Consider the following 101,072-nt stretch of genomic DNA (forward strand, 5'->3'; position numbering starts at 1 on the left):
GTTTGCTTCGTAACGAACAATAAATAGTATAGCGCCTACCTTCTTACTCGTCAACACTTTTTCCATGTTTTTTAAAGAGATTCTAAAAGGGCGAAAGATACTTTCTCTCGCCCTTTTATTAACGGATAAAATACGAACATTATTGCTATTGATTATTGAATCATCCATTAATATTTAACTAGCATCAAAGGATGTGAATGTTGATGGCTGAATCGTTGTCAACAATTCACGGATATCATCAGCACTCTTAAAGACCAATTCCTTCGGTAACTGCTTCTGTAATGCCTGATAATCAGTCACATGAAAGGAGTATAACGATTCGGCATGGCCTTCATCTTCGACTGCAGTGGCCAATTCACCCAAGCGCCAATCGTCAAAATTAGTCACCCCAATCTTTTGAAAGGCAGACAGAATCGTCCCCAAAGAAGTCTTTTCTTCATGATGGTGAACCTTCACTGCCCAAAAATGATCACCTGAATCTTTTTGATGGACTAAAAAATAGGGAATATCGTGGTCATATGCAATAACCGTCGCTGCTACCATTGTCATATAGTACTCCTCAGCTAATTCTTTTCTTTGCTTCCTCAATCCAACCTGGCAAGGCTAACGCAATTGGTTCAAAACCATAGTCCAAGTGATAGTTCGTCCAGAAATGTCGTTTCACGCTGTTGTTTTTAATAATTGGCGTGTCCTTGAGTGGCATGATGCCCACCTGACGAAGAGAGAGGGAAATTTTACCAGTGTACTGGTCAATATCCAATACAATCACCTGTACCTGGTCACCGACTTTCAATTCGCCGTTCAAATTTTTAACAATCCCTGATTTGAACTCCGAAATATGAACCAAACCTTGCGTTTGCTCGTCTAATTTAATAAAGCCACCATAGGGCTGAATACCGGTAACTGTTCCTGTCACCAGCTGTCCAATTTTATAAGGCATCTTTTTTCTCCTACTGTCCTCATTATAGCAAAAAGCGCCCAACACTTTTAGTGAAGGACGACTTTTTCAATGACAATATCATCGATTGGGCGGTCAGCATAGTCTGCTTTCGCCTTAGCAATCTTATCGACAACATCCATCCCAGCCACAACTTGACCAAAGACAGTGTGCTTGCCATCCAACCATGGGGTTCCCCCATTTTCTTGGTAGGCAGTTTGAATTTCTTCTGGCAATCCCTTGAGGGCTGCCTTCATTTGCTTAGGAAAATGACTCGCTTGAACAATAAAGAACTGTGATCCGTTCGTCTTTGGTCCAGCATTCGCCATTGACAAAGCACCGCGAAGGTTAAACAAGTCATCTGAGAACTCGTCTTCAAAAGGCTTGCCCCAAATACTTTCACCACCGCGACCAGATCCTTCAGGGTCTCCCCCTTGAATCATAAAATCAGGAATCACTCGATGGAAGATAACGCCATCGTAGTAACCTTCCTTGGCGTGGGTCAAAAAGTTTTCGACTGCCTTAGGTGCTTGTTCTTCAAAGAAAATCAGGTCAATATCACCATAGTTGGTTTGCAAAGTGGCTTGTGCTTCTTTTGCCGCCAAATCTAACTGTGGAAAATCAGCCATCTTATTCTCCTTCATCCTGAACAACAGGGTTAATGACAACATCCCCTGCTTCAATTTCTTCTAGAGCTTGCCCAACTGATTTGTTGGAATCAAACTTAACCTTTGTTGCTGGCATCCCGGCATCCAATTCACGGGCGCGCTTTGAAGCTAAGGCAATCAACTTATACCGTGAATCAACTCGCTCTAACAACTTATCTACTGATGGATACAATAACATGTGCTACTCCTTTAATCCGCAATTTGATTAAATACGCGGCTAACCTTCAAACGTTCAGCAGTAATAATTGCCTTAATTCGGTCAACGGCTAACTCGACGATATCATTCTCGACGGCATAATTATAATTGATCATCTTCTTCAATTCGTCCTTAGCGGCTTCAACACGTTGGTCGATGACTTCAGGCGAATCAGTTCCTCGGCCCTCTAATCGGGTACGGAGATTTTTAATGTCAGGTGGGGTCAAGAAAATATAAACCCCTTCTGGCATTTTTGTCTTCACTTGCAAGGCCCCTTGGACATCAATTTCCAAGAAAACATCCTTACCGGAAGCTAAAGTTTCATCAATGAAAGAACGTGGCGTTCCGTAGTAATTACCGACGTATTCGGCATATTCCAACATGTCACCTGCCTGAATCTTTTCCTCGAATTCCTTACGGGAAACAAAGAAGTAATCCTGGCCGTCCACTTCACCAACTCGTGGCTTACGAGTTGTTGCTGAAATGGAGTAACGGAAATCAACACCGTCATCTTCAAAGATTGCCTTACGAACTGTTCCTTTTCCGACACCAGATGGGCCTGAAAGGACGATTAACAAACCACGTTGTGTCATGCTCTTCCTCTTTAACATCAAAATCTACTTTAATGTTTGTATTTTACCAGAATTTTTCTCATTATTCAATGACGGGCTCAAGTAACCACTGATTTGTCAACCTAATTCTAACCTTCCCAGAGACATTTTAGAAAGTCTGTTCGCCTGAGGGGAACAAAGCCCTAAACGCCTTTAAATCAGCCTTAAACTAGTTCTTAATAAAAATTTAACCAAGAAAAGCACTTGCAATACCAAACATTTGTTCGTATACTAAAGGCAACAGTGAAAGAGGAGGCGGTCTCATGCAAGTCAATCTTGATAGCCGGACTTATTACAATCAAATCATTAAGCAAGGCAAGCATGTCTTTGCCCGCTTACGCGAACACTTTGCTGTCGTTCCATTGAAGCAGCAACAAAATAGCCAAGAACTCATTACTCGCTTAGAGTTGGCCATTAATCTCCAAGAACCGGTGGACGTCCAAATGAACTATGGCTTTGACCAAGAACAAATCCAGGACTTCCATGGCGTCTTATCTCAGACGCCAGCCGGCGCATTGTTGATTCAGGATCAAAAGACGAAGCAAATTCACCAATTGATGCCAGACCTCTTGCGCCATATCTCATTTTCATAATTCTGCTAAAAATGCCTGTTGGTTTTCATTGAAGACCAGCAGGCATTTTTTTATCTTTACTTTTCTTGGACTAGTTCTTCAACGTCAGCAATCGTCAACTGTCCTAAGAGCTTATTTAAGGCAGCAACGTCCAGGTAATGGTCAACGCCAGTTAGACCAGCTTCCATCTTCTTAAAGTCCGTCACGGCCTTCTTACTAGCTAAGAATTGCAAATAGCGGGTAATCTCGCCCCCTAAACCATCCAACGAGTCAAAAACCGGTTGCCAATAGTCAAAGAGGTCCTCTTTGACAAAGGTATCAATCAAGCTAGCCGTCCACTGGTGGTGATCAGCCTGGAACTTTTCTGCCAATCCTTGGTGTAAGGCCTGCAAAAGCGCCATTTCCTGATCCGACACCACTCCGGCCGTCGATGTCTTTTGGAAGGTTTCCACCATCCGTTTGCCAAAGGCAATTTCTTCTTCCAGTTGGTCCGCCGTTAAAGCAGGTGTCAAAGGCTTCGCATCGGCATTTTTTAAATCAGGTAACGTAACCGTTAACCCGCGAAAGACTTCCTGAATCGTTTCCAGGTCAAAGTCATCGGCATCCCCGTTTTGCTTTAAGAATTTAAATTGCAAGTCATCGATTGCTGATGACTCACTCATCAACTTGGCAACATCCTGGCCCTGGAAACGGAAGTAATTCACCGCCATGACCGTTCGCATAATCATTTTCCAGAAATTTGGATCAAACTTAGTCGTTTGCACGCCATAACGTGGTGAAACCTGCCCTTCCTTGGCCAAAAAGGCTTGGATATCATACAAAACTGGCGTCAGCAAGACAAAGTAGCGCCAGTCACGGTCCGTTGACTGAACCAAAGTGGCTTGCATCGCCTCGTTTAAGTTGACGATTACCCGTTCATCACTCGTAAAGGCAGAAAAATTCTGCTGCACCATGGTGGCAATCAAGTCATCTAAGAAGAATGAGGCCGCCTCAAAGACAGCTGGTTGATAGGTATTATTCTTGGTCAAAAAGAACCGTGCCCGCAAGAAACCAGCAAATTCATTGTAATCAAATGGTGCTAACTTCTTATTTTCACGAAACTTGTGCTTTGTATTTTGGTGTTTAAATGCTTTAATTTGTGCGGACTTTCCTTGTTTCACATTGAGCCTCCTACCTTAAATTGATAAATCGAGTTGGTAACGTCCGTGACCAAACTCACGCAGCTTAAATTGGAAAATTTGTTCCTTACGCTCTAAGTTCGGTGTTTGAACCTTGGCCTGCAAGTCACCTTCAAGTTCTGCCACTTCGATGGCCTGGTTAATGGCCGACATGACCGGTGCAAAACTCTTAGGATCAGCAGAAGCATAAAAGAGCTCCGCATTCCCGTAGGTATTGGAGCGACGAACTAAGTTCACAGACACTTTAAAGCGGTTGGCTTCAAAGACCAAGTGATTATAGTTAAAATCGCGGGCGTATAAAAATAGTGCGGATAAAAATTCTCCGGCTGGGTACTTATCAGACATGTTGTCTTCCCTTCTCGTTGTTTCAAGTAATTGGTGGCGGATTAAATACGTTACTAACATCAGGACTAAGCACGCCTTTTATAAATAAAGACGGGATTATTGAGCTGCTGCAAGGCTGATTTTTCAACCTTGACCAAATCCAAATCAGGCCTTAGCGCAAGGTCACGATCGTGGCACCATCCCCGCCAGCATTAGCGGAAGCAAAATGGAAGTCCTTGACCCGACGGTCGGACCGCAGAAAATCAGTGACACCCTTGCGTAATGCACCGGTTCCCTTTCCGTGAATAATCTCCACGGAAGAGAGGTTGGCCAAAACTACCGTATCCAAGTACCGGTCCAAATCAGTAATGGCTGCCTCGTAGCGAACGCCACGCAAGTCAAGCTTAGCCTGCACGCGGCCGGTTGCTGAACTGCTGTGGGCCGTCTTAGCAACCTTTTGTCGGTGCTGCTTCTGCTTTTCCTTTTGGGCCTTAGCAGTTGCTTCAGTCTTCGTCAGGTCGTCTTCGTCAACCAGCATCTTTAAGATGCCCAATTGGACTTCCCACTGACCATTCTTATGCTTTTTCACCAGAGTTCCCTGCTGGTTATAGGATTGAACCACCACATCATCCCCAGGAGCAAGCACCTTGGCCCTCTTAGCCTTCTGGAGAATCTTATTTTTCTCCAAGTGATCACTTTGATGCAAGGAAGAGATTGCCTGCTTTTGCTTTTGCAGATCCTGCTCGGACAAGCCAGCCTTTTGGCCACCGGCCAAGCGTTCCTTGCGGATAGCGGCAATTAATTGGTCAGCCTCTTTTTTGGTCTTCGCAACCAAGTGGTTAGCTTCCTTCTTGGCATCCATCATGACCTTGGCCTGATTTTGCTCCAACTTTAACGTCTTTTCTTCCAGGAGTGTTTGTTCACTTTGAACTTGAGCCGTCTTCTTTGCCAAATCAGCTCGCTCGCCCTTGGCCAATTGGCGCTGGTCAACCAGGTCCTGAATCATCTTATTCAAGTTTTGGTCCTCAGGGTTCACCAATGATTGGGCATCCGCCAACAGCTCATCGTCAAAGCCTAAGCGCTTGGCAATAGCCAGGGCATTTGACTGTCCTGGTACACCAATTAAGAGCTGGTAAGTAGGCTTGAGCGTCTCCACATCAAAGACCATGGAGGCGTTTTCCGTTTCTGGACGGTCATAACCATAAAGCTTCAATTCTGGATAGTGGGTTGTAGCGATGGTTTTGGCCTGCAAAGAGCGCGTCCGATCCAAAATTGCCATGGCCAATGCGGCCCCCTCTTGCGGATCCGTTCCGGCTCCCAATTCATCAAAGATGACCAGGGATTGGTCATTGGTCTGTTGCAAAATCTGCTTGATGTTAGCCATATGTGAGGAGAACGTGGATAAGTTCTGCTCAATTGACTGTTCATCCCCAATATCAGCAAAAATCTGGTCAAAGACCGCTACCGTCGATGGCCGACCGGTCGTAATAAAGAGTCCCGACTGAGCCAAAAGCTGCAAAAGTCCCAACGTCTTGATGGTAATGGTTTTTCCACCGGTGTTCGGTCCGGTAATAATCAATGTTTGGTAGTCGATGCCAAGACTAATATCGTTTTTAACGGCCTTCTTTTCACCAATCAACGGGTGCCAGGCCTGGTTTAAGACAACCGACTGGTCGGTTGACAGAGCTGGTGCCTGAGCATTTTGGCTTTTCGCTAACCGTGCCTTGGCGTTGGCAAAATCCAATTGGCCCAAAATCAAAGCATTGGTGACCAGGTCTTCACTATGCAGGGCCAGTTCAGCAGAGAGTTCAGCTAAAATCCGATTTTCCTCAGCTCGGGCCAAAACATTTAATTCTGACCATTCATTGGCTAATTCAACCACCACCTGCGGTTCAATGTAGTAGGTCTGACCACTTTGGCTTTGGTCATGGACAACCCCTGGAATTTGGTGCCGGTATTCGGCCTTCACCGGCAAAACATAGCGGTCCGACCGTTTTGTGACAATCGGTTCCGAGAGGTACTGGGCTGATTTTCCCCGCGTGTACCCCTGCAGCTTCTGCCGGATAGCATTCTCATGCCCCGTCATTAGCCTTCTCAGGCTCGCCAGCGCCGAAGAAGCACTGTCCAATACTTGCCCCGTCTCATCAATGGCCTTGTTGACCTGAGCCGTCAATTCGGGCAAGAGTACCAGGTCGGCCGCTTTAGCAGCCAGACGGTCTACTGACCCCGCCAAATCATCATCTTGAATATTTTCAAAGAAATGAGCAATTGCGGCGGTAGCAGTTAACACTTGGGCCAAACTGACAATTTCCGCCCCGTTGAGGCTTGCCTGAATTTCCAATCGACGAACCTGATCCTTAATGTCCACCAAGGCCGGCAACAACATGCCGCCCTTTAATCGATCAATCAACACGGCCTCGTTGGTTTCCTGCAACCAGGCAGACACCTGGTCAAAATCAGAAGACGGTTGTAAGTGATCAACTAGGACTTGTCCCTGTTCGGTCTGAATAAAGGGATACAGTTGGTCTTTTACCTTTTCATATTCTAATGTCTGTAAGACTTTTTTATTCATACTATTTGTTCCTTATTACTTAAAGCCACCACTGATAAATCTGGTTCGAAAGAACCGGCGTGGTGTTCAAAAACTGATTTAAAATTGGGCTTTGGCTAAACTGCATCTGCAGCCAGGCATTGGGGACAACCGATAAGACCTGCAAAATAACAAAGCTTAAAACAACTCCGATTCCCAAATACAAGATGCCACCCAACAGGCCGTCAAGTGCTCCTAAAATTGGCAAACGACGGATAAAGCGGATGGGGCGCAATAAATAGTGGCCAACAAAAGAACCCAAGGCCATCACGACCATAAAGGCCAAGCCCGATGATAAGAACTGGGTTCCTTGACGAGAAACTTCTTCTGGCACACCTGGACGAGAGAACTGGCCCGAAACCCAGTTGGAGAAGAGATCAGCGAGTGGCTTGGAGTAAACCGTGGCCATATAAAAGACCAAACAAAAAATCGCTAAACGGGCCAAGACGTGGACCAAGCCTTCCCGGTATCCGGACAAGGCCATGAGGAAAATTACAACAGCAAAAATCAGTGAAAGAATCATTTTCAAGCTCCTATTTCGGCGCGATTTTATCTGGCTCTCCCCCAACCAAATGCGCTCAATTCACATACTTAATACGGTCAATTATACCATTAAAACTGCTATAATTAAGTGGTTACTACCCCATTTACCAAGAAGAAAGCGGGCTTCAATGCAAAGCGTACTATCCTTGTCAAAGGCAACCATTAAGAAATGTCAGGACTACTATGCAGGTCACATGAAAGAATCAGCACCGGCTGGCGCACTCTTCCAGGCCCAAACAAATGAGACGACCATCACAGCTTACCATTCCGGTAAAGTGCTCTTCCAAGGCAAAAATGCCAATCTAGAGGCAAACCGGTGGGCTGATCAGCAATTAGACCTCAGTAAAAGGGGTGAAAAAAGAGTCAAGGTACGACCCCAGCAGGATCAACCTGGCCAAAATCTTCCTGCTGGCTTTCAAAATTGGAGCGTCATCGGTTCTGACGAAGTTGGTGCCGGGGCCTACTTTGGTCCACTAACAACAGCGGCCGTTTATGTACCACAAGACCAAAATGCCTGGGTCAAAAGCCTTGGTATCGCTGATTCGAAGACACTGACCGACGAAAAAATTAAGGCCATGGCCCCTCAGATCATCGAACGCCTCCCGCACCACGTCGTCAACCTCATGCCGGATAAGTACAACCAATTGCAACAAAGCGGACAAAACGTGGTGGCAATGAAGGCCCTTTCGCACAACTTTGTTTTAGCAACCGTCCTCGGAAAAATCAGCCCGACAAAACCGGATGGTTTCTTAATTGACCAATTCGTCACACCCAATTCTTATTTTCGCTATCTAAAAAAGAACCACCAGCAGCCAATCGTGGAAAATCAGGTCTACTTCACCACCAAGGGTGAGCGGTACCACCTAGCCGTCGCCGCGGCTTCTATTCTCGCCCGCTACGTCGAACTGATTTCAATGGCCGAACTGAGCCAGGAAGCCGGTATTCACCTACCAATCGGTGCTGGTAAGGAAGCAGACCGCGTTGCTAGCCGCCTTATCAAAGAGGGAAAAGACTTGAACCACTTTGCCAAGGTCCACTTCGCCAACACCAAAAAGGCTGAAAAATTAGCCCGCGGGTGAGTTAATGCTAGTGAGCGGTAAAAGGTTCCAGGAACTCTCGGTCGCTTAAACCAAAACACTCCCCCAAAGCGACTCTATTCCAAACCAAATTTTATCGACAAGAAAACCACTAAGCAGAATCACCTGCCTAGTGGTTTTCTTTACTTGTCATCGTTTAAAGACAAGTCGTGTTCACTAATTTCAATATCATTGCGGTCCTGATCTTCCTGATCAACCACTTGATTGGCCAGTTCTGCCTTCTTAGCAGCCAAGGTTTCCTTGGCTTTCGAAACATAGGGCGCCAAATTGTCTTGAACGCGACTAGCAGCCTGCTTCGCCTGGTCGGCCTTCGCCTGAACCTTTTCTTTAAGCTCATCCTTTTGTTCTTCATGCATCAACTTGTAGGCCGCAGTGACACCAAGACCAAACAAGAAACCAGCAAAAATGCCATTCGTTGCTTTTGACATAGCAATTCCTCCGTTACTTTTTATTTTTTTTAGAAAAGAGACCGAAAACCTTCGACAATGCTAACGTAGCACCAGCCTTTGAGATTGTCCCCATCCCCGCTAAGTTATTTGATGCCTTTCGAACCGAACCATTCAAATCGGAAACTGTCTGTGATAAATCAGCAGCAGCCTGAACAGTAACGTCTAGCGTCGCCATCTTATCGTTGACATCATCCAACAACATGTTTGTGTTCGCCAAGACCTCGTTAGAAGAGCGGGCGATGGTATCGATATCAGTTGTCAAGATGCTGACCGATCGGGTTAATCGCAACAAAAAAATACCGATAAAAACAACCAAAAGCAAAAATGCTAAGGCAAAAATTAAAATTGAAAGTTCTCCAATAGTCATAAAGTGAGATTCTCCTCTCGTTTCAATAAAGGACAGGTGATTTGCTCCTATTGTAGCAGACTTGAAACATTATTGCAGGCTCAGACATTAATTTAGTCCCTCAAATAAAAAAGCCCCAAAGGGCTTTTCATTAACGAGCGTAATCAACTGCTCTCGTTTCTCGAACAACTGTCACCTTCACATGACCCGGATATTCGAGTTGTTCCTCGACTTCGGCCTTAATATCATGGGCCAAAACCGTTGCTTGAATGTCGGTCACCTTTGAAGGCTCAACAATCACGCGAACTTCTCGACCAGCTTGGATAGCATAGGCTGATTTAACACCCTGATAACCATCCGCAATATTTTCAAGGTCGGTCAGACGCTTCACGTAGTTTTCAAGCGATTCTGATCGAGCACCTGGACGAGCAGCAGAAATTGCATCCGCAGCTGCGACCAAGTCTGCTAGTGGTGAAATTGCCTCCGTATCGCCGTGGTGGGCGGCAATGGCATTCACAACCACTGGCTTTTCCTGATATTTCTCAGCTAAGCGAACGCCTAGTTCTACGTGAGAACCTTCAACTTCCGCATCAACAGCCTTACCAATATCATGTAAGAGACCAGCACGCTTTGCTTGTGCAACATCCATTTTAAATTCGGCAGCCATCAAACCGGTAATCTTCGCCACTTCAATTGAGTGTTGCAAGACATTTTGTCCGTATGATGTCCGATAATTCATTCGACCAATTAACTTAATTAAGTCTGGGTGTAGGCCACGCAGTCCTAGTTCAAAGACGGCTTCCTCACCCTTTTGTCGAATATTTTCATCCATTTGGCGACGCGCCTTTTCAACAGCTTCTTCAATCTTAGCTGGGTTAATGCGCCCGTCAGAAATCAGAGCCTCTAAGGCGTTTTTAGCAATTTGGCGACGCAGGGGGTCAAACCCTGACAAGACAACTGACTCTGGCGTATCATCGATAATCAAATCAATCCCAGTCAATGCCTCAAGCGTCCGAATGTTGCGGCCTTCACGACCAATAATCCGACCCTTCATCTCCTCACCAGGTAAGTTCACAACGGAAACCGTGACATCTGAAACGGTGTCAGCAGCCGAACGCTGGATCGCTTCCACTACCACGTTCCTTGCCCGCTTTTCGCCCTCGCTTTTAGCATCAATTTCATACTCTTGAATCAAAGCTGCTCGTTCACGATCCAACTGAGCACTCGTTTCAGCTAGAATTTGATCCTTGGCCTGTTCTCGAGTCAATGCCGCAATTTCCTGCAACTTCTCTTCCTGTGCAGTCAAAGTAGCCTGTGCAGCATCAGCCTTTTTTGTGGCTTCTGCTAATTGGCTTTGTACCTGGTTCTCTTTTTGAATCAGCGAAGCATCTCGCTGGTTCAAAGTTGCGTCTTTTTGATCCAAAGTATCTGTCCGGTCCTGCAGACGACTTTCTTGGGCTTCGACCTTTTTTTCCCGACCTGACAGTGATTCAATCACTTCATGACGGTACTTTTGGGCCAAGTCCTTTGCGTCAACTTCTGCATCCCGTTTGATACTTTTGGCTTCATCATTTGCTTGTTTTAAAATGTTTGCTGCAACCTGCTTGGCGCTATTGAAACGCATCTTGTCTAAGATTTGTTTTACAAAATAGCCACCAGCCAAGCCGATTATCAAAGCAAAGAATGCTGAAATAATAATCATACCCATCGTATTTTCTTCCTTTCAGCAGTGAATTTTTTTCAATTCACAATTCTAGTATAGACAAAAATAGTCTTTGGGTCAATTAGAAAAGAGAATGTCTTTTTCTTGTTTTTTTAAATAAAATATTTTAAAAATCTTCGATAAAATCAAAACAAAAGCACAATTAATGAAAACAGGTCTGTTCTTAAATGACACAAGAACAGACCTGTTATCCTTAATTTTTAAAACGACGATTTAAATCTCGTTCCTGGTCGCGCTTTTTAATTGATTGGCGCTTGTCATATTGCTTTTTTCCACGACCAACACCAATTAAAACCTTGGCAAAACCACGCTTCAGATAAACCTTCAACGGCACAATGGTTACCCCGGGTTCCTTTGCCAACCCGTTCAATCGGGCAATTTGTTTTTTGTGCAAAAGTAGCACCCGGTTGCGTAAAGGATCAACGTTAAATTGATTACCATTTTCATAGGCCGCAATATGAACATTGGTGAGGATTGCTTGACCATTGTTGATAGTCACAAAACCATCCCCAATCGTAATTTGACCGGCTCGAACTGATTTAATCTCGGTTCCAGTCAAAACAACCCCGGCCTCCAGGGTTTCTTCAATCGCATAGTTAAAGCGAGCCTTGCGGTTCTGCGCCAGGGCTGGATCGTCTTTGATTTTCTTTTTGGCCATCCGGCTTCCCTTCTGCAAGTTTTAAAACTGCTTACTTTCGATGGTTAACCTTAAATTGGTGTTTCCCGTTACTTGAGCCATTCTTTTGTTGGCCTGGTTTGGTTGAGTGATTCGAGTTATGACCACTAACACTACGATTACCACCGTGATTGCGTTGTTGGCTACCAGCTGGCTTCTGACCGTTCTGGCCGCCATGGTGACGGTTACCGCTACCGGAACGGTTATTTGAACCATGACCGTTCGACTTCTGGCTAGAGCCGTTCCCATGACCAGCACCCTTATTCTGGCCACCACGACGGTTGCCACGACCATTGCGGTCACGGCCAAACTTCCCCTGATTTTGTTGTGGTACCCGAATATCGGTCGTTGGTGCTTCCTCAGGATTCAAGAGCACAAAGTCAACAGTTGATTCTTCCTTATTGGCACGAATGACCTTGATTTTGACCTTTTGACCAATCTGGAAAATATGGTGCTTTGAACGACCAATTAGAGCAGCATGCTTTTCATCGTACTCATAGTGGTCATCCGTTAGGTTTGAGATATGGACCAAACCTTCGACCGTGTTTTCCAGGGAAACAAAGAGGCCAAACTTGAGGGCAGCATTGACAACACCATCGTATTCCATGCCAACCTTGTCTTCCATGTACTCGGCCTTCTTCATCGAATCAACTAATCGTTCCGTATCGATGGCCCGACGTTCACGCGTTGAGGTATCAATTCCAATCTGTCCCAATGAAGAGGCATACTTTTCTTGCGCTTCAGCACCTGTACCATTTTTGGCATACCACTTAATTAAGCGGTGAACAGTCAGATCAGGATAACGCCGGATTGGTGAGGTGTAGTGCGTATAGTAATCAGCACCAAGACCAAAGTGGCCCAGTGGTTCCGGTGAATACTTGGCCTGCTTCATTGCTCGTAGCATCATCGTTGAAATCATTTGCTCGGCTGGATCATCTTTGACTTGCTCCATCAAGGTCTGCAACATCATTGGCGTAACCTTGGCAGGATCTCCCTTGACAGGGTGTCCTAAAGCCTTACTAAACTCGAAGAAGGACTGTGCCCGTTCTTCATCTGGCACTTCGTGAATTCGATAAAGGAACGGTACTTTCAGACGGTCATAGTGTTCAGCCACGGTTTCATTGGCCGCCAACATAAATGATTCAATCATTCTTTCGGCCGTCCCTCGTTCGCGGACAACCACGTCAATCGCCTTCCCGTTTTCATCAACGACAATTGAGGCTTCTGGCGTATCGAATTCAATCGCACCACGGCGAACACGCTTTTGATACAAAATTTGGTGTAACTCACCCATTTGATCAAACATGTCAGTCAAACCGCTGTACTCTTCTCGGGTCTGATCATCCCCGGCCAAGATTTCGTTCACGGCCGTATAGGTCATTCGTGCATGAGAACGAATGACTGATTGCTTAATTTCATGCTTGACAACCTGGCCTTCGCGGTTAATTTCCATCTCCACGGACATAGCCAAGCGGTTGACGTCTGGGTTTAAAGAAGCAATCCCATTTGACAACTTTTGCGGTAGCATTGGAATTACTCGGTCTGTCAAATAGACAGACGTTCCTCGGTTGTAAGCTTCCTTATCGATGGCTGAACCAGGACGAACATAGTGAGAAACATCCGCAATATGGACACCAAGGTGGTAATTGCCGTTATCCTTTTTCCAGACTACGACGGCATCGTCAATATCCTTGGTGTCGGCACCATCAATCGTTACCAATGGTTGGTCAGTAATATCCTGACGGCCTTGATAATCTTCTTCCAACACTTCATTTGGAATCGCATCGGCCTCAGCCATGACCTCATCGGGGAAGTGGTTCGGTACCTTCTTATTTTCAACAATTTGCATGATATCCATGCCGGGTTCATTTTCATAACCCAAAATTTGGGTCACGGAAACCAAAAGTTGCTTAGGGTGAACACGGTCAGCAAAGCGGTCGACTTCTGCCACCACTACCTGGCCATCGTGCAATTCTAAGCCATCCTTAGCTTTTTGCACCAAAACCTGATAAGAGCCCGCCTTCTTATCGTTTAAACGAATTTGACCCAGGGCCCCCTCTTGTTGTGAGCCTGCCGTATAAATGCCAACAAGGCGTTGGTAGGCATGGTCAATAATTTCTTCAACGCGGCCTTCAGGACCGCGGTCTTCAGACTGTGCCGGTTTCACCATCGAAACGCGAACAGTATCGCCTTGCATTGCCTGGCCAGTATTGTCAGGGGCGATAAAGTAGTCGGGTAAGTTTTCATCATAGCGGACAAAGCCAAAGCCCTTGTCATTGGCCTTAAATTCACCCTCAATTTCACCGCTTACTGCTTGGTATTGATAGGCATCGCCCACCTGCTTAGCCATCTTAGAAACGACCATCTGGTCCAAGACCCCAACTACCTGTCTGTAACCGGCTGCATCATTCATGCGCAGACCGTCAGCCAAGTTTTGTGCCGTAAAGGCCTGAGTTGAATTGGCCTTCAAAAAGCCCGCGATTTGTTCTTTTAATTGTTTTAATTCCATTATTTTCTTAATGTTCTCCTAAAAATGGTAAATAAAAAATCAGTCTACAAAAAAGTAAACTGACCTTTCAATTAATGAGCGGCAATATACATCAAGGCCAAGGCAATAATGAACCAGATGGCTCCCAAAATGGTTGTTGCCCGACGCAACACGGCTTCAAAGCCGCGTGACTTTCGCTCGGTAAATAAATCGGCTGCTCCACCAGACAAAGCTGACAAAGCATCCTGTTGTTTGCTTGGCTGCATCATGACTGTCACGACTAACAGAAAACCGACAACCAGCAAAAGGATGGTGAGAATATTCGTCACAATGACCGCCTCCACTCGCTATTTCATATTTCTTAGTATAGCAGAACTCGCCTTAATTTCCAAGGCTCAGCCGGAACATCAAAATTCCGCCAGCCACGGCAACGTTCAATGATTCTGCTTGACCCAAAATTGGAATGTAGAGGTTAGCCGTTGTCTTCTTGGCGAATTCAGGGTTAATGCCCTGACCTTCATTTCCAACAATCAAAGCACCAGCCGACAACCCTTGAATTTCTTGGTATGGCTTGGCTTCCTCATTCAATTCGGAACCGTAAACGGGCAAGTTGTTGTCTTCAAAAGCAGTAATCCAATCGTTTAGGTCCCCCTGCAAAACTTCCAAATGGAAGTGTGAACCTTGCATAGCACGAACAACCTTCGGTGCATAGGCATCAGCAGTTCCTTCACCCAAAACAACTCCCTTAAAGCCAGCAGCATCCGCTGTTCGGATTAAGGTCCCAACGTTCCCTGGATCTTGGATGGCATCCAAGAAGAGCCAAAGGCCATCATGGACATAGGCAGGATCAAAAGTCTTTTCAGGTAAGGTTACTTCGGCAAAGATTCCCTGTGGCGTCTTTGACCCAGCAATATGGACAGCAACTTCCTTTGAAATTTCAAAGGCAGGCACACCATGGGGAACATCTGGCAAGTGTTCTGCCATCTGCTCTTCTGTTGCCATGATAGCGTGGAACTTTGCCCCCGCTTTGATAGCTTCCTGCACTAGGTGCCAGCCATCAAGCAAGTAAGTCTTTTGCTCAAGCCGTCCCTTTTTTGTGGCTAACTTGGCCCAAGCTTTCACTTTGGCATTTTGTTTGGATAAAATTCGTTCCATTATATGTCCTTTATTAATTATTTCTCGTTCCGGCGTTGTTGCTTGCCGGCATTTCGTGGGCCAGATTGTTGGCTCTTGTCATCATTTGTTACATCTCGAGGGCGCAAATCTTCGGGGCGAACACGATTCTGATTTGTCCCAAAGGCAGCGGAAGCTGGTTGGCTCAACAAATCATCGGCACCCTTTTTAAGAACAAAGTTCTTATCCACGTCGTCCTCTAACTTAGCATACATCAAATGCACGATGAATGCTTGCAAAACAACGGTAATTCCACCAACAATAAAGTAAAGACCCAAGGCCCCAGATGAAATCAGGGTAATCCCAGCAATCATTACTGGTGAAATCCACAACATTTGTCCGGCTGTCTTCTTTTGTTCAGCTGGCATGTGAATCAATGACAAGTATGCTTGAGCGGCATAGATCACAAAGACGACCAGTGACAGCAAGATTTCAGGCTTTGACAAAGGTAAACCAAAGAAGGTAGCCGTCTTCAGGCCATCAGCGTGTTGGATAGCCAGGTACAAACCAGAAAAGATTGGCAATTGAATGGCCATCGTCAACCAGGAAATCCCACCGGTCATCGAAACACCATTCTCACGGTACAAGGACATTGAGGCCATCGAAGCCGCCTGCTGCTCTTCTGGTGTCTTGGCACTCTTCACAGCCGCTTGAACCTTTTCCAACTCTGGTCGCAACTTTTGCATCTTTAATGATGACTTTGTCGTGTTAATTTGTTGGTTAACAAAAATTGGCAACAGGATTAAACGAATAATCGCCGTTAAGATAATAATGGCCCAACCAATGGCGTTGACACCGCCGACCCACTTGGCAATCTCCGTCAAAATGTGAGCAATTGGTGTCGAAACAAACCGATACATTCGGCCATGAACGCCGTAACCACCGGTCATTAAGTAGATATCTAACAGGACAAACAAAATCGTGAATGTCCGCTTTGCTGATTTCATGAAAAAATTCCTCTTTTAATAATTTAATTAGTCTTAAACATTATAACAAGAATGTTCGCGAAAAACTTTCTTTTCTGAATACAAATAAAAAAGACTAGTTCGTTGATACGCCAGAACTCCCAAAATTGGAAGTTAATAGCCAATCAGCCAATCAGTCTTTTTGATGGTTATCTGTTTCTTTCACCAGCGGGAAGCGCAACCGGAAAACCGAACCGGAACCAAGCGCTGATTCAACCTGAACCTGGCCACCATAGGCGGCGACCATCTTTTTCACGATACTCAAGCCTAAACCATTTCCACCAGTTTGGTGCACCCGCGCCTTATCGACACGGTAAAAACGATCAAAAACGCGATCCAAGTCCTCAGCGGCAATTCCTTGACCGAAGTCTTGGACGCCAATATCAACCCAAGAACCGGATTCCGCCAAAGCCAAGTGAATTTCCTTCCGGTCGGTTGAGTACTTCAGAGCATTGTCGATCAAAATAATCAGGAGTTGCTCCAAATGATCTGAACGCACTGCCACTTCAGCCGGAGCCCCCAAAGCATTGTCCAATGTCCACGAAAAATCTGGATGGACCATCTGCAAGTCGTGGTAAACCCGTTCCAAAACGGGTGCCACCTCAGTCTTTTCGGGTTGACTGCTGACCGTTAAGTTTTCTGCTCGAGTCAACATCAGCATTTCGTTGACCAAGGTTTCCATTCGAGATATCTCAGACAAGGAAGAGTGAATGGAATCTTCTAGGACCTCTGGATCATCCTTCCCCCAGCGTTCCAACAGCTCCAAATGTCCCTTAACGATGGCCACTGGGGTCCGCAATTCATGCGAGACATCTGAAACAAAATCCTGCTGAGCGTGGATAAGGCCCTGGACCTTATCCATCGTCTCGTTTTGCACCTGCCCCAAGTCATTGAGTTCCTTATTGTAGGCAACCGGCTTGACTCGGTCATCTGTCACAGGGTCCTCTTCAAAGGCCAGCATCGTTTCTTGTAACTTTTTAACTGGGCGCACCAAAAATTGAGCCAAAATCCAAGACAAGCAAATCGTCCAAATCACGGCGACAATGACTAGAAAAGCCCACCAATGGCTCAGCTTCTCAATCGTTTCACCATGAATATTTGGGCCTAAAATCAGGTCTAAACAAAATAAGATCACGGCTAACAATAGTAAAAAACCCACCGACAAGGCCAGCGTCAATAACGTCTGGATTGAAAGGGTCGGTGAGACATCTTTTGTTTTCTGCTTGCTTGCTTTCATCTTAGCTCCGCATTACATAACCCGTTCCACGAACAGTTTGGATATAAGAAGTCTTTGATTCTGGATCATCCAACTTATTACGCAAGTAACGGATATAAACATCAACAACGTTGGTTTCGATTTGTGTGTCAAAGCCCCAAACTTCTTTGAGTAACTTTTCGCGTGACTGAACAACATTAATGTTTTCAACCAATAGCAACAGCAAATCGTATTCACGCTTCGTCAAGTTAATCACTTGATCATCACGACGGGCAATCCGGTTTTCTTTTTCCAGTTGCAAGTTCTTAAAGCGAATAATCGAAGGTGACTTATCTGCTGGGTTTTGTTCAATATCGATTCGACGCAAAAGTGACCGCACGCGGGCCAACAATTCTTCAATGGCAAACGGCTTGACAACATAGTCATCAGCACCATAATCCAAACCTGAAACTCGGTCAATCACGGAGTCACGGGCCGTCATCATGATAATCGGTGTCTTCTTCACTTCACGCAAGCGACGAGCGACTTCAAAGCCATTTAATTCTGGCAACATCAAATCAAGCAAGATTAGGTCAAAGTCCTCGTTTAAGGCCTTGTCCAAGCCCTCGCGGCCGTTTAAGACCGTTTCCACGTCATAACCTTCATGCTTTAGCTCTAAACTGACGAACTTCGCCAAGTTTTCTTCATCTTCTACAATTAAAATCCGACTCATATTTTCCCTCACGACGTCCCTGGATGCTCAATAGCTCAAGCGCCATCGAACAAAAATGAATAAGTTCTAATCTTATTCTACCATAAACGTCAAAATTTTCTCATTTTTTAAAGAAATCATCCAGTTTCGACAGGCGGGGATCAAGAGCCTGTTTCTCATCTGTTGCTTCTTCTTTCTTTTCTTGTTCTTGTTTGGCAAAGTCCTCTTCTGAGATAACTTGCCAGTCCTGACCAGTTGGCAGGTCTGCCCCTGCGGCCTCTTCTGTGGTCAAAATTTGACTTGGCAAAACGGCTACCAAATTATCTAAGATAACCGAATCCAAGTCCAGGCTGCTTTCTTCTAAAACAAAAACTGTCTCATCCTCATCAAAACGTTGTAAGCGCTCTTCATCAGCCACATAGGTTTCATGGATATCAACAGCAGTTGACCAATCAACCGGTGCAAGTGACCGTGATGATGGCAGGATTAAATCAGCATGGACACTGGCAGACAAAATGATGTCTTCGTTTGCCAATGTTTTAATGGTCCCCTTAACCTGCACGAATGGCGCCTTAATAATTAAATCAGAAAAACGCTCATCAATCAAATATTGTAGGTCTAATTTTTCATCAATTACTAATGGGCTTTGTTGAAACTTTGCTAATTGTTGTTTGGCATACTTCATAATTTTACTCCTGACCTTGATAAATTGGCTTGCGGCCGACGTCTTGCCCCTGCTTGGCATGGGTTTGACCAGCTAATATCTGCCACATTTGTCCGGCCTTATAATCGAGTCGTAAATTAGCTTTCGCCAAGGACATGTCGACTCTTGAAATAATTGGCAGCGTTACTGTTCGCTTGACTTCACTCAAATAGGCCTGGCCCAAATCATTAAAGCCGAGCAAGCGGATATAAGAATCCGCCATCGCGGCCTGCATTTGATCGACCTTAATGTTCAAAAGTGTGTACAACAACGTTCGTTGAATGCGAGCAAAGGTGTAGCGCTTAGTCTTTACTGATTTAATAAAGGACTGGTAAGACTGTGGTCCTTCAACAGCAGCTGCAACACCCGCCAGTCGGTGTTCCAAACCTTCGGCCATTTGGTACACCTGGCCTAGCTGACCGACCGTATCAGTCAACAGGCGGTAGCGAAGCAACTCAAAGAAGGGCTTTTCAAACGCTAAAGCGGTTGGCTTTGTTGACAGGGCCTCGAAGGCTTGGTCAGAAACGACTGGCTTGATTTTTTCAAACTTGCCCTTGTGAAGAGCAAGTCGAATTGAAGAGGCCGAAGCAATCGTCTGCCCCTCCTCAAAGGTCTGATCATGGTAACTCGCTTCCAAACGGCCAATTGGGTGCAATTGCATTTCCTGACCACTCGCAACCACGGCTTTGGCATAGGAAAATGCCAAAATATCATTTGGATCTTCCATTTTAAAGCCAGTCTGCTCTTCTAGCTGTTGAGCGTAGGCCGAAGCATAGGTCTGAGTCCGGTCAGTAAACTGCCCTTCGCTTTCGATAGTCAAGGCTTGCTTGGCCAAATCCAGAAAGTCAACTTCCGGGTGTTCCGAACCAAAAACCAGGTCTTTAACACCCAGCGCTTGCAAAATTTGAATGGCGCCAGCTGCAAACAAGTGGCCAGGTTGCACCGCATAAAAGACCGGTAATTCAACCACCAAATCGGCACCAGCAGCCAAAGCCAGTTTGGTCCGCTCCCACTTATCCAAAATGGCCGGTTCACCACGCTGGACAAAGTTGCCAGACATCACCACTACTGCTAAATCAGCATTCGTTAGCTCTTTGGCCTTTTGAATATGATAGGCGTGGCCATTATGGAAGGGGTTATATTCTGCAATAATACCGACTGCTTTCATGATACTCCTCCTTTATGAGCCACAAAGAACCAGCGATCATCCTGATCATCAGCTGTTTTACGGCCAAAATCAGCACTGATTTCTACTTGGTCAAAGCCAGCCTTGCGCAAGGCCTTTTGGTAGTAAGCCATATCATAGGTCTGTTCGTGATGAACTTCGCGCACTAGGTTAAAGGCATCGATATCCTCATTGTACAAAAAGAACTTTAAATCATGATCAACGGAATTCTTTTCTTCACCGGGGAAACTAGTCCACATAAAGATTTGGTCCGGATCATCATCATTGTTATAGCAGTAATTGTCATACAAAACATTGACTTGGTAGGGCGTAATGACATCGAATAAGAAGGTCCCACCGGGCTCCAAGTGATCGTAAACCTGCTTAAGGCCCGCTTGAAAATCAGCTTTCCCAGGCAGGTAGTTAAAGGTATCCGCAAAGGAAACAATGGCCGGATACTTTTCTTCCCAATCTGAAAAATCGCGAATATCGGCCTCCAATAAACGTAGGTCAACATTTGCCTCTTCGGCATGCTTTTGCGCCAAGGAGAGCATGGCGGGTGCCATATCTAAGAGATCAACTGTAAAGCCTTTTTTCGCCAATAAAACAGCCAGGCGACCAGCGCCACCACCCAAATCAAGAATTTTACTAGCGGGTAGATGGTCTTCTACATAGTGCTGCCAGTCCACGTACAAATCACCATCGAAGAGATTGTCATAGAGGCTAGCAAAGGTTTGGTATGGTGCATTATTTTCGTCAGTCATCTTTTTCTCACTTAAACAACATTGGCTGGTGGCCAGTCCATCAAAGACCAACCCCCAGCCAGATATCTTACTGATTGATTAATATACTTCTTCTGCGAGGTAATTCGTTAAGTCGACATTTTCAGCATCGAACCAAAGGCGGTCCAGATGGTAGAAATCACGAGACTCTTCATCAAAAACATGGACGATAATATCACCGAGGTCTAATGAAACCCATTCGGCACGGTCGTAGCCCTCAATATTGAGTACCTGTCCCCCGGCCTTTTGGACTTCTTCCTTGACTTCACGGACAATCGCTTGCACCTGGCGGCTAGAACCCGCCGATGCAATCACAAAGTAGTCAGCCAGCAAGGATACCTTTTGCATATCTAAGGCGGTGATGCGATCACCGTGCTTGCTATCAATGGCGGAAACGACTGTTTGCAACAAATCCTTTGAATTGATGGTTGTCATGTAAACTCCTTCTTATTCTGCAAAATGACGAGCCCAGTCATTATAACTGGTGAAGGTCTTGGGATAGATCACGTTACCATTCTCGGCCAAAAACGAGAGGGTGTGCTGTAATTGATAAAACACACCCCGGTCCAAGGACTTATCCGTGATTTCTCGGGCCTCTTTGACACCGGGAAAATCACGACCAGTTTCCAAGTAATCGGCCATGAAAACAATCTTCGCTAAAGTCGGCATCTCAACACCGTCTCCAGTTGTGTGCAACCGAACTGCATCTAGGATGGCTGGGTCATCAATCCCCAGTTCATCTTGAATCATTTCTGCCCCAACAACACCGTGCCAAATAGCTCGGCTCCAGTTTTTCAAATCAGGATCCAAGTGAAAACGGTCAATTGCTGCTAAAAAGTCCTCAGCTGGCCGTTCTTTGGCGTAGTCGTGGACCAAACCGGCCAATGCCGCTTGGTTCTCATCAACACCATTTTCTTGAGCCAACTTACGGGCATAGTCTGAAACGCGTAAGCAATGTTGGAACCGGCCATCTGAAAGCTGGGCCGAAACCTTTTTTTCAACTGCATGCAACTCTTCTTCAAAAGCTGTCATCTGTTCCCCCTCTTCACAAAATTTAGTGGAAAAGTCCTCTGTCTAACGAATCTTTTCCACTTCAACTGAATACTTCACATATTTGGCATCCGTTGCTGGTTCATACAAGACCAAGGTCTTTCCAATTACCTGAGCAACCGTCACCGTTGATTCTTCTTCAATAAAGGCAGCCAAGTCCTTGGCTGACCAGTCACTTCCTTGTTGCAAGTTGACCTTAATCAACTCACGCTTAGCCAACGCCTTTTTGACCTCTGCCAACCATTCCTGGTTAGCTCCGGCTTTCCCAACAGAGAAAATCGGTGTTAACCCGTTCGCCTGTGACCGCAGGTAGCGTTTTTGTTTTCCAGTTAAATTTTGCATTAAATCATTGCCTTTCGTAAGAAGACCCCGACTCCCTTAGGAGCATAGGCCTGGACGTGAATCCCAGCTGGCAGGGTAATAAAGCCCAAACCAGCATAGACCAAGTCCGTCTTTTCGTTAATTTTAAATTCGTATTTAGCGAAGTCAACATTTTCATCAGCTGGTGCTGGTGTCAATAATTGCCCTTTGTGCTTTGCATAGAAATCATCTGCACCCTGACGTTTCGTGCGATGAATCATCAGATTATTTTCAAAGTAAGCCGTAACAGCCGCTTTTGCTCCGTCTGCAGGACCAGTTACCAAATCAAAGCGCGCTAGAGCTCCGAAGAAAAGTGTTTGATCCGGATTTAATTGATAAGTCCGGGATTTAATCTCAGCCTTTGGCAAAACATACTTTAAATCTTTATCAGTCACCCAATGGGCGTACTGATCCTTTTTAATAATCCCGGGTGTATCAATCAAAGATTGGCCATCGTCCAATGGAATCGCAATTTGATCCAAGGTCGTTCCTGGGAAGCGTGAAGTCGTGATTAACTCTTGAACACCTGTTTTTGACTTAATAATTTGATTAATCAAGGTTGATTTACCAACATTGGTTGTTCCAACGACGTAAACGTCACGGCCATCGCGCAGTGTATCAATTTTATCTAAAATTTGATCCAAATTTTTTGGATGGGCAGCAGAAACAAGTTCAATCCCAACGGGGTTAATGCCCTGTTCCTTTAACTGTCCTTGGACCCAATTCTTTAACTTATGTTCCTTTAAGGACTTAGGCAACAAATCCACCTTGTTGGCAAGGACCAAAATTGGATTCTCTTGGCCAACAAAGCGTGGTAGGCCAGGGATTGTTGACCCTGAAAAATCAAACAAATCCAAAACGTAGACAATCAAAGACTTCGTCTTAGAAACCTGGTGAAGCAAATTAGCAAAGTCATCATCCGTTAATTCAACAGGTTGAATTTCGTTATAATGGCGCAAACGGAAGCAACGTTGGCACAGTAACTCTTCGGCCATCAGTTGCTTCTTTAAAGCGGAAAGTGGCAAAAAACCAGCTTCTTCCTTATGATCAATTTGCATTTTAGCGCCACAACCAATGCAGTATAATCCCTCAGCTAAAGCTTCCTGGACTTCTTCATCGGTTGCAATCGTTTGCACTTGTTCTTGCTCAAATTCTTTTTCTGTCATCAATTTTTATCATTTTCCCTAGCAGAAACAGCTTCCTTGAAAGTTGCGTGCCAGATTAGCGGTTGCTTTTGGCTATAAATCAGTTTTTTAGCTAACTTTTCAAGTGACCGGTTGAACCAAGTTTGCCACATGTCTGATTCGACCAATTGCTTGACCAAAACAGATTTAACGCCAGCCAAGTGAGCCGCCCAAACATCGGTTAGCATCTGATCACCAACCATCAACACATCTTCTTTTTGCAAGCCCTGCTTTTTGAGTACCTTCAAAATGCCACGCGGCAACGGCTTCAAGGACCAGGCAACATAGTCAACATCCAAACCAGAAACAGCCTTCTCGACTCGATCCCAGGTGTTATTTGAAACGACGACAACCTCAATCCCGGCTGCTTTAAGTTCTTTTAACCAAGCATGCAATTCAGGTGTCCCATTGGGGTTATTCCAAGCCAGCAACGTATTATCTAAGTCTGTTAATACGGCTTTTACGCCTTGGTCTTTTAACTCCGCCACCGATAAGTTATAGACGGACTCAACCGTATAGGTGGGCTTTAAAAAATTAAGGGGCATATCTGTCTTCCTTTTTTATTTCCTTAGTCCCTATTATACACGATTAGGCCTTTCTTCGAGCAAAAAAGGACCCCTTAACGGGGCCCTTTTGTTTTCCGATTTTTATAGCTTAGTACCAACCATTACTTTGGAAGTGACTAATAGCATTTGCTACAGAACCATAGCGGGCAGCAATATAAGCCTGCATAGCCTGTAATTGAACGGCATAATTACCTTGGTAGTTTTGGCCAGGTACATAAGTTGCATAGGCCGCAGGAGACAATTGTCCGATACCATAGAATTGTCCGTTTTGTGCATTCACGTTTCCGCCTGATTCACGAGAAATCAACCAGTTAATGTCACCAGAGGCTGTTGAAGTTGTTGCAGCTGCTGATGTCGTTGCTGTTGATACGGAAGAAGTTGATGCAGCTGCCGTGCTTGTCGATGAAGCTTGGGCAGCAGTTGAAGTGGCCACAGGCGTAGCTTGCGCTGCCTGAGTTGTCGTTGCAGACAACGAAGTCACTTGGCTTTGACTGTTGGATGTATCGTCAGATGCACTGGCAGTGTCATCATCAGATGAAGCAACAGTCTGGCTAGCTGCAGTATTTTCCAAGCTCTTGAGATTATCAACAGATGAAACGGCAGTAGAAACCTTCTTGGTGTTCACTGAGTCAGTAACCTTGACCGCTTGGTCAGAGGTTGATTTTCCTTTATTAAATTGTGTGTTGGCGGCAGTCAGTGCTAAACCGGCTACGGCCATACTTGTAAGTAAAACTTTATTAAACATCATGGTTATTATTTTCCCCAATCAATATTACGAGAATATTAAAACAGATAACGCTTCCGTAACGTTCGTCAGGAAAATATACAAACACAGGATATTTTGTATCAGAACTACTCGATTTCGAGAAATTCGCGTTTATCTAAGTGTCATTTCTTTCGATTCAACCACCAGTAAAGTGGCAAACCAGCTAGAACTATGATAACCGAAATTCCGATTCCATGCAAATCGTTAATAATTTCAGAAATCTCAACGTAGAGTGAACCCAAGATAGCCACAATGGGAATAACAGGGTACAACGGCATTGAGAAAGTTCTTTTCAGCCCCTTTGGATCTTGTCGGCGCAACTTAAAGGCACCAATAAAGACCAGGATATAGAACAAGAAAGTCACGAAGATCGCGTAATCCGATAATTGATCAGGGTCCGTCAAGGCCATCATTAAGTAGGCAATGGCAACCATTAACCAAATTGCGGCATTCGGCGTCTTGGACTTGTGGTTGATTTTAGCAAAAGTTTTAGCAAAAGGGAAGTCTCCTTTTTTAGCCATCACATACAAAATCCGTGGAAACGAGACAACCTTGCCGTTTAACGTACCGATTAATGAAACCAAAACAGCGACCGAAAGAACACGGCCACCCCAGTAACCAAAGGCATTTGTGGCCATCTTCAATGTGGTGTTTTCCCCCAAAGCAACAATTTCATTAGCAGTTAATGAACGATAGGCCCCGTAAGAAATACCCATATAGGCGACAATCACAATCAAGATTCCGGTAATGATTGCCTTTGGCAAGACTTTTTGTGGGTTTCTGATTTCACCAGAGATGTTTGCTAATGTCACCCAGCCATCATAGGCAAAAAGCGTAGCCAAAACAGCGACTCCAAAACCACCAGCACTTGAGTGCGACATCGTCGTCACCATCTGACCTAAGGCATCGTGCTTTCCAAAGAAAAGGCCGAAAATAATCAAAGCGATAATCGGCAACATCTTAATCACAGTTGTTAAGACCTGGAACCCAGCGGAAAAATGATTTGGAATCGAATTTAATAAACCAACCAGAGCGAGGGCCACCATACCGGCAGGCAACGACCACACACTCTTTAAACCAAACAGAGAAACAAATAAAACACCAAAGTAAGCAGAGATTGCCCCCATCATCGCTGGGCCGTAAAAAATCACCTGCATCCAACCAGCCAAATAACCGGTTGTTTTACCGTATAGATGAGTTAAGTAAGAATAGATGCCACCCGTTTCGGCCATTTGTGAGCCAACTTCGGCTACCGTCATGCCGGCGGTCAAGGTCAGGATTCCTCCCGCCAACCAGGCCCAAAGGGCAGTATTCGTGTCACCTGCGGTTTGCAGGACGGATCCCTGCTTAAAGAAAATCCCAGAACCGATGATGGTTCCGATCACTAATGCTAACGATGACCAGAGGCCAAATCCTCTGTTCAACTTTTCTTCTTCTGCCATGAGTGGCCCTCCAATTTAGATGAAAATTCAACATTTCTATTCTAGCATATCTTCGGACATTCTGACTATATTTTCTCATAATCAATTTAATATAATAAAAAAGCCGAACATTGTCAGCTTTTTATGTGATTTTATTTCTTTATATTTGCCGAAAGATTGAAAAAAGATACCATAATATTCTAACTAAGGTCTTCTCAAAAGGCAAGAAAAAAAGGACCTTGCGGTCCAATTTCATATTTATTTTAAAGTTCTTGTTTCAAGTCTTCTGGTTCGAAAAGGTGCAAAACTTTGACGAAAATAAATTGAGTCAACAAACCTACCACGACAGGAATAACTACCCAGGCTAATAGCGCAACAACTGGTGAGATAAAGTTATTCATGACTGAACTTGGTACGGCAGCATCCTTAATCATTGATTGCAATGGTGAAACCAAACCAATATAACCGAAACCGGCCGTTGTTGGCGTTCCTTGGATGTCAAAGAGTGCCACTGCGATACTTGATAATGCACCCGCAAACATGAAGGACAAAATCATCACAGGCTTCTTAAAGATTGAAGGCATCATTCCCTTCATCGCTCCTAAGAAGATGGCAACCGTTGTTCCCTTCTTATTGACCTTCCATGAGTTCAAAAGCAAGATAATTGTTGTTGCAACAACACCCATGGCTGCTGCACCGGAAGCCATTCCGTGCAAGTTAATGGCCAAGGCAATTCCAACTGTTGAAATTGGTGTGATAATGATGACGGCAAAAGCCATTCCAATCAAGATAGCCATTGGTAATGGGGCTAATTTCGTGAAAACTTCCACCATATCCCCAATCCAAGTTGTAATCCGAGCGACATAAGGTGCAATTACCTTACCAAACAAACCAACGCCACCAGCAACGATAATTGGTGACAAGATAATCGCCACTGAGCCAAAACCGGCCAGATAACGGTCAACCAGCCAGATAGCCAAAACAGCTAGACCAGCTACCAACATCGCATTGATCACATCACCAGCGCCGTTAGCAACAAAGAGACGCGTTGGAACAGCCAATGTCTTACCAGAAACGGGTTGTACCGTACCAGCCTTAACCATTGCCCATTGAATTGAGTTTGAAGCAGCAACTGTTGCCAGTGCTACAACGCCCGTGTCAAGAACCTTCATCTTGAAGTTCATCGCCACGGCCATTCCGATTAGGAATGGAATCATTGATGTAAAAAGTGTCAAAATTGCTGAGTAATCAGCCCCAAGGGTTGTTTTACCCAGACCTGAGAATTGAATGATGTACTTCATCACGGCTGATGGTAGCACACCGATTAAGATTCCTTGGGCGGACCCGGAAAGAACCTTAAAGAAGAAGTCCTTCACGCCCAATGGCGTTTTACCGGAAAATTGTTCTGCTGTTGTCATATTTTTCCTCCGCTTCACGTCTTATAATTGTGAAGTTTTTATATTGCATAAAATAGTATAACAGGTCTTTTTGAAATTGTGAAGTCCATTACAGGAATTTTTGTGCCCATTGCCCCAATTTAATAGACTTTCACTTGTTTATAATCATTATTATTTCACTTATAAATCGCAAAAATATAACGTGAAATTCATAACTATATCATCAAAGTTCGGATTTTACAGAATTTTGTGCACAAAAAAAGCTCAAACTATTCCTAATTTGAGCTAAAATTCTTAATATTCTAAAGCGTTATCTGGTGTTTGACCATTCGCAAAAGCTAGTGCAGCACTCATTGATTGGTAAACCATCTCATGGATTGCCTTTGTTGTGTAAAAAGCAACGTGCGGCGTGATTAAGACGTTATCACGAGCAATCAAGTCGGCCAATTTTTCATCAGGCAACTTTTCATGCGACCAATCATGTTCAAAGATACCAACTTCGCCCTCGTAAACATCCAAGGCTAAATCAGAAATCTTACCAGAATCCAAAGCAGCAATCGCAGCATCCGTATCGATTAGGTTACCCCGTGATGTATTGACAATCACAACGCCATCCTTCATCTTAGCAAGACTTTCTTCATTAACTAAGTGAACGTTTTCAGGAACACCTGGCACATGCAATGAAATGGCATCGGCTTGAGCAAAGAGCTCATCCAAGGTGTCAACGTACAATCCTTCTTCTTGCAACTCCTTGTTTGGGAACTTATCATAGGCAATGACTTTAGCACCGAAGCCCTTCAAGATGTTAATGGCCTTACGACCAATGTTACCAGTACCGATAACACCAACAGTTTGCATCCGGACTTCACGACCAATTGTTGGCGCCCAGCGCAAATCATGCTTAGCAACCTTTGCATCCATTGGCTTCGTGCGGCGAAGCAAACGAGACAATTGAATCATCGCATGTTCGGCGATGGCATTTGGTGAATAAACAGGAACGTTTGAAAGATTAAAGCCTAAACGCTTAGCAGCTTCAAAATCAATTGTTTCCGTTCCGACATTACGTAGGGATAGGTTCTTGATGCCTAAATCAGCCAAACCTTCTAAGACATCTGCCCCATAAGGGTCGAGCTGCAAAGTGACAACAGAATTAGCTCCCTTAGCCAGGGCAACTGTATCAGCGGTCAACACTTCGTTCGTGTAATCAACCTCAACAGTGGGGTTTTCTTCTTGCCAGCTTTTCAAAGCTGGTACTTCGTCATCACGAATTCCATAAGCAAAAACTTTCATTTCGACCTCCATTAATCGAGTTATTTATCGCTAAAAGTATAATACGCTCTTTTAAGTAAAAGGTCAACTAAATTGCCCAATTATAAAAATCTAATTTAGCTCCTATAAACCCCTTGATAATCGCTCTTCAAACTAAAAAAGGAATCTCAGCGCTAATTTTTTAATCGACTGAAATGGCAAACAAATAAAAAAGCTAGGAACAATTATTCCTAGCTTTTTAAAATCAATTAAAACTTAACAGCGATGGCTGGTGTTTCGCCCTTAGCAAAAGCAACAGCGGCATCAAATGATTGGTGAACCATTTCGTCAACGGCCTTAGTAGTATAGAAGGCGATATGTGGCGTAACCAAGACATTGTCGCGAGCAATCAAGTCCGCAATCTTTGGATCAGGGAATTCCTTACCTGACCAGTCTTCGTTGAACAAGCCAACTTCTTCTTCATAAACATCCATGGCAAAGTCGGAAATCTTACCTGAGTTCAAACCATCGATAACATCATCGATGTCCATCAAGTTTCCACGAGAAACGTTAACCAAGACAACGCCGTCCTTCATCTTAGCGATGCTGTCCTTGTTAATCAAATGATGGTTTTCAGGAACACCAGGAACGTACAATGAAATGGCATCAGCTTGTGCATACAAGTCATCCAATGAATCAACGTACAATCCTTCTTCTTGCAATTCCTTGTTTGGGAACTTGTCGTAAGCAATAACCTTAGCGCCGAAGCCCTTCAAGATATTGATTGCCTTACGACCGATGTTACCAGTACCGATAACACCAACAGTTTGCATACGCATTTCACGACCGATAGTTGGTGCCCAACGCAAGTCATGCTTAGCAACCTTAGCGTCCATTGGCTTCGTACGACGAAGCAAACGAGACAATTGAATCATCGAATGTTCTGCAATGGCGTTTGGTGAATAAACTGGGACGTTTGAAACGTTGAAGCCCAATTCCTTGGCAGCATCGAAATCAATGTTGTCAGTTCCAACGTTACGCAAAGACAAGTTTGTTACCCCAACTTCAGCCAAGGCAGTCAAAGATTCCTTTGTGTAGTCCAATTGTTGGTAAACAACAGCTGAATCTGACCCCTTAGCCAATTGAGCAGTTTCGGGCGTCAACAATTCTTGCGTGTAACCAACCGTTACATCTGGGTTCTTCTTTTCCCAATCTTCCAAAGCTGGCTTTTCATCATCACGAATTCCGTAAGCAAAAATTTTCATTTTCGTCCTCCAAATTAACTTTCTAACAATATTATACACTAAAATTAGTCAAAAAATCTGGTTAAATTACTTATTTTTTCAAAGTAATTGGCTTTTCGCCAGCCTTTTCCATGATACCATCAATCAAACCGTATTCTAAGGTTTCTTCGGCAGACATCCAGAAGTCACGTTCTGTATCGTGTGCAATTTCATCCAAGCTCTTACCAGAACCATCGGCTAAAATCTTGTTCAACTTGTTACGCGTCTTAGTCAACTGGTCGGCAATAATGGCCATATCAGTTTGCTGTGTACCACCGGCTGCCCCACCCATTGGTTGGTGGATTAGGTATTCGGCGTTTGGCAACATAAAGCGGTGCCCCTTTTCACCAGAGGCGGCAATGATGGTTCCCATTGAAGCAGCCAATCCCATGACAATCGTTGTCACGGGGGCCTTGATGAAGTTCATCGTGTCTGTAATCGACAAACCAGCGGTCACAGAACCACCTGGTGAGTTAATATACATTGCAATTTCTTTTTCAGGATCTTGGGCTTCCAAGAAGAGTAGCTGGGCAACAATCGATGTTGCCATGCTATCCTCAACCTCACCTTGAACCAAAATAATTCGGTCCTTTAGTAAACGGGAAGGCAAGTCATAGGATTCACGCCCATTAGCGGTTTGTTCAATTACTCCTGGCCACATAGCAATACTCCTTTGTAGTGTTCTTAGAATATAATTGTAACGCACTTTATCAAGAAACTAAAATAAAGGCGAATGATTTCAAATTAAATGTTGTCCAAATCAAAGTCACCACCAGATTGAATTAAATCAGCTAATTTCGCTAATTTACGCATGCGGTGGTTTGCTCCTGATTTGGAAATCTCCAAAATATCGCCGATTTCAGCCAAGGAACCATCAGGATGGTCGAGTCGAGCTCTGGCAAAATCAGCTAACTTAGCTGGTAACTCATCAAGGTCACCAATTTCTTTTTGGATGGTCAAAATGGCTTGGACTTGGCTATTGGCTGCAACAGCCGTGCGCTGCATGTTGGCGACATCGGCGTTATTCATCCGATTGACCGAGTTCCGGGTATCGCGAGCAATTCGGATATCGGCAAAATGAAGCATGGTTTGTACAGCACCAATTAGTTTTAGAAAATCAACAATTTTCTCAGCTCGCTTCATATAAACAATGTAACCAGAATGCCGGGGAGTCACCTTGACCTGCAGGTCAAAGTTTGTCATCAATGCCACCAGTTGCTCAGCTAACTCCTCATGACCAGTGTAGATTTCCAAATGGTAATTGGCCTTCTCCGGTGAGTTTACCGAACCAGCGGCCAAAAAAGCTCCTCGCAAAAAGGCTTGCTGCTTTTTTTGGCTGTTCAATAACCAAGCCGGTACTTCCTGGTCAATTCCCAATGGATCAACGCCCAGCTCTTTTAAAATTTGCTCAACCTGACTTTGTAAAACAACTAAAAGCTTTTTACGGTCAGATAAAGCGGCCCGCTGATTAACCTGAACTTCCACCACTGCTGTTGGATAAATCTGCTTAATCAAAGTATAAATACGACGAGCAATAGCCGGATTTTCAGTTTGAACCCGGACTTCCTGCTCAATCCCCCAACTCGAAGCGCCATTCATTTGTAAAAGCGCAGCCAATTCTGATTTGGCAGCATCGTCTGAAACCGTTCGCCCGGTTAATTCTTTTTTTACTTCTGCTGCGTACGACATCTTACTCCTCTGTCAGTGAAACTAACACATCGGCAACCTTGTCGCCATCATGAAAGGCCCCGGCATCACGCAGGGCCAAGAAGTCTTTAGAAATACTCTTAGCCCCAGCTTGTCTGATTTTTTCTGGGTCTTGAACCACTTGTTTGGAAATTTCGCCCCACTTTTGGTAGTCAACGAAATCTGCTGGTACCTCTTGATCATTCGTTAAAACATAATCAATCAAGTTTTGCCCTAAATGGCGATTTAGGACCGCTAAGTGTTCGGCATCAGTATAGGAATCCGTTTCCCCTTTTTGGGTCATAATGTTGGCAATGTAAACCTGCTTAGCCTTCGTTTCTTGCAAGGCCTCTTTAATACCTGGCACCACAACATTCGGTAAAATCGATGTAAAGAGTGATCCCGGTCCAAAGACAATTAAATCAGCATCCAAAATAGCTGCAATGGCTTCCGGACTGGCGACAATTTCTTCACCTTCGTCATTTGGCTCTACCCAAACATGGTCCAAAGACTGGTGAGCAGCCGTAATGGCTGCCTCGCCCTCCAAAAATTGACCACTTTTCGTTTTGGCATGTAAAATCAGTGGCTGTTTCGCTACAGGAAAGACATGGCCCTTAATTTTTAAATAATGGGCTAAACGGGCAATCGCTTCCGAAATATCACCGGTCATTTCCGTTAAAGCCGCAATCAGTAAATTACCAACTGCATGTTTAGCCAAAAAAGCATCATTCGTTTTAAAGCGGTACTGGAAAAGGTCTAATAGTTCCTGGTCCCCTTCAGACATGGCTACTAAGATATTGCGAATATCCCCAGGTGGAATAATGTTCACGTAGTCACGCAATAAACCAGAAGAGCCACCATCATCAGCAACCGTTACGATTGCCGTCAAATCGACATCGTGTTGGATTAATGGGCGAATGATGACGGGTAATCCCGATCCCCCACCAATCATCACAATTTTTGCAGTCATCTTTCGATCCTCTCTCGTGCTATTACTAACAATATTTTACCATTTTTACCGGTTTACCATGAGAGCGAAAGAAAGAAATTTCTAAACAAAATCAGTGGCTTCATCAATTTCACCACCCAGTAATTGGCCATTTTCTTGCATCGACCAATAGCCATCCTTGGTCACGATAAAGGCATCAAGGAGTGGCAAGTTTAGGTCCTGCCCCAAACAGTATAGTCGTTTGGTAAACTGTTTGTCTTGAACCGAAGGTCGTAAGTTTCCTGACGGATGGTTATGAGCAATGATGATGGCATAGGCATTGGCCAACAAGGCTCGTTGGAAGATCTCACGCGGTGAAGCAGCCACTTCGGTTAAGGTGCCAACAAAGACGACTTCCCAACCAATCACGTCTAATTGCGTATTTAAGAGGGCCAAAAACAGTTGTTCCTGCTTTAACGGTCCTAATTTTTCCTTTGCAAAAGCGCCAACCATGTTGGAATGCCGGGCAGAAAGTAAGATTGGTCGACGTTCGGATGCAAAGGTTACTCCTAAGTGCATCGCAATCAACAAGGCCCGGTTCGGTCCCGGATTTTCAGCGATAAAATCAGCCTTTGTCTCATAATCGAGTTCCCAAAAAAGATATTTTTCGGGAAAATACAGCTGAAAAATTTCACTATTCTTTTGGCCATCCTCGCCAATCGCCTCGTAAAAATTAAAAACCTGATTTTTCATCATATTGCAATTCTCCTTCATGCAATCAGACGAAAAAATCAGGTTAAAATCATCAAAAAAGAAAAGAGTCTTTAGTCCTTAATGACCATTGGACCATCACCAGCATCTTTCATGACCTTCAACGACAAGTAAACAGCCAAGGCAATCAGAATCACATCAAAGCGATAAGTCCACTGAATACCATTCAAAGTTGCAGCAGACAAATTCGTTGCACCCTTTTGGAAAATAGAAATAATCGAGGCAGCCAAGGCGATTCCAACAGCGGCTGAATAATTATTAACTGCTGAAAAAATCGAGTTACCAGCACTATGAAAGACTCGGTCTAGGTGTGAAATGGCATTGGTCATATTGTTTCCAAACCAAAAACCACCACCCAACTGGGTAATCACAAAGGCAATCGTCATCGACCAGACGGTAAATGGTACCAAGACAATCCAGACCATGCCAAGAACAATGAATCCTAGACCAATCGCATTAGGCAACTTAGGGCCAAAGCGGTCATACAAGTTTCCAGAGATGATGGACATGATTGCAAAACCAATGGCACCAGGGAAAAGTGACAAACCAGCAACGCTTGAACTCTGCTTCAAAACCAGCTGCAACCCCATTGGGATTGCATAGTTAAAGGTCAAGTTAACGACCTGAATTAAGACGGCCGCTAGGACCGCCTGGCGAAACATTGGCAGTGCAAACATCTTTGGTGAAAGCAGTGGTTCCTCTTCTTTTTGAGCATAGAAATAGTACCCGAAGATTCCAACCAACATCACTGCTAAAGCCGTTAAGCTCAAAATGTTAAACAGACCGTGACCAGACAAACGATCGACCGTGATTAAGCCACCAACAAAGAAGCAAGACAACAATAACCAGCCAATCAAATCAAAGCGGGCTTTCTTAAGCGGATCAATTTGCTGAATGGTGAACCAACCAACGATTAGGGCAAAGAGCTGGATTGGCAAAACCACCCAGAAAATCATGTGCCAACCATAATAAGCCGTTAAGAAGCCACCAAAGGCTGGGCCCAAGGCCGGCGAAAAAGAAACAATTAAGGAAGCTAAACCAATCATCGTTCCCCGGCGATTGTCGGGAACCTGTTCAAAAACGACGTTGTTCATGAGGGGCAAGCCAACGCCGGCTCCAACACCTTGCAGGAGGCGGCCAAAAAGGATGAGACCAAATTGGTTAGAAGTGGCATCGATGAAAATTCCAATCAATGACACTACCCCGGCCACCATAAACTGAGACCGGTTACTAAAGCGGGCCTTCAACCAAGGCGACATAATGACAATCATCGACGTCAATAAGATGACCCCGGAGGTCAACCACTGAACCGTCGCTGAATCAACATGCAATTGCTTCATCAAGGCTGGAAAGGAAACGTTTAAAGCCGTCTCCAACATAATATCCGTAAAGCCAAGTAAGGCAATTGCCAAAATACTCAAAATGAGCCGAGGGCTTAAGACTTTTTCTGGCATAATTCTCTCCTAACATCACTAATAAAGTACAAAGACCCTGTAATCACAACGGTTTTCTCCTGATTTTCACTGAGGGCCTGGTCCAATGAATCGTACCAAATCAGGTCCTGATTTGCTAAGTCCACCTGGTCTTTTTGTAGGCCAGGGCGGCCGGCAACACCCTCAAATGGCACCAAGGCCAACGTAATCTGCGGGTCTTTTTCAAGTTCCAAGAAAGCTAAATCAACATTTTTATCGGCCAAAGAGCCAATGATAACTGTCACGGGGCCAGCCAAATTTTCCTTAATTGACCGGTGCAGGGCCTGAATACCAGCCTGGTTATGAGCACCATCTAAGTAAATCTTTGGCTGAATTTGTTCAAAGCGCCCGGCCAAAAAGGCCTGGTCCAAGCCGGCCTGAATCACCTCATCTTGCAAATTGGGACGCCAAGTTTTCAGTGCTAACACCGCAGTCGCCGTGTTATCAGCCTGAAAACTACCGGACAATGCCGAATGGAAGGAACCAACCTGCGCCACCAGTACCGGACTGCCCACCTCTTTGGCCTGGGCCTCAATCACCTCTTTGGCCTCAGCTGTGACACCTGGCCCAATCACCGTCTTTGAACCCGGCTTGATAATGCCGGCTTTTTGACCAGCGATCGCTGCAACGGTGTCACCTAGCATTGCCTGATGGTCTAAAGCCACAGTCGTCACCACGGCAACCTTGGTCGTCTTTAAAATATTGGTAGAATCAAAGCGACCACCAATCCCTACCTCGATCACAGCCAAATCAAGGTCTTGGTCAGCAAAGTACAAAAACATAATGGCCGTCACCACTTCAAATTCGGTTGGCGTCAGTTGGCCAGAAGATGCCTGCTCCACCCGGTCGGTTGCTTCCTTCACCTTATTGGTATACAAAATCAGGTCAGCCGGTGTGATTAATTCCCCATTGATTTGAAAACGTTCTCGAAAGTCGGTCATAAATGGTGACGTAAAGGTCCCAACACGCAGGCCGACTTCTTTAGCGACCGCCGTCACCATAGTCGCAACGGACCCCTTCCCGTTCGTACCAGTAATGTGAATGGTTTCTGCCAGACGGTCTTCGGGATGACCCAAAACCGTCATCAAGGCGTCTAAACGGGTGAAGCTATCTTTTTTGCCAGCCTTTGGCCGACCGTGAATATAGGCCAAGGCCTCTTCAATTCTCTTCACTAACGGTTCTCCCAACTATAGTTCTAATACTCATTATAACGAGATAGGGACAAAAAAACCGCCTGATTACAGACGGTTTTACACTTTTTTAAGCGACAAATCCGCTCAATTTGTAGTGTATCTAATTTAGTCTTTTTCGCGGACGGTAAAGTCACGGCGACGACGGTTGCCACCACCTTGGTGTCCACCACGGTTATCGCGATTTTCAGAATGTGAACGGTTACCACCACGGTAGCCGCCACCATTACCATTACGACGACCGCCGCCATTACCTCGGTAGCCACCACCGTTACCATTTGAACGACGATTGCCACCACGATAGCCACCACGACGTGATGATGAACCACCCTTGCGACGAGGCAAAGGACGTTCGCGTGACAAAACAACTGGTGCGTTTTGCTTATCCAAGCCAGCCACGGCAGCCAACAAACCGGCGGCCAATTGTTCGGCTGTGAATTGTGACGTCATTTGGTTAACTTGGTCTTGCAATTCAGCTGGGTTCAAGCCCTTAATAGTTGCGGCTGCGGTATCAATGGCACCATTAATCCGACCAATCCGAGCTTCCTTCAAAGTTGCTGGTTGCAATGGCGTCATGCGCTTCTTCGTCAATTCTTCAACGGCACGCAAGTAATCCATTTCGTTTGGTGCAACTAGGGTTACTGAAACACCTTCAGCACCGGCACGACCAGTACGACCGATACGGTGAACATATGATTCTGGATCTTGTGGAATATCGAAGTTATAAACGTGACTCACGTCCTTAACATCCAAACCACGGGCCGCAACATCGGTTGCAACCAAAAGATTGATTTCATGGGCCTTAAATTGGTCCAAGACACGTGAACGCATTTGTTGCGTCAAATCACCGTGCAAACCAGCGGCACGGTAACCACGAGCTTCCAAACCACGAGCCAATTCTTCAACTCGACGCTTTGTCCGACCAAAGACAATGCCCAAGAATGGTTCTTGGATATCGATTGTTCGAGTCAAGGCATCAAACTTTTCTTCGTGACGAACGCGAATGAAGTATTGGTCAACCAAATCAGTCGTCAATTGCTTGGCCTTGATTTGGATGTATTCAGGATCCGTCATAAACTTCATCCCGATTCGCTTGATAGCTTCAGGCATTGTTGCAGAGAACAACAGTGTCTGACGGTGGTCAGGCACCTGAGCGATGATGGCTTCAATGTCATCCAAGAAGCCCATGTTTAACATTTCATCGGCTTCATCCAAAACCAATGTCTTAACACCGCCAAGCTTGGCAGTCTTACGGTTAATATGGTCTAACAAACGACCAGGAGTTCCAACTAAAATTTGTGGGTGTGACTTCAAGCCCTTAATTTGTGGGCGGATATCGGCACCACCGAAGACAACTTGGACGTTAACTGATTTGTCAGAACCAAGCTTCTTCAATTCTTCGGCAGTTTGGATTGCTAATTCTCGTGTAGGTGAGATGATAACGGCTTGGATGTTTTGGTCATTCAAGTCGATGTTTTCCAAGATTGGCAGACCAAAAGCGGCTGTCTTACCAGTTCCTGTTTGGGCCTGGCCGATAACATCCTTACCTGCTAAGGTCAAAGGAATTGTCTTTTCTTGAATGGGGGTTGCTTCAACGTAGCCGTGGGCTTCGATTGACTGCAAAATGGCTTGTGACAAGCCGAGTTCATTAAACTTCAAAATTATCTCCTTTTTGCGCACTGGTTCAGCGCGCCCTGACTCATCGCTGAGTCGTTTCCATCATAACGTGCCACCAGCACGTCAAAAATACGCCAAGCAGTTTATAGTCTAGCTGGGCTGACTAGTGTTTAGGAAGGAAACTTCGTTCCCGTTAGCTTCTCGTATAGGTCATGTGAGAGGCCCTCAAAACTGTGGCCATGGTAGTACTGATTTGCCAATAGAATCACAGCATCTTGGCTGTTCTTTCCCAAAACAACGGATGGCTCAAAACCGTTAAAAATCCCATGAGAGGTATAAACGTTGCCATAACGATAAAGACCAGAGACATAGTGGGCCGGCAAGTGCTGAACCAAGAGGTCCATTGGGTTCTGAAAGAAATCACCATGGAAGAAGAGCCAATAGGCTCGGTAAAGCATACCAGCTGACATCGCGAGGTTTCCTGTTCCGGTTTCTCGCTCATTTTCAACCTTGGTGACACCAGTTGGGCTAGTAGTATCTTTTTGATAACCCAAGGCAGCCTGATTATCCTCTGCAAACTGTGCATAATCGTCAATACCGAGCTTGTACTGCTTGTTATAGTAGTCTTTAACCATTTTGTCAAAGGACTGACCCGAAATCTTCATTAAAATACCAGCCAATAACCGGTAATTAACTGGCTGATAAGACCAACCAGCCCCAGAACCAATGGCCGCTCCGGTATTCTCCGTATTATCAGCCGAGAATTGAGCGTTATCTTGATCAGACGTAAAAGTCGTTGGTTGCAACTTTTGCTGCAACGAAGAGGTCATCGTCAACAAATCTCGAATCGAAATCTGATCAGCATTAGCAATGTTTGGATAAAACTGGCTGAGATGGTCGTCATAGGAAAGCTTCTTTTCAGAAACTGCCTGACCGACTAAAACAGCTGTCAAAAATTTAGCAGAAGACGCAATATGATAAACCGTTTGGGCATTATTGTGCACCTGCTTACTATAATTAGCAAAGCCATAACCCTGGTTCAAAATGATTTTGCCATCCTTGATGACTAGGGCTGTTCCGGTGAAATTTTCACTCTTTAATTTTTGATCAATTTCTTCAGCGGTCTGATTTTGCGGACTAAGGTCCTTTTTTAAATTTTTGACATTATCAGCCGAAAATATTTTTTGTTCAGTCAAAATCGCTTGTGGACTAGCTTTGGTTAACTTTGCTAAGCCAATTGCTCCCCCAATAAAAAGAATAATCAAGGTAATCGTTGACAAAGCCAGCCAATGGTCCCTAAACCATAGTGATTTTACTTTTTCTGGGAAAAGATCGACCCGTTTAAGCATGGATACCTCCCTGCTTGCCTTGATTAGCGACCAAATGGTCCACCACCTTCTCCAAATGGATGCCATGACTGGCCTTCAAGAAGATACAGTCATTTGAATCAAGGTCTTTTGTCAAATCAGTCATGAGTGCTTCTAACTGGTCAGTTTGATATAAGTGAACCTGATCAGATGGCAACGTTTCTTTCAAAACTGTTCCTAGGTTTTCCACCATCAAAGGACCGACTAGGTAAACCGCCTTTGGTTGTGACTGCAAAACAGCTTCCTTTAAGCCAGCGTGAAGAGCCGGTGCTGCTTCACCAAGTTCAAGCATATCACCGAGAACTAAGACCAAATTTTCAGTATGATCCTTTGCCAACGCCGCCAAAACTTCCTTGGTCGCCGTTGGGTTGGCGTTATAAACATCCGAAATGACCATTGCCCCATTAGCTGCCGTCAGCAACTGGGTGCGGTTTTTCGTTAACGCAAAATTTTTCAAGGCTGAAGCAATCGTTTGGAGGTCCAAATCGAAAGCTTGGCCAACACGAATTGCCGCCAAGGCATTCCTAACATTATAACGGCCCAGGAGCGGAATTGCAAATTCTTGACCCTGATCGCTAAATTTTGTTTCCTGCAGCGTTTCAACACAGTCCTTTGGTTCCGGTCCAAAACTAACCGTATTGGCTGGCAAACCTTCTGCATCCTGCAAGAGTGGTTCATCTTTTGGAATCAACAATTCCCCACCTGGCTTCAGACCAGCAATAATTTCCAACTTGGCTCTGGCAATGTTGGCTCGTGTCTTAAAGAATTCAAGATGGGCCTCACCAATCATGGTAATAACGGCCAAATCAGGTTGAGCCAGCGTCGACAAAGCCGTCAGCTGACCCGGACGGTCCATGCCCATCTCCAAGACCAAGACCTCAGTTGTCTCTGGCATCGTCAAAATAGTCACCGGCAAACCAATTTCGTTATTAAAATTGGCTGGTGTCTTGAAAGTCTGATACTTCGTGGCCAAAATCGCGGCAACCATATCCTTAGTTGTCGTTTTGCCATTCGAACCAGTAATGGCAACGACCTTTGGCTGAATCGTTTGCAGGTAAAATTTCGCTAATTCCTGCAAGCCTACCAAAGTATCGTCAACAACCACCGCTGGTACAGCCCCTTCGATGACATGTTGTGTCTGTGCTAGAACACCGGTGGCACCGTTTTTGAGTGCCTGATCAATATAATCATGACCATCTTGGTCACCAACTAAGGCGACAAACAGGTCACCGGCTTTCACCTGGCGAGAATCGAAGGCGACACCCGTCACAGTCTGTTCGGCTGGTCCTTGCAGACTTCCTTTAGTTGCTTGTGCAATTGTTTGTAACGAAAGGTTCATAGCAATTGATTTCCTTATTTAGTAAAAATTTAGGTGGCACTTGATCCTGTTGCTTTTTAAAAGACCAGCAGCTGATTTCAATGGTGCTTAATTTTAATGTCTTATAAACGACTAGCATCTGATTTCAATAGCACTTAATTTTAATGCCTTTAAATGACCAGTACCCGATTTCAATACCCCTTATAGCACTTAGTCTTCGCGCTTTTGTAAAACGGTAATCGTCTCGATATGAGCAGTCTGAGGGAATTGGTCCACCGGAACAACCGACCCTTTGACCTCATAACCCAGGTCCTTAAACAGGGCGACATCACGAGCAGCCGTCACGGGATTACAAGAAACGTAAACCACGCGGTCAGGGCCCATTTCAGCTGTCTTTTCAATTAACTTCGGCGTCAATCCCCGGCGTGGTGGGTCGACAAAGACAACGTCTGGTCGAATCCCTTGCTTTTGCCAATCCTCAAACTGATCAGGCGCATCGCGCTCAATATAACTAGCATTGTCAATCTGATTTAATGCCAAATTTTTCTTAGCATCCAGTACTGCCCCGGGAACAACCTCAACACCAATCACTTCCTTGACACGGTCAGCGACTGAAATTCCGATTGTCCCAATTCCCGCATAGGCGTCAACGACAACATCCGTCGGCTTTAAATCAGCCAAATCAGCTGCCTTTTGATACAGCTTTTCCGTCATGACCGGATTAACCTGGTAGAAGGAATTTGGGCCGATTAAGAATTTTTTGCCGAGCAACGTGTCCTCAATGGTCGCCGAACCAAAGAGAACCCGGTTGTTGGCACTTAATTGGACATAATCTTTTTTAGGTGCAAAGTTCAAAATTAAGGAGGTCAAATCAGGCAAGGCATCCACGATATCAGCCACAAGACCCGCCTCGTCGGGCAAATTCTCCTCGTTAGTCACCAAAACCACCATTAACTGCTGGCTATAGTACCCCCGGCGCACCATCACATAGCGGATGGCCCCCTCTTCTTGGTCTGGATCATAGGCAGAAACGCCCCGTTTAGCAAGAATCTCACGAACGATGACAATCACTTGGTCTACCCGGGCATCATTAACATAGTAGTCTTCCATCGGTACCAAATGATGGCTACCTCGTTGATAAAAGCCGGATAAAAGCTGACCATCCTGCCACTTAAGGGGCACAACGGTTTTGTTGCGATAGTAGGTTGGCGTTGTATCCATCGTAATCGGATCAGCAACAGTGACCTTTAGGCCAGCATCGTGAAAGTTTTTTTGCACAATTTGCTGCTTAAATTCTTTCTGATTTGCATAAGCCCAGTTAACCAAGGGAGCCGTCCCGGCCTCAATCAAATATTGGCGGTTCTGATTTTTGCGCCCAGTACTCTCTTTAACCCAAGCCAAAATTTTTCCGTAGGCGGAATACTTATCCACCTGGATAATGTCAATTTCAACTTCTTCACCAAGCATGGCATCAGCTAAATAAATCGGATAATCTGGCCAACCCTCTAAAAAGGCCATGCCCATCCCATTTTGGCGAATCTCTTTGATAGTGACCGTCAATTTTTCATGTAATTTAACAGGTACGATTGTCTTTGCCATCATGCCTCCAGCACTTTGCTTGGTGATAACTCACTGCAAACAAATCCTTTTTCCACAAGCCAAGAAAAAACGCCCACCGAGGTGAGCGTTTTTATAAAACAACTTAGTCGTTGTTCTTGAAGCCGAAGTTAGCAAACTTCTTGTTAAACTTGTCAACCGCACCATCAGCTTGAGTAAACTTCTGCTTACCAGTGTAGAATGGGTGTGAATCTGAAGTGATTTCCATACGTACTGATGGATATTCTTGACCTTCAAAATCAGTAGTTGTGTCAGTTGCAACAACAGATGCTGACAAAAACTTCTTACCAGTTGCGGCATCAATAAAGACAACTGGACGGTAATCTGGATGGATTTCTTTTTTCATGAGTATCTCCTTAGCGCCCTGATTTTATTAAATCAGAGTCAGTTATTAACTTAACTATTCTATCACAGGGATATTATCCATGCAAGGTTAAGGCATCAAGTTGATTAAATCAACACCTTCAATTTTCAAGTCGACCCCTAGAGAAGCTAATTTATCAGCTAAACGGTCGTAACCGCGCAAAATATGCGTGGCATTTTCAATCACGGTTTGGCCGTCGGCCATAATACCGGCAATCACCAAAGCGGCTCCTGCACGAATCTCTGCCGCTTCCACAGTTGCGCCAACCAAACGCTCGGAATGGTTAACCTTAATTTCACCTGGGTTCAATGATGATAACTCTGCACCCATCCGTCGCAATTCAGCAATATGCTTATTGCGCATCGGATAAATGGTTTCGGTAATCGTGCTTTCACCGTCGGCTAAAAACAAGAGTGGCGTGATTGGCTGTTGCAAATCAGTGGCGAAACCTGGATACGGCATCGTCTTAATGGCAACAGGTTTCAAATCGTGGCTTGGTCCGATAAAGACGGAATCTTCACCGATTTGCATATCAACGCCCATTTCCAACAACTTTGAAGTGTATGACTCCAAGTGTTCTGGAATGACGTTTTTGATGGTTACGCCATCACCAAAGGCAGCGGCCATCGCCATGTATGTTCCCGCCTCAATTCGGTCAGGAATCACTGTGTGGGTATTGCGTGCTTCCAAACGATCAACACCAGTAATACGAATTGTGTCGGTTCCAGCACCGCGAATATTGGCCCCCATGTTGTTCAAGAAGGTCGCAATATCAATGATTTCTGGTTCCTTGGCGACGTTTTCGATAATCGTCTGCCCCTTGGCCCTTACGGCAGCCAAGATAATATTGATGGTGGCCCCAACAGAAACCGTATCAAGAGTCACACGTGCCCCAGTTAAACCATGGGCAGTTGCATCAAGGGTAATAATATCACCGACTTCAGTCACCGTTGCACCCAAAGCTTCAAAGCCCTTGATATGCTGGTCAATTGGTCGTGATCCGAGATTATCACCACCAGGGAAAGTTACCGTTGCTCGACCAAAGCGACCAAGCAACGCCCCCATGAAGTAATAAGAGGCGCGCAATGATTTAATGGCCGTTGAAGGCAATTCGGATTCCGTAATCGTAGTTGGATCAATCGAAAGGTCACCGTTTGCGAAATTAGAACGAACGTTCATCGCAGCGAGAATATACTGTAAGTTTTTAACATCTAAAATTTGTGGAACATTGTCAAAATTGACAGGCGTGTCGGCCAGAATTGCGGCTGGAATTAATGCAACCGTCGAGTTCTTAGCTCCGCCAATGGTCACCGCACCTGAAATCTTGTGGCCACCGTTAATAATAATTTTTGCCATAAGGGCTATCCTACTTGCTTGTGGTTTTACCCTAATTATATCGTTTTTGTTACAACAAGACAATCAAAATCAGCGGATTTCCGCACTTAATTCTGCCGTCAAAGTTGCCGTCATTTTTTCAAAAGCATCCGTCACAACTGATTCAACTAAGGTGTCAGTCTTATCTTGATAAGTCAACTGATAAGCCAATGACTTTTTACCTGCTGGCAATCCCTGACCTGTGTACAAGTCAAAGAAAGTCACGTTTTGAAGGTAATCCCCACCATTGGCTTTAATCACATCAAAGACCTGTTGTTGGTCGATACTGTCATCAACTAAGACGGCCAAATCACGACTGATTTGTGGGTACTTTGAAACAGGTTGATAAGCAACTGGTGCCTGCGAATGATCGATGACCACTTCCAGGTCAATTTCAAAGGCAAAGACTGCAGGTAGCTTGGCATTCGCCAAAACGGCCGGATGAATTTGACCAACAAAGCCAAGGTAAGTAGAGCCAAGATAAACATCCGCTGTCTGTCCCGGGTGCATGGCTTCGTGTTGTGCACTTTGCTCAAAGCGCACTGCACTTGAATCAAGACCAATCGTCTGCAAATATGCCTCTAAGCGTCCCTTGATATCGTAGAAATCAGCAACTTCATCTTTTTCACCCGTCTGCCAGCTTGATTCAGCCACATTGCCAACCAAAACGCCGGCTAGGTGTTCACGTTCTTCCGGTTGAACATTCTCGCCTTGGGCCAAAAAAATTCGTCCCTGCTCATATAGGGCAATGTCCTTAACTGACCGAGCAACGTTATAGGCGACATCATCCAACAGACCGGACAAAAGGTTTTGTCGAATCGTTGTCCGATCTGATGACATTGGGTAATCCAGGGCTACCACGCCACGGCCCTGGTCCAAGTTAAAGGCCGTTGCCTTTTCGGGAGTTGTCAGGGCATAAGAAATGGCCTGGTCAAAGCCGAGGCTTTCCATAATTTCTCGACTAGCACGAATTTTCTTTTGCCGTGGTGTCAAATCACCCGGCGTGCTCTGTCCTTCAACCAAGGCCGTTGGTAAATTGTCATAACCGTAAAGACGTCCCACCTCTTCAATCAAGTCAGCTGGGATGGTCAAATCCGTCCGACGACCAGGAATGGTTACTAAGTACTGCCCTTCCTTTTCATCAATCGGCAAAGCCAAGCGAGTGAAAATGGCAGAAATTGTGGCCACTGACAAATCAGTCCCCAAAATCTGATTGATGCGGTCGCGACTGATGGCAATCGTTTCCGGTGCCCGATAAGCAAAGCCAAACTTACTCAAACCAACAACAATCTTACCCTTAGTCAACATGGCCATTTCGGCAGCCACTTGATCAAGGACTTCAAGGGTTTGATCCAAGTCAATTCCGCGTTCAAAACGGAATGACGACTCTGACCGCAACGTGTGGCGGCGAGCACTTTGCCGCAAAAGACTTGGGTTAAATTGGCCGGCTTCAACAACGACCTTCGTCGTATCAGCCGTCACAGCAACTGCAGGGTTCGTGGCGATTCCAGCCAAGGACAAGATTTGATCACCTGCTGCAACCACAATATCCTGGCCAGCACGAAGAGCCATCGCCTCTTCTTCTCCTTGAGGCAAAGTTTCACCTTCTTTTGCCAAACGAACTTCCAGCTGCATCGTGGCTAATTTATCCAAGTCATAGACGTGCAAAGGTTGCCCCGTCAGCAAGAGCCAATAGTTGGCCAAATCAGTAATTTTGTTTTCTGGCTTGAAACCGGCATTCCACAGGCGGCTTTGCAACCAGAGAGGTGATGGGTCGTTTTTAACTTGGCCCAAGACACGAACTGCATACCCCGTTGCCAAATCAGCGTTTCCAGCAACCGTCACCACCGCATTTGACTCGGATTGATCACTCAAAACCGTTGTCTGTGGCAGCATCACCTTTTGGTCAGTCATGGCAGCCAATTCATAGGCCATCCCCCGCATTGACAAAAGATCAGCCCGGTTAGGGGTCAAATCGGTATCAATCATCGGATCGTTAAGGCCCAAGACTGCGAGTGCATCATCCCCTGGCTTGACACCATCTTCTTCTGTGAAGACGTGAATGCCTTCCTCAAAGTCCTGTGGTGCCACAGCATCAGCTAAGCCGATTTCTTGCAAGGCAACCAGCATCCCATATGAGGTTTCCCCACGAAGCTGGGCCTCCTTGATGGTCACCAAGTCACCGCTTTCACGGTCGACAATCTGAGCGCCAACACGAGCTAAGATTACCAACTGGCCTTCGGCCACGTTTGGTGCACCGGTCACAACCTGGATGGTCTCTTGACCATCAAAAACCTGTGTGATCACCATGTGATCAGAATCTGGATGGGGCACAACCGAATCAACTCGGACAACCACGAGACCAGACTGCTTGGCAGCAGCCGTTCCAACAGATTCCAATTCCACACTGGTCAATTCAATTTGCTGTGCCAAATCCAAGACAGCCTGTTCACTCAAATCAAGCCCCGGCTGTAAGTATTCGTTTAACCACTTTAAATTGGTCTTCATGATTAGTTCCCCCGCTTATTAAATTGATCCAAGAACCGGACATCGTTTAAGTAGAATTGACGAATGTCTTCCACGCCATACTTCAGCATTGCAAAACGATCAGGACCCAAGCCAAAGGCAAAGGCTGAGTATTCTTCTGGATCAACGCCATCCATCTTCAAGACATTTGGATGAGTCATCCCCGCTCCCAAAACTTCAATCCAACGGATATCTTCTGGCTTGGTATCTTCCGTCACTTCGTTCCAAGAAACGTCAACTTCGACAGAAGGTTCCGTAAATGGGAAGTAAGATGGGCGCAGACGAATTTGGTGCTTTTCACCGAAAAGCTCCTGCATGATTGACAGCAATGTTCCCTTCAAATCAGCCATGGTAATGTTCTTACCAACAACCAAACCTTCCACTTGGTGGAATTGGTGTGAGTGCGTTGCATCGTCAGTGTCACGGCGGTAAACCTTACCCGGCGCAATCATCTTCAATGGTCCCTTAGAAAAGTCATGCTTCTCCAAAGCACGTGATTGAACGGGTGACGTCTGCGTCCGCAGCAAAATTTCTGGCGTCACATAAAAAGTATCCTGCATATCACGGGCTGGGTGATCCTTTGGCAGGTTTTCCCGCTCAAAGTTGTATTCATCCGTTTCCACTTCAGGTGAATCGATTGGATCATCAATCACTTGATAGCCCAATCCCAAGAAATGGCTTTCGATTTCATCCATGATTTGTTGCAACACATGACGGTTACCCAACTTGGGCTTTGCTCCCGGCAGGGTCACATCAAGCGTTTCCGCCTGCAACTTGGCATCCATCGCCGCCTTTTCTTGAACGGCCTTCATGGCTGCTAAGCTATCTTGGATTTGTTGGCGGACCTGATTGCCCACCTGGCCGACGGCCTTCTTTTCATCGATTGAAAGGTCCTTCATCGACTTCAAAACCGTTGTGATTTTTCCCTTCTTACCAAGGTAAGCCACCCGGACTTGTTCCAAGTCGGCTCCCGTTGCTGCCAAATCAGCCTCAGCTTGCTTGGCGATTGCCTGTAATTCATCAATTAATGTCATTCATCTTCCTCTTTTTCCCAATAAAAAAGTCCCCTATGTTGTTCACACAACATAAGGGACGTAAGAGAACTTCCGCGGTACCACCCAGTTTCTGACCAAAAGGCCAGCACTCTTGGCCGGTATCGGCGGCTTACCGTTGACTGTTAGGCCAAAGTCTCCAGACTGAAATTCGAGGCACCAGCAGACGGTCTTGCACTAGACACCGTTCGCTTTGCTACTGGCTGACCCCTACTAGGTCCTTCATCGTAACTCTAGTATAACAAAAATCAGGAAAACCGCCTAGCCTGTTTTTAGCTCGACGGTTTGAAAAATTCCTATTGATCTAATCGTTAACTTGGTCCTCGGCAGGCTTCCCCTCGAAAACTGCTAAGACATTCTTAGCGGCTGTCTTGGCGACTTCAAAGTCAGCTTCCTTTGAGTGCGCTGCCACGTGTGGCAAGACAAAAGCATTTGGTAGGGATAACAGTTCGTTATCCGGACTAATTGGCTCTTGGTTAACCACATCCAGACCTGCAGCGGCAATCTTACCAGACTTTAGGCTAGCAATCATAGCAGCTTCATCAATCACTGGGCCACGACCAACATTGACCACCACTGTACTTGGCTTCATCTTGTCAAAGGCCTTTTGATCAATCAAGCCCGTCGTGCTTGGCGTTGCTGGCAAGGCTGAAACAACGAAATCAGCCTGTTGGAAGATTTCATCGAGGTCAGCCATTCGACCATTGGGAACATCACGGTCATGACGCGCATAGGCCAAGACGTGAACGCCAAAGCCAGTCAATAATTTAGCAATTTCTTGCCCGATATGACCAAAGCCGATAATCCCAACAATTTTACCTGAAACTTGCTGGCCACTCTTGCCAACCATGTAGTCAGCGGCCTTCTTGTCCGTAATGGCATCGTGACTTGTTTCAAACAAGCGCCCTGCCATCAACATCAACGTAATTGCTGTTTCAGCCACCGCACCGGCATTCGCACCAGGCGTGTTGGTCACAGCAATGCCGCGTTCACTAGCAGCTTGCAAATCAACGTTGTCATAGCCAACACCATGACGAGCAATAACCTTCAAATTTGGGAAGCGGTCCATGACTGCTCCGTCAACTGGATACATCATCAAGATGATACCAATAACCTCATCATCGCTTGCAAAATCCTCTGATGTTGCCTGTGGGTTTGAGACGATTTCTAACCCTGCTCGCTTCAATGGAGCAAGAGCGTTTTCATCAATCCCATCAAATACTAAAACTTTCGCCATGATTATCGAAACTCCCTTCTTACTTTGCCTGACCAAGTAATGCTTCAAGCTGATTTAACCGGTCTTCAAAGACGGCAAAGGCTTGATCTAAGTATGCACCTTCTGTCATATCAACGCCAGCCTTGGCGATAACTTCTAATGGACTCGCCGAGTTACCGGCCTTCAAATAGTCCTTATAGCGTTCCGCCTCACCCTTTTCCAAAATGTTTTGGGCCAGAGTTGTGGCAGCCGCTTCACCAGTGGCGTACTGGTAAACGTAGAAATTGTAATAGAAGTGTGGAATCCGTGACCATTCGTAAGCAATTTCTGGGTCCTTAGTCAAATCAGGACCATAGAACTTTGAATCCAAATCGCCATAGTAGGCAGCCATGGCTTCGGCTGTCAACGGTTGACCAGCAGCGTCCTGGTCATGAATCCAAGCTTCAAAATCAGCAAATTCCGTTTGACGGAAGACCGTCCCCTTAAAGCCATCTAAGTACTGGTTCAAAACATAAGCTTGGACCTTAGGGTCATCATAGGTCTTCAAAAGGTAATCCGTCAAGAGGGCTTCGTTAGTCGTTGAAGCAATTTCAGCCAAAAAGATTGGATAATCACCGTAGTGGTATGGCTGGTTGTGTCGAGTCAAATAAGAATGAACGGTGTGACCCATTTCGTGGACCAAAGTATAGACGTTATCCAGTGTATCCTGCCAATTCAGCAAGATATAAGGGTTGGTATCGTATGCCCCACCAGAGTAGGCCCCTGAGCGCTTTCCCTTGTTTTCGACAACGTCAATCCAGCGCTCAGCAAAGGCCTTCTTGACCACTTCCAGATAATCCTCGCCCAATGGTGCTAATGCCTTTAAGGCGATTGCCTTGGCATCTTCATAGGTAACAGGTAAATCCACATCATCCGTCAAGGAAACATACAAGTCGTATGAGTGAACCTCTTCCAAGCCCAAGACTTCCTTGCGCAAAGAAACGTAGCGATGCAAAAGCGGCAAGTTCTTTTCAACGCGGTCCGTCAAGGTATCATAAACGGCCGTTGGAATCTGATTTGACAGAACGGCTGCTTCCTTAGCGGATTGATAGTGGCGAGTCTTCGCCAAGAAGTTGTGCTTCTTAACCGTTGAGGACAAAGTGGAAGCAAAGGTATTCTTCAACGCCATATAAGCGTCGTAGAGTGTCGTAAAGGCCTGTTGACGGGTTGGCTGGTTCTTAGACCGCAGCATCACACCATAGAGGCCATTCGTTAATTCTTCAACTTCACCGTTTTCCGTTACAACATCACCAAAGTCCATGTCGGCGTTGTCGAGGGCCGAGAAGGTTTGTTCGGCCGATGACAAAACGGTTGAGGCACCCGCTAACAAAGCCTCTTGGTCTGCTGGCAGTGTGTGGGCCTTTTCCGAAAGCAAGACATCAAAGAAATGACGGTAAGGCACCAGTGCCTGATCTTCGAGATAAGCGGACAAAGTCTTTTCATCAATTGCCAAAACTTCTGGTTGGAAGAAGGCAGTTGCCTGGCTCACAGCGGCCAAAAGGTCCTGAGCTTGGGCATAAACACCGGCATAGTGGTTATTTGCCGTGTCTTCATCATATTTTTGATTGGCATAAACGTAAATCTTTTCAAATGACCGTTCGATTTGGAGGTCCGTTTCCAAACCGGCCAACAGGGTCTGGGCAGAATCACCAAGGTGACCGACATACTGGTCCAAGTCGGCCAGGCTAGCCTTCAAAGCGGCAACCGCTTCTTCAAAGGCCTGGTCATCTGCAAAGACCGTGGTTAAATCCCAAGTCAGTTCCGTTGGCACTTCTTGTCGTTTGATTTGTCCCATATAGTTGTTGCCCAAGGCATTGGCTTGCTTCAGGCCCCCCTTTTCTGATATTTTACTCATTTTAACATAGCAATCTTAATCTGCGACAAATTGCAGAAGCTTTATCACTAAAATTTTGTTGTCTTGTAAGCAGATGACGCCGCTGGCTGCCAAATCAGCATATGTCGCTTTCAAAATTTTCTCGTGGTCTTGAAAACTGGGGTAAAAATACTGTCTTAATCGGGCACTAAGACTTTCCTCAAAAATCCAATGACTAAGTCCAACTCTTTCCAACAACAAGACAAGAACCAACCGAAAGTGCCAATTGGGGACTGCTAGGCCAAAGGCTTGCCCCAGTAAACACCAATCTGGCAGTTGATCAAGCCGATGCCCCCGTTCATAAAGATAGTTAATCAGGTCAACCTTGTCTGATTAACGATTAGTTGGCCGGTTAACTGCCTCCCTACTCGCTCGTCATTATCAGTACCATTAGCCACGCTGGACAAGACGACCCCAAAACCAGTCTGGCTTTCATACTGTAGTTTATGGAAGTCCGTTTTAGAAAAATTAAACCGAGTATCAAAACGTTTCTGCTTGGGCACATAAAAAAATAGTCGGCCGCCGTAGAGAAACCGACAAGTTAATTCGCCCGACAAACGTCGCTGATAGTAGGCCGGCCCCAAAACCCATAGGACCTCTAATCCGAGACTATGCATACCCTCATTGCGCTCTTGAAGGCGTTTTTTTCCAATGGGTGAACACTGGTATTCAATTGCCAAATCCGCCCCTCGCGGGCGTTTAACCAATAGATCCGGGCGCTGACTAATTTGACTTAAGACGGGTTCGACTACCACCTGATAGTCTTTTGCAAAATGTTGATACAGTGCCATCTTGCCTAAGAGATGATCGATTGTTTCGCCCTCCGTAAAAGAATGGCAGCCCTCTTGCACCTGATGAGCAAAGTGGGCCACATTTTGTTGGCCATGGCGAAGCACCACCGGCTTCTTGCAGGCCGGACAACGATAACTTTCGCTTCGATTGGCGAAGTTGGCAAAGCAATATTGGTTGGATGAATTAATCGCAAGTAACATAAAAAGGGCCTCTCAGTCAGTTAGACGAGAGAACCCTTTAAAATCATTTTTAATTAATCTAAACGCTTCTTTAACCAGTTTGAGAACCAAGTCAACAGCGTAATCACAATCATGTAAATCAGACCGATAATAGCCCAAACACGGAATCCTTGTGAGTTACGAGCAACAATCAATGTTCCCGTTTGTGTCAATTCCAAAATTCCGATAGCAGACAAGATTGACGTGTCCTTCAAAGTAATGATGAACTGGTTAACAAACGATGGCACCATAATCTTCAAACCTTGTGGCACCACGACCTTAGACATTGCCTTACCGTAAGGCAATCCCAATGAACGAGCAGCTTCCATCTGTCCTCGGTCAACGGCTTCAAAACCACCGCGAACAAAGGCACCGGTATAAGCACCCTCATTCAAAATCAGCGTCAACAAGCCGGCCGTAAAGGCAGGAATCTTCGTGCCAATAACACCTGGCAAACCAATATAAATGAAGAAGGCCAAGACCATCAGTGGCAAACCACGGAAAGCGTAAATAATCGTTGTGGATAACCCACGCAAGAACTTTGACTTAGCCACACCCATCAAACCAAGAACCAAGCCCCAAAGAGAAGCGAGGATAATACCGGCGACGGTCAACTCGATTGTTTGAACCAAACCATCGAAGAAGGCCTTCTTGTTTGAACGCAAGATACCCCAAGTAGAATTGTTATCTGCAGATGAACCCGTAAAGTTCTTCTGGTCTGATTTCAAATACTTATCAACAATCTTTTGATAAGAACCATCGGCCTTCATTTCCTTCAAGGTCTTGTTAAAATCAGCAATCAACTGTGGGTTTTGCCCCTTCTTAACGAAGAAGCCGTAACCACCGGCATTACCAGGGTTATTTGGATTCTTAACTTCCAAATCTAAGCCGTTTTTAATGGCGTACTGGATAACCGGCATGTCTTCAAAGGTTGCGGCACTGTTACCGTTGACAACATCGTTGTACATGGTATCAGTATCGTTAAAGTACTTAACCTTAAAGCCATACTTCTTCTGCAAAGACAAACCGTAGTTTGAGGCAGCCGTTCCAGACTTCAAGGCAACCGTCTTCCCCTTCAATTCGGATAATGACTTAATCTTTGAGCCCTTCTTGGTAATCCAAGCGACACCAGTCTTATAGTAAGGATCCGAAACATCATAGACTTGCTTCCGTTCGTCCGTGATGGCCATTCCGGCAATGATTCCATCTGCCTGGCCGTTAGCAACCATTTGGGCAGCGGCATTGAAAGACATTGGCTTCAATGTGTAGGTGAAGTGGTTTCTCTTGGCCACTTCCTTCAAAATATCTTGGTCAATACCGACGTACTCATTATTTTTGTCTTGGAAATCAAAGGGTGCATAAGTTGCATCCGTTGAGATGACATAATTGGGTTCAGCAGCATTTGCCTTCGTTCCAAAGGCAAAAAGCCCCAAGAAAAGCGTGAACGCCACCAAAATCGGCTTTACTCGTTGGTTGACCATTGTATTCATTCTTCCTATCTTTTCGTGTTAAGCGACCGATTGATCTTAGGCTTGCATTACCTTTGACAAGAAGGTTTGCAAACGCTCGTTCTTTGGTGCATTAAACACTTCTTCAGGCGTACCAGATTCTTGAATCTTACCAGATTCGAAGAAGACAACCCGGTCAGCCACTTGCTTGGCAAAGCCCATTTCGTGGGTAACAATAATCATCGTCATTCCTGACTTAGCCAAATCCTTCATAACATCCAAAACATCGCCAACCATTTCTGGATCCAAAGCTGATGTTGGCTCATCAAAGAGCATGATGTCCGGGTCCATTGCCAAAGCACGGGCAATGGCAACACGTTGCTTTTGTCCACCTGACAATGAATTAACTGATTTGTCAGCCTTATCTGACAGGCCAACAGTTGCTAACAATTCCTTACCACGCTTGTCTGCTTCTTCCTTTGTCATCTTGCCCAATTGAACAGGTGCCAAAGTAATGTTTTGCAAAACAGTGTAGTTGTTAAAGAGGTTAAAGTTTTGGAACACCATTCCGATGTTTTCGCGAACCTTATTAATATCAGTCTTTGGATCAGAGATGTCATAGCCATCAACTTCAACCAAACCAGAGTTTGGCATTTCCAACTGATTTAACATCCGCAAGAAGGTTGACTTTCCTGAACCAGAAGGCCCAATCATAACAACAACTTCGTTGGCCATCACGTCCAAAGAGATGTCACGCAAAACGTGGTTATCGCCATATGACTTGTTAACCTTGTCTACGTGTACTTTCACTTGCTTTTCTTCACTCATGCTCGTGTCCTTTTTTCAACCCAGTTACTCAACCATGTAAGTAACGTAATTACAATTAAGTATATCACAGCGATAATTGCCCAGACACGGAATCCCTGGGAATTCCGAGTAACAATCAATGTACCAGTCTGTGTCAATTCCAAAATACCAATAGCAGACAAGATTGACGTGTCCTTCAAGGTAATAATAAATTGGTTAATAAAACTTGGAATCATTAACTTCAAACCTTGCGGAATAATAACCTTACGCATGGCCTTTGAATGAGAAAGTCCCAATGAACGGGCAGCTTCCATCTGACCACCGTCAACAGAATTAAAACCACCACGAACGAAGGCCCCTGTATAAGCACCTTCATTTAAAATCAGTGTCAAAACACCGGCTGTAAAGGCAGGAATCTTCACGCCAATCACACCAGGCAAACCGATATAGATGAAGAAGGCCAAAACCATCATTGGCATTCCACGGAAGATATAGATAATCGTTGTTGACAAGCCACGCAAAAACTTTGACTTTGCCACACCCATGACACCCAAGAACAAGCCCCAGATAGTTGCCAGGATAATTCCAACAATCGTCAAGTAAAGTGTTTCCTTCAAGCCAGTCCAGAAAGCTGATGAGTTTGAACGCAAGATACCAAAGACGGAGTTGTTGTCAGAAGCTGAACCAGTAAAGGTTGATGCCTTCGCATCCAAGTACTTGTTGACGATTTTGTCGTAAGTACCATCCTTCTTGATGGCAGCAAAGCCCTTGTCAAAGGCAGCCAACAAAGCAGCGTTAGCACCCTTCTTAACGGCAAAGCCATAGTCACCGGCGTTAAATGGATCCTTAGGGTTTTGAACCTTCAATTCTGTTCCGTTCTTAACGGCGTACTGCAAAACTGGCAGATCACCGAACGTAGCGGCTGTGTTCCCGTTAATCACATCACGGTATGAAGTATCGGAATCAGAGAAGTAAGTAATCTTGAAACCATACTTTGATTGGATTGATTCGGCATACTGTGCACCGGCAGTTCCAGTCTTCAAAGCAACCGTCTTGCCCTTCAAATCAGACAAAGACTTGATCTTTGAATTTTTGGCAGTTGCCCAACCAATTCCACTACGGTAGTAAGGGGTTGAAAAATCAAAAACCTGACGGCGGGCGTCAGTAATTGACATTCCAGCAATCACCCCATCGGCCTGATCAGAAGCAACGGCCTGGGTAGCGGCGTTAAAGGACATTGGCTTTAATTCATATGTAAATCCTTCACGCTTGGCGATGGTGGCCAAGATGTCTTGGTCAATTCCAACGTACTTGTTATTCTTGTCTTGGAAATCAAAGGGTGCGTAAGTAGCATCCGTGGCGATAATGTAGTGGGGTTCGCTGGCCGAAGCTGGCTTTTGGCTTGCCACACCAAAGGCCAGGAAGGCTGCCACTGCAGTCACCAAAGTCATTAGTACTTTTTTCATAATAACCTCTTTTTCATAATGTTCCTATTATATCAAAAACTAACAGAGCATTTACTGACAATGTTAGTTTTTATTACGTTAGTGGTCTAGTCCGAAAGGGGGAATGGAGTCTGCTATAATAGACTTCATGACTAATTGGATTACCCAAACAATCGAACCGTGGATGCCAAAGGGCGCTTTAAAGGCCAAGGACGACTATGCCAAAATCGCTCAAGCAAGCGGTTTCTCTCGCCTTCCTCTTGAACGCTATAACGATCAGCGTTTTTCAAAAACCGAACGTCAAAAGCGAATCGAGGAGGCACTCAAGCTGATTGTACCAGGTGATACCGTGGTCCATCAATTCCCAACTTACATGAGTGCTGATTTTGAAGCCGAATGGTTGACAGCTATTAAAGACAAAAAAGCCAATTATGTCTTATTAATTCACGACTTTGAACCATTCCGAGTAACAAAAGCTAACCCGACGGAATTCACTCTAGCCCAAAAAGCCGACCTCATCATCACCCATTCAGAGGCGATGAGCCAATCCTTAACAAAAATGGGTGTTAACAAAAAAACGATTGTCCAACCCCTTTTTGACTATTTGGGACCAAATCCGCCCCTAGCCAGTTACCAAAAAATTCTAAATTATGCCGGCACTTGGCAAAAGGCCCCCTGGCTACAAGATTATCAAGGACCGGCGCTGAAGCTTTTTGGTAATCGGCCTAAGAAGTGGCGCGATTGGCAAACACCAGCAGACATCGAATGGACCGGCAACTTCGAACCAGACGATATTCAAAACCACTTGGACAGCGGGTTTGGCTTACTTTGGGATAGCGATTTCGATACCCTCCACTATCAAAGCTACACGAAAATCAATGCGCCACATAAGGCCAGCCTCTACCTCAAGGCTGGCCTGCCCCTCATCGCCTGGCAAGAAAGCCATATCGGCCGGTTGATTGACCGCTACCAAATCGGTTTCACCATCAACGATTTGGATGAACTGGAAGACCTGATGAAAACCTTGACGGCCGACCAGTATCAAAGCTGGCAGGCTAATCTCTTGCCACTGCGAGAACAGGTTAGCGAAGGATTCTTTACTAAAACAACGCTTGAGGCTGTCACTGATTTCTTCCATAGAAGTTAACTGATTGCATTAGCACATAGAAAAAGCACCGCGAAGCGACCAAATTTACTTGGTCGTCCGCAGTGCTCTTTTTTATACACCAAAGATTTTAGCAACTTGCGCTTGAACCTTGTTCAAGTAAGTTTCCTGATCAGCTTCAGATTGAGCAAACTTTTCGTCGTCAACCTTTTGGCCATCAAGGATCAATGCATCAGCCATCATGGCTGTTGCGTCGGCGTAATCCTGGTAAGCCTTCGCCAACGTCTTGTGAGCACCCATAAAACGAACGGGTACGGTCAAGGCGGCTAAAGTCTTAGCGTTTTCTTGGTAAACAGCCACAGCATCATCAAATTCCGCCTTTACTTCGGCAAAATCAGCCTTGGGCATGTCAGCGACTGCTGATTCTTGCTTAGCTGAATCTAATTTGACGAAAAATGGTGAAACGTGGTCAGCTGTCTCCTGTGTCTTTGTCAAGACATCTTGGAGTGCTTGGAGATAATACTGTAATTGCTTGGGGTTAAATTTTGCCACTATGCTTTATCCTTTATTGAAAAATTGTCGTTGCACCCATTTTACCAGTTCGACAATCACAATGATAGAGAAAGCTGCTAGGACAACGGTCAACCACTGGTGACTATCAAGGTAAGTCACGTGGAAGATTGGGTTCAATGGCTTGATAAAGACAACGGCCATCATAGCAAAGAGTGAGAAGACCAAGGCCCAGTTGAAGAACTTGTTGGCAAAGGCCTGTGGTCCCAACTCCGATTGGTAAACGCTCTTAACGTTAATGGCATTAAACATTTGCATCAATCCTAAGGTCATAAAGGCCATCGTCAAGGCATCCCCGTGAATCAATTCTGATCCTTGGTGCTCTGGGAAGGCCAAGGCAATGCCATAAACTGCCAAAACAAGGATGGCCTGCATCGTTCCCTGCCAGATAATAGCTGGGCCGACCCCACCAGACAAGAAGTTAGCGGTCTTACCACGTGGCTTCTGTGACATCACGCCCTTTTGAGCTGGTTCCAGTCCCAAGGCAATCGCTGGCAAGGTATCCGTTACTAAGTTAATCCACAAGATCATCACGGGTGCGAGCACTTCCCAACCAAGCAACGTCATCATAAAGATGGCAATCACTTCGGCCAAGTTTGATGCCAGCAAGTATTGTAAGGCCTTTTGAATATTGGCAAAGACCTTCCGGCCTTCCTTTACGGCCGCAACAATCGTGGAGAAGTTATCATCGGCCAAAACCATGTCGGCCGCTTCCTTAGAAACTTCCGTTCCAGTAATTCCCATGGCCACCCCGATATCGGCAGTCTTCAAGGCTGGCGCATCGTTGACACCGTCTCCAGTCATGGCCACGACCTTGCCCTTACCCTGCCAAGCCTGAACAATCTTAACCTTGTGGGCTGGTGCCACTCGGGCATAGACACGAACATCCTTAACTCGGTCTTGGAAGTCTTCTTCCGGCATTTCATCCAATTCCGCACCTGTCATCACGGCCTTGGTACGGTCATCTTCATCCGTTAAGATGCCCAAACGACCGGCAATCGCAGCGGCGGTCTTAGGATGGTCACCCGTAATCATAATTGGTTGGATGCCAGCCTTCTTGGCTTCAGCAACGGCGCCCTTAACTTCAGGACGTTCCGGATCGATCATGGCGATTAAGCCAACCAAGATTAAGTCCTTTTCCACATCATCAGCTTGCGGATTGTCTGGCACTGCTGCCAAATCCTTGTAGGCAAAAGCCAAGACACGGAGGGCCTGATCGGCTAACTCAGCGTTGATGTCTTGGTACTTGGCCAAATCAGCATCGGTCACGGGCCTGATTTCACCGTGGTCTAAGACCTGGCTGACGCGAGCCAAAATCGAATCTGGTGCCCCCTTAACCGTTGCTTCAAAACCACTAGCAACCGGGTGAATCGTTGTCATCAACTTTCGTTCGGAGTCGAACGGAATTTCACTGACACGTGGCATTTGAGCAAGCGTGTCCTTGTAAGCCGGACGGTACTTCTTATTAAAGGCAATCAAGGCAGTTTCGGTTGGATCACCCAGCAAGCCGTCATCGATTTCCTTCGTATCGTTATTCAAAGCCAGCAAGTCGGCCAACTTCAGCAAATCAGGGTTCACCTGGTCGGCCTCGAAAGGATTTTCAGCCTTCAAATCAACGATTTCCCCATCCAAGACCAACTTTTCAACGGTCATCTTGTTTTGGGTCAAGGTTCCAGTCTTATCGGAACCAATGATATCCGTTGATCCCAAAGTTTCAACGGCAGGCAACTTCCGAACCAAGGCGGCCTTCTTGGCCATTCGGGCTGTTCCCAAGGCCAGAGTAACCGTGACGATGGCTGGCAACCCTTCAGGAATGGCAGCCACGGCCAAGGAAATCGAAGTCAAAATCAAGTCAATTACTTTAGCATCTTGGGTAAAGTAACCAACCACGAAGGTCAAGGTTGCAATCGCCAAGATCAGGTAAGTCAAAATCCGACCCAACTGTGCCAAATTTTCCTGCAATGGTGACTTGGTTTCATCTGTTGACTGCAGTGATTCCGCAATCTGACCGACCTGAGTCTGCATTCCGGTCGCAATCACGATACCAGTTGCCTTTCCATAGGTCACGTTGGCGTTCATAAAGGCCAAGTTCGCTTGGTCACCCAACGGCAAGTTGTCACCGGTCAAAACGGCATCCGTCTTTTCCACCGGCACTGATTCACCGGTCAATGTTGATTCTTCCACCTGTAGGTTGGCAACAGAAACTAAACGCAAATCGGCTGGGACAACATCCCCAGCTTCCAAATACACAAGGTCACCCACGACCAAATCAGGGGCAAGCACTTCCTGGTCGCGACCAGCACGGACAACTCTAGCCTTTGGTGTTGCCAAAGCCTTCAAGGCTTCGATAGCTCCTTCAGCCTTGCTTTCTTGGAAGACACCGAAGACCGCGTTAATAATCACGATAGCCAAAATAAAGGCAGCATCGGTTGTTTCCCCCGTAAAGGCAGCCACTAGGGCGGCGGCCAACAGGATACCAATCATCAAGTCCTTAAATTGGTCGACAAACTTTTGAAAAAGGCTACGCTTTTTCTTAGCGACCAGGGCGTTTGGACCATCCTTTGCCAAGCGTTCTTGGACTTGTTCTTCGGTTAAACCAGTTTGCACATTGGTTTTGAGCTCGCTGGTCAAATCAGTGACATCAATTTGATACGGTTGTTTTGCCACAATTCTCTCCTTTTCTGACTACTCTCTTTTTTATCTGGTCTGGGTAAAAGAAAAAAGACCCATACCAAACGCAAAAAAGCGTTATGGTATGAGTCTCACTGTTTAAGGCTGAGCCGGTGCAATAAAGCTTGCACGATATAAAACACTACTGTTTTGCTTTGACGGTTATCAGCCACGAACATTTCGTCAGTTACTCCCTCAGAAATTTTATTATGTCTTTAGTATAACAGAATTTTTACAGCTGTATAGTGCTTTTTGGTATTTCTAAATGAATTAAAAAAATTAGAACAACGAGGTCCTTCCGACCGGCAATTAATCGCATTTTGCCGACAACAACAAGTAGGATAAAATAGGAAATAATTGCAAATCAGCCAAGCATTCGCTTGAACAAAAATCTATGGTCAAAAAGCAGATTTTTCCCGTCCAATTAAGCGAAACAATCAAAGCACAGTTAGCACCGCTGATTTTTCATTTCTACACTCGGTAATTCAAAAGCAATCATTTAATAAGGAAAATAAATGGCAAAAACAAGTATTATGTGGTTTCGCAGGGACCTGCGACTGACCGATAACCAGGCGCTGCATGCCGCCATACAAAATAGCGACCAGGTCATCTTCATTTTTATCATTGACCCACAACAAGTCCAAAATAATGCAAGCGTTAACCAGAGCGCCTTCTTTGCTAGTGTCTTACATTTTAAAGAGACCCTTGCCGAAGACAATATCACTCTCTCAATCCAAAATGGTTCGGTGACCGATGTTATTACAGAAATCAAAGAAGCAGTTCCCTCCATCAGCGACATCTACCTCAATTTCGATGAGCGTGGTTACGGTCGCAAAAGGGACCAGCAAACCATCCGCTACCTCTCACAAGAACTCGGTATCGTCGCTCACCCCTTTTTGGACTTTACCTTGACCAGCGCCTCTTCAATCAAAAAACAGGACGGAAGCGCCTACCAAATCTTTACTCCTTACTATAAAAAGTGGTTACCTTCTAAAAAAGACCAGCCATTGCCGGTTCTAGCCAGCACTGCAATTCGTAATAAACAGGTGGCGAAACCTTTCGAGGACCGCATTGATGACCTAAGAAAATTAATCAATCCCAACCACAGCTATGCCTACCAGGACAGTCTTGGTGAGCAGCAAGCAAGCAGCACTTTAGAGGACTTTGTCTCTAATAAATTAGCCGACTACAACCAAAACCGAGATATTCCAGCGCTGGATGGTACCAGCCATTTATCACGGTACTTAAGAACTGGTGAAATTTCCATCCGAACGGTTTACGATGCGGTCAACCGCCAACCTGATAGTCTGGGAAAAGAGACTTTTATCAAGGAACTCTGCTGGCGCGACTTTTATAATATGATTTACACCGTTTACCCTGACCAAAAGGACCAGGCTATTAACACGAAGTTCCAAAGCATTCCCTGGATTAACGACGAGGCCCAGTTTGAAGCCTGGAAAAACGGCACGACCGGCTTTCCTATTATCGATGCGGCCATGCAGCAGTTGAACCAAACCGGTTGGCTCCATAACCGTTTGCGCATGATTGTTGCTTCCTTTTTAACCAAGGACTTACTGATTAATTGGACATGGGGCGAGCAATACTTTCAAGAAAAACTAGTCGACTATGACCCCGCTAGCAATATCGGTGGCTGGCAGTGGGCTGCCTCAACCGGCACGGACAGCGTTCCTTACTTTCGAATCTTTAATCCATTTACCCAGGCCGAAAAATTTGATCCGGATGCCAAGTTTATTAAGCAATACATCCCCGCCCTCGCTGATTTGCCAGCCGATAAAATTCACCATATCGACCGCCTGAGCGAAGCCGACCAGCAACAATACCAGGTAATTCTTGGAAAAGATTATCCAAAACCAATCGTCGACCATGCCCTTGCCCGCAAACGGGCAATCGCTAGCTATAAGAATTTAAACGCATAAAAAAGAAGGAACTTTACTGTAAGTTCCTTCTTTTTTTTCGTTCAATCAATTACTATAAAAAATCAGCTTAGCTTTCTGCACCAATCTTCTTACTAAAGATAATTCCGAATCCTAAGAAGCCCAAAGAAATCGACAGAATCAAATAAATGGCAAAAATCATGTCCCAAGAATGGAATTGGTTAATTAAGTAACCAGAGGCAATTGGCCCAATTGCAGCCGACAAGTAACCGGCTGACTGAGCGGTTCCCGATAATTCGGCCGTTTGTTCAAAGCGAACAGTCTTCTGTTGGAAAAAGACAATACTTAAGGTAAAGGCAGACGCTGTCCCCATTCCAGACAGAGCTGACCAAAGGGCGTTCAAGAAAAAGCTATGAGTAGGGAAAAGCATGCCAAAAGTTGCCACTGAAACAGCAATAGCACTAAATAACGCCATCCCAATCATCCCTGGCTTCCGCTTGGCAATCATTGGGGTCACAATGGCCATTGGAATCCCAAAAATCTGGAAAAAAGTAGCCAAGACGCCGGATGTTGTTGCCACAAAACCATGGTCAATCCAATATTTTGGCATCCAAGTCATTAATGAGTAGGCCAACAATGACTGAATTCCAAAGAACAACGTAATCAACCAGGTTACGCGATAATTTTTGACCGAAAAATCACCTTCAGCTTCTTCTTCGCTTTCCAGCTGATGGTTAGTTTGTGGTAATTGCTTAAAAGCACTTCCCCATACGATCAACGTTAAGACCGTTAAGACAGCAAAAACCATCATAGTTGTGGAAAAATTTGTTGCCTTTAAAATTGGTACCACCGTTGCTGTCCCGATACCAGAAAAGAGTGTCATCATCGCTGGGTAAATTCCTGTCAATAAAGCACTTTGCTTTGGAAAATACTCCTGAATAATACTTGGTAACAAAACGTTCCCACCGGACAGACCAATCCCAATTAAAATCATCCCCACAAAGAGCAAAATCGGATTCGTAATGACCCGAATAGCTACTCCAACCGTTAATAGTAACAGAGAATAGAATAAGACTTGCGGATTCCCAGCACGCACGCCCCATTTCCCAATTGCTGGTGATACTAAGGCAAACATCAAAACTGGAATCGTGGTGAGCCAGCCACTCACGCTGGTTGGCAAACCTAAAATGGTATGTAATTGAGGCAAAATTGGTGGCAAAATCGTAATTGGCAAACGTAAGTCAGCACCAATTAAAATGATGCCGAGTCCGGCTAACAAATAAACTCTTTTTTTCAAAAATCAGTTCCTCACATTCTATAAAATCGCACAAAAAAGGTCGCTAACGCGACCAGAGCAAACTTTGCTTCTTTCGTATATTTTTATCTTAACCCCAAAATTGATATACGTATAATACTTATTAAGCTGATTTTCATGCCTTTTAGGCATTTTTGACCAATTGAATAAATTCCTGAGCAGTTGGATTTAAAATACGGTCCTTCTTCCAGACCAGCATTCGGTCATTTTCCAACCGTGGCTCTAAAGGAATAAACTTTGTCCCATCCGTATTTTCATTGCTGGCCCCCTCGATTGCCAAAGCAACGCCAACCCCTTCTCGAACCAGTGGCAAGACATTAAAGAGCAAGTTGTACATGCCAATAATATTCATCTTCTCGGGATCAAACTGGCCCCACTGATAAAAACTCTCTTGCACTGCATCCCGCTTGGCGCCAATGATTGGCAAAGGTAAAAGATCGGCGGGTGTCACAGACTTTTTATCGGCTAGCGAACTCTGCGAGGCAACCACAATCCCCAAGGCTTCCGTACCGGGTAACTTGACCACGTTAAAATCAGCCTGGTCGAGAGTTAAAGGACCAACCATAAAGGCCAAATCAAGCAGCCCCTTCTCAAGTTTGTCCAGGAGATCATTTCCATTGCCACTATAAAGTTCAAAGGTCACCCGGTCGTGTTTTTTTCGCATGGTCTTCATAATTTTAGCCAAAAAAGTTGAGTTATCCGACTCAATACAACCGATGGTGACCTTTCCAGTTAGTTCCCGGTCCTGATAGGTTGCAAATTCTTGCTCGGTTTTTTGATCCAAAGCAACCAACTCTTCCGCCTTGGCCTTCAAAAACCGGCCCGAATCAGTCAGCGTCAGCTTTTTATTATCACGGATAAACAAATTAGTTTGCAAACGTTCCTCAAAGGCGTGAATTTGCCGGCTTAATGTTGGTTGCGTGATATGTAAATCAGCAGCGGCCTGGGTAATATTTTGTGTCTCGGCCACTTTTAAAAAATATTGTAATAAGCGAATTTCCATCCGTCACTCCTTCAGAATTCATCGATAGTCATATAGGACGATTCCTTTAATCAGCACTAAATTCGAGTAACCTAGCATACCCTTAATGAGCTAAATCACCCATGATTTTTCGAACAACTGCTTCTTGGCCAAGGCTTGGGTCAATGACCCTTTCACCTGTAACCTGTAATAAATCATGGGGTCGAAACCACTTTGCTAAATCAACTTCATCAAAACCTGGGTTCATTTTTTCTTGATGACGTTTAACAGTTTCCTCAAATGGCAAATCATAATAATAGATAAAGCTTTGGTCAGCCTGGTCAATCATTTCGAACAGCATTTGGCCATATTTTGAAGCTGGGAGAATCCCTTCGATAATTGTATACCGACAATTTTTAATCCCAAACAAAGCCATCTCCTTGATTAGATCAATTGATAGATTTTTGGGTGTATCCTTTACTCGTAACATCGTCCGCCGGACATAATCCTGCGGAATTAATAAATTATTTTCACCAAGTTGTTCATGTAAAGCGTTCGCAGTGACCGTTTTGCCACTACCCGAATTTCCTCGAATCACGATTAGATTTCCCATTTATGTCCCCCCACCATCACCTCATTGCTACTACTATATCAATAAATCAAAAGCCACATTCAAATGCTACGCCGGCCCGTATAAAACACCGAAACCTCAACCTAATTGTTTCAATGAAATCAGTAACATCTTTGATATAATAATTCTAAACAAAGCCTGATTTGGCACTTTTATTAAAATTTTTATCATTTTTGTTGACAAGGAAGCTAACATCTTGTAATATAGACACATCATATCAAACAAGTTGATCAGGAAAGTAAAAAGTAACTTTAGCCTAGAGACTTACCGGTTGGTGCAAGGTAAGGTAAAGAAGCTTTTGAAAATGACCTGTGATTGGCAACTACGAATCGGTTTACCGTTAGTAGTTGACGGATTGGCCCTCGTTACTTGGGCACACCATTCGGCTAGGATCATTCCCCGGGGCCCGATGGTTAGTGAGCAGCCTGAAGGTAACTTTAGGCAAAAACTCAGAATGGTAACGCGAAAGTCGCTTCTGTCTTAAATCTTAAAGATAGAAGTGGCTTTTTTTGTTGCTAAAATTAAAATAAAGATACAAGGACAAAAAGGAGATAATAACAAGAAAATGTCAAAAAAAGGTTGGTTGATTTCCGGTATCGCAGTTGTTGCTGTCGCAGCACTAGCTTACGTCAGCTTTGGTAATCACGGTACAAGCAGTAATAAAACGGTGACAGTCGGCATTATGTCAGCGAACAAAGATGACGATGATATTTGGAAGAGTGTTGCTCAAACGGCCAAGGATAAGTACGGTGTGACGATTAAGTTCAAGCAGTTCTCCGATTACTCACAGCCAAACAAGGCTTTGCAAAACGGCGACATTGATTTGAACTCTTTCCAGCACTACGCCTTCCTGGATGCCTATAACAAGAAGAACGGCAACGAATTAACCTCAATTGGTGAAACGGCCATTAGCCCAATCCGCCTATATTCCAACTCATACAAGAACGTCAGCGACTTTAAGGATGGCGACACCATCGTCATTCCAAATGACCCATCAAACGAAAGTCGGGCCCTTTACCTCTTGAAGTACGCTGGATTAATTGAGTTGAAATCAGGATTAACGCTGGCAACAACGAAGGACATCACTTCAAATCCAAAGAATTTGAAGATTAAGGAAGTTTCAGCCGATCAAACCGCTCGTAACCTTCCAGATGTTCAGGGGGCCGTCATCAATGGTAATTATGCACAGTCAGCTGGCCTAAAGTACCAAGATGCCATCTTCGTGGAACCTTTGAACAAAGATTCACACCAGTGGGTCAACATCATCGTTGCCCAAAAGAAGAACAAGAACAAGAAGATTTACCAAGACGTCGTTAAGGCTTACCAAACAAACAAGACCAAGCAATTGATCAAGGAAAAGTATGGTGAATCAGAAGTCGCCGCTTGGGACAAGCAATTTAATTAAAGTGATTGAGTAACATAGGAAAGAGAGAAAGATATTATGAGTGCAAAAAAGACGATTATTGGAATTGTAGCCGCCGCAGCCATTGTTGGAATTGGTTATTTCAGCTTCTTCAACCACGGTAGCCAAGACGACAAGGTGGTTAAGATTGGTGTCATGAACGGTGACAAATCAGAAGACCAGATCTGGGCAGAAGCAGCCAAGACTGCCAAGGATAAGTATGGTATTACTTTGAAGACCGTTAAGTTCTCTGATTACTCACAGCCAAACAAGGCCTTAAGCAACCACGACATCGACTTGAACGCCTTTCAAAACTACCCATTCTTGGAAAACTGGAACAAGGCTAACAAGACAGACATCGTTTCAATCGGTGACACTTGGACTACACCATTGCGTGTCTACTCAGACAAGTACAAGTCAATCAAGGACATCCCTGATGGTAGCCAAATCGCCGTTGCCAATGATGTTACCAACGAAAACCGTGGTATTCACCTCTTGGCTGAAGCTGGTTTGATTAAGGTGAAGGACACGAACAAGGCTACACCAAACGACATCACTTCAAACCCTAAGAACTTGAAGATTGTGCCAGTTGATGCTTCACAGACTGCAACTTCATTGAAGGATCCTAAGTTTGCCGGTGCTGTGATTAACACGAACTTTGCTAAGTCAGCAGGAATCGACTTCAACACTGCCATCTATGTTGAAGGTTTGAACAAGAACACGACTCAATTCTTCAACTTCGTTGCGGCTAACAAGTCTGACAAGGATAAGAAGATTTACAAGGATGTTGTGAAGTCAATCCAAACTGCTAAGACCAAGGAATTGGTTAAGAAGAACTACGACGGTGCCGAAATCACTGTTTGGGATTACAAGAAGTAATTCAACCATGCGGGCTTGCCCCGCGTACATATTTAATCACCACCACGAAAGGAAAAATTACTCATGTCAAATCGTAAAGAAGAATACCTCACTTTCTTAAAAGAATTGATTGCCCTCCCCAGTGTTTCAGCAAAACACGAAAAGTTGCCCGAAACAGCTGCCCTGCTAGGTCAAGCATTGGAAAAACTTGGTGGCCAAGTCGAAATCGACGACAGTTACTTTGCCCCACTGGTCATTGCGCACTTTAACAGTAACCAAGCCGGTGCCAAGAATCTCATTATCTACAACCACTACGATGTGCAACCAGCTGAACCCTTTAACCTTTGGGACCAAGACCCTTGGACTTTGACTGAAAAGGACGGTCACCTAATTGGTCGCGGTGTCGATGACGATAAGGGAAATATCACGGCCCGTTTCACGGCCTTAGCCGAATACCTGGACGAAAACGATGGCCAATTGCCCGTCAACATTACCTTCCTAATTGAAGGATCTGAGGAAACCGCCTCACAACACTTGGATGACTACTTAGCCAAGCATCCAGAACTGAAAGCTGATTTAATCATCTGGGAGTCCGGTAATAAAGACGATCAGGGACAAATCGAACTTGGTGGTGGTAATAAGGGAATCGTGACCTTCGATGTGACGGCCAAGACAGCCGGCATCGACCTCCACTCCTCATTAGCAACCGTTGTTGATTCCGCTGCCTGGCGCTTAAGCCAAGGGTTAGCAACCCTTTTTGATCCAAAGACGGGCCGCATTCAAGTCCCTAACTTCTATGAAGACGTCATCGCCCCTAACCAGCGAGAGAAGGACTTGGTTGCTGCTTTGCCCGGCACCAAGGAAGAGTTTATCAAGGGACATCAAATCACTGCCCCACTGTTAACCGACAAGCGTGGTGACGATTGGAAGGAAGCCCTCTACTTCGAACCAAGTATTAATATTGAGGGTATCTCCTCTGGCTACGAAGATCAGGGTGTCAAGACAGTGCTACCAGCGGAAGCAACCGCTAAGTTGGAAGCCCGTCTGGTTCCCGGCATGGGCCCAGACAAGACCTTAAAGCAGATTCAAGACTATTTGGCCGACCAGGGCTTTTCTGATTTAACAGTGACAAAGACCCTTGGCCAACCAGGCTACCGATCAGATATGTCAGATCCTGAAATCAAAAAGGTTATCGACCTGGCTAAGGAATTTTACCCCGGTGAACCCGTTGTTTCCCCAACCTCACCAGGAACCGGCCCAATGGCCTATGTCAACAATGCTATCAAGGCTCCCATTATTTCTTTGGGTGTCGGCTACCAAGGCGCCTTAGACCATGCACCAAATGAGAACATTCGCCTGACTGATTACGAAGACAACATAAAGTTTGTTAAACTAATCATTGGTAGCTATGCTAATCACTAGTAGCAAACAGAAAGGAAAGTGCGCAAGCACCAGAATTTATCAATGACGAATCCAATTATTTCTTTAAAAAATATTGATGTGACCTTCCAACAAAAGAAGCGAACGATTGAAGCGGTTAAAAACGTTTCTATCGACGTGAACCGTGGCGACGTCTTCGGAATTGTTGGTTATTCCGGCGCCGGTAAGTCAACTTTGGTCCGGGTCATTAACCTGCTCCAGGTCCCAACGAGTGGCCAGGTCATCGTGAATGGTGAAACCTTCTTTGACGGCCAAGGCGCTGGCAAGACCGGTGTGCAAATTAAGCCAAATGAGCTTCGCGACCGCCGTCGTAAGATTGGGATGATTTTCCAACACTTTAACTTGCTCAACGAGCGTACGGTCGCCGAAAACGTGGCCTTTGCCCTCCAGCACAGCCCATTGAAGGCCGATGAAAAGAAGACTAAGGTTGCTGAACTGCTTGAATTAGTTGAATTAACTGATCGAGCAGAACAATACCCTTCTCAACTTTCAGGTGGTCAGAAGCAGCGTGTCGCCATCGCCCGCGCCTTGGCCAATGACCCTGAAATTCTGATTTCCGATGAAGCAACCTCTGCCTTGGATCCAAAGACGACCAACCAAATTTTGGCCCTTTTGAAGAAGTTAAATCAGCAGTACAACTTGACCATTCTTTTGATTACCCACGAAATGGACGCGGTCAAGGAAGTCGCTAACAAGGTCGCTGTGATGCAAGATGGGCAGGTCCTAGAAGAAGGTTCAACTTTGGACATCTTCACCAAGCCACAGGCCGCCTTAACTAAGGAATTTATCGAAACGGCCACAAACCAGGATAAGGCTTTGGCAACGATTGCTGAATCAGACGCCATTACGTCCCTAAGCGACAACGAGGTCTTTGCTCGTTTGACTTACTCTGGTAACAGCACAAATGAACCATTGATTACCACCCTTTATCAGAAGTATGAAGTTGTCGCCAACATCTTGTACGGTAACGTTGAGATTCTACAAGGAACAGAAGTTGGTTCCCTGTTGGTCATCCTCTCAGGCTCAGCCGATGGTTTGGCCGCCGGCTTGCAGTCCTTAAAAGACCAAGGCGTTACTGTTGATATCTTGAAAGGAAAGCAAGCATGAGTAATTGGTTTTCACAAACATTTCCAAACGTCGTTTATCAAGGCTGGTCCGGTGATACCGGTTGGCTAACTGCGATTAACCAAACAATCTTTATGACCTTCTGGTCCGCTATCTTCGGTGGTCTTTTGGGCTTAATTTTTGGCTTTGGCCTTGTTGTCACAAGCCCTCGTGGTATTACCCCAAACAAAGTCCTCTTCTGGATCTTTGATAAGATTGTTTCGATTTTCCGAGCAATTCCGTTCATTATCCTCTTGGCCTTCATTGCTCCCGTCACCAAGACCATTGTTGGAACGCAAATCGGTTCTACTGCCGCTTTGGTGCCATTGTCATTGGGAGTCTTCCCCTTCTATGCCCGTCAGGTTCAGGTTGCCTTGACCGAAGTTGATTCCGGGATTGTCGAAGCCGCTCAAGCAGTTGGGGCTTCCTTCACCGAAATCATCTTTGGTGTCTACCTCCGCGAAGGTCGGTCAGAATTGATTCGTGTGTCAACAGTGACACTGATTTCCTTGATTGGGTTAACAGCCATGGCCGGTGCCATTGGTGCTGGTGGTCTGGGAAACATGGCCATCGCTTACGGTTACAACCGTTTTGCCAATGATACAACCCTGGTGGCCACTTTCTTGGTTCTCGTCCTCGTCTTGATTGTCCAAGTCGTGGGTGACTATCTAGCAAAGCGCTATAATCACAAATAAAAAATCAGTACAAAAGGAGCTCAACACAATGTGTTGAGCTCCTTTTTTGTCAAACTATTAATTAGCGAGTCAATTGGAATTCGAAGCGATCACCAACGTAGTATGAGCGAACATATTCAAAGGGGTGGTCCTCCTGGTCATATGAAACCTGACGGACGGCCAAAATTGGATCGCCACGCTTGATTTGCAAGAAATCAGCTTGTCGCTCCGTTGCCAGCGCCGCTGTGACCGTTTGCTCGGCCCGCCCTGGCTGAATACCGGCCTGGATTAAAGTGGCGTAGAGCGACTCTGTCAGGCTTGAACGAGTAAAGTTATTCACCAGCTTCACAGGTAAGGTCGTCTGTTCCAGCAAGATTGGCTCATCATCACCCAAACGCAAGCGTTCCATCACCAAAACTTCGTCCTCTGGTTTGAGTTGCAAGTGCTCCAACTCCGAAACGGATGGGGTCGTCACCTTATAAGAAACGGTTACGGTCTGGGCCTCCCGGCCTGATTTTTTCATCAACTCCGTAAAGGAAGTCACACCGAGCGCGCGTTCTGAAACCTTTTTCTCAGCCACATAGGTCCCGGATCCAACACGGCGTTCCAAGATGCCTTCATCGACCAAGGTTTGAATCGCCTGACGCAGGGTCATCCGGGAAACGTGAAAGGATTCGGCCAAGTCACGTTCGGCCGGAAGGCGTTTATTCGTCCCCCATTCGCCAGCTGCAATGCGCTGACGAATCTCATTATGAATCTCAATATAGCGTGGTATAGCCATAATTATTGCCGCTCCTGACTGTCATTATTGGTTGAAAACTAGGATAACTTGCTAGTATCTCTTTTCTCATTATAATTGGTCTAGGCAGATATTTCAAATCAGTCATCTTTTTTTACCAAATTTTTGATTCCCCTCAACCCATCTAACTTTTATAGAATTCATTGAAAAAAATTCCAGAAAAATTCTAAAAACCCCTTGCAAAATGAGAGAAAAGCGGGTAATATATATCAAGTAATTGCCCCTTAGCCAAGCGGTAAGGCGGTGGCTTCTGGTGCCATTATGCGCTGGTTCGAATCCAGCAGGGGCAATACGATAACTTAGAAAAGGCGGTCTTGCTAGTGTAAGGCCGCCTTTTATGTTATCTTGGTAGTATAGCGTAATTCCTTTACTAGATATTCTAGTAGCAGACGAAATGGAGACAAAAGTGAACATCCGTCCTCTTGCTAAGCAAGATTTGCCTCATATCTACCAGCAAAAAAATTCACGGTCTGTGATGGCCCTCTGGTTCGAGGAACCCTTTAATTCCCTAGACGAATTAACCATCCTCTATGACCGCCACGTCCTTGATCAAAGCGAACGGCGTTTCGTGATTGAGGAAGACAACCAATTTGTCGGTGTCGTTGAATTAATCGATATCAATACTATTCACCGTCACTGTGAAATCCAAATCATTATTGATACCAAATTCCAGGGCCAAGGTTTGGCCCAAGAAGGAATGCACGCTGGGATTGAATACGCCTTTTCAGTCTTAAATCTTCACAAGATTTACCTGTACGTCGATGTAGAAAATCCAGCTGCTATCCACATTTATAAAAAATTCGGCTTTCAAGAAGAAGGTCGACTCCGCCAACACTACTTTGCCGAAGGACGTTACCATGATTCCTTAATGATGGGACTCTTCGCTAACGAATTTTATCAAGAAAAATAACCATTATGAAAACTGATGCCCGTTATACCAAAGCTGATGCCGCTATTCGTGCTACCTTTTTAGAAATTTTGGCCCATAAGGACTTTCATAAAATTTCTGTCCAAGAAATCATTAAGCAGGCTGATATTAACCGTTCAACCTTCTACGCTCATTTCTTAGATAAGGATGACTTGATGGAAACCATCCAAATGGACCTCTTAGAAGAAACCATGGGTGCTCTGCCTTCCTTAAACATTGAAAACTTCGATGTTGCTGAAATCTTCCAGCATCGAGCTGATTTTTTGGTTCAAAAGCTCTACGAGCAAAAGGAATTAGCCGCCCTTCTCCTTTCAAAGCATGCCGAGCATTCCTTTGAAAATCGAATGGTTGAACAGGCGAAGAAGGCCTTCTTCAATACAACCGATGGCCACGATTTAGCGATTCCACCGCGTTATGCCCTCAATATTTTGACAGGAACCGCCACAAATTTGATTATTACTTGGATTCGTTCTGGCTTTCAAGAATCAACCGAAGAGTTTTCGGCCATCCTTGTTAAGGTTGTCCCACCACTTTTGACCAAGGTTATCCATGCCCAAAACTAGTTCTTCAACAAAACCACCCATCAATGGGTGGTTTTTTGTTGGATAAAACGCCTAAAATCCCCCTATCCAACTTTTAAGCGACAATTGTTGGTTTTATTTTTTTGACAGTTTATTATACTAAAGTCAGTAAATGAAACGAGGAAGTACACATGAAATCATCAAATAAGTTGATTTTGGGTCTGGCTCTTGGTTTGACGGTCGTCTTAGGAATTATGATGACTGCCTTCTCATTACCAGCCGTAAAATCAGGTATTAACAATGTACCAATTGGTGTCGTTGCTCAAAATGATGCAACGTACGAAAAGTTGGCCAAGCCTTTGTCCGATAAGGGCTTTAAGGTTACCCAATATGACAGCGAAAAAGACGTTAAGTCTGCTATCAAGGAACGTAAGATCTACGGTGCCTTTGAAATGTCAGCAACTGGTGACTTGAGCTTGTACCAAGCAACTGCCGCTTCTGCAGCCGTTGCGCAAGGCTTGAACCAAATCGGTCAAGGTGTTGTTACCCAGCAAAAGGCCGCTGCTAAGGCGCAATTAGCACCAATGATGGCGCAAGCAAATGACGTCAACACATTGAAGGCTTTGAACCAAAAGTCAGCAGCAATCGATGCTAAGACATTGAAGGTTGTTGAATTACGTGCCTTCCCTAAGGATGACCCTAAGGGAACTGGTTTGGCTGCTGGTGCTTTGCCAATTGCCCTTGGTGGTTGGATTGGTGCCGTTGCTATTGCCAACGTGATTAAGGGTAAGAAGCAAAAGTTCTTTGCTGCCTTGGCCTTCGCCTTCGTTGGTGGACTTGGCCTTGTTGGTGTTATCCAATTCGGTGTTGGTACTTTCGATGGTAACTACTGGTTAACATCACTTGGTGCCATGGTTGGTATCGCCGCAACTGCATTCTTTGTTCTGGGTATTTTGGAAGTGATGGGAAACGGTGGTTTGATTATCGCCGCCATCATGTTGATCTTGCTTGGAAACCCACTTTCAGGGCTCTCATCAGCTCCTGAAATGTTGCCAAAGGGCTGGGGCTTCTTCGGACAACTCTTACCACCTGGAGCAACTGGAACGCTCTTGCGTGACATCGCCTTCTTCGATGGTAATGCAATCGCCTTGCCATTGACTGTATTGCTTAGCTATGTTGCCGTTGGTTTGATTCTCTTCGCCATCGGTAAAAAGTCAACAATCGTTGTTTCTGAAACAACAACTGACTAATCCACAATATTTTTTCTGCTTGAAAAAGCCGCTCGCAAGTCTGATTTCAGACAAGCAAGCGGTTTTTTTACTCTTTTTATGAGGGTCCGATATTAAGCAAACAAGAACCCGGTTCAATGAACCAGTTCGATTTCAACGCTATCCTTTGTTTGGTTAGCCGCAAAAATCGTCTTGGTGGCAGCCCAGATTTTCTCGGCAATTTCCGGCTTATTCATCGTATACAAATGAATGCCGTCGACCCCCTGGGAAACCAAATCAACAATTTGTTCAATTGCATAGGCAATGCCGGCATCCTTTAACGCCAGCGGATTATCCGCATAGCGATCAAGCATTTTTTGATACTTTTTAGGCACTGGCACACCCGAAAATTTCGTTATCCGCTCAATTTGCTTTTTATTGGTACAGGGCATAATACCGGCTTCAACCGGCACTTGGATGCCAGCCAGGGCTAGCCGTTCCTGAAATTCATAAAAATGCTGATTGTCAAAAAATAGCTGTGAAATCAGGTGGTCCGCCCCCGCATCGACCTTACGCCTCAGCCCCTCAATATCAGCCACCACAGATGGTGACTCCTGGTGCACTTCCGGATAGCAAGCAGCGGCAACGTCAAAATTAGGATACTCGCGGTCAATATAAGCAACCAAATCAGAAGCATGGTGGAAGGTCCCATTTGGTGATAACCCGTCTACTGGGTCACCACGCAGTGCCAGCACGTTTTGAATATTATCGGCCGCCAATTGGTCAAGCAGTTCGTCCACCTGCTGTTGGCTCCGATACAAACTAGGAATATGGGCAACCGCTGGTACGTGTAGCTGATTTTGAATAAGATTGGCAACCTCAATCGTTTCATTACCCTGGGCCGTTCCGCCCGCACCCAGTGTCACCGAAATAAAATCAGGCGAAACATCATTTAAAGAAGATAGCGTTGGCAGAATACTTTCTTTGGAAGTATTCTTTCGTGGTGGAAAAACCTCGAGGGAAAAAACTGTTTTTTTCTCGAATAAATCAACTAGCTTCATCGACATCCTCCCTGATTGCTTGAATGGCAGCAATCATGTTTTCCAAACTGGCGAATGATTCCGCCTCGGACCGGGTCTTCAAACCGCAATCTGGATTGATCCAAACGTTTTCGGCAGGAATTTTTTCGATCACCTGCTCAATCAAACCTTGAATTTCATTTTGACTTGGTACCCGTGGTGAATGAATATCATAGACACCTGGACCTACCTGAGTTTGGAACTGGTGGTCAACTAGGTCATCAATCAAGGTGAAATCAGCTCGAGAGGCTTCAAACGAAATCACATCGGCATCCAAGTCGTCGATTGCTTGAAGAATATCTGAAAACTCGCTATAGCACATGTGAGTGTGAATTTGTGTTGTTGGTGCAACGCCAGAGTGAACCAGGCGGAAGGCCGGAACAGCCCAATCTAGGTACTGGCTAAACCAATCTGATTTTCTTAATGGCAAATTCTCACGTAAGGCTGGTTCATCGATTTGAATAATCTTAATTTCATGCTTTTCCAAATCCAAGACTTCATCGCGCAGTGCCAAAGCGATTTGGGTCACGACTTCCTTGCGCTCGATGTCCTCACGAGGGAACGACCAGTTAAAGATGGTCACTGGACCCGTCAGCATCCCCTTCACGAGCTTATCCGTCAGGCCATTCGCATAGACCGAAGCTGCAACCGTAATCGGTGCCGTACGGCTAACATCCCCCCAAATAATTGGTGGTTTAACAGCTCGGCTACCGTATGACTGGACCCAACCATTTTGGGTGAAGACAAATCCACCTAATTTTTCACCGAAGTACTCGACCATGTCATTGCGTTCGTATTCCCCATGAACCAAGACATCCAGACCTAACTCCTCCTGCTTACGGATAATCCGGGCAATCTTGTCTTCATTGAATTGGTCATATTCTTCTTGGCTGATTTCATGGTGCTTAAATTGACGACGGTTGGCTCGAACATCAGCTGTTTGTGGGAAGGAACCGATTGTCGTCGTTGGGAACAGTGGCAAGTCTAATTCTTCGTTTTGCAAAGCAATCCGTGTTTTTCGATCTGACAATCGAGTATAGTCATCGTCGCGCAACGCCTCCACTCTCTTCTGGACCGCCACATTAACTGGGTGTTTGACGTCAGCAAAGAGTCGTTGATTTTCTTCCAAATACTTCTCGCTACCGTCTCGGCCAGCAACAATCGCAGCCAATTCACTGAGTTCGTGCAATTTTTCAATAGCGAAGGCCAAATGTTGGGCAACGTCTTGGTCCAACTGATTTTCATTAGCAACGGTATAAGGCACGTGCAACAAAGAGGAAGAAGTATTTAAGACAACAGGTACTTCTGTTGGCAACTGATGCAATTGCTGCAAGGTTGTCTGGTAATGGTTACGCCAAATGTTCTTACCATTCACAACCCCAGCAAAGAGCGTCTTATCGGTTGGAAAACCGTATTGCTCAATCAATTGCCAATTTTCTTGCCCCTCAACAAGGTCCAAACCAATCCCTGCAAAAGGCTTTTGAATCAAATCTTGGTAGACATCCCTGACATCGCCAAAGTAAGTCTGCAAAACGACTTTGACTGTGGTTGGTTGGGCCAAAAGTTGGTCATAAAGTTGATCAAACAGTTCTTGGTCTTGTTGACTGACATCAAACGTTAGTGCTGGTTCATCAACTTGCAAATAGTCGACCCCTAACTCCTGCAGGTTAGCCAAAAGTGCTTGATAGGCCTGGACCAAATCAGTAATAAAATCAGATGGCTTGGCGCCATCCACAAACCGCGCTAATTTCAAAAGTGTATAGGGACCGATAAAGACAGCCTTAATCGAATCAATCCCTGCTGCCTGGGCTTCACGAATTTCATCAAGTAGCCTTTGACCATTAAACTGCACATGTGTCTCTGGCGTAAATTCAGAAACGATATAGTGATAATTCGTATTAAACCACTTCTTCATTGGCAACGCCTTAACCGTTTGGTCACCATCCTGATAACCCCGAGCCTGAGCAAAATACTCATCTAATTTTGACAATCCTAATTGTCGGTAACGATCAGAAACAATATTTAAATCGTTGGCAACGTCCAAAAAATTATCAAAGAAAGAAAAGTCGCCAACTGGAATCAAGTCAATGCCAGCTTCCTGCTGGGCCCGCCAATGCGCCAACTTAATCTCATGCGCCTTTTGCAATAACTCGTCCTGGTTCAACTGCTTCTTCCAATAATGCTCTGTCGCAAACTTTAGTTCTCGCTTTTCACCAATCCGTGGGAAACCAATAATTGTTGTTGTCATGTCCTTTTCTCCTCATCTTTTCTTTACTATTCTTGGCCGCACATAAAAACGCCCCTAGATAAACAATCACGTCTATCTAGGGGCGCCTTTTGGCACGGTACCACCCTAATTGTCTGATAACCATCAGACTTACTCAATACCCCAAAATACATCGGAGCCACACAAGATAACGGCTGTGAACCGTGGCCATCTCACGCAAACTGCGCTCGACCGGCCAGTAACTCCAAGACCATCTTCTCTAACCATTTTTCTACCAATTCTCATCATCATGGCTCTCTGTCAGAAATTCGGATTAGATACTCATCTTTTCATTGTTTGTTTTCATTCTTTAATTTTCAAAAAGGCCTGATGTAAATCAGCCTTCAAATCGTTGATATCTTCGAGGCCAACCGAGTAGCGGACCAAGCCATCCGTAATGCCACGGTCATGGCGTTCTTCCACGTTCATTTCAGCATGGGACATCTTTGGTGGATAGGAAATAATCGATTCCACCGCTCCCAAAGAAACCGAGAAAATCGGAATCTTTAATTCGGCTACCAGCTGACGCACATTGTCTTCACTACCAATATCAAAGGACAAGACCGCCCCACCTGATTTGGCCTGACTACTTTGAACTGCGTAGCCAGCATCCGCTTCCAAGCCCGGATAATTAACCTTTGTCACAAGTTCCTGTTGTTCGAGCCATTGAGCCAACTCTAGGGCGTTTTGTGACTCCTTTTCCATCCGGACCGCTAAGGTCTTAATGCCGCGCATCAAGAGCCAGGAATCCGAAACGCCAAGCGTTGCACCCATGGCATTTTGGAGAAAGTAGATTTGCTTACCGAGGTCTTCGTCCTTGGTCACCACCAATCCAGCCAAAATATCACTATGGCCGGCTAAGAACTTCGTGGCACTATGCACGACCAAATCAGCACCAAGGTCCAATGGCTTTTGCAAAACCGGGGTCATAAAGGTATTATCGGCAAAAACTAAGGCCCCATGGTCGTGGGCAATTTTGGCCACTAAACGAATATCCGTGACCTGCAAAGTTGGGTTTGAAGGAGTTTCCACATAAACTACCTTGGTATTATCCTGGAAAGCCTCTTCCAAATCAGCTGGGTTTCCCAAGTCCACAAAGGTATGCGAAATTCCGTACTTGGTCAAAACTTCTTCTACCAAGCGGAAGGTCCCACCATAAACATTCTTGGTCAAAATTACGTGATCGCCCTGGTTCAACGTCAACAAGGCCGTCGAAATCGCTGCCATCCCCGTTGCAAAGGCAAAGCCCCGGGTGCCATGCTCCAACTCCGCAATACTTTCCTCTAGAACATCTCGTGTTGGGTTCCCTGACCGGGCATAATCCCAGTGACCGAAATGATCAAAATCACGCTGCTCGAATGTTGAGGACAACTGGATTGCTGGGTTAATCGCCCCGCTTTCCTTATCTGGTTTAGTCGTGGTTTTAATGACCTTCGTCCAATCAGAAAATGCATCCTTAGTCATGAATTAACTCCTTTTCTACGCCAAATGTCTCTGCCACCTGTTTCTTAACCGAATTGGCCTCAGCCACATTGTCATCTGTTGCAGCAGCCAGAGCCTGATGGAAGTCTAAAATCAGGTCCGAACTAGCCTCAATCCCACAGGAGACACGCAACAAGTTTTCCGTAATCCCTGTTTTTTCACGTTCGTCCGGTGTCATGTCGGCATGGGTTTGCACGGCCGGAACGGTCACCAAGGTTTCCGTCCCACCCAGGCTTTCAGCAAAGGAAATCACCTTCAAGGCGCCCAAGAAACGGTCAATATCAACTGATTTGTTCACATAAATACTGACCATACCACCACGGCCAGGGTAGCGCACTTCGTCAATCAACTCACTTTGATTAAAGTCTGCCACCAAGGCCTGAGCGTTTTCTTCCTGTTTAGCCAAGCGCAAAGGCAGCGTCTTCAGACTACGCAAGAGTAACCAAGAGTCGAAGGGTGCCAAATTAGGACCCGTCGTGATCAGATTTTGACCAATAACTGCGGCTGTTTTTTCGGTTTTACAAACCACCACACCGGCTAACAGGTCATTGTGCCCTGACAAATATTTCGTAGCAGAATGAACCACGATGTCTGCCCCCTCATTTAAGGGTTGTTGAATCAAGGGTGTGTAGAAAGTGTTATCCACGAGCAATTGGGCCGAAGTGGCATGAGCATGATTGGCCGTCTTTTGGATATCAATCACCTTCATGGTTGGGTTTGAAGGGGTCTCAATCCAAACAGCCTTCCCGCCATCCGCCAAAAGCCGGTCGAGTTCTTGGTAATCCTGACCATCCCACTTGCTGAAGCGTAGATGGTACTGATTTGCTAAAAGATCAAAGAAGCGGAAGGAACCACCGTACAAGTCATCGGACACAATGATGTGGTCATCACTCTTAAATTGGCTAAAGACTAGTTGAATTGCCGCCATACCCGAGGAAACGGCAAAGGCCTTTGCCCCATTTTCCATCTGAGCCAAGACGTCCTCTAAGACATCTCTGGTTGGTTCCGTCATTCGGGAATAGTCATAACCCGTCGACTTACCCAAACCCTCGTGCCGATAAGCAGTCGAGAAGTACAGGGGCATCGAAATCGACCCCGTCACATTATCAACTCGGTTACCCGCTTGAGCCAAAATCGTTTCAATCTTCTTTTGCCAAGAACAGTCAATTGCCATTAATTTTTACCTTTCCTTATTCCAATCTTTTGCACAACCTGATTTTTTTGCCAGGATTTATAGCGCGTTTTAAATTCGGCTAGTGCTAACTCGCCGCGCACGTTTTTTAAAACATAACAACAGCTTCATTCACCACGAGCGCCCTCAAATCTGATCCCGGGTTTCATCATCACGCACGCCTTTAAATCTTAGCCAAGGCCTGGTCCAAATCAGCGATAATATCGTCAACATTCTCTACCCCAATTGAGAGGCGAATCAAGTCCGGCGTCACACCGGCTGCCCGCAGTTCTTCCTCATTCAACTGGGCATGGGTCGTAGAAGCCGGATGAATAATCAGCGACTTCGCATCGGCGACATTGGCCAAGAGCGAGAAGAGCTTCAAGTTCTTAATCAATTCCTTACCGGCCTCTTCGCCACCAGTCAAACCGATAGTGAAGATTGAACCAACCCCGTTAGGGAAATACTTTTCTGCCAAAGCATGATAAGGGCTATCAGCCAATTTTGGATACTTAACCCAGGCAACTTTTGGATGGTTATTCAGGTAGTCGACCACCTTTTCGGCGTTTGAAACGTGACGCTCAACCCGCAAAGAAAGCGACTCCAATCCCTGCAGTAACAAGAAGGAGTTGAAGGGGCTAATCGTTGCTCCCAGGTCGCGCAAGCTTTCGGCTCGAACCTTGGTTGTAAAGGCTGCCGGTCCCAAATCAGCAAAGACCAAGCCGTTATACTGGGCGTTTGGCGTTGTGAAACCTGGGTACTTGCCGCTAGCCTTATAATCAAAGTCGCCCTTTTCAACAATGACGCCACCCATCGTTGTCCCGTGACCACCAATAAACTTCGTGGCCGAATGAATCACAATGTCAGCGCCATGGTCCAAGGGCCGAACTAAGTAAGGCGTCCCGAATGTGTTATCCACCAAGAAGAGGATTTGGTGACGGTGGGCAATTTCGCCAATGGCCTCAAAGTCAACCAAGTTAATATTGGGGTTCCCGATACTTTCCACATAAACCGCCTTGGTCTTATCCGTAATCGCCTTTTCAAAGTTTTCGGGGTCATCTGGATCGACAAAGGTCGTTTTAATTCCTAATTTTGGTAGCGTGACCGCAAAGAGGTCATAAGTCCCGCCATACAGTGTACTGGCAGCAACAATCTCATCTCCCTGACCAGCAATGTTGAGAATCGCCGCCGTAATAGCTGCTGAACCTGTGGCTAAAGTCACCCCTGCACTGGCGTTTTCCAAAGCCGCCACGCGATCATCGACAACCGCTGTCGTTGGGTTAGTCAAGCGTGTATAAATATTGCCGGGCTCCGTTAAGCCAAAACGATTGGCTGCCTGATCAGCGTCCTTAAAGACGTAAGAAGTTGTTTGATAAATTGGCACGGCCCGTGACCCGGTTTCTGGATCAACTGTTTGGCCAGCGTGTACTTGTAATGTTTCAAAGTGTAATTTCTTGTCGGTCATAATTTTTCTCCTTATTGACAATCAGGTTCAACCAGTTTTGATAGAGCTGGCGGCTGCTAGCCGTCCAAGTGTTTTCAATCTCTTCGCCACGGTCGTAATAGCCTTCTGGGTAGTAGTTAGCTGGTTCATGAATGGCCAAATGTTTAGCCAGGTCGCGACGGTATTCGGCATCCAACGTTTTCGTTTGATATTCCGAATGCCCCGTCAGATAAGTTTGCTTCCTCTCGGCCGAATGTAGTAGAAGCGGTCCCGCTTGATCATTGGTTAAGAGGACTTGTAAATCAGCTGGCAAATCGTCAACATCAATCACCGACTCCGAATACCGCGACTGCGGTGTCTTGAAATTTGAGAGGCCAGCGGTCAGTCCTGATTTTTCAGTGGCAGTTTCTTGGGCCAGTTGCTTGGCCTCATAAATTCCAAACAATTTTGCCGGTAAGCGCCGCTTTTTGATGCCAAAGTCTTGGTACAGCGCTGCCTGAGCCGACCAACAGGCGTTGATGGTTTGACCAACATGGTCTTTCGCCCAATCCTTAATGGTCAAAAATTCCTGCCAGTAATCAACGTCCTCAAAGGGTAGCTGCTCTACCGGTGCCCCCGTTAAAATCAGACCATCGAAGTTTTGATCCTTAATTTGGTGCCAACAGGCATAACAGTCGGCGACCGCATCCTTTGGAACAGTCTTGAAGTGGTGACTACAGGCATATAAAAAGGTCAATTCGACATCCTGGTCCAAATCATTTAACAAGGACAAAAACTGTTCCTCTGTATTTTCCTTGGTTGGCATCAGGTTCCAAACCAAGATTTGCAGTGGTTGGATTAATTTCTGATTTTGCCACGCTTGCTTTTGGTGCAAGAACCCATTCTTTGCATTCGCCGTCATCGCCATTCTCCTTTTTTAAAACAAAAAAACGCCCCTAGAATCACTATAAAAGTCATTCTAGGGGCGCCAAATAGCCTGGCACGGTACCACCCTATTGCTGGCTTATTGGCCAGCACTTAAGACACTAAAGAAGCTATCTCTTAACACGGTAACGTGTGTCAATCCGTAAGGGGCTCATCGACAAGACTCACCGCTTATACCGTAACCAAAGACCATCTTCAACATTTGCTCAAATACCCGCTTACACCGACCCGGGCTCTCTGTTAAAATCAGCTGAACGTTTACTCATCTTTTCTCAGTAATTTATAATTTATCTGTTGACACGTATAATAAACCGTTCTATTTTCTTTGTCAACAGTGTTTTGATTTTTTAATGAAATCGGCTAGATATGATTGTTCCAAATAAAAAAGCGCCTCAATGATCCTTTCGTCTTGCTCTATCGCCACTTGTTTCCCTTTTTAATTGCCAAAAATCGGTTTGAGTCCGCTAGTCGGCATTTTCACTTAAACAAGTCAAACAAACTAAAAGTTGTCTTGCTATAAACCCTGTTATACATCTTCTTTTTTGGGTTCATCCAACCCCGTCCCCGGGTTCCATAACCCGGAATCAAGGCCTTCTTAACCGCCCGCGTTGCCCGGCCGGATGTTCGAGCCGCAATCGACTTTTTCAAACTTGGTGTCCGCATTCCATACTTCATATTCTGTACTCCTTCTCATCATTCTAGGTTGAGTATAGCACTTTTATCGGAACCATTCTTTTTTAAATCTAAAAGAGTGATTTCGAATCCTATTTTGAAAATCGTATAACCCTTGAAAATCAGCGACTTTATCCACGCAAACAAAACAAATTGCAGTACAATGGTATCCGTATTGGAGGTGACGGATTTGTCTAAAAATTTATTTCCATCACATGAACGACTCCTCTTTGGAAGTCTCTTAACCTTCACCGCTGGATCACTGGATGCTTATTCTTACCTAATCCACGGCGAGGTCTTTGCCGGTCTGCAAACCGGAAACCTAATTTTGCTTGGTATCAACTTAGGGAAAATGCACTTTTCCACTGCAAGTCACTACCTGATTTCACTGCTTGCTTTCGGTGTTGGTACTCTCTTAATCAAGGTTCTACAACATGTACTAGAAAATAAAGGCGCTAGTAAAACAACCGAACGCCGTTTTGTCCTTTGGTATATGACAGCCATTTTGGTGTTGTCTGCAATCCTACAGAAGCACGTGCCCAACCTCGTTGGTACATCAATTCTTTCCTTTGCCGCTGCTGCCGAGTTACAGGAATTCCGTAAGCTCAAAGGTGCCCCATTCATGCCACTAATGATGACCGGAAATTTCCGGACACTCTACGAGGCCCTCTATGAAAGCCTCTTCCGTGGCAACACTAAGATGGCACAAACAGCCATCGATATCGCCACGGTCATTTTCACCTTCTTCTTGGGAGCACTGTTGATCAGTGCAACGGTTCCAGTCTTGGCTGGATTGGCCATCCTCATTCCAGCTCTGGTAACACTCATTATGAGCCAACTGGTCACAATGAAATAAGTAAACAGCCTCTGATCGTTTTTTGGTCAAGGCTTTTTCTTTTGATTCATTTGCCAAACAACACCACCGAACCACCGCAGAGCAAACTGAGTATAAATTAAAAAAGGTAAGACGTTTAAAAACGTCTTACCTTCAACAGCTACCGGACATCCATGAAATCCGTTAGCTACTTTTTAAAAGCATCCTTTGTTTTGTCGGCAAAATCTTTGGTGGCATCTTTAGCATCAGCTGCAAATTCCTTTGCCTTGCCCTCAGCCACTTTAGCCTCACCTTCCAACTTGTCCTTTGCTGCATCAAATTTTTCTTCGAATGACATATAATGTTCCTCCTTTAAATTTGATTGCCCTCAGTATACACCAAAACTCATTGATGTAAAGTAAAATGTTATATAAAAAATAAAAAAATCAGGCCCTGATAAATGGAGTCTAATTTTTCCTTCGTTAATGTCAGCTAAGGTTTCGATTCCACAATCTGCTTCTGTTCAATAGTTTTATCCAGTGAAACTAGCCAGACAATAGCAATAACTATCAACGGCAAGAAAGTCAACAAAATGTCGGACCAAGGGCTGACTGGTAAGTTACCAGTAATCGTGCTCTGCCAATCGAAAAGAAAGTGTGCTACGGCAACGACTAGAATGGAATTTGTCAGTACGCGGAAAATCATGAATAATAAACCAGATCCAAAAGCATAAAATACTTGCTGATATACAGCTAAACTAGATGGATAAACAGATAAATTTAAAAGATGAAGAGCTGAAAAAGCTAAGCTTGTTGAGATAGAAATAATAATCAATCTGTTGTGTTGAATTTTAAAACGATTCAAAATACGTTGTGTCAAATTTACCAGATAACCTCTGAAAAGGTACTCTTCAAAAAAGCCAGCACCTAAAGCGACCATTGTGCAACTAAGTATCATTTTGGGTGATTCTTTGAAAAGCTCCAAGAGGCTTTGAATATTGCCATTAATAGCATATAACACAACAAAATACACCAACAGACCAAAAATTAAAAATTTTTGTGGTTTCGAAAGCGGTAGCTTTTCTTGATAAATTTTCTCTTGATTGGCTACTTTACGAATCAAATAAACGTCAATCATCAAAACGATGGACATCAATACTTACAACACAATTGTCGCGCCAAAAGACACTATATCCGGGTGCCCAGGCTCAAAAAACGAACCTACAAAAAATAGAAAGATTATCAATATGTCGTAATGCGTTATTTTGTTCTTGATTTCTTCACTATCTTGTTTCATGCAAAACCTCCAATTTTTATTGAATTTCTTAAATATATCGTAACACGTTTAATAAATTTAATGTATATTTTGGTTATTTATACTTTTTTTATATTTTTTAATTAGAGGCACGAGATTAATGCCAGATTACCCCGTGCGAGATAAAAACATTAATGGCTTTCTTCAAATAAAAAAATTACGACAAAAAAGGTAGAACACCTTGTGTTCTACCTTTTGGAAAAGTCTTGCTCTACGAGCCTTATGCCGACTAGCGGACTCAAACCGCTGACCCCCTCATTACTAGTGAGGTGCTCTATCAACTGAGCTAAGTCGGCAAAATCAGTACCTAAATATTATATCAAAACATTTTGAATACTTCAACAATATTTTTTGAAATATTGTGATACGGATGACAGGAATCGAACCTGCACGGATTACTCCACTGGAACCTAAATCCAGCGCGTCTGCCAATTCCGCCACATCCGCAAATCTTGACGTACCAGGCTAACTTTCGATTTTAAACAACCGACAGACGCTTTGGCAACCATTTAATAATACTGGATTTCTTTCTCATCGTCAAGTAAAACTTTAGAAAAAATCATTATTTTTTCAACAGCACGTCCACAGAGAATAACCAAGAAGCTCCCCCATTCAAAAAGCACCACAGACAAAGCCTGTGGCGCTGATTTATCAATTGTTATTCATTATCAAGGGTCTTCTTCGTTAATTCCGAAACAGACTGCTCTTTTCGTTGCGCTAGATGCAGTTTATAGGCATATAGGATAATTGTTCGAGCAATCGCGTACACCGGCACAACAATGATCATGCCGACGATACCCCAAAGATTCCCAGCCCCAAGCAAGAGCAGCATCACCGTTAACGGATGAATCTTCAGGCTCTTACCAATCAAGGCTGGATAAATAATTGAACCGTTAACCTGCTGGACAATTGCCATCGTAATCACGATTCCGATGACCATCTTCCAGGAAATCGATAAAGCAACCAAGACGGCCGGCACAACCCCGATAAAGGGTCCCACATAAGGAACGATGTTAGCGACTCCGGCAATGAAGCCAAGGAGCCAAATATATGGTAATCCGGTCATCCAATAACCAATACTCATGGCAAAGCCGACAAAGACCATCTGAATGGCCTGACCCGAAATATAGCGCTCAATGGTCTTATCGAGTTGTCCCCCAAGTTCAAAGACGTCCTGCGCCTTGCTCTTTGGGAAGAAATTTTTGACCGTTGGCAAAAAGTGGTCCGCGTCGTTCAGCATATAAAAGAGAATGATTGGAACCATCAAAGCGTTGATGGTAAAAGAAGTCGCTCCCGCAATCACAGCTTGAAGAGTACCGGCAGTAATTGAGAGGACAGAAGTCCCATACTTGGTCACAGACGTCTTAATGTCAGTATCTGAAACCGAGATATTCATGCGCTTAAACCAGGGCTCCTTGACCATCTCATTAGCCAAATCCTGCACGTGTTTGATAAACGATGGGATGGCATTAATCATATTCGTGATTTCGTTTAAAATCAGTGGTACAAAAATCACCAAAGCCCCACCAACCACAATCAAGAACAAGGCAAAGGTAATCCAGACGGCCAAAAACCGAGGCATCTGCCAGTTTTTGATTCTGATTTTTTCAATTGCCTTTAAAATCGGCTTCAAAACGTAGTAGAAGAAGCCAGCAACCAATAGTGGCATAAAAACCGTGTTGGCAAAGACTGCAATCGGATGCATTAAAAAGTCAAAACGAAAGACTAAGAAAATTAAACAGGCTAGAGCCAGCGCCTCAATTGTCCAAAAGAATATGGTCCTTAATTTATCATTTGGAAACATCATCAATCTCCCTTAATTGATCTAATAGCTTATGTTGTACCTTCGGCAGGGCCAGTGCCTCTTGCTCCGCAGGCGACAGGAAGGCCATGTTGGTTGGCAAGTTCTGCTGATTTTTGACCGGTAAATCAACCAACCAAATTTCCCAGCGGCGGTGAGAAAAGACGTGCACAACCGGCTTTAAAGTCAGTTGTTTTCCGGCCAATTCTTCGATTGACTCCACTTGCTTCAATGGCAAGGTCCAAAAATTAGCTAGCAGACCTGTTTTTGGTCGTTGCTCATACAACAACCGACCCTGTTCATCATATGCCACTTGAGCTTGATAAATCTGTCGCACTGGCTTTTTCTTTTTTGTCTTCACCGGATACTGGTCCTCAACCCCATCTCGAAAGGCCGCGTTATATTTTTTAACGGGTGAATGCAGGGTATCCGGATTATCCGTCTTCATATAGGTTGTGCCCAAGTCCATAATTGCTTGGTTAAAGTCACCAGGCCTCTCTGGGTCAACGATTGGTTCAATTGCTTGATAAAAGACCTTACGGGTTTTTGGTTGCGCAATATCATCGTCAATCTTCAACAGGCGGGAAAAGACTCGAAAGAAATTACCGTCAATGGCTGGTACTACTTGACCAAAAGCAATCGAGGCAATCGCCGCTGCCGTATAGGGCCCAACCCCAGGCAAGTCCTGGAGGTCATCATATGATTCTGGCCAGTGACCCTGAAGGTCATTGACTACATACTTAGCCGCCTTATGTAGGTTTCTAGCCCGTGAATAATAACCGAGCCCTTCCCAAAGTTTTAAGACCAAATCTTCATCAGCAGCAGCCAAATCAGCCACCGTTGGCAAAGCTTCCATGAAGCGGTTAAAATAGGTGATGACCGTATCAACTCTGGTCTGCTGGAGCATTAACTCCGAGACTAGAATTCGATAAGGATCCGTGTTTTGTCGCCAAGGCAAAGCTGCTCGACCCTCTTGGTCGTACCAGGCAAGCAAGTCTTTGCGAAAGGCGTTGATTGTCGTTTGATTCCAATTCTCCATAACCACTATTATAGCACTTGAAAACCAATCTCTTATCAGGTATAATTGTTTTCTGTACGATACATTTATTTTATCTAATATAAGGAGTTACACCATGGCAGTTAAGACACCATTGAATTCATTTGCCCGCGGCCGTAAGGTCGGACACGACTCTTCTAAGAAGAAGCGTCAAGCTGCTGTTGCTCAATTGCAACAATGGGCTAAGGGAAAGACAACAGAAATCCCTAACACAAGCACTAAGTAAGGAAAACTAGCGTTCAGCTAGTTTTTTTTCTTGATTTTTTCATAAATCTGAAGAAAACTGCTTGTCTTGCCTGGCGGCCATGCTTATACTAAATGTTGAGCAATCACTTATTTGGAGACCAAACCTATGATTATTTCCGTCGAAAATAAACAACGCCGCCGGGCAGTCTTTGCCACCCTGCTCTTTATCGTTCTGGCCGTTTTAATTGGCACCAATGCGTCTTTTTTGTATGAAATGAATGAGTCAGTTCGCTTCTTTATGACTGGAATTCAAACGAGTTACGGTAATGCTATTATGTCGGCAGCAACCTTCTTAGGTTCGCCACTCATGTGTCTAATTTATGCCGTCCTCTTAGCAAGCGTCCTACTTTTGGCAAACTTAAAAATCCCGGCATTTTGGGTAATCTTTACCGCCTTTGGTCAAATTATTTTGACCCAAATCATTAAGTTCTTTATTCATGCCTCGCGCCCCGTTGGTCACCTCTTAACGGACACCGGCTACTCATTCCCGTCACAACACGTCGTTGCTATTTGGTCAATCGTTTTTATCCTGTTCTTGTTGGTGACACCAAACATTAATTCGATGATCTTACGGATTTTGATTGACTGGATTTTAATTACCCTGGCGCTGATGGTTATGCTCTCGCGACTCTACTTTTCTTCGCAATTCGCCTCAGACGTCATTGCCGGCTACCTACTTGCCTACGCTTGGGTCGTCCTCTGCGCTAGCCTTTATCCGACAGTCGCAACCACATTGAAGAAAAATTTTTGGGCGTTCAAAGAACAAGAAATTTAATATTGATCAGACTCAGTCGCTAACGACCGAGTCTTTTTTATTTGTCATGCAAAAACATGATCCACTAAAAATCAGCCCACCCTTCAAACAAAAAAATGCCCACCGCTTTGAGCGGTGGGCATTCTGATTTGTTAGAAGTTTAGTCTTCCTTATAATCGTCATCAGACATGGCTTCAACTTGTCCCAACAAGTAACCATTACCAACTCCTGAGAAGAAGTCGTGGTTTGATGTGGAAGTTGAAATACCATTCATCACAACTGGGTTAACCTGGTCGGCGTTGTCTGGGAACAATGGTTCCTGTCCCAAGTTCATCAAGGCCTTGTTGGCGTTGTAGCGCAAGAAGACCAAGACGTCATCCGTCCAACCAATTTGATCATAAATTTCGTGGGTAAACTTTTCTTCGTTGTCGTACAAATCGTACAACAAGTCATACATCCAAGTCTTCATTTCTTCTTGTTCCGCTTCTGAAAGCTTGTTAAAGCCGATTTGGAACTTGTAACCGATGTAAGTACCGTGCACAGACTCATCACGCAAAATCAGCTTGATGATTTCGGCAACGTTCAGCATCCGGTTGTGGCCCAAGTAGTACAAAGGCGTGTAGAAACCTGAGTAGAACAAGAAAGTTTCCAAGAAGACCGAAGCAACCTTCTTTTGCAATGGTGTACCATTTTGGTAAACATCATTAATCTTGTTCGCCTTGTACTGCAAGAATTCATCATGATCGGCCCATTCGAAGGTCGCATCAATCTCTGACTTGTCGTTCAACGTTTCAAAGATTGAAGAATATGACTTGGCGTGAACAGATTCCATAAATTGGATGTTGTTCAAAACCGCTTCTTCCTTTTGGTTAACTGCATCGCGACGCAATGAAGCCATTCCGTCCTGTGACTGCAATGTATCCAAGGTCGTCAAACCACCGAAGACCAAGTTATAAACCCGGCGTTCCGTATCATTCAAATCACCACGCCAGTTGCGCAAGTCGTTTGAAATTGGGACACGGGTATCCAACCAGAATTGTTGGGTCAACTTTTCCCAGGTAGCCTTATCCAAGGCGTCCTCAATGTCGTTCCAGTTAATGGCAGTATATGAGCCGTTATTCACGTGTTCAACCATGTTATTCTCCTAATGTTTCCGTGATGCTTTGGTAAATTTTTTCTGCGTCGTAAGAAGTCCCACGTAACTCGTAGTCTCCAATCACCGGTACCTGATACTTTTTGGCGTAGCGCTTCGCAGTCAAAATATATTGATCGTTAAAGTTGCGGTTCCCCGATCCAACTACACCCCTTATTAGTGTAGCATTGTCTTCAAAATCAATATAGTCTGCGAGTGCGTTCGTAAAGATTTCGATTACTGCAGGGCCGGTACCGGTACCGCCCGTCAAGTAGGTTGGTACAATCGCCACAAAGGGTTGGTGTTCAGCTTCATAATCGGTTTCATCACCGACTACTTTAGCGTCAATCATGTCACCTTTTTCTTCAGCAACCGCTTGCAGCTTATTAATAAACGACTGTGTATTGCCCTCAATGCTGGCATATAAAAGTCGGTATGTTGCCATCGGACTTTCCTTTCTAAACAGCGTAGGCTGTTTGTCAGAACTTTGAATTAGAATCATTTGATAATATTTGAACAAAGTTCATGCAACGTATTCAATTTAACAGCTAGGTTGACAGCCGTCAACCCCTAAAATATGTACGACTGAGCAGTGCTCAGTCATTTGTGAACCCGGTAAACAAGACCAGGCTAACGGTTGAACACTTATTCACAATCGCATTTTGTTAGAAAAATTTTCTAACTTAAATTCCTGTAAGCGTATCCAATTAGAATTAAATCGTCATTAAATTGAGCAAGACTCACATTCGTTGATACCAGCCTCTTGGTTATCATCCGTATATGTTCGAACATAGTACAGAGACTTGATGCCCTTCTTGTAAGCATAATTACGCAACTTAGACAAATCACGTGTGGTCATCTTCTCCGTCCGACCATTCTTCCAGTCATAAAGACCTTCCGGAATCGTTGAGCGCATGAAGAATGTCAAAGACATTCCCTGGTCAACGTGTGGCTGAGCGGCTGCATAAATATCAATGACCTTTTTCATGTTCGTGTCATAGGCAGAAACATAGTAAGGCAACGTCTCATTTGACAGACCAGGTGCTGGGTAGTAAACCTTCCCAATCATTCCTTCTTGACGTTCTTCAATCTTGTTAACGATTGGCAACAAAGAAGCCGTGGTGTTATTGACGTATGAGATTGAACCAGTTGGCGCTACCGCGTGACGGTAAGCGTTGTACAAACCGTTCTTTTGCACTTGATCGCGCAATTCTGCCCAGTCTTCCTTCGTTGGTACTGGCAGGTTAGCAAACAGTTCCTTCACCTTATCAGTCTCTGGGCCCCAATCTTGGCTGACATACTTTTCAAAGTATGTGCCGTCAGCGTAAGCTGATTTGTCAAAGTCCTTGAAAGTTTCTTGACGATCCAATGCGATGTTCATTGAAGCCTTCAATGAGTAGAAGTTCAATGTCATAAAGAAGACCTTGGTAAAGTCCAACGATTCTTTATCACCATACATCATCTTATTTTGAGCAAAGAAGGCCGCCAGACCCATGGCACCCAAACCAACGGCGTGGTTTTGTTGGTTACCATTTTGTACGGATGGAACCACGTTCAAATTAGATTGTTCAGAAACAAATGACAGAGCGCGGATCATCGCATCGACAGAGCCGGCGAAATCATCCGTCTTCATCATGTTAACGATGTTGATTGAACCCAAGTTACATGAGATATCCTCACCTAAGGTTGTATATTCCTGTTCATCGTCAATGGTTGAAGGTGTTTGCACCTGCAAAATTTCAGAACAAAGATTTGATGAAATGACCTTTCCAGCAACTGGGTTAGCACGGTTAACTGTATCGATGTTCACGATGTAAGGGTAACCGGATTCTTGCTGAAGCTTTGAAATTTCTTCTTCAATCGTTCGGGCAGGAATCATCTTCTTCGTGATTTTGTCGTTCTTCAACATGTTGTCATATTCGGCAGTGATATCAACATAGTTGAATGGCATGCCGTACTCGCGTTCAACATCAACTGGTGAGAACAAGGCCATTTCTTGGCCCTTTTCAATCAAGTCGTAGTACTTGTCGGGCACAATCAAGCCCAATGACAGGGTCTTCACGCGGACCTTTTCGTCGGCGTTTTCCTTCTTGGTAGCCAAGAAGGTCATCAAATCAGGATGGAAGATGTTCAAGTAAACAACACCGGCTCCCTGACGGGCTCCAACCTGTGAAGAAAAAGTAAAGGAATCTTCTAACAACTTCATCACTGGCACAATCCCACCAGCAGAATTGGCAATGCCCATCACCGGTGCGCCAGCTTCACGAAGGTTTGAGAGATTGATCCCAACTCCCCCACCCATCTTTGACAACTGCAAAGCTGAGTTGATTGTTCGGCCGATGGAGTTCATGTCATCGCTTGTTTGCAAAACGAAACAAGAAACCAATTCACCACGACGAGCACGACCAGCATTCAAAAATGATGGTGTTGCCGGTTGGTAGCGCTGGTGAATCATTTCATTGGCCAAGGCCATCGCTAAGTTCTCATCACCGTTAGCGTAGAACAAAGCATTCAAGGCAACGCGGTCCAAGTAAGATTCAACATAGTAAGCCTTGTCGTTCGTCTTTTGCGCATATTGGTTGTAGAACTTAAAGGCCGCCATAAAGGAACTAAAGTGGAAGTCTTGTTCCTCTAAGAAGTCATACATCTTGTTGATGAAGGCCATGTCATATTTTTTGACCAGGCCCTTATCCAAAAAGTCGTTTTCAATCAACCAATCGTAATGAGCTTCAACAGAGTCAAACCGCTTTAAGTTTGGTTCAACGTTTTCCTTCATGAAGGCTGCCAAAGCTTCCTGATCCTTGTTCAACTGAATCTGGTTGTCCTTTGGAATATTGATTTCGTTATTTAAATCAAAATAGGTAACCTGTGTAAGGTCAAGATCCAATAATGACATATAATTCTCCTCGTTTTTTATAATTTGTTCGTTTTCCCCTTAAGAAGAAAAATTCCGCATAGACCAATCAGGACTAGGCGGAAAAAATCGTGACACTAAAAAAACTTAGGCCGTCAAAGACTTCAAGGCGTCAGGTTGAAAACCAGAGAAGGCTTCCTGACCAGCAATTTGAACAACAGGTGTCTGCTTAAAACCAGCATCCTTCAATTGAGCAAGATACTCTGGTTGTTCTTCGATATTAATTTCTTCGTAGCCAACCCCCATGCTGTCGAGGTAGCGTTTTGTCATCTTGCACTGTACACAATTATTTTTGGTAAAGACCGTTACTTGAGCCATACTTTTGGTCCCACTTTCTTTTATATTTTTCAAGCAATTCCCTGTCGCACCAGCATTTACAAGCACTAACAAGCAATTGAGCTAATTACTAGTTTAGCCGATTTTTCTTAGAGTTCAAGGCCTAAAACTGTCCGCACAAACATTTGTTCGCCTAAAGGCCTTTCTAATAGGCTTTTGATTTTGCATATTTTTTAATTCACAATATTCACTGTATTTTTAAAAGCGCAATCTAATCCCTTTTGTTGAAACAAGTGCGCTTACTTTGCCCCTATATTAGCGCCTTTTTTTGTCAAACAAAAAGAATTTTGCTTGTGAAATCAGTCTGGCCAAGAATACTAGACCAATTCTAACGACAAACAAGATTATCTTTTCCGTTTCATAAGCTTTGCCAATAAAGATTATCTTTTTTGTTTCAGAAAGTTTGCTATAATAGAGGAAATATCTAAATTATATAAGTGAGGTAATAACTGTGGATTCTGGTCCCTCGTTCTTGTTGAATGCGTTCGTCATCATCTTTATTTTGTTGTTGGCGGTTTTGTTTACACTAACGGAATATTCTCTTGTTAAGGTGCGCTTGTCGGCCTTGGAGGCTCTTCAAGCTGATCGCGAAAAGCCATCAAAAAACATTGCGCACGCCATTCATATGGTGTCGCACCTAACGGAGTTCTTATCGACTGCTCAAGTCGGAATTACATTAACATCTTTGATTTTAGGTTGGATTGGTGAGGAAACCGTTGCTGATTTGATTTTGGCAACTAATATCCTTCCAGCTGACTATGCCAAGCCTGTCGCTTCTGTTGCGGCCATCGTTATCTTTACGATTATTCACGCCGTCTTTACCGACTTGGTGCCAAAGAACATTGCCATTCAAGAACCAATCAAGGTCTTGTTGTTAATTGTGCGTCCAGTCCGCTTCTTTCATATTGCCCTTTTCCCATTCATTTGGATCCTCGATCACTTATCAAATTGGTTAACCCGTTTGATTGGTTTCCAGGTCACTAATGATGATGATATCTATTCACAGACGGAAATCCTTTCCTTGTCGAAGAGTGCTGCTGAAGCCGGTGAATTGGATACCGAAGATTTGACCTTTATGCAACGTGCTTTTGAAATGAACGATAAGGTCGCCGCTGACGTCATGATTGATCGAACATCAATGGATGTGATCGATGTCCATGATACGATTGCCAAGGGGCTTGATGAGTACTTGCAAAAGCGTCACTCTCGTTTCCCGGTTGTCGCTGACAACGATAAAGATAAGGTTTTGGGTTATGTCTTTAACTACGACCTTGTTCGCCAAAATCGAATTTCTGGGAAAAACCCTGTTGCTCAAATTATGCGTGACATTCCTGCCGTCCCTGAAAACATGGACTTGCACGATGTCATGGATGAAATGACCATCAAGCGTTCTCCAATTGCGGTGGTCGTCGATGAATACGGTGGTACTGCCGGAATCATTACTGATAAAGATATCTACGAAGAACTTTTTGGTTCTGTTCGAGATGAAATCAATGATGAATCCGATGAATACATCGAAAAGCTTGGTAATCAACGCTATAAGGTTTCTGGTAAGACAACCCTGTATGATTTCCAACGCTACTTCCAGATTCATGTAAAAGAATTAGACGACGATGAGGCCGTGACCTTGACTGGTTACGTTTTGAAGCGCGATCCTGATTTCCGAACTGGCGACTCTTTACGAATTGCCAACTATCAAATCACGGCGCTTGATTACGAAAACGCCTTTATCCCTGAATTTGCTGTCAAAGAGCTTGAGACGAAACCAGAACCTGATAACACAGATTCTGACGATGCCGATAGCCAAGGCACTTCTGAAAGCAAGCCCTCCATGTCTGAAAAAGACCGTGAGCGCTTAAAGTTTCAGCTCAAGGGTCAGGATACCGACCCCGAATAATATTTAAAAAGTCGACGAATTTTCGCCGGCTTTTTTGATTAAAAAATCAGTCCGAAAGACCGGCAAAGCATTTGGCTCACCTGCCTTTCGTGGTACACTAGAAACAAGAAATCTTCTAACAAAAGAAGAAGAAAAACAGATTTGAAGGAGTCTTATTTCATGGCAGGAATTGATGTTTATATGGTCCGCCACGGCCAAACTTACTTTAACCTTTTACGCCGTTTCCAAGGATTTTCCGATGCACCGTTAACTGATGCCGGCATCCAAGATGGGCATAAGGCTGGTCAACGCCTCGCCAAGATTCACTTTGATGGTGCTTACTCTTCTGATTTAACACGGGCAATCCACACTGCTCGCTATGCCTTGAGTGAAAATCAGGCACAGTCACCAGTAGAACCAACTACTTTGCCCAACTTCCGTGAAGAAAATTTCGGTTCTTTTGAAGGCCGCGACTCCCAGGTTACATTAACAGACTTGAATGCTCGGGTACCAAAGACCTACAACGCATACGCCGACATGGTCGCAGACCTCGGTATGCCAGTTGTCATGGATATTTTCCACGATGCAGACCCCTATCACCTAGCTGAGTCCTACCAAGAATTCGTCAACCGCATCGAGGCTGGCTTTAAAGACCTGAAAAGTCGCCACCAAGACGGCGACAAGGTCCTGCTTGTCTCTCATGGGACAACCATTCGGGCAATCGCCGATTACTTCGGTCATCCCGAAATGGCCGCCCATCCGGTGCATAACGGTGCCGTCATGCACCTGCGCCTTAAAGACGACGGTGCCGATATCTTGGCCTTCAACGACATCACTACCGTTTTTGATTAAGAAAACATTTTTTATTCAATTGTTCCCAAACCGCTACTGAAATCAGGGCGGTTTTATTTCACAGAAAGGCCTGTGTATGCCAACAACCTTTAAAGAAACCTCACAAAAGCCTAGCCGACCCGTCCTTTTGGCCGGCTTACGAACGGACCAAAAGCAAAACCTAGAATATGAACTAACAGAGTTGGAAAACTTGGCCTTAGCCAATAACTTACAACCAGTTGAAACCTTCCTTCAATCATTGGAGCGCCCCAACCCGGCCACTTATTTCGGTAAGGGCAAGGTTGATGAACTCAAGATTGCCGTTGAAACCTACGATGCTGATTTAATCGTGACCAACGACGAATTATCCCCATCGCAAATCAGAAATTTAGAAGCCGAAACGGGTGCCACTGTTGTTGATCGGACCGGCTTAATCCTCGATATCTTTGCCGAACGGGCTCAGACCAAGGTTGCCAAACTCCAAGTTCAATTAGCCCGCCTGCAATATCAATTACCTCGATTGCGGACCTCGATGTCCGTCTCATTAGACCAGCAAACTGGAGCCGGTGGTGCCGGATTCACGAGCCGTGGTTCCGGTGAAACAAAGCTTGAGCAATCCCGCCGGCGCCTTACCAACGAAATGGTCGCCATCAAGAAGGAACTGGCAGAATTGCAAAAGGATGCCTCAACGCAAGCCAAGCAAAGGCAAGAATCTGAACTGCCAACCGTCGCCTTGGTTGGTTATACCAACGCTGGTAAGTCGACATTAATGAATCAACTCTTAGCTCGTTTTGGCCAAGGAGCCGGTAGTGACCAAAGCAAGCAAGTTTTCGAAAAGGACATGCTCTTTGCCACTTTGAACACTACTATCCGTCAGTTAACGTTGCCCGATAAGACGCAATTCCTCCTTTCGGATACGGTCGGCTTTGTTTCCAAGTTGCCCCATCACTTAGTCGCTGCCTTTGAGTCAACTCTGCAAGAGGCCGCCCAGGCTGATTTACTTTTGCAAGTAGTTGACATTTCTGACGCTCATTATCAAGAGATGATGACGACAACGAAGGAAACACTGGCCCGCTTAGGAATCACGGATAAGCCGATGATTACCATCTATAACAAGGCGGATATAGCAGAAATGGCCTTCCCACTGGTCGATGGTGATCAGTCAATTACCATTTCTGCCCGCGACCGGACTTCCCAGGATGAGGTTCTGACGCTGATTAAAAAGACACTCTTTGCCGACATGGCCGAAGTGAGTCTGCACGTACCCTTTGCAGACTCAAAGATTGTGGCTGAAATCTTAGACAAGCATGCCCTCTTGGCTCAAGACTTCAACGAATCTGGGACAACCATCCGCGTTTCCTTGAAGCCAAAAGAAATCGAACAGTACAAACAATACTTAGCCTAAAAAACGGCCTGACAGTGACGTCAGGCCGTTTTTATTTGCTTGTTGGTAAGTTGGTATAATTTGCCAACTTCTAACCACGTAAGCATCGAATAATGCTATTCTTTTTATCTCCCCGAGAATACAAAAAAAGACTAACAAGAAATTTCTTGTTAGTCTTTTTAATCATGATTGCCCCTGCTGGGATCGAACCAGCGCATGGAGGTACCAAAAACCTCTGCCTTACCACTTGGCCAAGGGGCAGTCGTAAAGCAGTGGCTGTCACAAGGGCAGCGATGGGAGCGGTAGGATTCGAACCTACGAACCCGAAGGAACGGAGTTACAGTCCGTCGCGTTTAGCCAGACTTCGCTACACTCCCGTATATCTTTACGACTATAATAGTATATCAAGATACGCCAGGCATTGCAAACTTTTTATGACTTTATTTCTGCTTTGATTAATTCCGCTCACCGCTGATTCTTCTTAAAATAACCAGAAGTTTTTTCGGCTGCTGACCACCCTAACTGCAAGAAAAGTGGCGTTGCCACAATATAAAACATAATTTTAAAGAACAGTTGATCAAGCCACAAGCTACCCACAAAGGCGATAAGACTAGCGAGCGCTAGTAACCACATTATCTTCCGATTTTTCATGCTGAACTCTCCCCGTCTCAAACAAAATTTCTTTATTCTAAACTAACAAATAAGGGCAATTCTGACAAGTCTTCACTCGGTTATGCAAACAAAAAAACCGCCCCCAACGGAGCCGGCTTCTTCAAGTTATCTTCTTATTTATTACGATAAACATCAGAGCGTTTATCAGTTTTCAGGACAACAACTACAAATTCATCATCAACAATATCAGCAATAATTCGATACTTCCCAACTCGATAACGCCACAATGTTTTGAATTCACCCTCTAAAGCTTTACCAAAAAGTCTAGGATTATTCGTACCACTGATATTTAGCTCCAGCCAGTTATAAAGGCGACGCTGTACCGGTTTATCTAGTTTTTCAAATTGCTTTTCAGCCTTCTTATCAAACTTCCACCGATATCTCATAGTCCAAATTTCGCTTTAATTTCACTAGGTGAGACGTATTCACGATTCTCTGAGTTAATCACTTTCATCGCATCGGCATAGTCTTCATCATCTTGACGCGCTTCATCAATCAAAGAAGCAATGAATGCAGTGACAGTCATCCCTTTAAATTCGGCATATTCTTTCGCCCATGCCATCGTATCATCTTTTAATCTTACAGTAGTCACACTCATCGCTGGTCCTCCTTTACTACATTTGTAGTATACCACCTTACTACAAATGTAGTAAGGCCTTTGAAGAATAATCTTAACAAAAAAACCGACCCTAACGGGGCCGGCTTCTTCAAGTTATATTAATTTTTAAGCAGAAAAATCAGAAGATGTTACTTGTGCTTGTTTCCTGGGAAAACCCAATTCCACTTACCAAAGATTTTCATCATGGCTGGAACAAAGAGCAAGCGGACAATAAAGGCATCGAAGAAGATACCAAATGACAAGGCCAAACCAACTGATTTGATTGTTGGGTCAGGATCCAAGGCAAATGATCCAAAGACCGCAATCATGATTAGGGCGGCCGTCACAACGATTGGACCAGATGACTGCATGGCAACCGTCACAGCACGGTCGTTATCACCAGTCTTAGCGTATTCTTCGCGGGCACGTGAGACCATAAAGACTTCATAATCCATTGCCAATCCGAAGATTAAGGCCGTTGCAATGATTGGCAAGAAGGAAATAATTGGGGCGCCCTTAGCAACACCGAAGATTCCCTTCATGAAGCCTTCTTGAATAACCAATGTGGTAAAGCCAAATGATGCTAACAATGACAAACCGAAGCCGACCATGGCCACCGCAGGCACGATGAATGAACGGAAGACAACCATCAACAAGATGAATGCCAAAACAATAATTGTCACTGCAAAGAGTGGTGTAGCGTCGTTCAATTTCTTCGTGATGTCCAAGTTAACGGCATTGACACCAGTCATCGTAATCTTAGCATCATACTTTGACTTCGTTGTGTCAGAGTAGCCCTTAATCTTGTTAACCAAGTCAGTCGTTTGCTTAGCAGCTGAACCCTTCGTTGGAATCACAACCATCATTGCGTACTTACCATCCGCACTGATTTGGTAAGGCTTTGAGGCTTGAGCAATAATTGCTTGTTTAATTTGAGCGGCTGCTTGATCTTGCTGAGCCTGAGTTGGTGCTTGACCAGTTGCTTGTGCTTGAGCCGCCATCTTTTGTTGTGCTTCTTGGGTCAATTGCGTCTGCAAAGTGGCTGCCTTTTGCTGGTCAACAGTCAATGGGCTCATCATCTTAACGCCCTTCATGTCAGCAATATGGCTGGCAATCTTGACCAAATTAGCTTCGTTTTCAGCTTGGCCCTTATCAGTGTCCATCTTAACGACAGCAATCAAAGGTGAGTTCACCCCTTCACCAAACTTATCAGAAATCATGTCATAAGCCTGACGCTCTGTTCGGTTATCAGGCAATGAACCGTTATATGGCATTCCCAAACGCATGTTTTGCGCTGGCAAGGCAATGCCGGCCAAGACCAAGATGGCCAGAATTGAAACTGTCCAAGGGTGACCAGTAATCAACTTAGTAATCTTTGATGGGTTCTTAGCCATGTGTTCAACAGTCTGATTGTTTGGCTTAATGAACTTAGCACAAGCCGCAATCAAAGCTGGCAAGAACGTCAACGCTGAAACGACAGCCACAGCAACGGCAACGGCTGTGGCCAATCCCATCGTTGTGACGAATTCGATACCCGCAAAGGCCAAACCACAGACGGCGATAATCACTGTTACACCGGCGAAGATGACTGAACTACCTGCCTCTGAAAGCGCCAAACCAAGCGCCGTCTTCTTATCTCCGTTCGTATCGGCCAAATCAGTCCGGTAACGGTTCAAGATAAAGAGTGAGTAGTCAATTCCAACGGCCAATGACAACATCACAGCCAATGTCTGACTAACACTAGCCAATGTGATGAAGTTGGTTCCAATGGTAATCAACAATACCCCCGAAACCAATCCCACAAGGGCTGAAATGATTGGCATTCCAGCCGTCACGAAGGAACGGAACAATACCAACAAGAGCACGAAGGCAATGGCAATTCCAATCAATTCAGACTTACCGCCCACCTCAATTGGTGTGACCTTCACTGATCCGGTAAAGGCAACCTTAGTATCGGAGCTCTTCACCTTATCGTTAAACGTGTTCTTAACGCCATCAATTGCGTCTTTTGAAACGTTTGTTGAATCATCCTTGAAGGTGATATCCACATAAGTCGTTGTCTTATCAGAGCTAATCACACCCGTTGTATAGGGGTTTGAAATCGACTTAATGTCAGAAGAATACTTCTTTTGTAGCTTATCGATAGCGGAGGCCACTTCGGCCTTCGTCTGATCGTCAGCGACACCATCCTTCTTATTTTGAATAACGGCCTTCATCGTTCCGCTATTCGGATTCATCTTAAACTCTTTTTCAAGAGTGCTTTGAATGTTAGTGGATGGAATGCCAGTAATTGTCAAATTAGTTGTGTAGTGAGAACCAAGTCCCACTGCCCCACCAATTAAGACAGCCACGGCAACCAACCAAACAAGAAAGGTTTTGAACTTATTTTCATAAATCCATTCCCCAAGACGCTTGAGCATGATTGCTCCTCCTTTTATTTAATCGTTGTGTACATTTTAATGGTGATATGTATATTATGAAAGGGATAAAATTGTTATACTGTTCCTTAGAGAGACAAATCTAAGAAAGTGTCCCATTTTTAATTCCGATGGCTAATAAAAATTACGAATTAATGCACAACCACATCATGGAAACAACGGCTGCGCTATTCGTGACCGTTCCATTTTCCAAATTAACGGTCAAGCAAATCTGCGAAGCCGCCAATATTAACCGCAATACCTTTTACCGGAACACAAAATGCCTATATATCAACGTTTAAACAAAAATACGTGTAAA

The 101,072-nt window shown here is 44.8% G+C and carries 96 protein-coding genes, 5 tRNA genes and 2 other annotated features; of the genes, 20 read left to right on the forward strand and 81 right to left on the reverse strand.

Features of this window, described 5'->3' with window-relative positions; translation table 11 throughout:
* Positions 1-174: 174 nt before the first annotated feature.
* The 5 genes from AOQ32_RS05425 to gmk are packed head-to-tail and all read right to left on the reverse strand — an operon-like array spanning position 175 to position 2,394.
* Positions 175-549: a hypothetical protein gene (locus tag AOQ32_RS05425; protein WP_059393935.1), complete on the reverse strand. Its 375-nt coding sequence runs from the start codon at positions 547-549 to the stop codon at positions 175-177.
* A gap of 10 nt (positions 550-559) precedes the next feature.
* A complete protein-coding gene (locus AOQ32_RS05430; RefSeq protein WP_059393936.1) occupies positions 560-940 on the reverse strand; it encodes a CvfD/Ygs/GSP13 family RNA-binding post-transcriptional regulator in 381 nt (126 codons plus the stop codon).
* A gap of 47 nt (positions 941-987) precedes the next feature.
* A complete protein-coding gene (locus AOQ32_RS05435; protein WP_059393937.1) occupies positions 988-1,566 on the reverse strand; it encodes a peptidylprolyl isomerase in 579 nt (192 codons plus the stop codon).
* Position 1,567: 1 nt separating this feature from the next.
* Positions 1,568-1,783 carry a DNA-directed RNA polymerase subunit omega gene (rpoZ, locus tag AOQ32_RS05440; protein WP_047974323.1) on the reverse strand — a complete coding sequence of 72 codons (216 nt, stop codon included), beginning with the start codon at positions 1,781-1,783 and terminating at the stop codon, positions 1,568-1,570.
* A gap of 11 nt (positions 1,784-1,794) precedes the next feature.
* Positions 1,795-2,394, reverse strand: a complete 600-nt coding sequence (gene gmk / locus AOQ32_RS05445) for a guanylate kinase (RefSeq protein WP_059393938.1) — start codon at positions 2,392-2,394, stop codon at positions 1,795-1,797.
* 281 nt (positions 2,395-2,675) lie between these two features.
* Here gmk and AOQ32_RS05450 point away from each other — a divergent pair, with 281 nt between their 5' ends.
* A complete protein-coding gene (locus tag AOQ32_RS05450) occupies positions 2,676-3,005 on the forward strand; it encodes a hypothetical protein (RefSeq protein ID WP_059393939.1) in 330 nt (109 codons plus the stop codon).
* 56 nt (positions 3,006-3,061) lie between these two features.
* Here the strand turns inward: AOQ32_RS05450 and AOQ32_RS05455 are convergent, their stop codons facing one another.
* From AOQ32_RS05455 to AOQ32_RS05470, 4 genes are all read right to left on the reverse strand, one after another.
* The gene (locus AOQ32_RS05455) at positions 3,062-4,144 is read right to left on the reverse strand and encodes a hypothetical protein (RefSeq protein ID WP_059393940.1); all 1,083 of its coding nucleotides are present in this window, start codon (positions 4,142-4,144) and stop codon (positions 3,062-3,064) included.
* Positions 4,145-4,159: 15 nt separating this feature from the next.
* Complete coding sequence (locus AOQ32_RS05460) at positions 4,160-4,507, reverse strand: hypothetical protein (protein ID WP_047974319.1); 348 nt, start codon at positions 4,505-4,507, stop codon at positions 4,160-4,162.
* 151 nt (positions 4,508-4,658) lie between these two features.
* Complete coding sequence (locus tag AOQ32_RS05465) at positions 4,659-7,058, reverse strand: endonuclease MutS2 (protein WP_059393941.1); 2,400 nt, start codon at positions 7,056-7,058, stop codon at positions 4,659-4,661.
* 19 nt (positions 7,059-7,077) lie between these two features.
* Positions 7,078-7,599 (reverse strand): CvpA family protein, encoded by a 522-nt coding sequence (locus AOQ32_RS05470; RefSeq protein WP_059393942.1) that lies wholly within the window; start codon positions 7,597-7,599, stop codon positions 7,078-7,080.
* A gap of 148 nt (positions 7,600-7,747) precedes the next feature.
* On the opposite strand from AOQ32_RS05470, the gene rnhC reads away from it, so the two are divergent.
* Positions 7,748-8,698, forward strand: a complete 951-nt coding sequence (gene rnhC, locus AOQ32_RS05475; RefSeq protein WP_059393943.1) for a ribonuclease HIII — start codon at positions 7,748-7,750, stop codon at positions 8,696-8,698.
* Positions 8,699-8,838: 140 nt separating this feature from the next.
* Here rnhC and AOQ32_RS05480 read toward each other — a convergent pair whose 3' ends face one another.
* The 43 genes from AOQ32_RS05480 to AOQ32_RS05690 all read right to left on the reverse strand — a co-directional run bounded on the left by AOQ32_RS05480 (position 8,839) and on the right by AOQ32_RS05690 (position 55,509).
* Positions 8,839-9,144, reverse strand: coding sequence for a hypothetical protein (locus tag AOQ32_RS05480; protein ID WP_059393944.1), 306 nt, complete (start codon positions 9,142-9,144; stop codon positions 8,839-8,841).
* Between the two features lie 13 nt (positions 9,145-9,157).
* The gene (locus tag AOQ32_RS05485) at positions 9,158-9,532 is read right to left on the reverse strand and encodes a DUF948 domain-containing protein (protein WP_047974314.1); all 375 of its coding nucleotides are present in this window, start codon (positions 9,530-9,532) and stop codon (positions 9,158-9,160) included.
* Positions 9,533-9,662: 130 nt separating this feature from the next.
* Positions 9,663-11,219, reverse strand: coding sequence for a ribonuclease Y (rny, locus tag AOQ32_RS05490; protein WP_059393945.1), 1,557 nt, complete (start codon positions 11,217-11,219; stop codon positions 9,663-9,665).
* A gap of 208 nt (positions 11,220-11,427) precedes the next feature.
* Entirely contained in the window at positions 11,428-11,892 is a 465-nt protein-coding gene (gene smpB, locus AOQ32_RS05495) for an SsrA-binding protein SmpB (protein WP_059393946.1), read from the reverse strand.
* Between the two features lie 31 nt (positions 11,893-11,923).
* Positions 11,924-14,419, reverse strand: coding sequence for a ribonuclease R (gene rnr / locus AOQ32_RS05500; RefSeq protein ID WP_059393947.1), 2,496 nt, complete (start codon positions 14,417-14,419; stop codon positions 11,924-11,926).
* A gap of 71 nt (positions 14,420-14,490) precedes the next feature.
* Positions 14,491-14,727, reverse strand: a complete 237-nt coding sequence (secG, locus tag AOQ32_RS05505; protein ID WP_047974310.1) for a preprotein translocase subunit SecG — start codon at positions 14,725-14,727, stop codon at positions 14,491-14,493.
* Positions 14,728-14,779: 52 nt separating this feature from the next.
* Positions 14,780-15,553 (reverse strand): TrmH family RNA methyltransferase, encoded by a 774-nt coding sequence (locus tag AOQ32_RS05510; protein ID WP_059393948.1) that lies wholly within the window; start codon positions 15,551-15,553, stop codon positions 14,780-14,782.
* Between the two features lie 17 nt (positions 15,554-15,570).
* On the reverse strand, positions 15,571-16,518 hold the full coding sequence (yidC, locus tag AOQ32_RS05515) for a membrane protein insertase YidC (RefSeq protein ID WP_059393949.1): 948 nt from the start codon (positions 16,516-16,518) through the stop codon (positions 15,571-15,573).
* A gap of 151 nt (positions 16,519-16,669) precedes the next feature.
* Complete coding sequence (locus tag AOQ32_RS05520) at positions 16,670-17,773, reverse strand: sensor histidine kinase (RefSeq protein ID WP_047974307.1); 1,104 nt, start codon at positions 17,771-17,773, stop codon at positions 16,670-16,672.
* Between the two features lies 1 nt (position 17,774).
* The gene (locus AOQ32_RS05525; protein ID WP_047974306.1) at positions 17,775-18,464 is read right to left on the reverse strand and encodes a response regulator transcription factor; all 690 of its coding nucleotides are present in this window, start codon (positions 18,462-18,464) and stop codon (positions 17,775-17,777) included.
* Positions 18,465-18,564: 100 nt separating this feature from the next.
* A complete protein-coding gene (locus AOQ32_RS05530; RefSeq protein ID WP_059393950.1) occupies positions 18,565-19,128 on the reverse strand; it encodes a YceD family protein in 564 nt (187 codons plus the stop codon).
* 4 nt (positions 19,129-19,132) lie between these two features.
* Positions 19,133-20,314 (reverse strand): nucleotidyltransferase, encoded by a 1,182-nt coding sequence (locus tag AOQ32_RS05535; protein WP_059393951.1) that lies wholly within the window; start codon positions 20,312-20,314, stop codon positions 19,133-19,135.
* The gene (locus tag AOQ32_RS05540) at positions 20,311-21,075 is read right to left on the reverse strand and encodes a class I SAM-dependent methyltransferase (RefSeq protein ID WP_059393952.1); all 765 of its coding nucleotides are present in this window, start codon (positions 21,073-21,075) and stop codon (positions 20,311-20,313) included. The genes AOQ32_RS05535 and AOQ32_RS05540 overlap by 4 nt, the downstream gene beginning before the upstream one ends.
* Positions 21,076-21,153: 78 nt before the next feature.
* The gene (gene rsfS, locus AOQ32_RS05545) at positions 21,154-21,528 is read right to left on the reverse strand and encodes a ribosome silencing factor (RefSeq protein WP_047974302.1); all 375 of its coding nucleotides are present in this window, start codon (positions 21,526-21,528) and stop codon (positions 21,154-21,156) included.
* A 12-nt stretch (positions 21,529-21,540) separates the two neighbouring features.
* Positions 21,541-22,125 carry a bis(5'-nucleosyl)-tetraphosphatase (symmetrical) YqeK gene (gene yqeK / locus AOQ32_RS05550; RefSeq protein ID WP_059393953.1) on the reverse strand — a complete coding sequence of 195 codons (585 nt, stop codon included), beginning with the start codon at positions 22,123-22,125 and terminating at the stop codon, positions 21,541-21,543.
* A 42-nt stretch (positions 22,126-22,167) separates the two neighbouring features.
* Positions 22,168-22,485 carry a ribosome assembly RNA-binding protein YhbY gene (gene yhbY, locus AOQ32_RS05555; protein ID WP_047974300.1) on the reverse strand — a complete coding sequence of 106 codons (318 nt, stop codon included), beginning with the start codon at positions 22,483-22,485 and terminating at the stop codon, positions 22,168-22,170.
* Entirely contained in the window at positions 22,485-23,639 is a 1,155-nt protein-coding gene (yqeH, locus tag AOQ32_RS05560; RefSeq protein ID WP_059394008.1) for a ribosome biogenesis GTPase YqeH, read from the reverse strand. Before yqeH ends, yhbY begins: the two co-directional genes overlap by 1 nt.
* Positions 23,640-23,668: 29 nt before the next feature.
* Entirely contained in the window at positions 23,669-24,232 is a 564-nt protein-coding gene (locus tag AOQ32_RS05565; protein ID WP_059393954.1) for a YqeG family HAD IIIA-type phosphatase, read from the reverse strand.
* Positions 24,233-24,341: 109 nt separating this feature from the next.
* Positions 24,342-24,998 (reverse strand): aggregation-promoting factor C-terminal-like domain-containing protein, encoded by a 657-nt coding sequence (locus AOQ32_RS05570; protein WP_083994444.1) that lies wholly within the window; start codon positions 24,996-24,998, stop codon positions 24,342-24,344.
* A 143-nt stretch (positions 24,999-25,141) separates the two neighbouring features.
* Positions 25,142-26,461, reverse strand: coding sequence for an APC family permease (locus AOQ32_RS05575; RefSeq protein ID WP_059393956.1), 1,320 nt, complete (start codon positions 26,459-26,461; stop codon positions 25,142-25,144).
* A 242-nt stretch (positions 26,462-26,703) separates the two neighbouring features.
* Positions 26,704-27,858 (reverse strand): PTS sugar transporter subunit IIC, encoded by a 1,155-nt coding sequence (locus tag AOQ32_RS05580; RefSeq protein WP_083994432.1) that lies wholly within the window; start codon positions 27,856-27,858, stop codon positions 26,704-26,706.
* Between the two features lie 273 nt (positions 27,859-28,131).
* Entirely contained in the window at positions 28,132-29,127 is a 996-nt protein-coding gene (locus AOQ32_RS05585; RefSeq protein ID WP_059393957.1) for a D-2-hydroxyacid dehydrogenase, read from the reverse strand.
* 227 nt (positions 29,128-29,354) lie between these two features.
* Positions 29,355-30,350 (reverse strand): D-2-hydroxyacid dehydrogenase, encoded by a 996-nt coding sequence (locus AOQ32_RS05590; RefSeq protein WP_059393958.1) that lies wholly within the window; start codon positions 30,348-30,350, stop codon positions 29,355-29,357.
* Positions 30,351-30,420: 70 nt separating this feature from the next.
* Positions 30,421-31,029, reverse strand: coding sequence for an ATP-dependent Clp protease proteolytic subunit (locus AOQ32_RS05595; protein ID WP_047974296.1), 609 nt, complete (start codon positions 31,027-31,029; stop codon positions 30,421-30,423).
* A gap of 83 nt (positions 31,030-31,112) precedes the next feature.
* Complete coding sequence (gene whiA, locus AOQ32_RS05600) at positions 31,113-32,057, reverse strand: DNA-binding protein WhiA (protein ID WP_059393959.1); 945 nt, start codon at positions 32,055-32,057, stop codon at positions 31,113-31,115.
* Between the two features lies 1 nt (position 32,058).
* Positions 32,059-33,024: a gluconeogenesis factor YvcK family protein gene (locus AOQ32_RS05605; RefSeq protein WP_059393960.1), complete on the reverse strand. Its 966-nt coding sequence runs from the start codon at positions 33,022-33,024 to the stop codon at positions 32,059-32,061.
* Between the two features lie 81 nt (positions 33,025-33,105).
* Positions 33,106-33,738 carry a JAB domain-containing protein gene (locus AOQ32_RS05610; protein ID WP_047974293.1) on the reverse strand — a complete coding sequence of 211 codons (633 nt, stop codon included), beginning with the start codon at positions 33,736-33,738 and terminating at the stop codon, positions 33,106-33,108.
* 68 nt (positions 33,739-33,806) lie between these two features.
* Positions 33,807-35,207, reverse strand: coding sequence for an MFS transporter (locus tag AOQ32_RS05615; protein WP_047974292.1), 1,401 nt, complete (start codon positions 35,205-35,207; stop codon positions 33,807-33,809).
* Entirely contained in the window at positions 35,189-36,397 is a 1,209-nt protein-coding gene (locus AOQ32_RS05620) for a bifunctional folylpolyglutamate synthase/dihydrofolate synthase (RefSeq protein WP_059393961.1), read from the reverse strand. Before AOQ32_RS05620 ends, AOQ32_RS05615 begins: the two co-directional genes overlap by 19 nt.
* A 126-nt stretch (positions 36,398-36,523) precedes the next feature.
* Complete coding sequence (gene cshA / locus AOQ32_RS05625; RefSeq protein ID WP_059393962.1) at positions 36,524-38,074, reverse strand: degradosome RNA helicase CshA; 1,551 nt, start codon at positions 38,072-38,074, stop codon at positions 36,524-36,526.
* Between the two features lie 128 nt (positions 38,075-38,202).
* The gene (locus AOQ32_RS05630) at positions 38,203-39,381 is read right to left on the reverse strand and encodes a serine hydrolase domain-containing protein (RefSeq protein WP_059393963.1); all 1,179 of its coding nucleotides are present in this window, start codon (positions 39,379-39,381) and stop codon (positions 38,203-38,205) included.
* Positions 39,374-40,738, reverse strand: a complete 1,365-nt coding sequence (locus AOQ32_RS05635; protein ID WP_059393964.1) for a UDP-N-acetylmuramoyl-tripeptide--D-alanyl-D-alanine ligase — start codon at positions 40,736-40,738, stop codon at positions 39,374-39,376. The genes AOQ32_RS05630 and AOQ32_RS05635 overlap by 8 nt, the downstream gene beginning before the upstream one ends.
* 189 nt (positions 40,739-40,927) lie before the next feature.
* Positions 40,928-42,316, reverse strand: coding sequence for a 23S rRNA (uracil(1939)-C(5))-methyltransferase RlmD (gene rlmD, locus AOQ32_RS05640; protein WP_059393965.1), 1,389 nt, complete (start codon positions 42,314-42,316; stop codon positions 40,928-40,930).
* A 103-nt stretch (positions 42,317-42,419) separates the two neighbouring features.
* On the reverse strand, positions 42,420-42,680 hold the full coding sequence (locus tag AOQ32_RS05645; RefSeq protein WP_047974287.1) for a type B 50S ribosomal protein L31: 261 nt from the start codon (positions 42,678-42,680) through the stop codon (positions 42,420-42,422).
* An 87-nt stretch (positions 42,681-42,767) separates the two neighbouring features.
* Positions 42,768-44,054: a UDP-N-acetylglucosamine 1-carboxyvinyltransferase gene (locus AOQ32_RS05650; protein ID WP_059393966.1), complete on the reverse strand. Its 1,287-nt coding sequence runs from the start codon at positions 44,052-44,054 to the stop codon at positions 42,768-42,770.
* Between the two features lie 69 nt (positions 44,055-44,123).
* A complete protein-coding gene (pheT, locus tag AOQ32_RS05655; protein WP_059393967.1) occupies positions 44,124-46,580 on the reverse strand; it encodes a phenylalanine--tRNA ligase subunit beta in 2,457 nt (818 codons plus the stop codon).
* Between the two features lie 2 nt (positions 46,581-46,582).
* Positions 46,583-47,632, reverse strand: coding sequence for a phenylalanine--tRNA ligase subunit alpha (gene pheS / locus AOQ32_RS05660; RefSeq protein ID WP_059393968.1), 1,050 nt, complete (start codon positions 47,630-47,632; stop codon positions 46,583-46,585).
* A 322-nt stretch (positions 47,633-47,954) separates the two neighbouring features.
* Positions 47,955-48,887 (reverse strand): phosphoglycerate dehydrogenase, encoded by a 933-nt coding sequence (locus tag AOQ32_RS05665; protein ID WP_059393969.1) that lies wholly within the window; start codon positions 48,885-48,887, stop codon positions 47,955-47,957.
* 19 nt (positions 48,888-48,906) lie between these two features.
* Positions 48,907-50,700: an oligoendopeptidase F gene (pepF, locus tag AOQ32_RS05670; RefSeq protein WP_059394009.1), complete on the reverse strand. Its 1,794-nt coding sequence runs from the start codon at positions 50,698-50,700 to the stop codon at positions 48,907-48,909.
* A gap of 392 nt (positions 50,701-51,092) precedes the next feature.
* A complete protein-coding gene (locus AOQ32_RS05675; RefSeq protein ID WP_059393970.1) occupies positions 51,093-51,770 on the reverse strand; it encodes a competence protein CoiA in 678 nt (225 codons plus the stop codon).
* A gap of 53 nt (positions 51,771-51,823) precedes the next feature.
* Entirely contained in the window at positions 51,824-53,269 is a 1,446-nt protein-coding gene (locus tag AOQ32_RS05680) for an ABC transporter substrate-binding protein/permease (RefSeq protein ID WP_059393971.1), read from the reverse strand.
* Positions 53,270-53,314: 45 nt separating this feature from the next.
* Complete coding sequence (locus tag AOQ32_RS05685; RefSeq protein WP_047974281.1) at positions 53,315-54,064, reverse strand: amino acid ABC transporter ATP-binding protein; 750 nt, start codon at positions 54,062-54,064, stop codon at positions 53,315-53,317.
* Positions 54,061-55,509: an ABC transporter substrate-binding protein/permease gene (locus tag AOQ32_RS05690; protein WP_059393972.1), complete on the reverse strand. Its 1,449-nt coding sequence runs from the start codon at positions 55,507-55,509 to the stop codon at positions 54,061-54,063. The genes AOQ32_RS05685 and AOQ32_RS05690 overlap by 4 nt, the downstream gene beginning before the upstream one ends.
* A gap of 127 nt (positions 55,510-55,636) precedes the next feature.
* Between AOQ32_RS05690 and AOQ32_RS05695 the strand changes: the two genes are divergently transcribed.
* Positions 55,637-56,635 (forward strand): sugar transferase, encoded by a 999-nt coding sequence (locus AOQ32_RS05695; RefSeq protein WP_059393973.1) that lies wholly within the window; start codon positions 55,637-55,639, stop codon positions 56,633-56,635.
* A gap of 72 nt (positions 56,636-56,707) precedes the next feature.
* Here the strand turns inward: AOQ32_RS05695 and AOQ32_RS05700 are convergent, their stop codons facing one another.
* Both AOQ32_RS05700 and AOQ32_RS05705 read right to left on the reverse strand, forming a co-directional pair.
* Positions 56,708-57,145 carry a hypothetical protein gene (locus AOQ32_RS05700; RefSeq protein WP_047974276.1) on the reverse strand — a complete coding sequence of 146 codons (438 nt, stop codon included), beginning with the start codon at positions 57,143-57,145 and terminating at the stop codon, positions 56,708-56,710.
* 6 nt (positions 57,146-57,151) lie between these two features.
* A complete protein-coding gene (locus AOQ32_RS05705) occupies positions 57,152-59,830 on the reverse strand; it encodes a cation-translocating P-type ATPase (protein ID WP_059393974.1) in 2,679 nt (892 codons plus the stop codon).
* Between the two features lie 518 nt (positions 59,831-60,348).
* Here AOQ32_RS05705 and AOQ32_RS05710 point away from each other — a divergent pair.
* Positions 60,349-61,770 carry a cryptochrome/photolyase family protein gene (locus AOQ32_RS05710; RefSeq protein ID WP_059393975.1) on the forward strand — a complete coding sequence of 474 codons (1,422 nt, stop codon included), beginning with the start codon at positions 60,349-60,351 and terminating at the stop codon, positions 61,768-61,770.
* 67 nt (positions 61,771-61,837) lie between these two features.
* On the opposite strand, the gene AOQ32_RS05715 is transcribed toward AOQ32_RS05710, so the two are convergent.
* The 3 genes from AOQ32_RS05715 to AOQ32_RS05725 all read right to left on the reverse strand — a co-directional run bounded on the left by AOQ32_RS05715 (position 61,838) and on the right by AOQ32_RS05725 (position 64,617).
* Complete coding sequence (locus AOQ32_RS05715; RefSeq protein WP_083994436.1) at positions 61,838-63,025, reverse strand: MFS transporter; 1,188 nt, start codon at positions 63,023-63,025, stop codon at positions 61,838-61,840.
* 142 nt (positions 63,026-63,167) lie between these two features.
* On the reverse strand, positions 63,168-64,046 hold the full coding sequence (locus AOQ32_RS05720; protein ID WP_059393977.1) for a LysR family transcriptional regulator: 879 nt from the start codon (positions 64,044-64,046) through the stop codon (positions 63,168-63,170).
* 82 nt (positions 64,047-64,128) lie between these two features.
* The gene (locus AOQ32_RS05725; RefSeq protein WP_059393978.1) at positions 64,129-64,617 is read right to left on the reverse strand and encodes a P-loop NTPase family protein; all 489 of its coding nucleotides are present in this window, start codon (positions 64,615-64,617) and stop codon (positions 64,129-64,131) included.
* Between the two features lie 235 nt (positions 64,618-64,852).
* Positions 64,853-65,115: a binding site (T-box leader), on the forward strand.
* A gap of 85 nt (positions 65,116-65,200) precedes the next feature.
* Between AOQ32_RS05725 and AOQ32_RS05730 the strand changes: the two genes are divergently transcribed.
* From AOQ32_RS05730 to AOQ32_RS05750, 5 genes are all read left to right on the forward strand, one after another.
* Complete coding sequence (locus AOQ32_RS05730) at positions 65,201-66,040, forward strand: MetQ/NlpA family ABC transporter substrate-binding protein (protein ID WP_059393979.1); 840 nt, start codon at positions 65,201-65,203, stop codon at positions 66,038-66,040.
* Positions 66,041-66,076: 36 nt separating this feature from the next.
* The gene (locus tag AOQ32_RS05735) at positions 66,077-66,916 is read left to right on the forward strand and encodes a MetQ/NlpA family ABC transporter substrate-binding protein (RefSeq protein WP_059393980.1); all 840 of its coding nucleotides are present in this window, start codon (positions 66,077-66,079) and stop codon (positions 66,914-66,916) included.
* 63 nt (positions 66,917-66,979) lie between these two features.
* Entirely contained in the window at positions 66,980-68,317 is a 1,338-nt protein-coding gene (locus tag AOQ32_RS05740) for a M20/M25/M40 family metallo-hydrolase (RefSeq protein WP_059393981.1), read from the forward strand.
* 42 nt (positions 68,318-68,359) lie between these two features.
* Entirely contained in the window at positions 68,360-69,442 is a 1,083-nt protein-coding gene (locus tag AOQ32_RS05745) for a methionine ABC transporter ATP-binding protein (protein WP_059393982.1), read from the forward strand.
* Positions 69,439-70,134 carry a methionine ABC transporter permease gene (locus AOQ32_RS05750; RefSeq protein ID WP_059393983.1) on the forward strand — a complete coding sequence of 232 codons (696 nt, stop codon included), beginning with the start codon at positions 69,439-69,441 and terminating at the stop codon, positions 70,132-70,134. Before AOQ32_RS05745 ends, AOQ32_RS05750 begins: the two co-directional genes overlap by 4 nt.
* A gap of 61 nt (positions 70,135-70,195) precedes the next feature.
* On the opposite strand, the gene AOQ32_RS05755 is transcribed toward AOQ32_RS05750, so the two are convergent.
* Complete coding sequence (locus AOQ32_RS05755) at positions 70,196-70,894, reverse strand: GntR family transcriptional regulator (protein WP_047974267.1); 699 nt, start codon at positions 70,892-70,894, stop codon at positions 70,196-70,198.
* 236 nt (positions 70,895-71,130) lie between these two features.
* On the opposite strand from AOQ32_RS05755, the gene AOQ32_RS05760 reads away from it, so the two are divergent.
* From AOQ32_RS05760 to AOQ32_RS05775, 4 genes are all read left to right on the forward strand, one after another.
* A tRNA-Gln gene (locus tag AOQ32_RS05760) sits at positions 71,131-71,202 on the forward strand.
* Between the two features lie 116 nt (positions 71,203-71,318).
* Positions 71,319-71,822: a GNAT family N-acetyltransferase gene (locus AOQ32_RS05765; RefSeq protein ID WP_059393984.1), complete on the forward strand. Its 504-nt coding sequence runs from the start codon at positions 71,319-71,321 to the stop codon at positions 71,820-71,822.
* 5 nt (positions 71,823-71,827) lie between these two features.
* Positions 71,828-72,403, forward strand: a complete 576-nt coding sequence (locus AOQ32_RS05770) for a TetR/AcrR family transcriptional regulator (RefSeq protein WP_059393985.1) — start codon at positions 71,828-71,830, stop codon at positions 72,401-72,403.
* 149 nt (positions 72,404-72,552) lie between these two features.
* On the forward strand, positions 72,553-73,611 hold the full coding sequence (locus AOQ32_RS05775) for an ABC transporter permease (protein WP_059393986.1): 1,059 nt from the start codon (positions 72,553-72,555) through the stop codon (positions 73,609-73,611).
* Positions 73,612-73,724: 113 nt separating this feature from the next.
* On the opposite strand, the gene metF is transcribed toward AOQ32_RS05775, so the two are convergent.
* From metF to AOQ32_RS05810, 7 genes are all read right to left on the reverse strand, one after another.
* A complete protein-coding gene (gene metF, locus AOQ32_RS05780) occupies positions 73,725-74,630 on the reverse strand; it encodes a methylenetetrahydrofolate reductase [NAD(P)H] (RefSeq protein WP_059393987.1) in 906 nt (301 codons plus the stop codon).
* Positions 74,617-76,896, reverse strand: coding sequence for a 5-methyltetrahydropteroyltriglutamate--homocysteine S-methyltransferase (gene metE, locus AOQ32_RS05785; RefSeq protein WP_059393988.1), 2,280 nt, complete (start codon positions 76,894-76,896; stop codon positions 74,617-74,619). Before metE ends, metF begins: the two co-directional genes overlap by 14 nt.
* 75 nt (positions 76,897-76,971) lie before the next feature.
* Positions 76,972-77,217 (reverse strand) — a binding site (T-box leader).
* Positions 77,218-78,378, reverse strand: a complete 1,161-nt coding sequence (locus AOQ32_RS05790) for an aminotransferase class V-fold PLP-dependent enzyme (protein ID WP_059393989.1) — start codon at positions 78,376-78,378, stop codon at positions 77,218-77,220.
* The gene (locus AOQ32_RS05795) at positions 78,371-79,570 is read right to left on the reverse strand and encodes a PLP-dependent transferase (protein ID WP_083994438.1); all 1,200 of its coding nucleotides are present in this window, start codon (positions 79,568-79,570) and stop codon (positions 78,371-78,373) included. Before AOQ32_RS05795 ends, AOQ32_RS05790 begins: the two co-directional genes overlap by 8 nt.
* A gap of 181 nt (positions 79,571-79,751) precedes the next feature.
* Entirely contained in the window at positions 79,752-81,032 is a 1,281-nt protein-coding gene (locus tag AOQ32_RS05800; protein WP_059393990.1) for an O-acetylhomoserine aminocarboxypropyltransferase/cysteine synthase family protein, read from the reverse strand.
* A complete protein-coding gene (locus AOQ32_RS05805; protein WP_059393991.1) occupies positions 81,007-81,912 on the reverse strand; it encodes a homoserine O-acetyltransferase/O-succinyltransferase family protein in 906 nt (301 codons plus the stop codon). The genes AOQ32_RS05800 and AOQ32_RS05805 overlap by 26 nt, the downstream gene beginning before the upstream one ends.
* 500 nt (positions 81,913-82,412) lie before the next feature.
* Positions 82,413-82,610 (reverse strand): hypothetical protein, encoded by a 198-nt coding sequence (locus AOQ32_RS05810; RefSeq protein ID WP_059393992.1) that lies wholly within the window; start codon positions 82,608-82,610, stop codon positions 82,413-82,415.
* A 187-nt stretch (positions 82,611-82,797) separates the two neighbouring features.
* Here AOQ32_RS05810 and AOQ32_RS05815 point away from each other — a divergent pair, with 187 nt between their 5' ends.
* Positions 82,798-83,463, forward strand: coding sequence for a YoaK family protein (locus tag AOQ32_RS05815; protein WP_158531871.1), 666 nt, complete (start codon positions 82,798-82,800; stop codon positions 83,461-83,463).
* A 166-nt stretch (positions 83,464-83,629) separates the two neighbouring features.
* On the opposite strand, the gene AOQ32_RS08880 is transcribed toward AOQ32_RS05815, so the two are convergent.
* The 6 genes from AOQ32_RS08880 to mutY all read right to left on the reverse strand — a co-directional run bounded on the left by AOQ32_RS08880 (position 83,630) and on the right by mutY (position 87,575).
* Complete coding sequence (locus AOQ32_RS08880) at positions 83,630-83,779, reverse strand: hypothetical protein (protein ID WP_168779055.1); 150 nt, start codon at positions 83,777-83,779, stop codon at positions 83,630-83,632.
* A 134-nt stretch (positions 83,780-83,913) separates the two neighbouring features.
* Entirely contained in the window at positions 83,914-84,558 is a 645-nt protein-coding gene (locus AOQ32_RS05820) for a CPBP family intramembrane glutamic endopeptidase (RefSeq protein WP_158531872.1), read from the reverse strand.
* Positions 84,559-84,958: 400 nt separating this feature from the next.
* Positions 84,959-85,031: transfer RNA gene (locus AOQ32_RS05825), tRNA-Thr, on the reverse strand.
* Between the two features lie 69 nt (positions 85,032-85,100).
* A tRNA-Leu gene (locus tag AOQ32_RS05830) sits at positions 85,101-85,182 on the reverse strand.
* Positions 85,183-85,393: 211 nt separating this feature from the next.
* Positions 85,394-86,539 (reverse strand): AI-2E family transporter, encoded by a 1,146-nt coding sequence (locus AOQ32_RS05835; protein ID WP_059393995.1) that lies wholly within the window; start codon positions 86,537-86,539, stop codon positions 85,394-85,396.
* Positions 86,526-87,575: an A/G-specific adenine glycosylase gene (mutY, locus tag AOQ32_RS05840; RefSeq protein WP_059393996.1), complete on the reverse strand. Its 1,050-nt coding sequence runs from the start codon at positions 87,573-87,575 to the stop codon at positions 86,526-86,528. The genes AOQ32_RS05835 and mutY overlap by 14 nt, the downstream gene beginning before the upstream one ends.
* A 94-nt stretch (positions 87,576-87,669) precedes the next feature.
* Between mutY and AOQ32_RS08885 the strand changes: the two genes are divergently transcribed.
* A complete protein-coding gene (locus tag AOQ32_RS08885; RefSeq protein WP_168779053.1) occupies positions 87,670-87,819 on the forward strand; it encodes a hypothetical protein in 150 nt (49 codons plus the stop codon).
* A 126-nt stretch (positions 87,820-87,945) separates the two neighbouring features.
* Positions 87,946-88,614: a phosphatase PAP2 family protein gene (locus tag AOQ32_RS05845; protein WP_059393997.1), complete on the forward strand. Its 669-nt coding sequence runs from the start codon at positions 87,946-87,948 to the stop codon at positions 88,612-88,614.
* Positions 88,615-88,753: 139 nt separating this feature from the next.
* Here the strand turns inward: AOQ32_RS05845 and nrdF are convergent, their stop codons facing one another.
* The 4 genes from nrdF to nrdH form a co-directional block, all read right to left on the reverse strand.
* Positions 88,754-89,728, reverse strand: a complete 975-nt coding sequence (gene nrdF / locus AOQ32_RS05850; RefSeq protein WP_047975091.1) for a class 1b ribonucleoside-diphosphate reductase subunit beta — start codon at positions 89,726-89,728, stop codon at positions 88,754-88,756.
* Position 89,729: 1 nt separating this feature from the next.
* Positions 89,730-90,170, reverse strand: coding sequence for a class Ib ribonucleoside-diphosphate reductase assembly flavoprotein NrdI (gene nrdI / locus AOQ32_RS05855; protein WP_059393998.1), 441 nt, complete (start codon positions 90,168-90,170; stop codon positions 89,730-89,732).
* Between the two features lie 279 nt (positions 90,171-90,449).
* A complete protein-coding gene (gene nrdE / locus AOQ32_RS05860; protein WP_059393999.1) occupies positions 90,450-92,621 on the reverse strand; it encodes a class 1b ribonucleoside-diphosphate reductase subunit alpha in 2,172 nt (723 codons plus the stop codon).
* A gap of 105 nt (positions 92,622-92,726) precedes the next feature.
* The gene (gene nrdH, locus AOQ32_RS05865; protein ID WP_059394000.1) at positions 92,727-92,957 is read right to left on the reverse strand and encodes a glutaredoxin-like protein NrdH; all 231 of its coding nucleotides are present in this window, start codon (positions 92,955-92,957) and stop codon (positions 92,727-92,729) included.
* A 469-nt stretch (positions 92,958-93,426) separates the two neighbouring features.
* On the opposite strand from nrdH, the gene AOQ32_RS05870 reads away from it, so the two are divergent.
* The 3 genes from AOQ32_RS05870 to hflX all read left to right on the forward strand — a co-directional run bounded on the left by AOQ32_RS05870 (position 93,427) and on the right by hflX (position 97,087).
* On the forward strand, positions 93,427-94,872 hold the full coding sequence (locus tag AOQ32_RS05870; protein WP_059394001.1) for a hemolysin family protein: 1,446 nt from the start codon (positions 93,427-93,429) through the stop codon (positions 94,870-94,872).
* Positions 94,873-95,031: 159 nt separating this feature from the next.
* On the forward strand, positions 95,032-95,703 hold the full coding sequence (locus AOQ32_RS05875) for a histidine phosphatase family protein (RefSeq protein ID WP_059394002.1): 672 nt from the start codon (positions 95,032-95,034) through the stop codon (positions 95,701-95,703).
* Positions 95,704-95,779: 76 nt separating this feature from the next.
* Positions 95,780-97,087 carry a GTPase HflX gene (gene hflX, locus AOQ32_RS05880; protein ID WP_059394003.1) on the forward strand — a complete coding sequence of 436 codons (1,308 nt, stop codon included), beginning with the start codon at positions 95,780-95,782 and terminating at the stop codon, positions 97,085-97,087.
* Positions 97,088-97,255: 168 nt separating this feature from the next.
* On the opposite strand, the gene AOQ32_RS05885 is transcribed toward hflX, so the two are convergent.
* From AOQ32_RS05885 to AOQ32_RS05910, 6 genes are all read right to left on the reverse strand, one after another.
* Positions 97,256-97,327 (reverse strand) — tRNA-Gln (locus AOQ32_RS05885).
* Between the two features lie 33 nt (positions 97,328-97,360).
* Positions 97,361-97,443: transfer RNA gene (locus AOQ32_RS05890), tRNA-Tyr, on the reverse strand.
* Between the two features lie 88 nt (positions 97,444-97,531).
* A complete protein-coding gene (locus tag AOQ32_RS05895) occupies positions 97,532-97,717 on the reverse strand; it encodes a hypothetical protein (protein WP_059394004.1) in 186 nt (61 codons plus the stop codon).
* A gap of 134 nt (positions 97,718-97,851) precedes the next feature.
* A complete protein-coding gene (locus AOQ32_RS05900; protein WP_059394005.1) occupies positions 97,852-98,124 on the reverse strand; it encodes a type II toxin-antitoxin system RelE family toxin in 273 nt (90 codons plus the stop codon).
* Positions 98,121-98,336 carry a DUF6290 family protein gene (locus AOQ32_RS05905; RefSeq protein WP_059394006.1) on the reverse strand — a complete coding sequence of 72 codons (216 nt, stop codon included), beginning with the start codon at positions 98,334-98,336 and terminating at the stop codon, positions 98,121-98,123. Before AOQ32_RS05905 ends, AOQ32_RS05900 begins: the two co-directional genes overlap by 4 nt.
* A gap of 149 nt (positions 98,337-98,485) precedes the next feature.
* A complete protein-coding gene (locus tag AOQ32_RS05910) occupies positions 98,486-100,756 on the reverse strand; it encodes an MMPL family transporter (protein WP_059394007.1) in 2,271 nt (756 codons plus the stop codon).
* A 128-nt stretch (positions 100,757-100,884) separates the two neighbouring features.
* Between AOQ32_RS05910 and AOQ32_RS05915 the strand changes: the two genes are divergently transcribed.
* Positions 100,885-101,055, forward strand: a complete 171-nt coding sequence (locus tag AOQ32_RS05915; RefSeq protein ID WP_083994442.1) for a TetR/AcrR family transcriptional regulator — start codon at positions 100,885-100,887, stop codon at positions 101,053-101,055.
* Positions 101,056-101,072: the final 17 nt, after the last annotated feature.

Origin of the sequence: Fructobacillus tropaeoli (genome assembly GCF_001047135.2) — a bacterium.
GTDB lineage: Bacteria > Bacillota > Bacilli > Lactobacillales > Lactobacillaceae > Fructobacillus > Fructobacillus tropaeoli.

Bases quoted from the DNA above. Each gene is read 5' to 3' on its own strand.
- AOQ32_RS05540 (WP_059393952.1), bottom strand. From the start codon at position 21,075: ATGACTGACGAAAATAATGCACCATACCAAACCTTTGCTAGCCTCTAT.
- AOQ32_RS05770 (WP_059393985.1), top strand. From the start codon at position 71,828: ATGAAAACTGATGCCCGTTATACCAAAGCTGATGCCGCTATTCGTGCT.
- AOQ32_RS05910 (WP_059394007.1), bottom strand. From the start codon at position 100,756: ATGCTCAAGCGTCTTGGGGAATGGATTTATGAAAATAAGTTCAAAACC.
- AOQ32_RS05595 (WP_047974296.1), bottom strand. From the start codon at position 31,029: ATGTGGCCAGGAGTAATTGAACAAACCGCTAATGGGCGTGAATCCTAT.
- AOQ32_RS05615 (WP_047974292.1), bottom strand. From the start codon at position 35,207: ATGCCAGAAAAAGTCTTAAGCCCTCGGCTCATTTTGAGTATTTTGGCA.
- AOQ32_RS05645 (WP_047974287.1), bottom strand. From the start codon at position 42,680: ATGAAAAAAGAAATCCATCCAGATTACCGTCCAGTTGTCTTTATTGAT.
- AOQ32_RS05480 (WP_059393944.1), bottom strand. From the start codon at position 9,144: ATGTCAAAAGCAACGAATGGCATTTTTGCTGGTTTCTTGTTTGGTCTT.
- AOQ32_RS05465 (WP_059393941.1), bottom strand. From the start codon at position 7,058: ATGAATAAAAAAGTCTTACAGACATTAGAATATGAAAAGGTAAAAGAC.
- whiA (WP_059393959.1), bottom strand. From the start codon at position 32,057: ATGTCGTACGCAGCAGAAGTAAAAAAAGAATTAACCGGGCGAACGGTT.
- yhbY (WP_047974300.1), bottom strand. From the start codon at position 22,485: ATGCAAAATTTAACTGGAAAACAAAAACGCTACCTGCGGTCACAGGCG.
- AOQ32_RS08880 (WP_168779055.1), bottom strand. From the start codon at position 83,779: ATGTCATTCGAAGAAAAATTTGATGCAGCAAAGGACAAGTTGGAAGGT.
- gmk (WP_059393938.1), bottom strand. From the start codon at position 2,394: ATGACACAACGTGGTTTGTTAATCGTCCTTTCAGGCCCATCTGGTGTC.
- AOQ32_RS05775 (WP_059393986.1), top strand. From the start codon at position 72,553: ATGAAATCATCAAATAAGTTGATTTTGGGTCTGGCTCTTGGTTTGACG.
- rpoZ (WP_047974323.1), bottom strand. From the start codon at position 1,783: ATGTTATTGTATCCATCAGTAGATAAGTTGTTAGAGCGAGTTGATTCA.
- AOQ32_RS05535 (WP_059393951.1), bottom strand. From the start codon at position 20,314: ATGAAAGCAGTCGGTATTATTGCAGAATATAACCCCTTCCATAATGGC.
- AOQ32_RS05820 (WP_158531872.1), bottom strand. From the start codon at position 84,558: ATGATTGACGTTTATTTGATTCGTAAAGTAGCCAATCAAGAGAAAATT.
- AOQ32_RS05460 (WP_047974319.1), bottom strand. From the start codon at position 4,507: ATGTCTGATAAGTACCCAGCCGGAGAATTTTTATCCGCACTATTTTTA.
- nrdH (WP_059394000.1), bottom strand. From the start codon at position 92,957: ATGGCTCAAGTAACGGTCTTTACCAAAAATAATTGTGTACAGTGCAAG.
- mutY (WP_059393996.1), bottom strand. From the start codon at position 87,575: ATGGAGAATTGGAATCAAACGACAATCAACGCCTTTCGCAAAGACTTG.
- AOQ32_RS05875 (WP_059394002.1), top strand. From the start codon at position 95,032: ATGGCAGGAATTGATGTTTATATGGTCCGCCACGGCCAAACTTACTTT.
- AOQ32_RS05805 (WP_059393991.1), bottom strand. From the start codon at position 81,912: ATGACGGCGAATGCAAAGAATGGGTTCTTGCACCAAAAGCAAGCGTGG.
- AOQ32_RS05915 (WP_083994442.1), top strand. From the start codon at position 100,885: ATGGCTAATAAAAATTACGAATTAATGCACAACCACATCATGGAAACA.
- AOQ32_RS05580 (WP_083994432.1), bottom strand. From the start codon at position 27,858: ATGACAACAGCAGAACAATTTTCCGGTAAAACGCCATTGGGCGTGAAG.
- AOQ32_RS05800 (WP_059393990.1), bottom strand. From the start codon at position 81,032: ATGACCGACAAGAAATTACACTTTGAAACATTACAAGTACACGCTGGC.
- AOQ32_RS05635 (WP_059393964.1), bottom strand. From the start codon at position 40,738: ATGAACCTTTCGTTACAAACAATTGCACAAGCAACTAAAGGAAGTCTG.
- AOQ32_RS05665 (WP_059393969.1), bottom strand. From the start codon at position 48,887: ATGGCGAAAGTTTTAGTATTTGATGGGATTGATGAAAACGCTCTTGCT.
- AOQ32_RS05605 (WP_059393960.1), bottom strand. From the start codon at position 33,024: ATGACTGCAAAAATTGTGATGATTGGTGGGGGATCGGGATTACCCGTC.
- AOQ32_RS05435 (WP_059393937.1), bottom strand. From the start codon at position 1,566: ATGGCTGATTTTCCACAGTTAGATTTGGCGGCAAAAGAAGCACAAGCC.
- AOQ32_RS05485 (WP_047974314.1), bottom strand. From the start codon at position 9,532: ATGACTATTGGAGAACTTTCAATTTTAATTTTTGCCTTAGCATTTTTG.
- AOQ32_RS05510 (WP_059393948.1), bottom strand. From the start codon at position 15,553: ATGGAACGAATTTTATCCAAACAAAATGCCAAAGTGAAAGCTTGGGCC.
- rny (WP_059393945.1), bottom strand. From the start codon at position 11,219: ATGGGTATGATTATTATTTCAGCATTCTTTGCTTTGATAATCGGCTTG.
- AOQ32_RS05720 (WP_059393977.1), bottom strand. From the start codon at position 64,046: ATGGAAATTCGCTTATTACAATATTTTTTAAAAGTGGCCGAGACACAA.
- pepF (WP_059394009.1), bottom strand. From the start codon at position 50,700: ATGGGACAAATCAAACGACAAGAAGTGCCAACGGAACTGACTTGGGAT.
- AOQ32_RS05905 (WP_059394006.1), bottom strand. From the start codon at position 98,336: ATGAGTGTGACTACTGTAAGATTAAAAGATGATACGATGGCATGGGCG.
- AOQ32_RS05630 (WP_059393963.1), bottom strand. From the start codon at position 39,381: ATGCTTAAACGGGTCGATCTTTTCCCAGAAAAAGTAAAATCACTATGG.
- AOQ32_RS05610 (WP_047974293.1), bottom strand. From the start codon at position 33,738: ATGATGAAAAATCAGGTTTTTAATTTTTACGAGGCGATTGGCGAGGAT.
- AOQ32_RS05710 (WP_059393975.1), top strand. From the start codon at position 60,349: ATGGCAAAAACAAGTATTATGTGGTTTCGCAGGGACCTGCGACTGACC.
- AOQ32_RS05675 (WP_059393970.1), bottom strand. From the start codon at position 51,770: ATGTTACTTGCGATTAATTCATCCAACCAATATTGCTTTGCCAACTTC.
- yqeK (WP_059393953.1), bottom strand. From the start codon at position 22,125: ATGACAGCTTTTGAAGAAGAGTTGCATGCAGTTGAAAAAAAGGTTTCG.
- AOQ32_RS05740 (WP_059393981.1), top strand. From the start codon at position 66,980: ATGTCAAATCGTAAAGAAGAATACCTCACTTTCTTAAAAGAATTGATT.
- metE (WP_059393988.1), bottom strand. From the start codon at position 76,896: ATGACAACAACAATTATTGGTTTCCCACGGATTGGTGAAAAGCGAGAA.
- AOQ32_RS05790 (WP_059393989.1), bottom strand. From the start codon at position 78,378: ATGACTAAGGATGCATTTTCTGATTGGACGAAGGTCATTAAAACCACG.
- AOQ32_RS05725 (WP_059393978.1), bottom strand. From the start codon at position 64,617: ATGGGAAATCTAATCGTGATTCGAGGAAATTCGGGTAGTGGCAAAACG.
- AOQ32_RS05570 (WP_083994444.1), bottom strand. From the start codon at position 24,998: ATGTTTAATAAAGTTTTACTTACAAGTATGGCCGTAGCCGGTTTAGCA.
- AOQ32_RS05835 (WP_059393995.1), bottom strand. From the start codon at position 86,539: ATGTTTCCAAATGATAAATTAAGGACCATATTCTTTTGGACAATTGAG.
- AOQ32_RS05735 (WP_059393980.1), top strand. From the start codon at position 66,077: ATGAGTGCAAAAAAGACGATTATTGGAATTGTAGCCGCCGCAGCCATT.
- yidC (WP_059393949.1), bottom strand. From the start codon at position 16,518: ATGAAATCAGCAAAGCGGACATTCACGATTTTGTTTGTCCTGTTAGAT.
- AOQ32_RS05795 (WP_083994438.1), bottom strand. From the start codon at position 79,570: ATGGCAATTGACTGTTCTTGGCAAAAGAAGATTGAAACGATTTTGGCT.
- AOQ32_RS05585 (WP_059393957.1), bottom strand. From the start codon at position 29,127: ATGAAAGTTTTTGCTTATGGAATTCGTGATGACGAAGTACCAGCTTTG.
- pheT (WP_059393967.1), bottom strand. From the start codon at position 46,580: ATGAAGACCAATTTAAAGTGGTTAAACGAATACTTACAGCCGGGGCTT.
- AOQ32_RS05530 (WP_059393950.1), bottom strand. From the start codon at position 19,128: ATGAAGTATGCCAAACAACAATTAGCAAAGTTTCAACAAAGCCCATTA.
- AOQ32_RS08885 (WP_168779053.1), top strand. From the start codon at position 87,670: ATGGCAGTTAAGACACCATTGAATTCATTTGCCCGCGGCCGTAAGGTC.
- AOQ32_RS05680 (WP_059393971.1), bottom strand. From the start codon at position 53,269: ATGGTCAACCAACGAGTAAAGCCGATTTTGGTGGCGTTCACGCTTTTC.
- nrdE (WP_059393999.1), bottom strand. From the start codon at position 92,621: ATGTCATTATTGGATCTTGACCTTACACAGGTTACCTATTTTGATTTA.
- AOQ32_RS05425 (WP_059393935.1), bottom strand. From the start codon at position 549: ATGACAATGGTAGCAGCGACGGTTATTGCATATGACCACGATATTCCC.
- AOQ32_RS05525 (WP_047974306.1), bottom strand. From the start codon at position 18,464: ATGAGTCGGATTTTAATTGTAGAAGATGAAGAAAACTTGGCGAAGTTC.
- AOQ32_RS05565 (WP_059393954.1), bottom strand. From the start codon at position 24,232: ATGCCCCTTAATTTTTTAAAGCCCACCTATACGGTTGAGTCCGTCTAT.
- rnhC (WP_059393943.1), top strand. From the start codon at position 7,748: ATGCAAAGCGTACTATCCTTGTCAAAGGCAACCATTAAGAAATGTCAG.
- AOQ32_RS05685 (WP_047974281.1), bottom strand. From the start codon at position 54,064: ATGAGTGAAGAAAAGCAAGTGAAAGTACACGTAGACAAGGTTAACAAG.
- AOQ32_RS05590 (WP_059393958.1), bottom strand. From the start codon at position 30,350: ATGAAAATTTTTGCTTACGGAATTCGTGATGATGAAAAGCCAGCTTTG.
- AOQ32_RS05810 (WP_059393992.1), bottom strand. From the start codon at position 82,610: ATGAAGTATGGAATGCGGACACCAAGTTTGAAAAAGTCGATTGCGGCT.
- AOQ32_RS05845 (WP_059393997.1), top strand. From the start codon at position 87,946: ATGATTATTTCCGTCGAAAATAAACAACGCCGCCGGGCAGTCTTTGCC.
- AOQ32_RS05520 (WP_047974307.1), bottom strand. From the start codon at position 17,773: ATGAAAGCAAGCAAGCAGAAAACAAAAGATGTCTCACCGACCCTTTCA.
- rnr (WP_059393947.1), bottom strand. From the start codon at position 14,419: ATGGAATTAAAACAATTAAAAGAACAAATCGCGGGCTTTTTGAAGGCC.
- rlmD (WP_059393965.1), bottom strand. From the start codon at position 42,316: ATGGCAAAGACAATCGTACCTGTTAAATTACATGAAAAATTGACGGTC.
- AOQ32_RS05470 (WP_059393942.1), bottom strand. From the start codon at position 7,599: ATGATTCTTTCACTGATTTTTGCTGTTGTAATTTTCCTCATGGCCTTG.
- AOQ32_RS05450 (WP_059393939.1), top strand. From the start codon at position 2,676: ATGCAAGTCAATCTTGATAGCCGGACTTATTACAATCAAATCATTAAG.
- AOQ32_RS05730 (WP_059393979.1), top strand. From the start codon at position 65,201: ATGTCAAAAAAAGGTTGGTTGATTTCCGGTATCGCAGTTGTTGCTGTC.
- hflX (WP_059394003.1), top strand. From the start codon at position 95,780: ATGCCAACAACCTTTAAAGAAACCTCACAAAAGCCTAGCCGACCCGTC.
- rsfS (WP_047974302.1), bottom strand. From the start codon at position 21,528: ATGACAACCATCAATTCAAAGGATTTGTTGCAAACAGTCGTTTCCGCC.
- AOQ32_RS05895 (WP_059394004.1), bottom strand. From the start codon at position 97,717: ATGAAAAATCGGAAGATAATGTGGTTACTAGCGCTCGCTAGTCTTATC.
- nrdI (WP_059393998.1), bottom strand. From the start codon at position 90,170: ATGGCAACATACCGACTTTTATATGCCAGCATTGAGGGCAATACACAG.
- AOQ32_RS05900 (WP_059394005.1), bottom strand. From the start codon at position 98,124: ATGAGATATCGGTGGAAGTTTGATAAGAAGGCTGAAAAGCAATTTGAA.
- pheS (WP_059393968.1), bottom strand. From the start codon at position 47,632: ATGACATTAATTGATGAATTACAGGCAATCGCCAAGCAAGCTGAGGCT.
- metF (WP_059393987.1), bottom strand. From the start codon at position 74,630: ATGAAGCTAGTTGATTTATTCGAGAAAAAAACAGTTTTTTCCCTCGAG.
- AOQ32_RS05650 (WP_059393966.1), bottom strand. From the start codon at position 44,054: ATGGCAAAAATTATTATTAACGGTGGCCACAAGATTTCAGGTGCGGTG.
- AOQ32_RS05695 (WP_059393973.1), top strand. From the start codon at position 55,637: ATGACTAATTGGATTACCCAAACAATCGAACCGTGGATGCCAAAGGGC.
- AOQ32_RS05690 (WP_059393972.1), bottom strand. From the start codon at position 55,509: ATGAAAAAAGTACTAATGACTTTGGTGACTGCAGTGGCAGCCTTCCTG.
- smpB (WP_059393946.1), bottom strand. From the start codon at position 11,892: ATGGCCAAAAAGAAAATCAAAGACGATCCAGCCCTGGCGCAGAACCGC.
- AOQ32_RS05575 (WP_059393956.1), bottom strand. From the start codon at position 26,461: ATGGCAGAAGAAGAAAAGTTGAACAGAGGATTTGGCCTCTGGTCATCG.
- AOQ32_RS05750 (WP_059393983.1), top strand. From the start codon at position 69,439: ATGAGTAATTGGTTTTCACAAACATTTCCAAACGTCGTTTATCAAGGC.
- AOQ32_RS05430 (WP_059393936.1), bottom strand. From the start codon at position 940: ATGCCTTATAAAATTGGACAGCTGGTGACAGGAACAGTTACCGGTATT.
- AOQ32_RS05755 (WP_047974267.1), bottom strand. From the start codon at position 70,894: ATGGCTATACCACGCTATATTGAGATTCATAATGAGATTCGTCAGCGC.
- nrdF (WP_047975091.1), bottom strand. From the start codon at position 89,728: ATGGTTGAACACGTGAATAACGGCTCATATACTGCCATTAACTGGAAC.
- AOQ32_RS05745 (WP_059393982.1), top strand. From the start codon at position 68,360: ATGACGAATCCAATTATTTCTTTAAAAAATATTGATGTGACCTTCCAA.